This is a genomic window from Sphingobacterium sp. WOUb80, assembly GCF_050058145.1.
GTDB lineage: Bacteria > Bacteroidota > Bacteroidia > Sphingobacteriales > Sphingobacteriaceae > Sphingobacterium.
In genome coordinates this window covers 57,672-173,014 of record NZ_CP165617.1, presented here as the reverse complement: position 1 = coordinate 173,014, position 115,343 = coordinate 57,672, and the positions used below count along the sequence as shown (strand labels likewise).

Annotated in this window: 93 protein-coding genes and 1 pseudogene (2 of these 94 cut by a window edge); 40 read left to right on the top strand and 54 right to left on the bottom strand. The window is 40.4% G+C overall.

Going from position 1 to position 115,343, the window contains the following annotated elements; translation table 11 throughout:
• Positions 1-1,247 carry the 3' portion of an alpha-L-fucosidase gene (locus AB1Z56_RS00760; protein WP_426790787.1) on the top strand. 160 nt of this gene lie to the left of the window's left edge, so 1,247 of the gene's 1,407 nt are visible here — the last part of the coding sequence; its start codon lies off the left edge, out of view; its stop codon occupies positions 1,245-1,247.
• An 87-nt stretch (positions 1,248-1,334) separates the two neighbouring features.
• On the opposite strand, the gene AB1Z56_RS00755 is transcribed toward AB1Z56_RS00760, so the two are convergent.
• The 4 genes from AB1Z56_RS00755 to AB1Z56_RS00740 all read right to left on the bottom strand — a co-directional run bounded on the left by AB1Z56_RS00755 (position 1,335) and on the right by AB1Z56_RS00740 (position 7,223).
• Positions 1,335-1,814, bottom strand: a complete 480-nt coding sequence (locus tag AB1Z56_RS00755) for a hypothetical protein (protein ID WP_426790786.1) — start codon at positions 1,812-1,814, stop codon at positions 1,335-1,337.
• A 5-nt stretch (positions 1,815-1,819) separates the two neighbouring features.
• On the bottom strand, positions 1,820-2,077 hold the full coding sequence (locus tag AB1Z56_RS00750) for an Imm32 family immunity protein (protein WP_426790785.1): 258 nt from the start codon (positions 2,075-2,077) through the stop codon (positions 1,820-1,822).
• Between the two features lie 130 nt (positions 2,078-2,207).
• Complete coding sequence (locus AB1Z56_RS00745; RefSeq protein WP_426790784.1) at positions 2,208-3,974, bottom strand: RagB/SusD family nutrient uptake outer membrane protein; 1,767 nt, start codon at positions 3,972-3,974, stop codon at positions 2,208-2,210.
• Positions 3,975-3,986: 12 nt separating this feature from the next.
• Positions 3,987-7,223 carry a SusC/RagA family TonB-linked outer membrane protein gene (locus tag AB1Z56_RS00740; RefSeq protein ID WP_426790783.1) on the bottom strand — a complete coding sequence of 1,079 codons (3,237 nt, stop codon included), beginning with the start codon at positions 7,221-7,223 and terminating at the stop codon, positions 3,987-3,989.
• Between the two features lie 584 nt (positions 7,224-7,807).
• Here AB1Z56_RS00740 and AB1Z56_RS00735 point away from each other — a divergent pair.
• From AB1Z56_RS00735 to AB1Z56_RS00690, 10 genes are all read left to right on the top strand, one after another.
• The gene (locus AB1Z56_RS00735) at positions 7,808-8,443 is read left to right on the top strand and encodes a hydrolase (RefSeq protein WP_075991584.1); all 636 of its coding nucleotides are present in this window, start codon (positions 7,808-7,810) and stop codon (positions 8,441-8,443) included.
• Positions 8,444-8,481: 38 nt separating this feature from the next.
• Positions 8,482-9,879, top strand: a complete 1,398-nt coding sequence (locus AB1Z56_RS00730; RefSeq protein WP_426790782.1) for an alginate export family protein — start codon at positions 8,482-8,484, stop codon at positions 9,877-9,879.
• Positions 9,880-9,883: 4 nt separating this feature from the next.
• Positions 9,884-10,648, top strand: coding sequence for a M17 family peptidase N-terminal domain-containing protein (locus AB1Z56_RS00725; protein WP_426790781.1), 765 nt, complete (start codon positions 9,884-9,886; stop codon positions 10,646-10,648).
• A 12-nt stretch (positions 10,649-10,660) separates the two neighbouring features.
• Positions 10,661-12,544 carry an amidohydrolase gene (locus AB1Z56_RS00720; RefSeq protein ID WP_426790780.1) on the top strand — a complete coding sequence of 628 codons (1,884 nt, stop codon included), beginning with the start codon at positions 10,661-10,663 and terminating at the stop codon, positions 12,542-12,544.
• 12 nt (positions 12,545-12,556) lie between these two features.
• Positions 12,557-12,991: a DoxX family membrane protein gene (locus AB1Z56_RS00715; RefSeq protein WP_426790779.1), complete on the top strand. Its 435-nt coding sequence runs from the start codon at positions 12,557-12,559 to the stop codon at positions 12,989-12,991.
• A 4-nt stretch (positions 12,992-12,995) separates the two neighbouring features.
• Positions 12,996-13,469, top strand: a complete 474-nt coding sequence (locus tag AB1Z56_RS00710) for a Dps family protein (protein ID WP_426790778.1) — start codon at positions 12,996-12,998, stop codon at positions 13,467-13,469.
• 4 nt (positions 13,470-13,473) lie between these two features.
• Complete coding sequence (locus AB1Z56_RS00705; RefSeq protein WP_426790777.1) at positions 13,474-14,139, top strand: YoaK family protein; 666 nt, start codon at positions 13,474-13,476, stop codon at positions 14,137-14,139.
• 81 nt (positions 14,140-14,220) lie between these two features.
• Entirely contained in the window at positions 14,221-16,443 is a 2,223-nt protein-coding gene (locus AB1Z56_RS00700) for a tetratricopeptide repeat-containing sensor histidine kinase (protein WP_426790776.1), read from the top strand.
• Between the two features lie 10 nt (positions 16,444-16,453).
• Positions 16,454-17,830, top strand: a complete 1,377-nt coding sequence (locus AB1Z56_RS00695; protein ID WP_426790775.1) for a sigma-54-dependent transcriptional regulator — start codon at positions 16,454-16,456, stop codon at positions 17,828-17,830.
• A 23-nt stretch (positions 17,831-17,853) separates the two neighbouring features.
• Positions 17,854-19,476 carry a sigma-54 interaction domain-containing protein gene (locus tag AB1Z56_RS00690; RefSeq protein WP_426790774.1) on the top strand — a complete coding sequence of 541 codons (1,623 nt, stop codon included), beginning with the start codon at positions 17,854-17,856 and terminating at the stop codon, positions 19,474-19,476.
• Positions 19,477-19,552: 76 nt separating this feature from the next.
• Here the strand turns inward: AB1Z56_RS00690 and AB1Z56_RS00685 are convergent, their stop codons facing one another.
• The 5 genes from AB1Z56_RS00685 to AB1Z56_RS00665 all read right to left on the bottom strand — a co-directional run bounded on the left by AB1Z56_RS00685 (position 19,553) and on the right by AB1Z56_RS00665 (position 23,486).
• On the bottom strand, positions 19,553-20,374 hold the full coding sequence (locus tag AB1Z56_RS00685; protein WP_426790773.1) for an alpha/beta fold hydrolase: 822 nt from the start codon (positions 20,372-20,374) through the stop codon (positions 19,553-19,555).
• A gap of 235 nt (positions 20,375-20,609) precedes the next feature.
• Positions 20,610-21,119, bottom strand: coding sequence for a DsbA family protein (locus AB1Z56_RS00680; RefSeq protein WP_426790772.1), 510 nt, complete (start codon positions 21,117-21,119; stop codon positions 20,610-20,612).
• A gap of 2 nt (positions 21,120-21,121) precedes the next feature.
• Positions 21,122-21,583, bottom strand: a complete 462-nt coding sequence (locus AB1Z56_RS00675) for a redoxin domain-containing protein (RefSeq protein WP_426790771.1) — start codon at positions 21,581-21,583, stop codon at positions 21,122-21,124.
• 278 nt (positions 21,584-21,861) lie between these two features.
• Entirely contained in the window at positions 21,862-22,413 is a 552-nt protein-coding gene (locus AB1Z56_RS00670; RefSeq protein WP_426790770.1) for a hypothetical protein, read from the bottom strand.
• Positions 22,414-22,427: 14 nt separating this feature from the next.
• Positions 22,428-23,486, bottom strand: a complete 1,059-nt coding sequence (locus AB1Z56_RS00665; RefSeq protein ID WP_426790769.1) for an NADH:flavin oxidoreductase/NADH oxidase — start codon at positions 23,484-23,486, stop codon at positions 22,428-22,430.
• Between the two features lie 352 nt (positions 23,487-23,838).
• On the opposite strand from AB1Z56_RS00665, the gene AB1Z56_RS00660 reads away from it, so the two are divergent.
• Entirely contained in the window at positions 23,839-24,687 is an 849-nt protein-coding gene (locus tag AB1Z56_RS00660; protein WP_426790768.1) for an SDR family NAD(P)-dependent oxidoreductase, read from the top strand.
• A gap of 74 nt (positions 24,688-24,761) precedes the next feature.
• A complete protein-coding gene (locus tag AB1Z56_RS00655) occupies positions 24,762-25,676 on the top strand; it encodes a helix-turn-helix domain-containing protein (protein WP_426790767.1) in 915 nt (304 codons plus the stop codon).
• A gap of 21 nt (positions 25,677-25,697) precedes the next feature.
• On the opposite strand, the gene AB1Z56_RS00650 is transcribed toward AB1Z56_RS00655, so the two are convergent.
• The 4 genes and pseudogenes from AB1Z56_RS00650 to AB1Z56_RS00635 form a co-directional block, all read right to left on the bottom strand.
• Positions 25,698-27,338: a serine hydrolase domain-containing protein gene (locus AB1Z56_RS00650; protein ID WP_426790766.1), complete on the bottom strand. Its 1,641-nt coding sequence runs from the start codon at positions 27,336-27,338 to the stop codon at positions 25,698-25,700.
• A gap of 71 nt (positions 27,339-27,409) precedes the next feature.
• The gene (locus tag AB1Z56_RS00645; protein ID WP_426792406.1) at positions 27,410-27,475 is read right to left on the bottom strand and encodes a hypothetical protein; all 66 of its coding nucleotides are present in this window, start codon (positions 27,473-27,475) and stop codon (positions 27,410-27,412) included.
• 125 nt (positions 27,476-27,600) lie between these two features.
• Positions 27,601-28,029, bottom strand: a pseudogene (locus AB1Z56_RS00640) (AraC family ligand binding domain-containing protein); the annotation flags it as partial.
• Between the two features lie 8 nt (positions 28,030-28,037).
• Entirely contained in the window at positions 28,038-28,562 is a 525-nt protein-coding gene (locus AB1Z56_RS00635) for a hypothetical protein (RefSeq protein WP_426790765.1), read from the bottom strand.
• 233 nt (positions 28,563-28,795) lie between these two features.
• On the opposite strand from AB1Z56_RS00635, the gene AB1Z56_RS00630 reads away from it, so the two are divergent.
• The gene (locus tag AB1Z56_RS00630) at positions 28,796-29,350 is read left to right on the top strand and encodes an SMI1/KNR4 family protein (protein WP_426790764.1); all 555 of its coding nucleotides are present in this window, start codon (positions 28,796-28,798) and stop codon (positions 29,348-29,350) included.
• A gap of 16 nt (positions 29,351-29,366) precedes the next feature.
• On the opposite strand, the gene AB1Z56_RS00625 is transcribed toward AB1Z56_RS00630, so the two are convergent.
• Together AB1Z56_RS00625 and AB1Z56_RS00620 are read right to left on the bottom strand one after the other, a co-directional pair.
• On the bottom strand, positions 29,367-29,891 hold the full coding sequence (locus AB1Z56_RS00625) for a hypothetical protein (RefSeq protein ID WP_426790763.1): 525 nt from the start codon (positions 29,889-29,891) through the stop codon (positions 29,367-29,369).
• A gap of 68 nt (positions 29,892-29,959) precedes the next feature.
• Positions 29,960-30,493 (bottom strand): hypothetical protein, encoded by a 534-nt coding sequence (locus AB1Z56_RS00620; protein ID WP_426790762.1) that lies wholly within the window; start codon positions 30,491-30,493, stop codon positions 29,960-29,962.
• A gap of 232 nt (positions 30,494-30,725) precedes the next feature.
• On the opposite strand from AB1Z56_RS00620, the gene AB1Z56_RS00615 reads away from it, so the two are divergent.
• Positions 30,726-31,433, top strand: a complete 708-nt coding sequence (locus AB1Z56_RS00615; RefSeq protein ID WP_426790761.1) for a Crp/Fnr family transcriptional regulator — start codon at positions 30,726-30,728, stop codon at positions 31,431-31,433.
• Between the two features lie 53 nt (positions 31,434-31,486).
• Here AB1Z56_RS00615 and AB1Z56_RS00610 read toward each other — a convergent pair whose 3' ends face one another.
• The 4 genes from AB1Z56_RS00610 to nirB are packed head-to-tail and all read right to left on the bottom strand — an operon-like array spanning position 31,487 to position 35,654.
• Positions 31,487-31,888 carry a hypothetical protein gene (locus AB1Z56_RS00610; protein ID WP_426790760.1) on the bottom strand — a complete coding sequence of 134 codons (402 nt, stop codon included), beginning with the start codon at positions 31,886-31,888 and terminating at the stop codon, positions 31,487-31,489.
• A gap of 6 nt (positions 31,889-31,894) precedes the next feature.
• Positions 31,895-32,707 carry a formate/nitrite transporter family protein gene (locus AB1Z56_RS00605; RefSeq protein WP_426790759.1) on the bottom strand — a complete coding sequence of 271 codons (813 nt, stop codon included), beginning with the start codon at positions 32,705-32,707 and terminating at the stop codon, positions 31,895-31,897.
• A gap of 48 nt (positions 32,708-32,755) precedes the next feature.
• On the bottom strand, positions 32,756-33,103 hold the full coding sequence (gene nirD, locus AB1Z56_RS00600) for a nitrite reductase small subunit NirD (RefSeq protein WP_426790758.1): 348 nt from the start codon (positions 33,101-33,103) through the stop codon (positions 32,756-32,758).
• Between the two features lie 34 nt (positions 33,104-33,137).
• Positions 33,138-35,654 carry a nitrite reductase large subunit NirB gene (gene nirB, locus AB1Z56_RS00595; RefSeq protein ID WP_426790757.1) on the bottom strand — a complete coding sequence of 839 codons (2,517 nt, stop codon included), beginning with the start codon at positions 35,652-35,654 and terminating at the stop codon, positions 33,138-33,140.
• 198 nt (positions 35,655-35,852) lie between these two features.
• Between nirB and cobA the strand changes: the two genes are divergently transcribed.
• On the top strand, positions 35,853-36,614 hold the full coding sequence (gene cobA, locus AB1Z56_RS00590) for a uroporphyrinogen-III C-methyltransferase (RefSeq protein ID WP_426790756.1): 762 nt from the start codon (positions 35,853-35,855) through the stop codon (positions 36,612-36,614).
• Between the two features lie 130 nt (positions 36,615-36,744).
• On the opposite strand, the gene AB1Z56_RS00585 is transcribed toward cobA, so the two are convergent.
• The gene (locus AB1Z56_RS00585) at positions 36,745-37,494 is read right to left on the bottom strand and encodes a DeoR/GlpR family DNA-binding transcription regulator (protein WP_426790755.1); all 750 of its coding nucleotides are present in this window, start codon (positions 37,492-37,494) and stop codon (positions 36,745-36,747) included.
• A 4-nt stretch (positions 37,495-37,498) separates the two neighbouring features.
• Positions 37,499-38,668, bottom strand: a complete 1,170-nt coding sequence (locus AB1Z56_RS00580) for an MFS transporter (protein ID WP_426790754.1) — start codon at positions 38,666-38,668, stop codon at positions 37,499-37,501.
• A 75-nt stretch (positions 38,669-38,743) separates the two neighbouring features.
• Here AB1Z56_RS00580 and AB1Z56_RS00575 point away from each other — a divergent pair, with 75 nt between their 5' ends.
• Positions 38,744-39,133 (top strand): VOC family protein, encoded by a 390-nt coding sequence (locus AB1Z56_RS00575; protein WP_426790753.1) that lies wholly within the window; start codon positions 38,744-38,746, stop codon positions 39,131-39,133.
• Positions 39,134-39,225: 92 nt separating this feature from the next.
• Here the strand turns inward: AB1Z56_RS00575 and AB1Z56_RS00570 are convergent, their stop codons facing one another.
• The 3 genes from AB1Z56_RS00570 to AB1Z56_RS00560 all read right to left on the bottom strand — a co-directional run bounded on the left by AB1Z56_RS00570 (position 39,226) and on the right by AB1Z56_RS00560 (position 41,056).
• Positions 39,226-39,828 carry a hypothetical protein gene (locus AB1Z56_RS00570; RefSeq protein ID WP_426790752.1) on the bottom strand — a complete coding sequence of 201 codons (603 nt, stop codon included), beginning with the start codon at positions 39,826-39,828 and terminating at the stop codon, positions 39,226-39,228.
• Between the two features lie 55 nt (positions 39,829-39,883).
• The gene (locus AB1Z56_RS00565) at positions 39,884-40,135 is read right to left on the bottom strand and encodes a hypothetical protein (RefSeq protein ID WP_426790751.1); all 252 of its coding nucleotides are present in this window, start codon (positions 40,133-40,135) and stop codon (positions 39,884-39,886) included.
• Between the two features lie 531 nt (positions 40,136-40,666).
• A complete protein-coding gene (locus tag AB1Z56_RS00560; RefSeq protein WP_309364844.1) occupies positions 40,667-41,056 on the bottom strand; it encodes a DoxX family protein in 390 nt (129 codons plus the stop codon).
• A gap of 162 nt (positions 41,057-41,218) precedes the next feature.
• Here AB1Z56_RS00560 and AB1Z56_RS00555 point away from each other — a divergent pair, with 162 nt between their 5' ends.
• Positions 41,219-42,160 carry an energy transducer TonB gene (locus tag AB1Z56_RS00555; RefSeq protein WP_426790750.1) on the top strand — a complete coding sequence of 314 codons (942 nt, stop codon included), beginning with the start codon at positions 41,219-41,221 and terminating at the stop codon, positions 42,158-42,160.
• Between the two features lie 6 nt (positions 42,161-42,166).
• On the opposite strand, the gene AB1Z56_RS00550 is transcribed toward AB1Z56_RS00555, so the two are convergent.
• Both AB1Z56_RS00550 and AB1Z56_RS00545 read right to left on the bottom strand, forming a co-directional pair.
• The gene (locus AB1Z56_RS00550; RefSeq protein ID WP_426790749.1) at positions 42,167-43,528 is read right to left on the bottom strand and encodes a hypothetical protein; all 1,362 of its coding nucleotides are present in this window, start codon (positions 43,526-43,528) and stop codon (positions 42,167-42,169) included.
• 304 nt (positions 43,529-43,832) lie between these two features.
• Entirely contained in the window at positions 43,833-46,259 is a 2,427-nt protein-coding gene (locus AB1Z56_RS00545) for a hypothetical protein (RefSeq protein WP_426790748.1), read from the bottom strand.
• 397 nt (positions 46,260-46,656) lie between these two features.
• On the opposite strand from AB1Z56_RS00545, the gene AB1Z56_RS00540 reads away from it, so the two are divergent.
• The 6 genes from AB1Z56_RS00540 to AB1Z56_RS00515 all read left to right on the top strand — a co-directional run bounded on the left by AB1Z56_RS00540 (position 46,657) and on the right by AB1Z56_RS00515 (position 56,576).
• Positions 46,657-47,205: an RNA polymerase sigma-70 factor gene (locus AB1Z56_RS00540; RefSeq protein WP_426790747.1), complete on the top strand. Its 549-nt coding sequence runs from the start codon at positions 46,657-46,659 to the stop codon at positions 47,203-47,205.
• 81 nt (positions 47,206-47,286) lie between these two features.
• Complete coding sequence (locus AB1Z56_RS00535; protein ID WP_426790746.1) at positions 47,287-48,480, top strand: FecR family protein; 1,194 nt, start codon at positions 47,287-47,289, stop codon at positions 48,478-48,480.
• Positions 48,481-48,700: 220 nt separating this feature from the next.
• Complete coding sequence (locus AB1Z56_RS00530; RefSeq protein ID WP_426790745.1) at positions 48,701-52,111, top strand: TonB-dependent receptor; 3,411 nt, start codon at positions 48,701-48,703, stop codon at positions 52,109-52,111.
• Between the two features lie 10 nt (positions 52,112-52,121).
• Entirely contained in the window at positions 52,122-53,882 is a 1,761-nt protein-coding gene (locus AB1Z56_RS00525) for a RagB/SusD family nutrient uptake outer membrane protein (RefSeq protein ID WP_426790744.1), read from the top strand.
• 10 nt (positions 53,883-53,892) lie between these two features.
• Entirely contained in the window at positions 53,893-55,299 is a 1,407-nt protein-coding gene (locus tag AB1Z56_RS00520) for an alpha-L-fucosidase (protein WP_426790743.1), read from the top strand.
• 239 nt (positions 55,300-55,538) lie between these two features.
• Positions 55,539-56,576, top strand: a complete 1,038-nt coding sequence (locus tag AB1Z56_RS00515; protein ID WP_426790742.1) for a leucine-rich repeat domain-containing protein — start codon at positions 55,539-55,541, stop codon at positions 56,574-56,576.
• A 115-nt stretch (positions 56,577-56,691) separates the two neighbouring features.
• Here the strand turns inward: AB1Z56_RS00515 and AB1Z56_RS00510 are convergent, their stop codons facing one another.
• The 3 genes from AB1Z56_RS00510 to AB1Z56_RS00500 all read right to left on the bottom strand — a co-directional run bounded on the left by AB1Z56_RS00510 (position 56,692) and on the right by AB1Z56_RS00500 (position 58,326).
• On the bottom strand, positions 56,692-57,126 hold the full coding sequence (locus AB1Z56_RS00510) for a hypothetical protein (protein WP_426790741.1): 435 nt from the start codon (positions 57,124-57,126) through the stop codon (positions 56,692-56,694).
• A gap of 177 nt (positions 57,127-57,303) precedes the next feature.
• Positions 57,304-57,651, bottom strand: coding sequence for a hypothetical protein (locus tag AB1Z56_RS00505; RefSeq protein WP_426790740.1), 348 nt, complete (start codon positions 57,649-57,651; stop codon positions 57,304-57,306).
• A 327-nt stretch (positions 57,652-57,978) separates the two neighbouring features.
• Positions 57,979-58,326, bottom strand: a complete 348-nt coding sequence (locus AB1Z56_RS00500) for a hypothetical protein (RefSeq protein WP_426790739.1) — start codon at positions 58,324-58,326, stop codon at positions 57,979-57,981.
• Positions 58,327-58,481: 155 nt separating this feature from the next.
• On the opposite strand from AB1Z56_RS00500, the gene AB1Z56_RS00495 reads away from it, so the two are divergent.
• Entirely contained in the window at positions 58,482-58,841 is a 360-nt protein-coding gene (locus tag AB1Z56_RS00495; protein WP_426790738.1) for a hypothetical protein, read from the top strand.
• 2 nt (positions 58,842-58,843) lie between these two features.
• Here the strand turns inward: AB1Z56_RS00495 and AB1Z56_RS00490 are convergent, their stop codons facing one another.
• From AB1Z56_RS00490 to AB1Z56_RS00460, 7 genes are all read right to left on the bottom strand, one after another.
• Positions 58,844-59,476 carry a hypothetical protein gene (locus AB1Z56_RS00490; RefSeq protein ID WP_426790737.1) on the bottom strand — a complete coding sequence of 211 codons (633 nt, stop codon included), beginning with the start codon at positions 59,474-59,476 and terminating at the stop codon, positions 58,844-58,846.
• 100 nt (positions 59,477-59,576) lie between these two features.
• A complete protein-coding gene (locus AB1Z56_RS00485) occupies positions 59,577-59,783 on the bottom strand; it encodes a hypothetical protein (RefSeq protein WP_426790736.1) in 207 nt (68 codons plus the stop codon).
• A gap of 11 nt (positions 59,784-59,794) precedes the next feature.
• Positions 59,795-60,268 (bottom strand): hypothetical protein, encoded by a 474-nt coding sequence (locus tag AB1Z56_RS00480; RefSeq protein WP_426790735.1) that lies wholly within the window; start codon positions 60,266-60,268, stop codon positions 59,795-59,797.
• Between the two features lie 32 nt (positions 60,269-60,300).
• Positions 60,301-60,858: a hypothetical protein gene (locus AB1Z56_RS00475; protein ID WP_426790734.1), complete on the bottom strand. Its 558-nt coding sequence runs from the start codon at positions 60,856-60,858 to the stop codon at positions 60,301-60,303.
• Between the two features lie 558 nt (positions 60,859-61,416).
• A complete protein-coding gene (locus AB1Z56_RS00470) occupies positions 61,417-61,995 on the bottom strand; it encodes a hypothetical protein (protein ID WP_426790733.1) in 579 nt (192 codons plus the stop codon).
• Positions 61,996-62,029: 34 nt separating this feature from the next.
• A complete protein-coding gene (locus AB1Z56_RS00465; RefSeq protein ID WP_426790732.1) occupies positions 62,030-62,461 on the bottom strand; it encodes a hypothetical protein in 432 nt (143 codons plus the stop codon).
• Between the two features lie 64 nt (positions 62,462-62,525).
• Positions 62,526-63,227 carry a hypothetical protein gene (locus AB1Z56_RS00460; protein ID WP_426790731.1) on the bottom strand — a complete coding sequence of 234 codons (702 nt, stop codon included), beginning with the start codon at positions 63,225-63,227 and terminating at the stop codon, positions 62,526-62,528.
• Between the two features lie 389 nt (positions 63,228-63,616).
• On the opposite strand from AB1Z56_RS00460, the gene AB1Z56_RS00455 reads away from it, so the two are divergent.
• Complete coding sequence (locus tag AB1Z56_RS00455) at positions 63,617-64,075, top strand: hypothetical protein (protein ID WP_426790730.1); 459 nt, start codon at positions 63,617-63,619, stop codon at positions 64,073-64,075.
• 168 nt (positions 64,076-64,243) lie between these two features.
• Here AB1Z56_RS00455 and AB1Z56_RS00450 read toward each other — a convergent pair whose 3' ends face one another.
• The 7 genes from AB1Z56_RS00450 to AB1Z56_RS00420 form a co-directional block, all read right to left on the bottom strand.
• Entirely contained in the window at positions 64,244-66,100 is a 1,857-nt protein-coding gene (locus AB1Z56_RS00450; protein ID WP_426790729.1) for a DUF4859 domain-containing protein, read from the bottom strand.
• A gap of 26 nt (positions 66,101-66,126) precedes the next feature.
• Entirely contained in the window at positions 66,127-67,095 is a 969-nt protein-coding gene (locus AB1Z56_RS00445) for a hypothetical protein (protein WP_426790728.1), read from the bottom strand.
• 80 nt (positions 67,096-67,175) lie between these two features.
• On the bottom strand, positions 67,176-68,318 hold the full coding sequence (locus tag AB1Z56_RS00440; protein WP_426790727.1) for a DUF4859 domain-containing protein: 1,143 nt from the start codon (positions 68,316-68,318) through the stop codon (positions 67,176-67,178).
• 19 nt (positions 68,319-68,337) lie between these two features.
• Entirely contained in the window at positions 68,338-69,813 is a 1,476-nt protein-coding gene (locus tag AB1Z56_RS00435) for a RagB/SusD family nutrient uptake outer membrane protein (protein WP_426790726.1), read from the bottom strand.
• A gap of 45 nt (positions 69,814-69,858) precedes the next feature.
• A complete protein-coding gene (locus AB1Z56_RS00430) occupies positions 69,859-73,026 on the bottom strand; it encodes a SusC/RagA family TonB-linked outer membrane protein (protein WP_426790725.1) in 3,168 nt (1,055 codons plus the stop codon).
• A gap of 326 nt (positions 73,027-73,352) precedes the next feature.
• Positions 73,353-74,216 (bottom strand): AraC family transcriptional regulator, encoded by an 864-nt coding sequence (locus tag AB1Z56_RS00425; RefSeq protein WP_426790724.1) that lies wholly within the window; start codon positions 74,214-74,216, stop codon positions 73,353-73,355.
• Positions 74,217-74,530: 314 nt separating this feature from the next.
• Positions 74,531-75,073, bottom strand: coding sequence for a hypothetical protein (locus AB1Z56_RS00420; protein WP_426790723.1), 543 nt, complete (start codon positions 75,071-75,073; stop codon positions 74,531-74,533).
• Between the two features lie 424 nt (positions 75,074-75,497).
• On the opposite strand from AB1Z56_RS00420, the gene AB1Z56_RS00415 reads away from it, so the two are divergent.
• Together AB1Z56_RS00415 and AB1Z56_RS00410 are read left to right on the top strand one after the other, a co-directional pair.
• Positions 75,498-76,214, top strand: a complete 717-nt coding sequence (locus AB1Z56_RS00415; protein WP_426790722.1) for a hypothetical protein — start codon at positions 75,498-75,500, stop codon at positions 76,212-76,214.
• Positions 76,215-76,278: 64 nt separating this feature from the next.
• Complete coding sequence (locus AB1Z56_RS00410; protein WP_426790721.1) at positions 76,279-76,902, top strand: outer membrane beta-barrel protein; 624 nt, start codon at positions 76,279-76,281, stop codon at positions 76,900-76,902.
• 53 nt (positions 76,903-76,955) lie between these two features.
• On the opposite strand, the gene AB1Z56_RS00405 is transcribed toward AB1Z56_RS00410, so the two are convergent.
• The gene (locus tag AB1Z56_RS00405; RefSeq protein WP_426790720.1) at positions 76,956-77,762 is read right to left on the bottom strand and encodes a LytTR family transcriptional regulator DNA-binding domain-containing protein; all 807 of its coding nucleotides are present in this window, start codon (positions 77,760-77,762) and stop codon (positions 76,956-76,958) included.
• A 544-nt stretch (positions 77,763-78,306) separates the two neighbouring features.
• Here AB1Z56_RS00405 and AB1Z56_RS00400 point away from each other — a divergent pair.
• Positions 78,307-78,885 carry a hypothetical protein gene (locus AB1Z56_RS00400; protein WP_426790719.1) on the top strand — a complete coding sequence of 193 codons (579 nt, stop codon included), beginning with the start codon at positions 78,307-78,309 and terminating at the stop codon, positions 78,883-78,885.
• Positions 78,886-79,009: 124 nt separating this feature from the next.
• Complete coding sequence (locus AB1Z56_RS00395) at positions 79,010-79,390, top strand: hypothetical protein (RefSeq protein ID WP_426790718.1); 381 nt, start codon at positions 79,010-79,012, stop codon at positions 79,388-79,390.
• Between the two features lie 89 nt (positions 79,391-79,479).
• On the opposite strand, the gene AB1Z56_RS00390 is transcribed toward AB1Z56_RS00395, so the two are convergent.
• The 4 genes from AB1Z56_RS00390 to AB1Z56_RS00375 form a co-directional block, all read right to left on the bottom strand.
• Positions 79,480-80,841, bottom strand: a complete 1,362-nt coding sequence (locus AB1Z56_RS00390; RefSeq protein ID WP_426790717.1) for a RagB/SusD family nutrient uptake outer membrane protein — start codon at positions 80,839-80,841, stop codon at positions 79,480-79,482.
• Position 80,842: 1 nt separating this feature from the next.
• A complete protein-coding gene (locus AB1Z56_RS00385; protein WP_426790716.1) occupies positions 80,843-84,049 on the bottom strand; it encodes a SusC/RagA family TonB-linked outer membrane protein in 3,207 nt (1,068 codons plus the stop codon).
• The gene (locus AB1Z56_RS00380; RefSeq protein ID WP_426790715.1) at positions 84,046-85,425 is read right to left on the bottom strand and encodes a TlpA family protein disulfide reductase; all 1,380 of its coding nucleotides are present in this window, start codon (positions 85,423-85,425) and stop codon (positions 84,046-84,048) included. Before AB1Z56_RS00380 ends, AB1Z56_RS00385 begins: the two co-directional genes overlap by 4 nt.
• Positions 85,426-85,649: 224 nt before the next feature.
• Entirely contained in the window at positions 85,650-86,033 is a 384-nt protein-coding gene (locus AB1Z56_RS00375; RefSeq protein ID WP_426790714.1) for a hypothetical protein, read from the bottom strand.
• An 889-nt stretch (positions 86,034-86,922) separates the two neighbouring features.
• Between AB1Z56_RS00375 and AB1Z56_RS00370 the strand changes: the two genes are divergently transcribed.
• The 10 genes from AB1Z56_RS00370 to AB1Z56_RS00325 all read left to right on the top strand — a co-directional run bounded on the left by AB1Z56_RS00370 (position 86,923) and on the right by AB1Z56_RS00325 (position 107,091).
• On the top strand, positions 86,923-87,384 hold the full coding sequence (locus AB1Z56_RS00370) for a helix-turn-helix domain-containing protein (protein ID WP_426790713.1): 462 nt from the start codon (positions 86,923-86,925) through the stop codon (positions 87,382-87,384).
• A 12-nt stretch (positions 87,385-87,396) separates the two neighbouring features.
• Complete coding sequence (locus AB1Z56_RS00365; protein WP_426790712.1) at positions 87,397-88,266, top strand: GIY-YIG nuclease family protein; 870 nt, start codon at positions 87,397-87,399, stop codon at positions 88,264-88,266.
• 86 nt (positions 88,267-88,352) lie between these two features.
• Positions 88,353-88,979 carry a hypothetical protein gene (locus AB1Z56_RS00360; protein WP_426790711.1) on the top strand — a complete coding sequence of 209 codons (627 nt, stop codon included), beginning with the start codon at positions 88,353-88,355 and terminating at the stop codon, positions 88,977-88,979.
• A gap of 68 nt (positions 88,980-89,047) precedes the next feature.
• A complete protein-coding gene (locus AB1Z56_RS00355; protein WP_426790710.1) occupies positions 89,048-90,049 on the top strand; it encodes a hypothetical protein in 1,002 nt (333 codons plus the stop codon).
• Positions 90,036-90,677 (top strand): hypothetical protein, encoded by a 642-nt coding sequence (locus AB1Z56_RS00350; RefSeq protein WP_426790709.1) that lies wholly within the window; start codon positions 90,036-90,038, stop codon positions 90,675-90,677. The genes AB1Z56_RS00355 and AB1Z56_RS00350 overlap by 14 nt, the downstream gene beginning before the upstream one ends.
• 153 nt (positions 90,678-90,830) lie before the next feature.
• Positions 90,831-91,028: a helix-turn-helix transcriptional regulator gene (locus AB1Z56_RS00345; protein WP_426790708.1), complete on the top strand. Its 198-nt coding sequence runs from the start codon at positions 90,831-90,833 to the stop codon at positions 91,026-91,028.
• A gap of 9 nt (positions 91,029-91,037) precedes the next feature.
• Positions 91,038-93,923, top strand: a complete 2,886-nt coding sequence (locus AB1Z56_RS00340; protein ID WP_426790707.1) for a helicase-related protein — start codon at positions 91,038-91,040, stop codon at positions 93,921-93,923.
• Positions 93,924-93,934: 11 nt separating this feature from the next.
• Positions 93,935-98,743, top strand: coding sequence for an Eco57I restriction-modification methylase domain-containing protein (locus tag AB1Z56_RS00335; RefSeq protein ID WP_426790706.1), 4,809 nt, complete (start codon positions 93,935-93,937; stop codon positions 98,741-98,743).
• A 12-nt stretch (positions 98,744-98,755) separates the two neighbouring features.
• Positions 98,756-105,022, top strand: a complete 6,267-nt coding sequence (locus tag AB1Z56_RS00330; RefSeq protein ID WP_426790705.1) for a DEAD/DEAH box helicase — start codon at positions 98,756-98,758, stop codon at positions 105,020-105,022.
• Positions 105,019-107,091 carry a 3'-5' exonuclease gene (locus tag AB1Z56_RS00325; RefSeq protein ID WP_426790704.1) on the top strand — a complete coding sequence of 691 codons (2,073 nt, stop codon included), beginning with the start codon at positions 105,019-105,021 and terminating at the stop codon, positions 107,089-107,091. The genes AB1Z56_RS00330 and AB1Z56_RS00325 overlap by 4 nt, the downstream gene beginning before the upstream one ends.
• Before the next feature lie 450 nt (positions 107,092-107,541).
• On the opposite strand, the gene AB1Z56_RS00320 is transcribed toward AB1Z56_RS00325, so the two are convergent.
• From AB1Z56_RS00320 to AB1Z56_RS00295, 6 genes are all read right to left on the bottom strand, one after another.
• The gene (locus AB1Z56_RS00320; RefSeq protein WP_426790703.1) at positions 107,542-111,426 is read right to left on the bottom strand and encodes a sacsin N-terminal ATP-binding-like domain-containing protein; all 3,885 of its coding nucleotides are present in this window, start codon (positions 111,424-111,426) and stop codon (positions 107,542-107,544) included.
• A gap of 97 nt (positions 111,427-111,523) precedes the next feature.
• Complete coding sequence (locus AB1Z56_RS00315) at positions 111,524-111,964, bottom strand: hypothetical protein (protein WP_426790702.1); 441 nt, start codon at positions 111,962-111,964, stop codon at positions 111,524-111,526.
• A 3-nt stretch (positions 111,965-111,967) separates the two neighbouring features.
• The gene (locus tag AB1Z56_RS00310; RefSeq protein ID WP_426790701.1) at positions 111,968-112,975 is read right to left on the bottom strand and encodes a helix-turn-helix transcriptional regulator; all 1,008 of its coding nucleotides are present in this window, start codon (positions 112,973-112,975) and stop codon (positions 111,968-111,970) included.
• Positions 112,976-112,988: 13 nt separating this feature from the next.
• Positions 112,989-113,885 (bottom strand): hypothetical protein, encoded by an 897-nt coding sequence (locus AB1Z56_RS00305; protein WP_426790700.1) that lies wholly within the window; start codon positions 113,883-113,885, stop codon positions 112,989-112,991.
• A 26-nt stretch (positions 113,886-113,911) separates the two neighbouring features.
• Complete coding sequence (locus tag AB1Z56_RS00300; RefSeq protein WP_426790699.1) at positions 113,912-114,667, bottom strand: radical SAM/SPASM domain-containing protein; 756 nt, start codon at positions 114,665-114,667, stop codon at positions 113,912-113,914.
• Positions 114,639-115,343, bottom strand: partial view of a polysaccharide deacetylase family protein gene (locus AB1Z56_RS00295; RefSeq protein WP_426790698.1) — the 3' portion only. It continues 27 nt past the right edge of the window; only the last 705 of its 732 coding nucleotides appear in the window; its start codon lies beyond the right edge, outside the window; the stop codon is at positions 114,639-114,641. Before AB1Z56_RS00295 ends, AB1Z56_RS00300 begins: the two co-directional genes overlap by 29 nt.

Below are 115,343 nucleotides of genomic sequence, written 5' to 3'. Positions count from 1 at the left end.
TTATGGAACAGGACTGGTCCGATCCCAATGCTGCTCTTGAATTGTTCAAATCGCCCAAACTCAACGCAGATCAATGGGCCAAAGCGGCCAAATCGGCAAATATGAGTTATGGCTGTCTGACAACCAAGCACCACAGTGGCTTCCCGATCTGGAACACCAAAACCACAGACTACAACGTCATGAATACACCCTTACATCGTGATGTTGTCAAGGAGTTTACTGAAGCTTTTCGCAAAAATGGTCTTCGGGTTATGCTGTATTATTCGATACTAGATATGCACCAAGGTATACGGCCGCACACTATTACCAAAGCCCATATCCAGCTGATCAAAGATCAGCTGACCGAATTGCTCACCCAATATGGAGAAATCGACGCCTTGGTGATTGATGGTTGGGATGCACCCTGGTCACGCATTTCTTACGACGATGTTCCTTTCGATGATATCTATTATCTTGTCAAGTCATTACAGCCCAAATGCTTATTGATGGACCTCAATTCAGCAAAATACCCCGGTGATGCCCTCTTTTATACAGATGTCAAATCTTACGAACAAGGAGCGGGGCAATTTATTTCCAAAGAACACAACAAACTCCCTGCTATGGCTTGCCTTCCCTTGCAGCAGAATTGGTTTTGGAAAACCTCATTCCCAAATACAGCCGTTAAGGATGTCAATGAGCTGGTTGAGAAATTCATCATCCCCTACAATAATGCTTATTGCAACTTTATGCTCAATGTGGCCCCAAACAGTGATGGTCTCATGGATCAGAATGCGCTCGATGCCTTGAAAAAAATTGGTACATTGTACAAAAACAGGCCCAACTACAGTACTTTACCCAGCTGCCAAGCTCCTATTGTCGACCACAATATCGCTAAACAAGTACCTTCATACAGCAGCTGGAGTGACGATATGAATATCATGGATTTTGCTAACGATGATAACTTTGGCAGCGCCTGGGTCTCCAACCCGCTCGTTAAAGAGGGGCTCTGGTATGAAATGGATTTTGACCGCAGCAAAAGCTTCAACAGCGTTGTCATTACTGAAGGAAAAGATCATCCGGCACAATACAGTCTATCTTACCTGAGAGATGGTAAATGGCAACCTATTGCAGCCAAGGCTGTGCAGCAGGGGCGCATCAAGATCTTTCGCTTTGATCAAGTATTGGGACAAAAGTTACGATTCAGCATCAAACCTCAAAAAGATCGCGCTGTCATTCATGAAATTGGCGTATATCAAGAGCGTCGATAGCAACAAGAAAACCCGATGATGTGAAGTGAAGTTGTGTCAATATTTTTCTTATAAAGCTCTTTAGGCTTTATAAGAAAAATATTGCAGTTATCGGGTTTCATGGTACTGTCTCAATATCTTTCCGCTTTTATTAAACTCCACATAAAACCCGTGCAAAAGAACCCGCATACGTTTAACCTGCCCATTCCGCTCGCCAAATTTACCGACGGCCTTTCTATCAGTAGCTCCAAAATCAAAATCCATATCAAGCAATAGCGGATATTTTTTGGTATTGACCAGCCCCACGCGATTGCTCCCTTTAATCCACCAGGTCAAATCATCATCACGATCCACGAAGTAGGTGGATATTGTCAGCGTATATATTTCCGCATTTCTATCCAAAGTCAGATAGACTCTCTCTTTGTCCTCATTCAGCTTGTATTTACTTAAATGCTGATCTACGATCTTCTCTACTGTCTCTGGAAATACATACAAAATTTCTTGAGCCGCTGCATTAGAGCTTATACCACAAACTATTAAAAATAATAGACCGGTCTTTAATAGCGTTATTCTCATTAAATTAAACATAATAGCTATCTTTTTTCCAAGATCAGAGAAATAGATTCTGGTCCCAGGGCGTTTGTTTCATCCAAATGGAAATGAGAACCCGTCGGTGCTTCATCCTGCGCAAGTATCAAAAGCTGTTTAGCAAGAGAAATAAGTCCCTGTTTGTTTGCACTAATTACGGCTTCACTATAAGTAACCTTAACCGCTATTTCGAATCCCGGCTCCCAGGAAGACTGTAGTCCTAACTCTTCGCTATAGACGGGTAAATTTATTTTTAAGTTCATACATCATGGCTTTGCTCCTTCTAAACTTAACTAAAATCAGTTAAATTTAAAAGACATCCTCCACTCCATATAAAAAGCCCCATGCAATGTTGCAAGGGGCTTTATCATTAGAGAACGGATCAAATAAGCATTATTTGATCCAACCCGGATTCTGTGTCAAATTACTGTTCAACACGATTGCTGCAGACGGAATTGGGTAAAGGTATTGCTTGTTGTTGTCATCCCAAGTACGCTTAACAGCTTTAAACCATTCCAGGTGATTGTCTGAAGTCATTGTCTGGAAATTGGTACTTTTACCCCCTATAGCCACCTTGGCTACTCCTGCAGGAACAGTTATCGAAGGCGCAGATTTACTGCCGTCATAAAAGACAACATCGGGTGTACCGTTATGATCGATATCGATCAATTTATCCAGCGCCGGAATATAGATACCTGTCCAAGGTAGATTGGCCATTAATGGTCCAAGTTTCCAGCGTTTCAAATCGTTGAAACGGAATCCTTCCAGGGCCAGCTCCACCTGTCTTTCCCGGCGGATTTCCAAAAGCACAGGACTGTTTACTTCAGGGAAGAATGTATTTTTCAGATAGCTATCAACTTTTGTCGGCAAGCTATTGATTCCACTACTTATCCCTGCCCTTACTCGCAGCGCTCCAATAGTTTTGGACCAGTCCGCATCGGTAATGGTACCGAGTTCCTGTTTCGCTTCGGCATAATTTAGCAACACCTCCGCATAACGCATTAGCGGCACCGCATTCGTATTGTACCCGCCGTTGTCATAATATGAATCATCCAATGTATACTTAATCGGCTGATAACCTGTATAGGTGAAACTCGCAAAATTTGGAGGTGCCGCCTGTCCGTTACGCGAGTAACCCGGTGTGCGGATCAACTGTGCAAGACGCAAGTCGCGATTTTGACATTCCTCATAGAACTCCTCCGTCTGAAAGTTGGGTCTATCCGTATAAGGGGTACCATCAACATTCAAAAAGGTATTGATAAAGGGTCTTACCAAACTCAGACGGGGGCCATAGGTAGCCGATGTCCACCACCAGTTCGCATCGTTCAGCAGCGCAAGATCTTTGCTAAAGGTTACCGCCAGCATAACCTCTTTGGTCACAGGTACATTGCTTGTAAACAGCATCCGCTGTGATGTTTTAGGGTCTGCAGAGATATTAAGCCCATAAGGACCATTTTCCATTAAAATCTTGCCAGCGTCTACCGCCATCTGGAAGAATACTTCCGGCTGTGTAGCCAAATTGAGCTTTTGGTATTTACGAAATGTTCCTTCGAACAGCGCGATTCGGGTCTTCAAACCAAGTGCTGTCCATTTATTAACCGTACTACCGTCGCCCGCCGTATTTGTGATATTGGCGTAAGCAAAGTCCAGATCTTCCATGATGTGCTTCATGACCACTTCGCGCGAATCCCGTGGTGCTTTGAGGATATCCGTTTCATCAACAGCCAAAGGGTGATCTACCCAAGGCACATCGCCAAAACGAACTACTTTCTCATAATAGAACCAAGCTCTGAAAAAGCGAGCTAAGCCGATATAATTATTTTTGATGGCATCGCTCAATTTGGGACTATTACATTTAGCGATCAATTGGTTGATATTACGCAGGGTAGTCCAGGACCACCCCGAACTGATCTCAGCACTGTAAGCGCCGCCGACCATAAAATCATTGAGGCTATTTACAGCCGAATAGTCAGCCATAGCGTCACCTTTATAAGCGTCACTACCAGAGGTAATATTCCGATAGAACGAGTTGCTGTAATTTTTTAATCCACTTTCACTCCCGAAGATATCCTCCTCGGTGGCACCTGCCTTCGGCAGCTCGTTTAGTTCACAGGAGGAAAACAAAAGCGCAACAATAGGTATATAAAATAATTTTTTCATGATAATAAAAAACTATAAGCCAATAGATAAATTAAAACTAACACTCTTCATAATCGGATAGTTAAATCCGTCGCCAGAACCCGTTCCGATCTCCGGATCAGATTTGCCCAGATTACCTACATCGAGATCCTTCGTTTTTTTGTAAAGAGGCGACCAGGTCCATAAGTTCTCGCCCGAGAGTCCAGCCCGAAGACTACTGATTTTTAACCTGTTGGTTACAGATTTAGGAAAACTGTATCCGATCTGTATATTTTTCATCCGTATATAGGCAACGTTCTGCAGGTATCTTGTCTGTGGCGTTGTTTTAATAGATTCATTGTACCCAGCATAGCGAGGAAAATAACCGTTTGGATTGTCTTCCGTCCAATAATTGTTGAGGTGCCATTCCGGCAAGTTGTTGTAAGGTCGATTGTATTGTCCCCAAAAAATAGATTCATTGCTCGGGTACCAATTCTGCTTACCCACCCCCTGGAAGAAAGACGAGAAATAAATACCTTGCCAATCCAGATTAAGGTTAAAACTGTAGATATATCGTGGATCGGCATTACCGATTACAGTTCTGTCACCATGGCTATAAATCGTATTATTTCCATAATCGATTACACCATCACCATTTAGATCTGCAAAACGTACGTCACCTGGATATATTGTACCATTGTTTGACGATTTGATCAATTTTTGTTTTGCGGCACCATCAATCTCCGCCTGATTCTGAAATAAACCTTGCGTTACATAGCCCCATATTTCGCCGATTCGCTGACCTTCATAATACGATCCATCTTTGATTAAACCCTCCTTATTTTCATAACGGTCTATATTGGATCTATAATCAGCCAAAGTACCCCTTACGGACCAATTGAAAGGACTACCGTTCAGATCGAATCTATCCTTATAAGTCAGGCTCACTTCAAAACCTTTTGTGGTCATGTCAGCATAGTTTCCTTTCGGCGACTCCGCACCAAAGATGTCAGGCAAAGCTACACCTAAGGTATACATATTTAAGGTCTTGCGTTGATAGATATCGCCCGTAAAAGTCAGTTTTCCATTTAAAGACGATAGATCAAGACCTAAGTTTGCCGTGCGCGCTGTTTCCCAAGTTAAGTTATCCGGGATCACCTTAGGCACCGAGGTATATGCCGGCTTCTGTCCGTTCAATACCCGATCCATAATCTTGATCTCGTAAATATCCAAATAGGAATACGGATCGACATTACCATTACCCAATGAGCCATAGGACGCTCTTAGCTTCAGATCAGAAAGTGCTCTTTTGTCCACCTGGAAGAATGGCTCTTCAGAAATACGCCAGCCCACGGATGCGGAAGGGAACAGTCCCCATCGTTGGTTTGTCGGAAATTTGGACGAACCATCGTAGCGGCCATTGAATTCAAAAAGGTAACGGTCCTTGAAAATATAATTGGCACGCATAAATACCCCGACATTACGGTACTTGTTATATCCCGCTGTCGCTGTGGTATTCTGCCCTACTGCCAGGTTGATATTTTCTACGTCATCATTAAGCAGACCGGTTTTGGTGATATAAGTTGAATTATACGTACGCTGTTCATAATTGTATCCGAGCAAACCTTTAAAATAATGATCGCCTATTGTGCGTTCATATTCACTGTAGAGATTTCCAAACAAGTAACGGTAGCGTTGGTCTACTTGATAAATATTGTCATTCATACTTGTTTCCAACCGCAACATTTTTCCCTCCTGTGTGCTATATGGAACAGGCACACGGACTCTTACCGAATTAAAATCGCGATTTCTAAAAGTCAGATCCCCTTTAACGCGGAACGTATTGTTGAAAAACTTAGTCTCGAAAGAAGTTGTATTGCGGAGATCCTGATTAGCCGTATTCGTACCATTCTTACCATAGATAAAATCCCCTACTGTATAGGCTGCAGAGAAGCTCATAGATCCATCAGGGTTAAAGATCGGCGAAGAAGGGTGTCCCTCATCGGCAATATTGCGCCAGATATTTCCACCTTCACCAGCAGTCGATGGGTCTCTGTATTTAGCATAATTAAAATCGATATTATTGCTTATCCGTAACCAGTCGGTCACCTGAAGTCCCGCTTTTGCACGTGTATTATAGGTCTTATATTTATCACTGTTGTAGCGGTACAGGCCATTGTAGTCGTAAGCACGTCCAGAAATATAGTAATCCATTTTTTCTGAATTACCACTGATGGACAGATTATGATCCTGGACAAACGTATTATCCTTGATCAACGTACCGTAATAATCTTCATTACCGTAGTATACATAATTACCCTTATCGTCGACAGTGACCTGTTCGGTAATGCCCTGTTCTTTTCTTCTCTTAAATTCTTCCAGCCAATCTGTTGTAAAGATCTGTGTCTTGTTGAGCTTGCTCGGAATCGAAGAATAATTATTCCAGGCATTATAGGCTGTAAAGAAATGCGAAGCATATTCATAACCATCTGTCACGAATTTGGGCAATGTTACAGGTTTTTGGAAAGAGCCACTTCCAGAATAATTGATCGAAGTTTTTCCGGACTTGGCACGTTTCGTTGTGACCAAAACTACCCCGAAGGTACCGCGGGAGCCGTAAATCGCAGATGAAGCCGCATCCTTGAGTGTAGTTACACTTTCAATATCATTGGGATTGATTGCCGAAAGATCACCCTCGACACCATCGATAAGCACAAGTGCACTTCCACCCTGACCAATGGAAGTTGTCCCACGGATATTGAAACTTGGTGCCCGATTGGGCTTACCATCTGCTGGGGTTACATTCAAGTTAGGAATGACCCCTTGGAGCATCTGGCTTGCATTACCCAGTACGCGTCCCTCAAAAGCTTCTGATCCCACTTGGTCTACTGCACCGGTAAGATTCACTTTTTTCTGCGTACCATAACCGACCACCACAACTTCCTCCAGTTCGGTATCTTTGGATTCCATGATGATATCGATCTGCCCTCCCGTCACGCTGACGATCTTTTCACTATAGCCTATCCCTGTCAATTTGAGTCTTTGCCCTATAGTGGCTTCAATCGTGAACTGACCCGCTACATTCGTTGAGGTTGTTTTTTGGCTGGTTAAATTGGTAATGGTAACTCCGGACAAGGTTGTTCCGTTTTTGTCTTTTACCACTCCTTTCACGGTAGATTGAACTGCAATACTATGCACCTCTTGATTCAATTTGACATAATCACGCTCTACATTAGCCCAAGTGGGGTATGAGAGACCCAATGCCATACTGATTAGTAATGTTTTTTGCATTTTTAGTCTGGTTTAGAATTTTGCATCAAAGTTGATGCTTTGACTTGGTTTATAATTTACCGTAATGTTAACAAATATTTAATTAATATCAACAACATTACTACCTAAACAGGTTTAGCATACCATTAAATAATTAAAATTTATCTTTTAGATAACATAAATCATAAAAACAAGTCTTGAGACACCTAAAAGTTAATCTATTCAATTCAAAAACCTAAAGTCCCATTTTTCAGAATCTAGAAATACGTTAATTGACCGCGAAGGGATTCCGCAATATCCATTGTTTAGTACATTTTTTCTTTCCCCTTTTTTCTTGAACTAGTTCAATGAACAGCAAAATTAACCCGCCTAAATTTGGGTATACAACAAATGCTTTGGGCATCTCTAAAGGATAACAGCAGCTCCAAAGCGGTGAATAGATCATTGACTTATCAGATTATTTTAATACGAAAAACAAATTGACGATATACCGTCAGTTTTAAAAACCGACAAAAAACCATAGAAAACTAAAAATCAAAACAATAAGAAAAAAGGTAAAAGATTTGAATCTCTACAATTAACAAACAACAATAAAATACATATTTATGAAACCATCACTAGAACTATTGTCGCCAAGCAACCATGCATTGGTATTGATCGACTTCGAAGGTCAAATGGCATTTGCCACAAAAAGCATTACTATGGAAGAACTCCGTAATAATGTCGCCGTAATCTGTGGAGCTTCCAAGATTTTCAATGTACCGACCATCGTAACCACAGTCGCGGAAGAAAGCTTTTCAGGTCCTGTTTTTCCGGAAATTGAAACATATTATCCACAAGCCAGTACAGATTATATCGACCGAACCAGTATGAATACCTGGGAAGATGAGGCCGCTTACCAAGCTATAACAGGCACAGGTAAGAAAAAATTGGTACTGGCAGGCCTATGGACAGGTGTATGTATCGTTGGACCAGCCTTATCTGCATTAGCGGAGGGATATGAAGTTTATGTTATTGCCGATGCCTGTGGTGATGTAAGTCAAGAGGCACATGAGCGTGCCATGCAACGAATGATTCATATGGGTGTAAAACCGATCACTGCTGTACAATACCTTCTGGAATTACAACGCGACTGGGCCCGTCAGGAAACCTACGTAGCTGTAACAGATCTCATGAAAAAACATGGTGGCAGCTATGGCTTAGGGATTCATTACGCCCACAATATGCTAAAACACGGCTAATTCAATTGTAACAAAATATTCATTCAAAATCGTACCTCGTGCAACAGCAACAGACCATATTCAACTATATCCTTCAAGCGGTGGTCGTATTGTCGATACTCATCCTATTTCCGCATTTTTCCAAGGCTCAAACCTACAAATTAATGCGTTTCGAGGAAGATTACAGCGCTCTCGCAGACAGTACACGTCATGGGTATCAAAAGCTCAAATATAGCCCTTTAACTGCTGATGGTAAATTATGGCTTTCGATGGGTGGCGAGGCACGGTTGGAATATGTCGATTTTCGCAATGAGGACTGGGGACGCGTAAAGCTTGGGCATAACAACTTTCTACTGCAACGTTATAGCCTTCACGCCGATCTACATTTCGGGACGCGTCTCCGTCTTTTCACTCAACTTCGCTCAGCCCTGCAGCATGGCCGCAAAAATGGATCACGCCAGATCGATGAAGACCAATTGAATGTACAGAACCTATTTATAGATGGAACGCTGTTCAAACAAAATAATAAATCAGTATTGATTCGACTTGGCAGGCAGGAGCTTGACTATGGCTCCGGCCGCTTAATCTCCGTAGGTGAAGGCCCAAATGCCAGAAGATATTTCACTGGAGCAAAACTAGCTTACAGCAGCAGCAAAGTGAATATTGAAACATTTGCCATGATGGCAGATACCATTAGACCGGGCATATTTGACAACAAACCATCCAAACAGGTCAACCTGTGGGGAGCTTACGGTAAATTTATTATTCCTCAACAGGCCAATCTCGACTTATATTACATCGGCATCTATCGCGACCGTTCGGTTTTCGAGGAGGGTATAGCACAAGAAACCCGCCATACTGTAGGAACCCGGATCTGGAAATATGGCGGTGGATTTATTTATAACCTTGAAGGGGCTTATCAATTTGGATCTTTTGGCCAAGGTAAGATATCAGCATGGACTGCTTCCGTCGATATCGGCTACCTCTTTGAAAATACGCTTCTCAAACCATCCATCAATCTACGCAACGACTATATTTCAGGGGACAAAAAGGCTGGAGATGGCAATCTACAGACTTTCAACCCCATTTACCCCAAAGGCGGATACTTCGGTTTTAGTCCGCAGATCGGTCCCGTCAACTTGATTGACATTCACCCTTATGTCACGCTAGACCTTCTTTCCAAACTCAAGATGCAGGTTGACGTGGTTTTCAACTGGCGGCATACCTTACAAGACGGTTTATACAGGCCAAGCGGATCTTTTAACCTGCCTGGATCTGCTTCGCATAAACGCTATATCGGCACTGCTTATCTAGCCAACTTTACCTATGCCGCCAATAAGCAACTGTCGATGGTAACAGGTATTCAATATTTCAAAACCGGCGCCTTTATTGAAGACATCATTAGCACACCAAAAAATGGAATTTTCTTCAATAGCAGGATCGCCTTTAAATTCTAAAATCATGAAAACAATAAAGAGACTCTTTCAAAAGAAAACATGTCAATGTTTACTGATCGCGTTGCTTGGCACCCTAGCAATCAATCCGATACAATCCTATGCACAAGTAACAGCGGCAGCTCCTATTAAAACCACAGCGATAGGCACAAGTACCATCTGGGGCAATGTCGATGGGCTTGCTATTGAAGGCCTCGTTCAAGGTCCCTCGGCAGCCACAAGTGATCTGCAGGTAGCCTGTGTATTTGAATATACCGAGGGCGATATCTTTATCTCCCCGCCGGCATTGCCTGCCGCATTGAATGGTCTTGTACATTTAGATGAAGCTTTACACGGTACGTTAACTGAAATACGTAAAACAGGAAAATTTAAGGGGCATGCACTCGAAACCATCCTCTTAACTCCAAGCCAAAAGGGTACACTCGCAAGTAAAAAACTGTTGTTGATTGGGCTTGGCAAACGGGAGGACTTTCATGCTGAACTGATGAAGGATGTAGCCCATGTTGCCATGCGTGAAGCGCTTAGATTAGGTGTCAACGATTTTAGTTTTGCGAGTGATCTCAAAGATGCAGGTGTGGATTCGCCGACTGCTCTGGTCGCAGAGAATGTTGTTCTCGGTTGTATAGATGCCTTCAGAACCCAAAAATGGTTGGGCGAAAAAAATATGGATCAACAACCGGTATTAAACAAGATCACGTTATTAGCCGGACCGGCATTCTTTGAAACTGCTGGCGAAGGTATCAAAAATGCGATTTCTTCCTTAAACAATTAAACAAACCAGATTATGAAAGCAGACCTTATTCTATATAACGGAAAAATAACCCATTTCGGCCACAACCAGGAATCTGTTACCGCTGTAGCGATCCAAGATGGTAAATTTGTTGCAATCGGTTCGGACAGCGATGTACTTAAGCTTGCCAGCACAAAGACAAAATTGATTGACCTTGGTGGTAAACGTGCTGTACCGGGCATCAACGATTCGCATATCCATCTGATCCGTGGTGGACTCAATTATAATCTTGAATTGCGCTGGGATGGTGTTCCATCATTGGCCGATGCGCTACGTATGCTCAAAGAGCAAGTTGACCGTACGCCACATCCTCAATGGGTTCGCGTAGTGGGCGGTTGGTCTGAGTTTCAATTTGCCGAACGTCGTATGCCAACTTTGGCTGAGATCAATACCATTGCGCCCGATACCCCAGTTTTTATCCTTCATCTCTATGACCGCGCACTGCTAAATGCTGCTGCACTGCGTGCCGTAGGTTACACCAAAGACACACCTGCTCCCCCAGGCGGAACCATTGAACGGGACAACCATGGTAATCCCACAGGATTGCTGATTGCATCGCCCAATGCCATGATCCTATATTCAACCTTGGCAAAAGGACCTACACTTCCCTACGAAGAGCAGGTTAATTCGACCCGACACTTCATGAAGGAACTCAATCGCTTTGGAATTACCAGCGTCATCGATGCAGGTGGTGGTTTTCAGAACTACCCCGACGACTACAAAGTCATCCGTGATTTACATAGCGAGGACCAGCTTACGGTTCGTATCGCCTACAACCTCTTTACACAAAAGCCCAAGCACGAATACGAAGATTTCCAGCAATGGATAGACAGCGTTCCTCTCCACCAAGGCGACGACATGTACCGCCACAATGGCGCTGGTGAAATGCTTGTTTTTTCGGCAGCAGATTTTGAGGATTTTCTACAGCCTAGACCTGATCTCAGTGAAAATATGGAAGCCGAACTCGAAAAAGTTGTTCGCTTACTCGTGAGTAACCGATGGCCATTCAGATTACATGCCACATACAACGAAAGTATTAGCCGCTTTTTGGATGTATTTGAGAAAGTCAACCGCGACATTCCGTTTGACGGATTGGCCTGGATTTTTGACCACGCCGAAACAATAGACGAACGTAATATTGAACGAACCAAAGCGCTAGGTGGTGGTATTGCCATCCAAAGCCGCATGGCCTATCAAGGTGAATATTTTGCAGATCGATATGGCACTACTGCGGCCGAACAAACACCTCCTGTCAAAAAAATGCTGTCCATGGAAGTTCCTGTAGGAGGTGGATCCGATGCAACCCGCGTGAGCAGCTACAATCCTTGGGTGTCCATGTACTGGCTTACCGCAGGAAAAACTGTTGGTGGACTCCAAATATACCAAGATAGCAAGCTTGACCGCATGACAGCGCTACAGCTCTACACCAAAGGCAGTGCTTGGTTTTCACAAGAACAACAAAAAAAGGGAGATATTGCTGTGGGGATGCTAGCTGATTTAACGGTACTTAACAATGACTACTTTACGGTAGAAGATGAAGCTATTAAGGAGATCGAATCCGAACTTACTGTCGTAGCGGGCAAAATTGTCTATGCGGAAGGTGATTTCAGTTCCTTCTCCCCCCCACCGATCCCCATTCTACCCGATTGGTCACCTACAAAAAGCTACGGCGGTTATTATAGCGTTTCGAAAACAGCTCAAAAAAGCAGTACAATTACATCAACAGCTCAAAGTAGCATTGTAAATTCCATCCATCTTTGTAGCGGCAGCTGTCAGGTACATGCACACGATCACAATCAAGCCCGAATGAGTAACATCGCGCTAAACAATTACACCGCATTCTGGGGAGCCCTAGGCTGTTCATGTTTTGCATTTTAAGACACTGGAAAGATGGAAATACTTCAAAAACTTTTTTACACAGATCTGGGAAATACAGTCAACAATGGAGCTATACTGATCTTTCGGATCTTGTTAGCCTGGGAACTGCTGACCGTGCACGGGCTCAAAAAAATTCAGAAAGGCCCACAGGCTGAACCTGAACATATCCCAAATCCTTTGCAGCTACCCGAAAAACTCAATGCCGCAGTAGCCCAGTTTGCAGACACCATTGTTCCTTTTTTTATTGCGCTTGGCTTACTTGGAAGGTTAGCGCTATTACCGACAATAGGAGTCACCGCAGTTGGCTATTTTGTCGTACACCGCCACGATTCACGCGAAGTACGCGATATTCCGTTTATGTACACGCTATGCCTTTTGCTCCTCTTGCTCACGGGCCCAGGAACTTATTCAATCGATCATTACATCTATCAACTACTCACAAAATAAACATATGAAACCCCATATCGGAATACACGAAAATCATCTAGCTGAATCAGCACACATTCTTTCTAAACTCTTAGCCGATGAATACCTACTCTATACGAAAACGAGGAATGCACATTGGAACATTGAAGGAGCCGATTTTTACAACAAACATCTCTTTTTTGAAGCGCAGTATAACGAACTCGATGAGCTGATTGACAGTCTTGCTGAGCGCATCCGCAGCCTAGGGCATTATGCACCTGCCAGCTTAAATCAGTTTTTGGCGCTGACACAGTTAAGCGAACAGAAAAGGTCAGGCAATGATAGTGCTGGCTACCTTAAAGAATTGTTAATGGACCACGAAAGCATTATTGTTTCATTGCGCGAAAACATCGACCATTTTGCCATAGCACTGAAGGACATTGGAACAAGCGACTTCGCAACAGGACTTCTAGAAACTCACGAAAAAATGGCTTGGATGTTACGCGCGCATTTATCATAAAACCATGGAAAATCAAAACAAAGCACATATAACGACACTTGTCCTCACCCTTGTCGGGGGGTATTGTGACACTGTTACCTTTGTCGCAGCTGACAAAATATTCTCGGCGCATGTGACCGGTAACTTTATCGTCTTCGCCTATCAGCTTATCAATGGCGGAGATATCACGGCCTGGATCAAATTAGCAACCTTCCCTGTATTTGTCACGGCAGTGATGGCAGGCGGATGGCTTACCTCACGCTCCCATAAAAAAAATACCGTACTCTTTGTCGAAGCCCTATTACTTGTCATTGCAGGTTTGCTGGCTATTGTTCTTCCAGTAGAGGCTTCCAAAACCGTGATGTATAGTCTGGTTATGCTCGTCGTATTCGCTTTGGGAATGCAAAATGCATTCGGAAAACTATTTGCCAAAGCAACTCACGGACCAACAACCATGATGACCGGAAATGTGACCCAAGCATCTTTAGACCTCTGTGTACTAATCGCCAATAAATTTAAAAATCCAGACACCAACGTCAGCTTTGGGAAGCAGCTGATCACCTTATCAGGTTTTTTCATCGGATGTTTGGCAGGAGCCTATTTTGGTAAGCAACTTGGATTAACTTCTATTATATTTGCAGGTATAGCGATGCTCCTCTGTTATTTCCTTTCGAAGGACAAGGATCAATAATTAGGATAAAAGCATAAAGCAAATAGAGCAAGCTACTGGTAGAAAGATAGCTTGCTCTATCTTATAACGTAAGTCACCTTAATGAGAATCTATCTAATACTTAGCTTTTTTATCCTTTCGATCATTAACACATTCGGTCAGGACAACACGACTATCCATCGTCTGCTAGACAGCATATCCCATGAAAAGGATACCGGACAGAAAGCTCGTATGCTTTATGAAACCGCTAAATGTTATCTGGAAAAACCAGGCGAATCAAAAAAAGACCTAGACAGTGCCATATGGCTTAATGGGACATCCCAAAAACTACATCTTTCAGTCAACCTTAAAACCGAAGCTGCGCTAAATATGCTTTTGGATGCCCGTATACAAGAGGAAATGGGTAAACCTGACCTTGCAAAAAGCCAGAAAAAGGCTAGTTTACTTTTTGCAAACGCCCATCAGCTTGCTAAAGCCTCGGCCATGATTTACCTGTCTATGGCTAACGACATCAAAGATGTGGACTTTCATCAAAAGACCAGCTTATTCAAGCAAGCGTTAGAACAAGCCAAAAAGACAAGTGATAAATCACTTGAGCCCAAAATCCTGATGGAACAATCCAGCTTCCTTTCCAATTATGGAGACTATAAAGGTGCCATAGAAACTGCTCATCGAGCCGCTGTATTAAAAAAACAGACTGGTGATAAAAATATCAGCCAGGAGCTTGTGTCCGTTGCCGGTAATCTCCGGATGCTCTTGCGCCTCAAAGAAGCTTTAAAATATGCACTCGAAGCCCGTCGGGTAGTGGAAAACGAAAACACAACGACAACCAAAGATGATTTAGCTGCAGTGTACAATATTGTGGGATTGATCTATTATGATCTCAAATCCAATAAAGAAGCCCTAGAAAATTACCAAAAGGCATTTGAAATCGCCAAAAGTCAAGGTGACAGATATGGAATCCATACGATCACACTCAATTTAGCGACGATTCTATCCCGTCTCAATCGCGTTTCAGATGCACTGAATCTGCTTGATAATGTCACCAAAGATTACGCGTCCGATATCTATTCCATACGCTATGCCTATCTGTATACCATGTTATACACCAGAAATAAAAACACAAAAAAAGCATACCCCTATTATCAGGAACTCTTAACCTATTACAAGACTGGAAATATCACTGGGCAGGAAAGGCATATCATGATGATTGGAATCACTAGCTATCTTTTTGCCGATGGACAGATCAAACAGATGTATCCTTACCTCGAAGAAATAGAGCGATCAATGACCAAAGAAAGCAGTCTGCTCCGTGCCTCCGAATTGCGCAAACTCTATTATCTCGCCGACTCCGCCCGCGGTGATTTTAAATCCGCATTCAAAAACTTGGCGGCTTTCAAGACGATCAGCGATTCCATCAACAGTGTAGAACGAGCCAAAGAGCTTACCGCCTTACAATTAGATTATGATACCGAAAAAAAAGACCATGATATTGTCCTTCTCAAGCAAAAAGGTCAACTACAAAAATCACTACTTGAACGAGAGGCTATTATACGAAACGTGTTCATAGGTAGCTTAGCCGTTCTGTTGATTTTCGCAGGCTTTTTGTACATCCAAAATGCCATAAAAAAAAGAAATAATGAAAAACTAACGCTTAAACAGGAAGAAATAAATGCCCAGAATGAAAAGCTAAAACAGCTGATCGCTGAAAAAGAATGGCTACTAAAAGAAATTCATCATCGCGTCAAAAACAACATGCAGATTATTATCAGTCTGCTCAATACACAATCGGCTTATCTTGAAAACGAAGACGCCATCAGCGCAATTCAAAATAGTCAAAATCGAATGCATGCGATGTCTCTGATCCATCAAAAACTATATCAAACAGACAACCTCTCTCGCATTGACATGAAATGGTATATCCAGGAACTGACCGAATATCTCAAAGATAGCTTTCAATCCGAAAAATCAGTTAAATTTGAGATTCAGGTAGATCCAATTACACTGGATGTTGCCCAGGCTGTCCCAGTTGGGCTTATTCTCAATGAAGCAATCAATAATGCAATCAAGCATGCTTTTGCTCAAAGGAAGGGAACTGTTTTTATCAACTTCAGGCGAATCAAAGCTACACCTTACGATCTCTTGCTTAGCATTGCCGACAATGGTATCGGAATACAGAAAGATCTTAGCAGTAGTGATAGTGACTCTTTCGGCATGAATCTCATGCAAGGCCTAACTTCCCAGCTTGACGGGGAATTTAAATTGACATCTGACCAAGGTGTTTTCATTACTATTCAATTTTCACAGAAAGAAGGCGAAATTTAAGACGAATTTTATGCAAAAAGGAAACAAGATCTTAATTGTAGAAGACGAATTTATCGTCGCTAATGATCTCAGGATGATCCTCAAAAAAAATGGTTATGAGGTCGTTGGTATAGCGTCTTCTGTGTCGCAGGCCAAGACAATTATCGCGACAACAAAACCGAATTGGGTACTACTCGATATCCTATTAAAGGGAAGTGAAACAGGCATAGACCTCGCTATTGAACTGAACAAGCTGGAGCTACCATTCCTATTTATATCGGCCAATACCAACCAAGGCATTTTAGAATCGGTGAAAGAAACAAGGCCCTATGGTTTTTTGACAAAACCATTTCGCGAAAAGGATCTTTTCATTATGCTCGATATTGCCAACGAAAGGCTCAATTCGGAAAACAAAGCCGAGGAACCAAAAATTGAATCCATTGAAAACAGAAGCTTAAAAAATCAGCTAATCGGCTCAAGCCCAGCTCTTAACGAGGTACTTTCACAGGTCGAATTGGTTGCTCCTACAGACACCTCCGTCTTGCTACTCGGCGAAAGCGGCACAGGTAAAGAAAAGATTGCGCAGTCATTACATCAGCTATCGTTGCGCAAGCAGCAACCTTTGGTTGTAGTCAATTGTGCTGCCATACCATTATCCCTTATGGAGTCTGAGTTATTTGGTCATGAAAAAGGAGCCTTTACAGGGGCACAAAATAGAAGAATTGGTAAATTTGAACTTGCCGACGGGGGAACCATCTTTTTAGACGAAATTGGTGAATTACCGTTAGAAGCGCAGACTAAATTACTGCGTGTGCTTCAGGAACAAGAAATCGACCGTGTAGGTGGAGAGCTGCCGGTCAAGATCAATGTCCGTATTATAGCCGCGACTAACCGCAACCTCGAACAGGAGGTCGCCCTAGGCCACTTTAGACTGGACCTATATTATCGGCTCAACATCTTCCCAATTGCCATTCCGCCACTTCGAGAGCGAACTGGAGATATTGAGGTGCTGGCCAATTATTTTCTAGCCTTTTACGCCATTAAACTTCAGAAAAACGTAACAGCCTTTTCTGCTCATGCACTTGCCAATATGCAAGCTTATCCATGGCCGGGCAATATTCGGGAGATGCAGCATCTTATTGAAAGAACCGTTCTGCTTGCAAAAGACCCTGTCATCAACGACATGGTATTTACTGAATACCTGGAAAGTAAACTCAAAATATCAGATTTTTCATCTCAAAGATTAGCATCCCTTGAAGAAATTGAACGAGAGCATATTTTGCGTGTACTTGAATCCTGTAAGGGCAAAATTTCCGGTCCAGGTGGAGCAACAGAAATCTTACAGATCAGTTCATCCAGTCTATATAGCAAAATGAAAAAATTCGGAATTAAATCCGACTTTTATTGATAATAAGATAGCAAATGACCATCATGCAGCATACACCGGTAGGATCAGACTCACAAGCGATTTATAATCGCATCCAGCAACGCGAAATAGAGCAGCTTGCTCAAATTGCTATTCAGCAGAAAATGGCACCTATTCATACCCTAGCCGCATTGGATTTACTCCAAAACGAAATCCAAATCTTTTTGGGACAAAATTGGCTTTCGCTATTTATTGCGGATAATCGGGAAGTTAATTATAGCCTCCTTTTTCAATCCAAAAATAAGGCAAAAACTAGCAAGAATGAATTACGTAGCTGTAAAGACACATTCTTTAAAGAATGTATCCTTTCCGCTGAACCCACTCTATTCCGAGCCAGCGTGATTTTAAAAGCCGATAAATCCTTTCCGACAAACTTTGTCCACGCCATTCAAGAGGGAAATAAGGCAATTGTATCCAAAGCTTTTCGTGTACATGACCACTATTGGGCGATCTTAAGTCTAGGCTACAAAAGGCTGGAACATATCGATCCTCAGCTTGAGTATCGGATAAAAAACTTTATCCCACAGCTCGGTATCAGCGTCGGCAATATTCTGATGCACGAACGGTTGACACATGCCGCTTTAACAAACATGACCAGCTGCCTAGCGCAGCCCAATGCACAGCCTCAGGAACTTCAGCAGAACGAGAGTTATGGAAAGAAATCAGAGGCCTCAGAGCCACAGATGATTGGCGAGAGTGACCTGATACAAGCCATAAAATCGCAGCTCAAAACAGTAGCACACTCAGAAATGAACCTGCTTATTCAAGGTGAAAGCGGAACTGGCAAAGAAGTAGCAACCCAAATTGTACATCATTTTTCACTCAGATCGGCTCGTCCCCTAATAAAAGTCAACTGCGCGGCTATTGCGCCCACATTGATCGAGAGTGAACTTTTTGGACATGAAAAAGGTAGTTTCAGCGGTGCTGTAAAACGTAAAATCGGCAAGTTCGAACAAGCCCACGGCGGAACACTTTTTTTGGACGAGATTGGCGATCTCCCTTTTACCCTCCAGGCAAAACTTCTCCGTGTGTTGCAAGAAAAAGAAATTGAGCGCGTGGGCGGAAACAAAAATATCCCTATCAATGTCCGTATAATATGTGCCACACACAAGGACTTACAAGCCGAAGTGAGGGCCGGCAAATTTCGATCCGACCTATATTACCGAATCAGTGCATTTCCGGTTACCATCCCATCCCTTCGTGAACGACGGGAAGACATTCCTCATTTAATCCAGCACTTTCTCTTAAAACATGCCGGAAAAAAACCACCTAAGCAAATGAGTAAAAAGGTATTGCAACGCCTCCTTTTACATTCCTGGCCTGGCAATATTCGCGAACTTGAACATGTTATTGCACGTTCGATTTTATTGACGGAAGATTCAACTATAAAAAAAATCGCACTATTGGCTGACGCTGATTTTGTAGGAGAAAGTAAGGTTCCGGATTTCCGTTTACAAACCTTGGCAAACTTTGAAAAAGAATATATTCTTTGGGTATTGCACAACTGTAAAGCGCGTATTTCTGGCCCCAATGGAGCGGCGACGATACTCGGTATTCCGGCCACAACGCTTCAATCTAAAATGAAAAAGCTGGGCATTGGCAAGAAGTTTTCTTACCCCAAAGAATAAAACAAAAAAAGCCATCCCTATTCATGGAAATGGCTTATACAACTATTTAAAAACTATTTTTAGATCAATAGAAATCTTATTTCTGGATAAAATTCAAAATATCCTTATTGATGGTCTCCGCTTCTGTAGTAGGCATTCCATGCGGATAGCCAGGATAGGTAATTAAAGTGCCATTTTGCACCAACTTAGCAGCTCTTCTACCCGTTATATCAATCGGTACGATCTGATCATCTTCACCATGCAATACTAAGACAGGAATCTCGACTTTTTTAAGTTCTTCCGTAAAATCAGTTTCAGAGAAAGCTTTTATACAATCATAGTGAGCCTTAATACCACCCATCATTCCTTGCCGCCACCAGTTGTCCATCACGCCTTGCTGTACATTTGCTCCATCGCGGTTATAGCCATAAAAAGCGAGGGTAAAATCCTGAAAATACTGTTGTCTACGTGTTGCAGTATTCAATCTTATTTCGTCAAAGACCTCCATAGGTACGCCATCGGGGTTTGTTGCACTCTTAGCCATTGTGGGGGTAACCGCACTGATCAATACAGCTTTTGACACCCTAGAAGTACCATGATTGGTTATGTAGCGAACAACCTCGCCGCCACCTGTTGAGTGTCCAATATGGATGGCATCTTTTAAATCCAATGCTTCTACCAATTGTGCAATATCCGACGCATAGGTATCCATCTCATTTCCTGTCGCCGTCTGTGTCGAGCGACCATGACCCCGGCGATCGTGTGCGATCACACGGTACCCTTTTTTGAGGAAGTACATCAGCTGCGCGTCCCAATCGTCGCTAGATAGAGGCCAACCATGATGAAATACGATCGGTTGCCCTGTTCCCCAGTCTTTGTAATAAATTTCTGTTCCGTCTTGAACTTTGAATGTTGCCATGATGATTAGTTTAAGAATTTTATTATTTACATGATATGTTGATTGGATTGCAATTCATAATCCAATCAACGCATACAACTGTATTTAAGTATATTATAAAATAAAAGGTAAATTTATAAACAACGATATTTCGTTATTTATACAACACATTCATTCTTTTCTTACGATAGGTTCTATTTTCCTGCAAAAGGCTTCTCGTCGTGTGCGCACCTGTTTTTAAATAGTAATCATATATTCAGTTTTCACCTAATATTTGAACCAGATCTTCCGCGCCACCGTCAAATTTCTGTCCGTTGACAAAAAATGTCGGTGTTCCATTAACGCCACTCAGCATACCACTTTCAAAATCGCCATCCACACGGTCCTGTAACGCCTCGTCCTGCAAATCAGATTTGAACTTCGACATATCCAAATCCAGTTGCTCAGCGATATCCAACAGCAACCTCGAACTCAGCAAGTTCTGGTTTTCGAAAATGGCATCATGCATCTCCCAAAATTTTCCCTGCAGTGCTGCCGCTTCCGCTGCCAATGCTGCGGGTTGAGCATAAGGATGCATTTCCAAAAGTGGAAAATTGCGGAATACAAACCTGATCTGGCTTCCCAGTTCGGCCATCATTTCTTTTATTATTGGATGGGCAGCGCCGCAATGTGGACATTGATAATCTCCATATTCAACAATGGTCAGATCGGCCTGGCCATTTCCCAGTATATGGTCAGCATTGCTGACCTTCGGTTTCAATGACATAATTATTTTAATTTAAGATTCTCCAATGCTTCGATAATACCGTCTGCACCTGGATTGACCGCCGTCGGAGACAGATAACTCCAAGCAATAACTCCTTCCTTATCAATCACAAAGAGCGCGCGCTTGCACTCACCTTCTTCTTCATCATAAACACCATATTTTTTGGCGACCTCTCCTTTAGCTTCAAAATCGGCTAGCAGTGGAAAATGTAGTTTTCGGGACTGAGCGAACGCCATATGACACCATTTGCTGTCAACGGAAATACCCATAATTTCGGCATCATATTTCTTAAAATACTTGAGCATTTCATTATATAGTGCCATCTGATCGCTGCATACCGGACTCCAATCTGCAGGGTAAAATGCCAATATCACTTTATGTCCCTTGAATTCTGATAAGCTAATTTTTTGATCGGGGGTCGCATACAAGGTAAAATCAGGGGCAACATCATTTTTTTGTAACATACTAATATCTTTAAAGTGTAAGCAATATTGGCATTCCAGTCCGCCCATTTATATATTTACAAATAGATCTGTACCACCATAATATAAAGGTGTGAACAGTCAAATTTGTTTTATTTAGTTTCAGGTTTGATAAAGATCTGACTTTCCGGAAGTCCCTCAAGGAATGAATTTCCGATCCAAAAATTATTTTAAGGTATCGCCCTGATACAGCATAAATTTCTTAGATTCAGGATTTCTCGAAAAGGCAGAAATTATCGTTCAACACAGTCAACTTTCGACTATTTATTTAGCCAACTACGAATCAGCTTAGTATATTTTGGCATGACAACATAGACCATCAAAAACACAATCGTTCCAGAAATCAAGAGTGCATCCGAAAAGTGATTAAAGGATAAATTTAAAGCGCGCAATAGTGGCAAAAGTAACATGGGTATACAAATGGATAATGGATAAATAGCAGACCAAGTAACAAGATATTGTTTCCAGCGAGGGGGGATTTTTGCATTATTCTCTGGGCCCTCAAAAAGAAAATCTAAACCCGACCGGATCTGATAGTGATCGTGGTGACGAAATAGTGGCTCAACCTTTTCAATCCAGCGCTTTCGCTCCGTCGATTCTAGCCACATTTTTAGATGGTCGACCGTGTCAAAACGAATAATGACCGTATATACAAAAGTCAATTGAGGAATAGGCCTTACGATCTGAAGATCAATAAAACCCTTTGCATGTCTAGTTAATGGCATAATCTCTTCAAGCCATTTTTCATATTCATAGATTTTATCATCCAGAATATGATGTGTGATTACAGCGGAAGCGCCTTGGTTTTCCATGGGATCAGATGAAATTAAAATGCACGCTGGTATTGCCAGGGTATTGCTATTTCCTCTCCAAGTATTTTTGCTGCATGTAAGGAAAAATAAGGATCCCGAAGGTGCTCACGAGCAATTAGTATAAGATCGGCCAAACCTTCGGTAATAATAGCATTAGCCTGCTCAGGTTCATTGATCATTCCTACAGCACCTACTAAAATCCCCGTATGATTTTTGATCGCCTCTGCAAAAGGAACCTGGTACCCCGGGAATACGCGATCTTTGCTTACGTTTGCAAATCCGCCGCCGGAGGCCGTAATCAGATCCACGCCATGTTCTTTCAATACCTGGGCTAATATCAAGCTATCCTCTAAGGTCCAGGCATCGGCGGTATCGAGATAATCAACTGCAGATATGCGTACCAGAAGCGGCATTCCTTCAGGAATTACCCCTCGTACCAAGTCAACCGTTTCGATAAGGAACCGTATGCGATTATACAGAGACCCACCATACTCATCCGCTCTTTTGTTAATAACAGCTGAATAAAATTGATGAAATAGATAACCGTGTCCCGCATGCAGCTCAATTGTATCGAATCCAGCACCGACAGCGCGAATTGCTGCTTCGGCAAACTGTTGCTTTATTTCAGTGATTTCATCACGTGTCAATGCCTTAGGAACGACCTGATTGATCATTGTCGCTGATGATGATTTCAACTGCCATCCCCCTTCTGAAACAGCCAAAGGCAGCATCCGTTCTTTTGGGTGCTTTAGGCTTCCTTTTCCGCCTGCGTGCCATAACTGTATCCCTATTTTAGCACCCTGCAGATGCACAAAATCTACAATAGCTTTCCAGCTTTTCTGCTGTACTGCATTCCAAATACCGACATCACTTAACGTCGCCATTCCTTGGGGCGAGACAGCAGTACATTCAGTGAGTAGCAATCCTGCTCCACCAATCGCACGGCTGCCGAAGTGGACAAGATGCCACTCTCCTGGTATACCTTCAGTCGCACTATACTGTTGCATAGGCGATACCACAATCCTGTTTTTTAAGGTAAGATCGCGTAGTCTTATTGTTGAAAATAAATTCATACTATTTGTTTTTTGGGTTCTTTTCTTCATAATTGATCTACTATTTTTTTATAAATTGTAGTTGTTAAGCAGGAAACTTTACCAATCATTAAGACGGTCGATCCTTTTTTCTGGGCAATCAGGCTATTGGTTTTCATAACATATTGATTTAATGAAAAAGCGCTATTAGTCTTCCTTCGTTTAAAATTATCTAACATTTTTTTTAAAGCTGTATAGATTTCGTCGAACGGGCAAATCCAGTCGTTGAAAGATTCTTTATCCACGATCTGGCTACAAGATCCGTTGATCTGCCTACATCTGACGTCCATCAATTCGTCACCTTTGTAGCATCCATTATTTAAAACAAAAACACATGAAATCACAAAAAGTATGGTTCATCACTGGCGCTTCCAAGGGGCTAGGTCTCAGTCTCGTTAAAGAATTGCTCGCCCAAGGTTATCTTGTGGTTGCCACATCACGAACAAAACAGGCGCTAGAAGATGAAATCGGCGATCAGGAAAATTTTCTGCCGCTTGAGGTAGACATTACCGATGACAAAGACGTTGCCCGGGCAGTACTATCGGCCATTGATTATTTCGGGAGGATTGATGTACTGGTAAACAATGCCGGATATGGTCAGACAGGCACCCTAGAGGAGCTTAGTGACCGGGAAGCACGCCGCAACTTCGAAGTGAATGTCTTTGGATCTCTTAATGCCATCCGGCATATCGCCCCCCATATGCGACGCCAACAATCGGGACATATTTTCAATATAGCATCTATCGGCGGACTCGCAGGAAATTACCCAGCCTTTGGTGTTTATTGCTCCACCAAATTTGCTGTCGCAGGTTTTACTGAAGCTCTCGCTGTCGAAATGGAACCTTTTGGCGTACACACGACCTTGGTGTATCCCGGTTACTTCAGAACCGATTTTTTATCTGAAGGATCCTTACATACCGCAGCCAATCCGATAGCGGCATACGTCACTGCCCGAGAAAATGAAGCCACCCATCTGAATCAGATCCATGGCAATCAGGCAAACGATCCACAGAAAGCCGCAACCTTATTAATCGAGCTAAGTACGCTGGCCCAGCCTCCGGTTCATTTTCTGATGGGCGAAGATGCTTATGAGCTGGCCAAAAATAAGATCAATATGCTTATGACGGAGATCGAAAAATGGAAAAGCTATACGGTATCAACGGGTTTTGATCATTCCGTATAACAGCTTAGTTCATCATAAGGTACTTCCAAGGATATTTCACAATAATCAAATTAGAAATTCAGTAAATTTACAACATGGAGAATACATTTCGCTTTCATTCCCTTTCGGAATTCCACAGCTTTTGCGGACTACCTAAACCCGAACATCCATTGATCAGCCTGGTTGATTATAGTCAAGTACATTACCCTGTGAATGATAGCAAATTGAATTGGATACAACATTTTTATTCGATCGGTTTAAAGCGAAATGTAAATGCCAGGTTTAATTATGGACAGCAGCACTATGACTTCGACTCGGGCATACTTACCTTTGTCTCACCATTACAATTTCTAAAAGTGGAGATCAACCAGCAAGTACAGGCACAACCCAGCGGCTGGATTTTGTTGATCCATCCCGATTTCCTTTGGAACAGCGAACTGGCAAAGCATATTCACTCCTACGATTTTTTCCAATATCAGGTCAATGAAGCGCTTTTTCTTTCAGACAAAGAAGAAGCCATCATTGTCGATATCCTGCAGAATATCGAAAAAGAGTATCAGTCTAATATCGATAAATTTAGTCGTGAACTCATTCTCAAACAGATTGAGCGCTTGCTGATTTACGCCGAACGATTTTACGAACGTCAATTTATCACCCGCAAACGATCGACTCAAGAGCTGGTCACCAAGTTTGAGCAGTTACTGTCAACACAGTTTCAGCAACACATACTTGTGGAGCATGGCGTACCGACAGTCAGCTTTTTGGCACAGCAGCTCAATTTATCACCAAACTACCTGGGCAGTTTGCTGCGTATCTACACACAACAAAATACCCAGCAGCATATTCAGCATAAAATGATCGAATATGCCAAATTAAGATTAAGCACGAGCTCCCTCTCCATCAGCGAGATCGCATATGAGCTAGGCTTCGAACATCCACAGTCGTTCAGTAAGGTCTTCAAAAAGAATACCCAACAAAGTCCCGTGGAATTTAGGCAACTGTTTCAGTAAAAAAGCTACTTTGTAAAGCGATCAATTACCAGCATTAATTAAGGCTGGAAGCAAAAATTCGCTGACGATCCGGTCAACCTGCCTATGCGCATAAGCTTGACCATAGGCACTGGCTGTAATAACGATCACATATGGAATGTCGTTCATAACAATAATGTAATTCCCTCCATTGCCAGCACAATAATATGCTTCATACGCCTTATTTCCAACATTAAAGCGTTTGTTCCAAAACAGATAACCATAATACTCTTCCTCTCTTTCAGGAATCATAAGCTGTTTCGAAAGGCTCTTTTGAACCCAGGTTTGCGGAAGGATCTGCTTGCCATTCCAGCGCCCACCGTTCTTATAAAGCTGGCCGTACTTTGCAAAATCAAGTGCATTCATACGAATACCACCAGCAGTATTTGGCAGCCCTTGCGGGGTGTGTTCCCAGCGGTATTTCCGTATTCCCAATGGGACAAACAGTCTTTTGTCTGCATAGGATTCCAATCCACCTTCTACTTGTTTATGGAGCAGATCTCCCAATACAACGACTCCGGCGGTAAAATAATGCCATTGTCCCTGCAGAGATTTTCGAAAAGGAAGATCTAAGGTAAAGTCTACCCAATTTGTTGTGGGGTACATATTTTCCTCATTACCGGGGCTATTGGGATCTTCATCGTTACCATCAAATCCAGCACTCATGGTCAACAATTCACGAATGGTTGTTTTATTTTTACCTGGATCAGGATGTTGATATTTAGTAAAATCATAGCATTGATCCAGCGTTTGATATTCGTCTTTAACAAAGCCATCCGCAATGGCCATCCCGGTTAAAGTCGATGCAAGGGTTTTGCCGACGGAGCGGGGATCATGCAGGCTATCCCTATTTTCACCATTGAAATATTCTTCTATCAGCAGATTTCCATGTTCCAATACCACAATTCCGTTTATCTTTTTAAAAATCCCCTCTTCAATCATTCCTTTTAGCTGCTGCATCCTACGACGGTCAAACTTTGCTTTTGATAATTTCAATCCAGGATAAGACGCTGGCAACTGTAGCATATATTTATCCGGATTTATATCCGGGTTCATGCTGACAGAAAGCTGCAGTTCACCACTTGCAATGATATCACCAACAACCAGATTATCAGTATTTACGTAAGGTCTGATTTCCATCTTAAGATGATGTTTTCCATCCGTTAACGCCTTTTCACCACCATTAAAAAGAAAACGATTCCAGAAAGATTCAGACCAGGATCCCTGTCCATTGATTTGATCGATCAGGGGACGTTTCAAGATCGTCTCCTGTTGCTGTATCTCCTGCTGAGGTGCGCCAGGAGATAAATTGCTTCTGTAAATTACTTTTCCATCTATCCATAGCGTAAACTGAAAATTACCCTGTTGAAAAAGTTCGGTATCCGTAAGCTTTGGCGCTAGGATCTTTTGATAATAGAGCAATGGCTTTTGAAGTTTGATAGCAAAAAACACATTACTTTTCGGTGAGAGCATATAATTAGGCATAAACTCTTCTTTTTGCAACCGCTCCCGCGAGCTTGTGAACAAAATTTCACCAGGCATTTCCTGATCAAAGTGAATCTGTAATGTATCCCGCTTCGATTGTTGTTGCGCATTGATCAACAGCGGATAACAGAATAAAAAAAATAAAACAAGATATTTCATAAGGCTTTTTCCAATCTATTTGTGTAAAAATAGCATTAGCCAAATGAATAAAATAGAATGAAATTAACTTTTTAAGCGTTTATCTTATCGCGATACTCCCCAGGTGTGGATCCAAACAAACTTTTAAAACAACGTATAAAATGACTTTGATCCGCAAAACCTGATTGAGCAAATAATCACGCAACGTATAAACCCATTGCGGAACTTTACGTTCGCTCACTATCCGATCGCGATGCAACACAGAAAACACATGTAACAACAAACTGTCCATTGCAAGTCCTGAGCTATTATCCTGATCAAAAGATTCCCAAAAGAGTTTATGGAAGAGCAGCCTTACCTCCGGCAGATGAATATCCATATTGCCTTCCAGCAGATGCAGAGCCGCCATCTCGTTCCAGCGCCAGTTTGGACTTAGTTCAATATGAAAACCCCGGGTACACCCATCTGGTTTTCTATTGTAGTGAGGGTCTTGCCAATTATGGAAAAGCAGGTCCCCAGCAGTACAATGATGAATCCCTTTTTTGCTTCCCTCGAGCAAATTCCCTTCCAAAATAAACGTGAAATAAGGATTTTCATGGTAATGCCAGTCCACTTTTTCCAGTGTATAAATAGCATCTGAAACAAGTAGTTCATTGGAATTAAATTTCCTATTTATAGCACCATAGTAGGTACCTGCACTGAGCTGCTCCACGTCTTACTTTACTCCGCGTAATATCCCACTACTCCAATACCGATTGTCCAAAAGAACTTTGACTTTTCAAGGTCCTCCAACAGCATATCCGCATTGTCTTCATATTCGCCATCGGCTTTGATTTCCTCAATCTCCTCCTGAACATCCTCTTCGGTAATCTGTCTCCAGACACCAACAGAGCTATTTAAAAATGTATAGCAATATCCCGCTTCGGCATCATCAACCTCACCCGCGTTTTTATCACTCAGGATGCTGACAAGTTCGGTCGCTTCGACCTGAAACGGATTAACACCATAGATACTGATTTCAGTTTTTTCTGGATAGGGTCCATTGATGCTTTCTATAAATGCCAATGTTCCCTGATCATTAAAATCAAGTCTCAATTCGAGTTCATCATAATAATATTGGTCGTCCAGCGCATCTGAAGGAGCACCAAGTACACTTTGAACTTCAGCACGGCCCGCACCGAGATTAACCGGACCAATACCTTCAATTTGAATCCCAACAAGTGGGACTAGTTCGATCTTTTTCATCTGTATTCAGTAAATTATAAAAAGGATAACTGCATAAATAACACTTGAACATACGCTATCGTTTTATCCAATGATGAACATAGCTACAGCTCTATGCTGACATAAATTTACACTAATTCCCATTAAATAATTATTAACATTTTTAACTTTTCTTACGATCCTTAGCGCACATGATAATTCGCATAATCAGGCAATTATGACTAACTTTATGAATGCATCAAAAATCGACGATTATGCAACAGAAGCTAGCGACATTAGACAGTTATATCCAAAAGCTAAGACCTGAACTGTATACCGATCTACAATCCCCGTTATCGGCAGAAGAGTTTAAGGCCCTTGAACAGAAATATGATATTGAGATACCTCATGATCTTAAAGCGCTCTATCGCTGGAAAAATGGGCAACACAATACAAGTTATGAAGCCTTTGTTAACAATTCGACTTTCATCCCACTAGAAGAGGCGCTCGATACAGCGCAGGAACTGACAAATATGATTGGTATGGACTTTGAAATCGAAAACTGGTGGAATGAAAGGTGGATCCCTATATTCCACAACGGCGGTGGAAGTTACATCTGCTATGATCTAGGTGGAATCTTTACGGGACAGGCAGGTCAATTGATTGAATACTGGAATAAAGACAATGACCGGAATGTTATTGCACCTAACCTCGAAGGATTTTTAGGGCTAATTAACGACTATTATGCCCATACGCCTCAAGAAAAATTCGATGATTTTTTCAGCCTAGATACCACAGGCGAATACCCTAAACGGTTTAAGGTGGGCTAACAGAAACTCATCGCACTCATTTTTTTTCTTCGTAGAATTTTTGAATTTTCTTTAAATAGGTAATCGATTTTGGAGGTTGAACACGATGTCCAAACTCTTTATGAACATAAGAAAGCGCACTTTCTTCGCCGAGCTCATAAGCCCTGAGCAGATAAAATAGGGACTGATTCCTAGAAATACTATCCTTGCCAGCAAGCTCGATTCCATTCATTGTTCCTTCCCATGAAAACATATCATAAAGATCCATATAAGCTTCTGGGCATTCGTGTCTATTTGCCATCAATTGGGCATAATAATATAACTCAGGCATTTTTAAGAGAAGCCAATAATTATTAGACACTTCATTATAAGCCTTGAAATCTCCTGCATTAATTGCTCGACGCCAAAGCGAATCAGCTACTTTCCGAGGCAGTTCCAAGTCTTTGGGATCATCAATTACTGCCTCTAGCTTTTTTTCGACATGATGGCTACAACTCAAGAAAAACACACAAAAAATAACAGTAAACAGTTGTAAAATCTTTATCTCTCTTCTTTTCACCATAACTATATAACCTTTTATGTTTTAAGCAATTCACCTCCCACACATCCATTGGTGTTGGTTCACCGAGTTCACTTTAGACTCCGATCATTAAACATTACTTTTTTCACATAGTTGCTTTTTCCACTCGAAGCCAGAGCTGCCGAATCTGCCGAAATGTAATGACCAAAAAAAGAAATCAGTTCAGGAGAAGCCTCATACACCAAATAATTCAGCCTTAAAGTTCTATTATCTGGATTCAAACATAATTGACATAAGGATTTTTCATGATCAAAAAACTCAATCTCTAGATTCGAGCAATAATTATGTTTATGCACCATATCATTCATTTCAGGTTTGTACCGCTTTAACTTATCCAACTCATCAAGAAGAATATCCCATTTCGCTAATGGAACTGTATCATTCTTGGCCGCAAAAAAATCAACTGCATGATTTCTATAAGAATCACTCAAGTAACTTTCTTGACCATACTGCTCGTCAACGAATTCGCGACTGAACAAAATCCGTAACTCCTTTTCCCGCTGTTTCTCTTTGGAACCACAGGATAAAAACAGCGTCAACATACAACAAAAAGCAACAAAAATTAAATAATTCCTTAGCTTCATAATACTATTGGTCTTTACACTAAACCGAAGAAAACAATAAATGCTGATTTCAAATGAATGTGTTAACAACGCACCCATTAAAATTCAGATGCAATTGTTCATCGAATTCCATACATTCGGACCTTAAAACACCCTATTTACCTTTTTTTATAAAAGGCAATATAGGAATTTAAATGAATAGATGATACCTTTGAATAGACAACAAATAGTCCATTATACGAATCAGACTTTGATGAAATCGAAGAAAACAAATCCTTGCGATCACTCCTGCCTTATGTGCCGTTATGTCTTACAAGATTGGCTCGGACAGATCGACCTTCATCGGAAGAATATCAAATTAAAAAAAGGTGAACAGTTTATCACCGAAGGAGAATCCGTTCGGGGAATTTATTTCATCCAGTCGGGACTTGTCAAAGTTCATCGCAATCTCGGGGATAAAGAAACCATTGTACGATTTGCAAAAAAAGGAGATATCGTTGGCCATCGTGGAATCAGTACCGAACAAACTGTCTACCCTATTTCTGCAACAACCCTGGAAGTGTCACAGCTCTGCTTCGTCGAAATGCCGTTCTTCCTGTCCACACTACGCATAAATCCTGAGCTAAGTTACCGGTTGATGTTGTTTTTTGCCGACGAACTACATCTTTCTGAACAAAAGATGACCCGCCTGACACAGCTCGCTGTTAAAAATCGCCTTGCCTGGAGCTTATTGTTACTTCACCGTGTTTTCAGCAAGGAACATAAGGATGGATATATTGGGTTATCCCTAAGCAAAAAAGACTTAGCTTCCTACGTAGGCGCTACGTACGAGACCGTATATCGTACACTGAGCGAACTTATCGAATTAGGAGCCATCATAATGGACAAAAAAGATATTTTTATTAAAAACCTCCAGCTTCTACAGGATCTATCAGAAGAAAACAATGGGGAGTTAAACTAGCTAGAAAAGCCAACGACTCCCCAAATCATATATTCCCTTAAAAATACATCACCTTAAAATTTATACCCCATACCGACTCCCAACCTCCATTTACCATCAGCAGCACTCGTTTTTGCGGTATAGAATGCTGGCAGCTGAATGGCAATATGTCGGAATACAACTGTTAAACCAAATCCCAGAGAAGGCGTGATCCAGGAGTTCTTTGGCTTCCCCGATTCAACCTTATCTTGTTTCAGTTTTAAGCTAGGTAATAGGCCAAGCAACAAGCAGCTTTTGGGTGCGAATATGTATTTCACTGCTGGCCCGGTACAATTGAAGTAAACACCCTGATCGACAAAGCCAGCTACCGCAATGCCTTCAAACAAACTGCCTTTTATTATTTTTTCCTGACTATAAATTCTATCGCCAGCAATCAGCAACAAGACTAGCGTCAATAGTTTTTTCATTTGATCCATAAAAATTCAATTTTGTGAAGTTGATACCTTTTCTTTTTGATGATAAGTATAATAGATAGCCATACCCGTAAACAGCAGACCGCCAACAATGTTTCCAGCGGTTACGATCAGCTGATTACAAAGCCACCAGTCGGAGATCGTCACTTTTGCACCAAACATCATCCCGGCAGGGATCACAAACATGTTAACCACAGCGTGCTCATAACCTAATGCAAAGAATATAAAGATTGGAATACCCGCAGCCAGAATTTTACCAAGGGTAGACTTAGAAGTCATGGACATCACCACGCCCATACAGACCATCCAATTACACAGAATAGCTTTGACAAAAGCCGAAAACAAACCCGCGGCACCATGATCGCTGTATCCAAGCGTTTTCTTTTCACTGATCAGAATCAGACTATGTTCGATATTTCCGAGCTGGCTCGACTGCCCAGTCTCTGTGCTAGCCGCCCAGAACAAAATCGCAAAGAGTACACTACCCAGCAAGTTGCCCAGAAAAACCCAGAAAAGATTATTGGCCATCGCCTTAAAATTGATCTTACCTTCAAACCAAGCTAAAGGCACCAACGAAAAACTTCCCGTAACCAGCTCCAGACCAAGGATAACGATAATGACAAACCCCACCGGAAAAACAAATGCACCGACTAAACTCAGTCCTGTCTGGGAAGTTGCCAATAGTGCAAGTGTGACAGAAATTGCCAATAAGGCTCCTGACAATGCTCCCCGTATCAATAGATCTTTGATTGGAAGCGAAGATTTGTAGATTGCGGTATTCATCATTGCACCAGCAACCTCTTTTGGGCTAATATAATCCATGGTATTTTTGTTTTAAAAGGTTTTCGATTCAGTTATTTATTAGCTTAGCTAAGCAGTCATTCCAATAAAAACACTTCCGTTTTCAACCTTCACCGGATAAGTTTTAATCGCACATTCATCACCCGAAAGACATTCACCTGTGTCCAGGGCAAAGGTTTTTTTATGGAAAGGACAAGCGACTTTAGGCGTCTCACCCAAAGAGCCTAACATCCCGCGGCTTAAAATCATCTGCCGTTTGTGCGGACATTCATTCTGCGTGGCATACCACTCATTGCGGCGGGCAAAATAAAACAAGGCCACCTGTTCGTTATTCAATTTAAGACAGACTCCGCCGTTCTCAATGGCATCTTCAATCCGGCAAGCCTTCAGCCACTGCACGTCAATTTGCATATTCATATGATTTCAATTAAAAGGTTTAGTGATTCTATATTTAATAAGTATTGATGTTCCAATCTGCAGCTTTCTTCTGTCCGCGAAAGCTTTCGAAGCGAACAGTTTCATCCTTCTCCTCCGGTGCATTTACAAAATGAACAAAGCGTTTACGAATTTCCGGATCCTCCACAGCAACTTTCCATTCACAGCGATAACTATCAACAAGCAGCTGCATATCCTGTTCCCAGGAATCACCCATCCCCAGACTATCCTGTACCACAACATTTCTTAGATAATCTATTCCACCTTCCATTTTATTGAGCCAAGTAGCAGTCCGCGCTAACGGATCCGCGGTGCGGATATAAAACATCAAAAAACGATCGATATAACGGATACAGGTTTCACTATCGATATCCGAAGCTAATAATAGGGCATGCTGCGGCTTACTTCCACCGTTGCCGCAAACATAAAGGTTCCAGCCTTTTTCGGTTGCAATAATTCCAAAATCCTTACTCTGCGCCTCAGCACACTCGCGAATACAGCCGCTAACGGCCGACTTGATCTTATGTGGAGCACGTAGCCCACGATAGCGTTCCTCTAGCTGTATCGCAAAAGAAACACTATCATGCAACCCAAACCGACACCAGGTACTGCCCACACAGCTTTTAACTGTCCGTAGTGCCTTACCATAAGCATGTCCACTTTCAAAACCCGCAGCAATAAGTTCTTCCCAAATCAATGGAAGATCATTGAGATACGCACCAAATAAGTCAATACGCTGTCCGCCAGTAATTTTTGTATATAACCTGTATTTCTTGGCCACCTCCCCAATAACGATCAGTTTATCCGGGGTAATTTCACCGCCTGGAATACGCGGAACCACCGAATATGTCCCACCCTTTTGTATATTAGCCAAATAACGGTCGTTACTATCCTGAGCCACATCATTACCCTTGCCAAGAATCATCTCGTTCCAAAGACTGGCAAGCAAGGAAGACACCAAAGGTTTACAGACTTCGCAGCCATGACCATGGCCCAGCGCATCCAATACATGATCATAACTTTTGAGTTCGTGGATCTTGATCAGATCATAAAGCTCCTGACGGCTCAAATCGAAATGTTCACAGATGGTACTCCGGATATATTTCCCTTGCTGTTTCATGGTGTAATTAACAAGATCCTTAATCATCGGCACACAGCCACCACATCCTGATCCGGCTTTGGTACATTTCTTTACCGCGTCCGGATTTTCACAATTTTTACTTGCCACAGCATCACAAATCTGTGCTTTAGAGACCCCTTCACAACTGCAGATTAGCGCCGCATCAGGAAGAGCCTCTAGACCAGAAGAAGCCGACCTGCTGTCACGCTGTTGGTCGAAAAGGAGAAGTTCTGGATGTTCTGCTAATGGGAGGTTATTGTTAACCATCTGAAGCAACATGTTGTAACCTGTCGCTTCCCCGACAAGTATTCCGCCCAATAGCCGCGTTCCATCTGTACTGACGTTTAGTCGTTTATAAACACCCTTATTACGATCCTCCAATAAGATCGTTCGAGCATAAGGTTCACTGATAAAAGGATCTCCAAAACTAGCCACATCAACTCCCATCAGTTTCAGTTTAGTACTCATATCAAACCCTATAAAAGATTTTTCTTCCCCTACGATTTGAGCGGCCGCAATTTCAGCCATTTCATAACCCGGCGCCACCAGACCATAAATCATATCATTCACCAAGGCGCATTCGCCGATGGCATAAACTGAAGGGTCTGAGGTCTGCATCTGTGCATTCACCAAAATTCCACCCCGTTCACCGACAGCTAGGCCCGACTTTTTGGCGAGTTCGTCACGGGGACGTATACCAGCCGATATCACCAGCAGATCTGTCGCTATGGAGGTGCCGTCGTTAAAGGCGACTCCTGTGAGGCGATCATCACCCAGCAGTTGACTTGTGGATTTTTGCAATAAGCAGCGCAAGCCCAATTCTGCAAGCTTATGCTGCAAAAGCACACTGGCACTATCGTCGATCTGGCGTGGCATTAGCCGCGGAGCAAATTCAATCACAGCAGTTTCTTTTAGGCCAAGATCTAGGAGAGCTTTAGCCGCTTCAAGGCCCAAAAGTCCGCCTCCCATGACCGTACCAGTTTTGACCTTTGCCGCATAAGCCTTAATCAACTCCAAGTCTTCGATTGTACGGTAGAGAAACACCCCTTCTTTCTCAATCCCAGGAATGGGAGGAACAAAAGGGGCTGAACCTGTCGCAAAAACCAAATAGTCATAATTTAATGTAATCCCTTTTAGAGACTTCACTTCTTTTTTCAAGAGATTTATAGCAATAACAGGATCATCTAAATGGATTTTTACATTATTTTCTATATACCACTCATTTTTTAGCAAAAAAAGCTCATTAATGGACGAAACTTTGAAGTAATCTGTCAAATGAACACGATCATAAGCTCGAATCGATTCCTCTGCGAATACAGTTATATCTAGGTTAGTAGATTTTTGCTTTAATTTTTCACAAATCTTATTACCAACCATACCATTTCCGATAATAACAACATTTTTTTTACCCATAATCATAATTTTTATTGAATAAAACCAATTTACACTTTCAATAACACTAATTTATGGAATAAAAAAATAAAAAAATCAAAATAAATATGATTTTTATAATATTTTTTCAAAAATAAAACATAAAAATTGATACAAAACATGATTTTAGTCATATTTTTTAGTACTTTTATATAAAATCAAAACAAAAAAAAGGATACAATGAAAGAAATAAAGAAAAAAACCTTATTTATTGTAGGTTCCGGACCGAGAGACCCCGAATTACTTACCATAAAAGCTTATAAAGCGATAGAAAATGCTGAAGTGATCCTATATGACAACCTAATTAACCAGGAAATCCTTCAAATAGCAGACAAAAACTGCTTAAAACACTATGTTGGCAAGCATCCATATGGAAATTACGTTCCTCAGGAAGAAATAAATAAACTTATCCTGCATTACTGCAGCAGATTCGACAGAGTGCTACGACTTAAAGGTGGTGATCCCTATCTTTTCGGCCGGGGTTTTGAAGAATGGCTTACCGTGCAAAACAGGCCCATTGATATCACCTATATTCCGGGTATCAGCAGCATGCAAGGCGCAGGCCTACATGATATTCCATTAACACATCGCGGTGTAAGTGAAGGCGTATGGGTATTAACTGGCATGAAGAAAGATGAAACCCTTTCATCCGATCTGCAACTAGCGGTTCAGAGCAGATCTACAGTAGTTATCTATATGGGCATGCGTAAGCTCGACGAAATTGCACGTACTTATGTGTTACACGGTAAAGGAGAAACATCAGCCGCGATTATACAGCACGCGAGCTTACCTCAACAAAGACAAGTGCGTTGCAAAGTCAAAGATCTCGTAAAAATAAGCAAAGAGTATAACATGGGACACCCAGCCATCATTATCATCGGCGACGTCGTGGATCTACAACATACATTGACACTGGCTACCGAAAAACGGCACATCATCTAACGCTATCTGCCCGTCATTCTGCTGGATACAACAATACCACTTCGCAGCAGCACGTAAACAGAAGAGCCAGCCGCACCGATGACTATTCGCTGAATTCGACCACAATACAAGGTCAAAATAGCCGGGCCGTCTAGACAATCTGCAGATCCATATTTCTAAAGGGATTCAATTCGGAATCATTTGAGTCCAGGTCGGTGATCAATGCCGTGAGCGAACCGATTGGACACACCCTAAACAGTTCGCCTTGATAAAGCTTATTCTGGCTGGCTAAGGCTATTGTTTTCTTTGCACATTGCACCATCATCTTTTTGGTTTCGCCATCTGCAGCTGACGCTGCCGAAACACCGAGCTCAGGATCTACAGCACAAGTCCCCATGATAAATATATCGGCATTATACTTAGCAACTTCCATACAGGTTGTGATACCTGAAGTTACAGCCAGGTCGGGTTCAAAATTACCACCCAAAAAAATAAGTTCCACATTTTTGAACTTCTCGAGCAGCGGCACGATGGAAAAATTATTTGTAACCATCCGAATCCGAATATCCAATGGCATAGCATTCACTACGGCCCACGTTGTGGTGCCACCATCCACAAAAAGGGTCATGCCATCTTTCAGAAACGGCTGTACTTTTAATGCGATAATGTCTTTTTCTTTGGTCAGAAACGATTGCCTATCCTGGAAAGTCAGCGGATCTTTTTCTCGCAGTATAGCACCACCTCTAGTCTTGGAAAGCAAGCCGTTCCGATAGAGAAGGTCTATATCACGGCGGATGGTATCTTCCGATACCGCCAACAACACCGCCAGCTCTTCAAATTTCACCTTCCTCCGGACCGCTAATTCGCGGAGGATTATCTCAAAACGTTCTTCTTTTAACATGCTATTACTTCCTGATTTTATAGATAAGGGCTACCACTAGAAAAAGCAAAGCTATTGTTTCGAAAGCAATGATCAAAGAAAAATGCTGCGCAATAGCCCCCAAAAGCGCGGGGCCCGCCAGCTGACCGGCATAACCCATTGTTGAAATAACCGGAATGGCTACCGTCGGCGAAAGTCCTTCAATCCGTCCACCCTCGCTAAAAAATACAGGGACAATATTGGCGGCTCCCAGTCCCAAAAGGACAAATCCAATGAGCGTTAGCGATAACCAAGGACTACACACTACGATCAAAATACCCAAAGAAGCCAATAAGCTACCACCTATCACCACAACTTTACTATTCAGTTTACTTACTAATCGGTCTCCCTGCAATCTCATGACCGCCATCGCAACGGAGAATGCCGCATATCCAATTCCCGTAAACTCAGGAGATACCCCTTTGTGATCCCGCAAGAAAATCGCACTCCAGTCCAACATCGCTCCCTCAGACAAAAAGGCAATGAAACACATCAGCCCAAGTATCAGCACACTCCACCTAAGCCATTGAAATCCTTTTTTTGAAACCTGAGTTTCATCAGTGTGGGAAAACTGGACAATGATTTCTTTTTCCTTTTGGTAGCTCAGCAACTTTCGATATTGTAAGATCAGTAGCAGTATTAAAAGAAAGGCTATAGTAACGGCTGCATAAATAGGAACTAACCCCATCTTTATCAGAAAACCCAAACCGATCGATCCAAATAGGCCACCTACACTGAACAGTCCATGTAAAGATGACATTATCGGTTTACCCATTGCATTTTGAACCTGCACACCATGTGCATTCATGGCCACATCTATACCTCCTATACTGCAACCAAATATAAAAAGAACACAGGCCATCAAATAGCTATCTGTTACCATCAACAATACAGGGAGCACTACGGCAGCAATTATACCTGAAATCAAAATCACTTGTCTACTCCCAACTTTCCCGATGAAAAAACCGGAAAGTGGCATCGTTAATAGTGCACCACCACCCAAACATAACAGTAAAAGCCCCAGTTCTCCGTCATTCAGACCAAGACGGTCCTTGGCGAAAGGTACCATCGGTGCCCAGCTTGATAACGCGAGGCCACATACTAAAAACATAACCTGTGTCGCTACCTTAGCCTTTAATATCGATTCGTTCAACATATCTGATAAATTTTATATTGCAATATTATGCAAATTTGCATAATATTGCAATATAATTAAACAAAAAGATTTGCCATGCGAATAGAACACCTCGCCCTATGGGTCAATGACCTTGAGAAAATACGTGCTTTTTACGCCAAATACTTTGGTACTCTTAGCGGAGAAAAGTACCATAACCCGAAGAAGGGGTTTTCATCCTACTTCCTTAAATTTCGCGAATCCGGCACACGTTTGGAGATTATGAATCGCATGGATATTACTACTGCCGCGGCTGATAGGAGCCTGAACAAAGGCTATACCCATCTGGCCATTATCGTCGGTGGAAAGGATGCTGTCGATAATTTGACCGAGCAATTACGGTCGGATGGTTATATCGTCGAAAGCGAGCCCCGTACTACGGGGGATGGTTATTATGAAAGCGTCGTGCTTGATCCGGAGGGAAATCCGATAGAAATTGTAGCTTAAATGGCTCAAAAAATAAAGCATTTCGAACACTATCGAGATGCTTTACCTTATTCCGTATGAAAAGTAAGTCTACAAGGCCCTAATAAGGGACTTCATGACGATTTTTTTATAACAGGATCGATCCAGTAATAGTCGTGGTTAGTATGAGCGAAAAACTCCATTGGCGTAACATGGCAATCAATGGTATCGCTGAGCCCCTCGTCGGTATAATTGACCACATCTTCGGATGGTATCACCATCCCGATTATAATGGAGCCATAGTCCAGGCAGTGGAGATCCGAGACCAGCACATTGACTGTGTTGGCCTGCGTCCACTTTTCCATTTCTTCCTTGCTAACACGTTTCACACGCTCTGCCAAAAACCGTGCTTCCTCCAGCTCTTTTTCGACATTGTCCGGAAAAAAAAGCAATAGGAAGGCTTCATACTTATCAAATTCTTTTGTTCGGATTGCTTCATTTCGCAGAAACAGCTTCTCGCCCATCTGTCCGTACTGATCGGCATATTTTTTCAGTTCCATTTCTGCAAGTTCCCTATCCGACCATTGCTGCAATTCAGAAAGCGCATATACATCGGTACCATGGCCGTCACATTGATTGAGATACGCCCATATATCGCCCTGTACAACTTTGGGCTTCTTATGCTCCAGCAGATTGTAACCTTGCGCTATCCATGCCTCTATTTGTTCCCTTCTCATCTTAAACTATTATTTTTAAAATAAACAACAGCGCAGCGGCAATGGTTTTCTTTTTCTACTTCAGATTTCGGGCTTTCAGTTCCGCATCTACTGCTTTCTCATTTTTTCCAAAATATTTATAGAACAAAATCGCCAATATCAACGGGAAAATCGTCGGCCAGGTTAAACCTGCTACGAACAGACTGTAGGCAGCGATTCCAAAACAAAAGCCAATGATCGATGCATTGATTATTTTAGTGGGTTTAGCTTTCTTTTTGAGAACCAACAACTCTTCATTGCTCAGTTCATTTAATTTCTTTTCTTCCATCTGGTCTGTACTTTTATAGGTTAGTTATTTTTATCTGTTTGATGCGAATATAATTATTTAAACGGATAGGAAGAAAATGAAAAATAATAGCCGTTAAATTTAATATTTAGGTGTTAAAAATCAGGATCGAAGAGTGACCAAATTACTATCTATAACAGCATTTGCTCAGTGCTTGTTCAGTGATTGCTCAGTGCTTGTTCAGTGCTTACTCAGTGTAAACTGAATAAATATTGAACAAGCACTGTCTAAAAATTGGCTGAATATTGTGATTAGGTATAATTTGGTATAAAGAACAAACCTGCTGTTTCCTGGGCCATCCATCGGGTCGATCGTTTAGATTTGATGTTTCAAAAAAGAGATAAATGGCAAAAAATGTTGGGAACCAACAAAAAGGCCGGGTGAAAATGGAACACCGGGCCTTACTAACTAAGTTATCCTTCATCTGGATATCTATAGGACAGTTCCACGAAGCAGATCGTTTGCTTTTTTAGAAATTTTGTATCAGATCTTTGCCGACCAGTTTTCCACCGATCATCTTTTACCTGTACTTTTCAATGCCCAGGCTACCAATACAGGCTGAAAAAACAAGCGCGCTAGCCGTTTACCATCGGTATCCAAACCAAAGCCATCACGGCGGTCTTTATATTGCGCAATATTTCCGGGGAACACGGCTGTAAAAAAAGCCGCAGCAATTTTCCCGACCTTCGAACGCTGTTTACCAGGCGCCAAAATCAAGGCTGCACCCAAAGCAATTTCAACAAAGCCAGAGTATACGACCGTATCGTCTTTGGAGATCGGTACCCAATTCGGCACCTGTGCCTGAAATTCCTTGCGGGCAAAAGTTAGATGTCCAATTCCCGCCACCACCAAAAAGGTACCTAGACCATAACGGGCGATCTTCTGCATAGGTGAATTATTCATAATCTTTTACTTAGAGTACATCATTCCACTCGAAATAGTTTGTCCAACGCTGCGGATTATTTCACCTAAAAAATATATATTTGATCAAATAAAATTAACCATATGCACTATTACTCCTTAAATATATATAAATACACTATTTTTCTGTTCTTTACAGCGTTTGTGATACCTTCAAAAGCACAGGAGACGATCGTCACCTATATTAAGAAAAATGGTGGTTTTACTGCAATCAAAGATTCTGCCGCTTACACCAATATCATCCGATCAACAGCAAATGAGATGGGGCTTCACGAATTGAACGATTACTATCCAAATGGCAATTTAAAAAGACATGGATGGACCAAGGTAGCTGACCCACGAAGATTATATCTGGAAGGCCTTATTGAAAGTTATCACAAAAATGGCAACCTAGCGGTATCAGCCGGATATAAAGACAATAAACTGAGCGATACGTTAAAAAGATACTACGAAGATGGCCTTTTAAAAGAAATTAGGTTTTTCTCCAGTTCTGAAGCTAGCCCCAACGAATTTCTTTTTCAGGACCAGCATAGCCAACTAATCTATTATGCTGATTCAACAGGTCACCAACAAATCGTCAATGGAAACGGCATGTTCGAATTTAAAGACAGCATAAATAGTGAAAAAGGCCAATATGCCGATGGTTTACGCCAAGGACATTGGGAAGGTACTTTAAAAGAAGGTAAGAACAAGTTTGAAGAATGGTATGCAAAAGGTGTATTAAGCAAAGGCATCAGTACAGATAGTATGGGCAATGTGCATCCCTATACGCAGCGGGATGTCCCACCGGAATACCCTGGCGGCATAAGAAATCTTATGATCTTTATTGCCCAGAATTATAAATATCCCAAAGAAGCTTTAAAAGCAAGGGTATCCGGGCAGCTCCTCATCAGTTTTGTCGTTGAAAAAAATGGCCTGACAAATGAATTTGAAGTGATTAATGACCTCGGCTATGAAACGGCAGCTAGTGGTATAGCAGTGCTGAAGAAAGCTGCAAAGTGGACTCCAGGTTACCAATATGGCATGCCCGTGCGCGTAAAGTATTCAATTCCTATCCGTTTACATACAGCACCCGCCCCAAATTAGCCCTGATCATAAATGCCGGGACTGTATCTGCTTCAATACGCTCTGCATTTTTTTATGATACAACTTATATGGCTTCGATAGCTCCACCGCTTTTTGTTGTTCTGCTTCTGCCTGCGCATAAAAACCAATACGATACAACAATAAAGCCATCGTATAGCGGAATGCAGGCACATCAGGTTTGAGATCTATTGTTTTCTTTTGCCAACGGATCGCATCAAATATAACCTCAGGGTTATTTTTTTCAAAAGCCAGGATCTGCTGCGCACCGTAATTCAAATTATTTGCCTGCTCATCCTCATAATATTTACGTCCCTTACCCACTAGGGATTTGAATTCTGCGTTTTGCGCACTGTCTAATAAAAGACGGTTTCGCGAAAACTGGATCTGCCGATCTTGCGCAAAATCTATTCGGGACAATGAATCAGGATCAACGCGATAAAATGATTGATCGTAATAGTTCCGTGCCATCCGGACGTAAGATAGACTATCTTTCATAAGCCGCTTATACTCCAAGGGATAAAAAGCTTGCGAATTAGAACCACGCAAATGATTAGGCATCCATGTCGTATAGGCAAAATAACCAACTTCTTGGGCCAAAGAAAAGTTTTTCTTATCAAGCGATTCCCGAAACGTCCGCTGTATAATCCTGTTGTTTATCTTTTTACGAACTGGCAATGGTAAATAGGAATACAGGCTATCCACCATTTTGTTATTCGTACGTGCCAGTAAATAAGATTTGCTATTATATACAGGGCCACAGCTCAATAAAAATATAACCGTCTCAAAATTATTCAATTGTTCTATTGTCAGCTGCGCTATATAGTCACTCAATAACTGCTGGTCTGTATATTGATCAAATGTCTGATTGTAGCGGAGTATTTTGTTCAACAAGGACTGCTGACGCATCCCTTTTCGATACTGTGCTGTAAGCTTGCCGAGAGTTTCAGCTTTTGAAAGCGTATTTGCCGAGTCTAGAAGTCTTTCCAGCTCAGCTCCCCCATCAACTGCCTTGTCTACTCGCAAAACAGGAATTCCATCCTTATCGGTAACAAGGTACATCGGTTTATTCAAATAGAAAGCCCGTTGTAATGGATGGTCAAATTCATCCCGATCCACCTGAACAACTCCCGACACAAACTGTGTACTGAGAATATCTTTTGCTTTTTTTGAAACAGAGCCTCTAAAAGGAATAAACTGATCGTCCCGTTGATGAACCACCAAGAACATCGGCTTATTTTCCTTTGCCGCTCGCTCCAGCAGCTGTAAATAATCTTCTTTTTGCAGAAATGTGTGCTGTGCTACAGCTGGGTAAACAAACACCCAACACAAAAATATTAATACAGCAGATTGTAATTTGAAATGATTCATTATCTAATTTAAATTAACTAGCAATAAGTTAGAATATAATTTACAGAATTGGATAAAATTCTCGATTCTTCTATTAGAACATCAAATTCGGATGCCCACCGAACAATTAAATAGCCAGAATGAATGCATAAAGCTAATCAAATACTCACAAAAACACACAACAAAATTAACTCCTTTCATAAAAAATTAATAACGAAAGGAAACCTCTGCAATAGCATTCCCGTCAGCCAGAATACTAAGCCTGCTAAAGGTGCTCTGAAAAACTGAATATCGTCTGCTTCAAAAGCGTTTCATCTACTTTTTATTATTTTTTTATCATGCGGCGATAATACACGACCTTACCTGTCTCTGTCAACCCCTGTATTGTTACCCAGACCCCATTATTGCGACTGTTGTTGTAGAATACAAATTTTCTAAAACTGTTATCTTTATTGATATCGAAAAAAGGTTCCCAGTAAAGTGTCAGACGCGTATCAAGCCCAGCAGACAAACGAGCTGCTGCAGTGGGATACACTTTATTGTAAAACTCTCCCGGTGGCATATAACCTGCAATAGTTTCATGATAATCTGCTGCGCCAAAATCTCGATTTACCTCAGCTGGGCTATATTCAAAGACAAGCAGCACATTATCACCTGAGTACACCGGAGAGCTATAGGTACGGTAAAATTTCAAATAAGGATAGTTGGACACATCCTCATCCAAAAATGATAATTGGTTCTGCTGATCCAGTTCTTTGAATCTATCCGGGTCACTTTTCGCTGTTTTTGCGATGTTGGACAGTATACTGCCGTCGGCAGCAGCTTTCGTTACCGCGCCGGTTCCTCCAACAAACCTTCCATTAAGAATAATCGAAACACTTCGCGCGGGAACTTTTCTAGCAATATAATCACGTAGAGACTGACTCGTTTTAATGACGACGCTATCTGTCAATGGAAGCAATATTGAATCTGGTTGATGGACCGTATGGGGTTCCATCGTTCTGAAACGACGTTGCAAACGATCAATTTCCCGTTGCCTGCGCGTCCGTGTTACCTGCACTGTCTGCAGTACCCGATTTCCATGCGCATCCATTGTAAAATAGTCTGAGTGAAGCCCCTTTAAATTATTCAGCTGTTTTCTACTTGCATTAGCGGTCTGTACAGGTATTAGGATGGGATAGCGATAATTGTTGGGATCTGCAAATTTATACTGAACAGTAAAAGGAGTAAATTTCAGCTTTCGATAGATCTGTATAACCCTGGTTTCTAACGAATCAAATATAATCGAATTGGGCACCGCAAATCTTCCATTTTTGTCAAACATCAACTCAGTATATTGCATGCGCGGTGCTTCGGGATACTGATAACCAAAAGAAATCCCCCTAACAGGTAAATTCCCTTTTTTTCCCTTGTTTACTTCATCCAGATAATCGGCATAAAATTTAGCCCAAGATCCCTTTTTCAAGCGGATCTGGCCCTGTATCTCCAAGGGAGGATCCACCACCGTTAATTCGCTACTGGGACAATAGCTATCATCCCAAGTTTGCCCTTGGATAAAAAGATTCTTATTTTCTGTCCGTTCCCACAACAACTGCGGATTGACTAAAGGCTGCTGGCTCAAAGGCTGAAAGTAAATATCCGTCAACATACTTTGTGTGGTATCTACGCCAACTTCGGCATCAACCACCGAAACCGACAATCGGGCCATTTTCTCGCCTTTAGGTAAGGTTACTGTTACACTACCCTCTGATTTTTCCTGAAAGGTGCTACTGACTGAGACGATAGGGCTTACTTCAATCTGTTCGTCGCCTATAAGCAAGCTCGTCCGTGACAGCACTTTCTGTTGATCGCGTACCACAGCCTGCAAGATACCGTATTCCAAATCAGCTTTCTTTAATGGAATATTCGTCTTTTTCCCTTCTTTGAGGTTGAACTCTTGATCAAAAAGTGCTCTTTTCCCTATTCCCACCGATACATGAACGAGCTGGCTAGGTTGGTTGGTCTGCAACTGAACAAGTACCAGCGAATCCTGTTTTACCAAAGCAACCTTAGCCCCCTGCACTACCGGAGATATATTGTCTTGGTGCTTTATACCCAGCGGATCTTCCCATTGGAGCATATAGCGCCGGTCGAGCTCAAAAATCGTCCGCAGCGTAGCAAAGCCGGCCGAATCCGTCATAAACTCTGCGATATCGCCACCCTTGTCATCCACCATTTTTCCCTTAACAAAAGCTGGATATCCCCTACTGTCCAATGTTTGGATCAGCAGGGTATTTTCCAGCCCTGAAAGTAAGATACCTCCCTCAGGTTGTTGTACGAGTCTAAACTCGGGCGCTTTTTCGACGGTAGATGTAGGATTTTCAGAAGAAAGCTGCAGAATACCCAATTTCTTAAAATAGGGTCTACTCTTGACGCAGGAGTCCAAGAGTGTGTTGGCATTGATAAAAATCTCTTTACCAGGATAGCCCGCTGGTATAGTAAAATAACTTGCTGTTACACCGTCTTTAATGAATGCCACTGATCGCCTGATTTCCTTTCCCTCTTCGTCAATCAGTTTCATATACATATTGTGGAGATCGCGGGCAATAGCGCCATCTTTCATAAAATACCCCTTAAACCAGACGGTATCTCCAGGCAGATAATAGTCCCTGTCGGTATGTAAATAGAGTTGACTAGTCTGAGCGTGTATAGATTGAAAAGAACCTACCAACAATAGGCTGTACAGAAAAAATCTAACAATGTAATTCATCATTCGGTTTGATTTACTGGATAAAACAGGAGAATAGGGCTACGGCTAAAATGCAACAGTAAAGGCTATGATCTATTTATTGAAAAATAGTATAGATTCAATAATTTATTTACAACAATTGGTTTCTGTCTGAAAATTGAAAAGAAAAATCCAATAAAAGAAACATAATTTTCAAACAATCGATTGCGCAATTTTTAATCAAACGGATAAACAAATTCCAAACAGTGAGCTCTCCACCTTTTCCATCTGCTTCTAAATATGCTTTATGCGCAATCGTTTTCGAAGAAATAAAAGAACAGCTCTCCTTTCTCAAATTCAAAAGCTAAGCAGATTTCCCTATATTTATACCGTGCTCCTAGAGCACCTGTTATGTCGATTTCTTAATACTTGATTAAACCGGTTGAAAAACTTGCAGATAGCTTTACCCTACAATATTGAATCTCTTTTTCAGCAATATTACCGACAGCTTTGTCTTTTTGCAAACAATATCCTTCGTGACGAAGCTCAGGCCGAGGATGTTGTACAAAGTTTTTTTGCCGGACTTTGCGAAGGGCGCAATACCCTGCCCGAAGAGGAGAATGCACGCAAAAGCTATCTTTTCATCTCCGTCCGCAACAATTGCCTCAAACAGATCCGCAGCGAAAAAACAAGGAACAGATACGTCGATCAGCTTGACAAGGACATGATCGAAGAACAGACCGTCATGGACGCCATGATACAGGCCGAAGTTATCCACCAGCTGATGGAAGCCATCCATCAGTTACCAAAAGGCTGCAGGCAGGTGCTACACATGGCTGTTTTTGAGAAACTCTCTAACGATGAAATAGCCAATAACCTATCTATTTCTATCAATACCGTCAAAAGTCAGAAAAAAAGAGCTATTCAGCTTCTAAAAGTACGTCTCAATGCCCATCTCCTGATGCTTTTATTATTTTTACTTTCTGAATAACAATATTTTACACTTTCCCCCAACTTCTTTTCCATCCTTTTCCATCCGCAGTGGCTCCTCTATTTATACCACCAATTGAACATGATGAAGGATGACCAATTTGTACTTGTCGATTTCTTAGTAAAACACTTCAGCGGGACACTGAGCCAAGCTGACAGGCAGACCCTACAAAAAATCTTCGACGAAGATCCCAGCTTGCGTAATCAATGGGATCGATATACCAGTCAAGGGATCAGATCCAACGACGCGCAGTTCTGGGATAGATTAGACCTGGATCAGGCAAGGGCCAATATCCTATCCCGAGGATCCATCAAACCTGCCCGCCGACTATTTGGTATGGATATGTCGAGACTCGGTATCTATATAGGTTTAGCAGCCAGCCTCCTTGTCTTTGTTGGTATAGCCTTATTTCTTCGAATGATAAATCAGGACAAACAACTCGTTCCCGATCAGGTATACCACTATAAAAATGATGTTTTACCTGGTGGACAAAAGGCCACCCTCACCCTATCCAATGGTAAAGTTGTCACCTTGTCGGAAGAACAGACGACTCTCCATGAAAAGAATGGCGAACAGCTCCAAGTAAGCGGCGGACAGCTGCATTATAAGCCCAATAGCGGAAATGCAGCACTTGCCAACCTAAAAAACACATTGAGTGTTCCAGCGTCGGGCTTCTATCGCATGGTACTTCCCGACGGTACCAAAGTCTGGATCAATTCGGCTTCCGAATTGATCTACCCCTTGACCTTCGGCAAGTCGACGCGTCAGGTTGAACTGCGCGGTGAAGCATACTTTGAAGTTGCTCACGAAAAAGACAGGCCTTTTATTGTCAGCACCATCCATGGCGACATCAAAGTCCTAGGCACCGCTTTCAACCTGACGGCCTATAGCAATACAGCTTCCAATGTGACCCTGATCAACGGCAACATCCAGCTGACCAATAAAAATCAGAGCAGCAGAAAGATTATCCCCGGACAGAAAGTCGAATTCGATGGCAGCAACATGCGTGTCACCCAAGCAAATATTGAAAAAGAAACCGCCTGGCAACACGGCTATTTTTATTTCGAACACGACCAGGTTCAGGACATTATGGAACAGCTGGCACGCTGGTACGACATAAAAGTCATTTATCAGGGACCAATTACCAAAAAGACCTTTGGCGGTAGCATGAGCCGAAGCGTCAGCCTTGCCGAAGCCTTAGAACTCATTAAACGCGGCGCCGGCGTCGAATTTGAAATTGACAGAAAAACAGTTACTGTAAAGAATAAAAACTAAAAAGATAAACCAATTTTTAAAAATCAAAGGAGGATCCAATATGATGTAAAGATTTATCAATGCTGCCTAAAGCAGCGCACTTAAATAACATTTGTACTAGAATTAAAACCAAAAAACCAACCCTATTACTGAAAATATGAATTACTTTATCAAATGCAAAGATTACCTGTTCGGGAACCGAATGGCCGAACCCAGCTTTGCACCGCTCATTTCAAAAAAGATGAAAGCAACCTTATTTCTGGGTTTACTTTTTACCTATGGTGCTTATGGCAAGACCGAAGCACAGCAGGTCACTTTAAATGTTAATAAAGGGAACCTCAAAACGATTTTTCAAGAAATCAAAAAACAGACGGGCTATCATTTTTTTTATGACGAGAGCCTCTTCAATGACCTCAAACAGGTGAATGTCAATGTATACAACCAAAAGCTGGAAAGCGTACTTAAAGAACTGTCAGACGAGTTACCCTTAGAGTTTGAGATGCACAAAAATCATATTATTGTGCTGCCAAACGCCTCCAAAGATAAGGTGCCAGCACAGCAGCAGTACAGTATCAAAGGCCGTTTGCTTGCGGCAAAAGATGGCGCTCCCATTGAAAATGCGACGATCAGCATCAACGGTAGCAATAGTCGCACATCGTCAGACAGCAAGGGCAATTTCACCCTTAAATCATCCCAGGCCGAAGGCAACCTGACGATTTCGCACCTTTCTTTCAAACAGCAGACCGTCCGGTTCAACAGTGCCAATGCCAATGGCCTAACAATCTCCATGGAAGAAAATGACAGTGCGCTCGAAGAGGCTATTGTAGTCGGTTATGGTACACAAAAGCGGATCAATCTGACTGGCGCTGTGGACAATGTAAGTGGCGAGATCTTGAAAAACAGGCCCATCAACAACGTAGCTCAGGGTTTACAGGGGGCGATTCCCAATCTGACCATAACTCCCTCAAGTGGCAATCCAGCTAGTAATCCGGGTATTAATGTCCGTGGTACCACTTCGATCAACGGCGGTGGCCCACTGGTACTTGTCGATGGTGTGGAAATGAATATGAACCTGGTCAACCCGAATGATATAGCCAATGTCACCGTCTTAAAAGACGCATCTTCAGCAGCAATCTACGGGGTACGGGGAGCTTTCGGAGTCATCTTGATCACCACCAAAAGCGCAGCCAATGTGGATAAAACAATGGTATCCTACAACAATAATTTTGGATTTTCGCAACCCAGCATTTTCCCCGAGATCGTTAAGAAAAATTATGAACATGCCGACTACATCAATCAGGCTATGCTCAATGCCGGTCTGGCGCCGATGTATGACGACGCTACCATCGCCGGAATGAAAGCCTGGACCGCCGATCCGGCCAACAACCCCTCCTATGAGGTCGTCGGGGGCAATTACCGTTTTTACGGCTATAACGACTGGCAAAATATGCTGATGAAAGATTTCGCCTTCTCCCAAAGACACAATATTTCCCTCTCCGGCGGAACCGAGAAAACGAAGTTCTTCAGCTCCGTGGGTTACAACAATCAGACAGGCTTGCTCAAGATCAACAGCGATCAGTTCAAGCGCCTCAATACACGCCTGAGTGTCGAAAACCAGACAACAGACTGGCTTAAGCTGGGCTTACGTGCGCTCTACAACCATACTGACAATGACGAGCCCTATAACTACGGAAATTCCATCTGGCATCAATTTGTCTTTACCAGCCCTGTACGTCCCTACCAATGGAACGGCGATCCTGCCTATCCACAGTATGATAAATACAACGGCATGTATTTCGACGACCAAAATCCAATTCCGCTCCTCGAAAAAGGCGGTCGCAATCACTCCATGAATGAAGACATCTGGACATCCATCAATGCCGACCTCAAATTTATGCCAGGTTGGACAGGACATATCGATTTCAATTATAACCTGAATATCGATAAAAACACTGCCCATCGTAAAAAGGTGGATATGATCAAGTCCAATTTTGTTCCGACTGAAGGCAATTCTACCAACAACTCCTACAGTATCGAAGATAACCGAAGAGATTACTATTCCTTCAATGCTTATACACAGTATGAGAAGACTTTGGGCAAACACTACTTCAAGGCAATGGTCGGTTACAACCAGGAACTGACCAAATACGGTTCCAACAAGGGGACACGTCTAGGAATCCTCAATCAGGAGCAGCCGACGCTATCGCTGGGCTCGGGCGAACAGCGGGTAGAACAAACCGGTTATGAATGGGCATTACGCGGAGGCTTTTTCCGCCTGAACTACATCTATGCCGACAAATATCTATTGGAAGTCAACGGCCGTTACGATGGTACTTCACGCTTTCCAAAAGACAACCGCTTCGTCTTCCTACCTTCGGTATCAGCTGGATGGCGGGTCTCCGAAGAGAATTTTATGCACTGGTCACGTCCAGTACTCTCCAATTTAAAACTAAGAGGTTCCTATGGCGAACTGGGCAATCAGCTCCTCACCTCGAGCAGTTGGTCGGGCAATACCCGGTATTATCCCTTTGTTCCCTTTATGTCGGCAGGTATATCCAGCAACTATATTTTTGGAAACCAAACCCAGGTGATTGTCAATCCACCGACCTTGGTTTCCAATAGCCTGACCTGGGAGAAAGTCGGCACGTTTAACCTCGGAGCCGATCTTGCCTTTTTTAACAACAAACTCGACGCTTCTTTCGACTGGTACCAACGGACAACCTCCGATATGCTTACCAGCGTAGTCTATCCAGAACTCTTAGGTGCCTCATCACCAGTAGAAAACAAAGCCGAACTCCGTACCAAGGGCTGGGAACTGGCGCTAAGCTGGAAAGATAAAGTAAATGAAAAACTTTCCTACTCACTGGGATTCAACCTAGGGGATTCGCAAGCTAAAATTACCAAGTTTGACAACCCTACCCGCTCACTGACAAATTACTATGTCGGGCAAAAAATAGGTGAGATATGGGGCTACACCACAGAAGGCTTTTTTGCTGATGCCGACGACGTGGCCAATCATGCCGATCAGTCGCGACTAGGGAGCAACTGGGCTGCAGGTGACATCAAGTACCTCGAGCGCGATCATGTACAGAAAAATGGCCGTGACGAAATTTCTCCTGGCGACAATACCGTTGACAATCCGGGAGACCGTTCCATCATCGGAAATACCACACCACGTTATACCTATGGCTTTAACGGCGGAATCAATTATGCCAATTTCTCGCTGGATCTCTTTGTCCAAGGCGTAGGCAAACGTGATTTCTGGCCTACAGGACAAGCATTCTGGCCTGTTGCCACGCAGTACTTCGCCACCCAGCAATGGTGGGTAGACGATACCTGGTCGCCGACACATACCGATGCATATTTCCCGCGGGCAGTCGCACGCAGTACCAAAAACCAGCAGACACAAACTAAATACCTGCAGGATGCATCCTACCTGCGCCTGAAAAATGTGACTTTAGGTTATTCCTTCCATCCGAATATCTTGCGCAAGCTAAAACTATCCAATGCGCAGGTTTTCCTCAGCGGCGAAAATCTATTTTTCTTTTCGCCAATCAAAGGAAGCTATGACCCCGAAGCCGCAGCAGGCAACGGAGCTATGATCTATCCGTTCTCCAGGACTTATTCATTTGGTATTACCCTAACGTATTAACATGACAGCAATGAAAAAATATTCTATTCCTATCCTTTTCTCCCTAGCGATCGCCTTCCAATCTTGCAACGACAGCTTTTTGGACCGGTTGCCAACGACCGATTTAAATGATGGCCTCTATTGGAATTCAGAAGATGACCTGAAAGCTTATGCCAATGGAATCTATAATCAAGCCGGCAATAATGGCGACTATATGTTTTTCCTTGGCTTTACAAACACAGCCTTTGGAAGTGCTACACATGCCGTGGTACCTATTGAATCACAGACCGACAACCATGGCTCGCGGGCTTCCGAACACGAAACTTTTATCCGACGGGCTGCAGGGCAGCAGACCATACCGAATGATGCAGGCCAAGGCGGCTGGTTGTGGCCTTTTTTACGCGTTTGCAATGTTATGTTAGCCAACTATCAAAATGTGCCTATTGCCGAATCCATTAGAAACCAATACGCCGGAGAAGCCCTCTTTTTTAGAGCCTGGTTTTACCTCGATAAAGTACAAAACTTTGGCGATGTACCATATGTATCTACCCCTTTGAATACCGATTCACCGCAGCTTTTTGACAAACGTACACCTCGAAAGCAGGTGATGGATTCAGTCTTGCGCGATATCAATCTGGCTATCGAATATCTACCGACAAGCTGGACGAATGGTGCAGGCCGCATTACCAAGTATACAGCATTGGCGCTCAAGTCGAGGCTGGCACTTTACGAGGGTACCTATCGCAAATACCATGGACTGGGTGATGCCGAAAACTACCTGCGCGAGTCGCTCGATGCCTCCGAAAAACTGATAACCAGCAATGTATATAAGATCTATAACACGGGCAAACCAAAAGCCGATTACCGCTCGCTCTTTATCAATTCGGAGCTGGCCAGTAATCCCGAAATTATTATGGCTCGAAATTATGTCAAGGGCATTTTAACCCACAATATGAGCGGTTATGTACAGACACAGAATGCGGGCCCTACACGTGATTTTGTCGACGACTTCCTTTGCATCGAATCCGATGGCAGTGCAAAACCCATCGGCTTAAGCAGCATATACAACGATGCGACTATCGAAAACGTATTTAACAACCGTGATGCGCGCCTTGCACAGATTGTCCTCGACCCCCGCGAAGAACAGGTGATATTCCGTTCCAATGTGGGCTATCCAAGACTGTTGGGCATGGGGGGCGACATCAGTGCAACAGGTTACCACCTGATCAAATATTTCGATTATGACCAACGGCAGCTGGCAACCAATTCAGATACCGATGCCCCTATTTTCCGCTATGCCGAAATTCTGCTGAACTATGCCGAAGCAAAAGCCGAGTTAGGTACCTTATCGCAGACCGATCTGGATCGCAGCATCAATCTGCTTCGTGACAGAGCCGGAGTCCCTAGGTTGCAGCTCAATCCGCCAATGGATCCCAAATATGCCGGTGAAGGCATCTCGTCTAATTTGGTGGAGATCCGTAGGGAGCGCCGGATCGAGCTCTGCTATGAGCAGACCCGTTTTCAGGATCTCATGCGCTGGAAAAAGGGCTCCTATCTCGCGAAGAAAGTATTGGGTATCCGATTTGAAGATAGCGACCGCAATAGTCCGCGCTTTGCCAAAGTATCGAGCAGTGTCAAAACCGTTGAAGTAGGTGGCAAGAAATACATTGACGTATATGCAGGTTCAGATTTTGTCAATCGCGTGTTCGACGAAGACAAACATTACCTCATGCCACTTCCGATCAATGTACTATCCAAAAATCCAGCCTTAGGACAAAATCCAAAATGGTAAAAAAAGGCCAATGAACAAGCGACAAAATCAGCTTACAGGGATTTTACATAAGATCCTCATAAGCATACTTATTCTACTTAGCGGGCAGGCCATGAGCCAGCCCGCTCCTTGGTTTACCGACGGGAAATTCGGTCTGTTTCTGCACTGGGGACTCTATTCCCAGACCGCGGGCGACTGGGACGGTCATCCCACCAAAGGTGGCGAGCATTTTATGCTCTACGAACGGATTCCCGTCAAGACCTATGCAAAGATCGCCGATCAGTTTAATCCAATCGGCTTTGATGCTGACCGCTGGGCGCAGATGGCCCACGATGCCGGCATGAAATACCTGGTGATCACGGCGAAGCACCACGATGGATTTGCCATGTACAATTCAGCCGTAAGCGACTATAACATCGTTAAGCGTACCCCTTGGGCAAAAGATCCGATGAAGGACCTTGCGGTGGCCTGCAAGAAATACGGTCTGAAGCTCTGCTTCTATTATTCCCTCGGCCGCGATTGGGAAAACCCCGATGTACCCACCAACTGGCCCGTTAAAGCTGGGCGTAGCAATACCTGGGATTATCCCGACGAAGATGCCAAAGACCTGAACAAATACGTTGAAAATAAAGTCAAACCGCAGCTGCGCGAATTGCTGACGCAATACGGCCCCATCGGCATTATCTGGTTTGACACCCCCGAGCTCATTACTAAAAAGCAGAGCGAGGAGATCAAAGATCTGATCCACTCCATTCAGCCCGATTGTATTATAAACAGCCGGATAGGTAATGGTCTGGGTGATTATGCCGTTGTCGAGCAGTCGCTGGTATCGACTGCACGGAAAAACTGGGAAGCCTGCATCACGATGAGCGAAAACTGGGGTTACAATAGACATGATACAAAATGGAAAAGCCCAGAACTCCTGGTGCGCAATCTGATCGAGGTCGTGAGCAAGGGCGGAAATCTGCTGCTCAATGTTGGCCCCAAAGGCGACGGCACCTGGCCTGTTGAAAGTCAGGAAAATCTTCATGACATAGGAAACTGGATGAAGACCAACGGTGAAGCGATTTACGGCACCACAGTCTGGAGCAGCGGCAAACAAACCGCACAAGCCGTACAGGCCGACATAAAAGTAGCCGAAAAGGAGAAAGCAGGTATGAAAGATGCGGTGAATGATGCGACGTCCAAAGAAATCGTGTCAGACTATCGCTTTACACAGAAAGGGAAGGCCATTTATCTCTTTGTACGCAGTCCGTCGGCGGCTACAATAGACATTCCAGAGCTCGCAAAAGATAGTTTTGAGATCAAGAGCCTGAGCTTGCTTGGCAGTCCTTCTAAGGTCAAATGGACACAAGGTAAAGATGCTTTACAGCTGTCCTTACCCACTGTCAAGGGTCAAGAAATCCCGATTTTCGTATACAAGATCGAAGCGAAATAATCCCGTGCTTATTTCATTTATACGTTGATCCCATTTAACAACAAACTCCCTGAGAATTGATTTTATCAGGGAGCTCTTATAATCCCCCACACTTTTCCCCTTCATATTTTCAAAAAACTATAAACCATTATTCATCCAGGTGCAACGAATCGTAAGCCAAAACTATCGGATATAAATCTACAGAAAAGACTCGTCTTAAAATGTGCATCTTTGTCTTACGAACAAAGGATAACGCACACATGAAAAAATATATTATCGTATTCAGTCTATCATTACTCACGCTAACCGTTTCGGCACAGAAGAAAAAGAAAAAACAGGGCCCACCACCAGCGGTAAAACCAATCCCTGAGCCACCAAAAGTGATCGAACAGGCGGGTAATTCGGAAAGCATGTCAGCAGGAATGATATCTATGCCTATGCGGGCAGTCGATCAGGTGCGTATGAGAAAGACAGATGGGCAAGAACTTAATCTGGAGAAACTGGAGGAATTAGTAAACACAGACCTTTCTCAGATACAAACTTTATTCCTGGGTTCTTCCATCTCCGGAAAGAAACTCAGCAGCGAGATCCTGCAAAAGATTATGAACGAAGGCAATCAAATGGAATCACTGGAAATCAACAATCTAGACATCAGCGCATTTCCTGAAATTACAGCAGCCCATCCTAAACTAAAAAAGATCGCGTTAAGCAGAAATAATCTCAGTGTACTTCCGGCAAGTATTTCCAATTTGACGGCGCTGGAAGAGTTCGACTGCAATAATCCCTTGACGGATCTACCTGCTTCCTTTGCACAGCTCAAAAACTTAAAACAGCTTGGGCTAAACGGTAATCTGTTCAGCGCTTTTCCCAAAGAAATTTTTAGTTTGAACAAGCTGTCTTTCCTATACCTTTCGGGCAATTACAAAGGTGAGACCAAGCTGACAGATCTGCCCGATCTATTTGAGCAGCTACCAGAATTAAAGGAAATCGGAGTAGAACATGCTGGGCTATTGACACTGCCAAAATCTATTGCTACATTAAAAAAATTGGAAAAGGCCAATTTTTCGTACAATCAGTTTACCAGTTTCCCTGCAGCCTTGTACAACAATCCCAAACTGGTCTATGTACCATTTACGAATAATCCTCTGCAATGGGAGCCCTTTTTGGCTTCTGTCAAAAAAATAAAATGGAGTGGTCTCTTCTTTTTGAACGATACAGGATTGACAAAAAAACAGTACGAACAGGTACAGCAGATCCTGAGTAAGACAGATGTCTATTACGATGAGATGAATGACTAAATAGGTGGTATCTAAGCCAAAAGCTGAACTATCAAAATTAAGATCAAAATATTATTACTGCCTATCGTCTATTTCATAGTATTAAAACATAAATAGAATTTAAATTCAACAACTATTAAGAGATAATCCCTTCTATTTCAGTTCCAAGGATATTTCCTCCAAACAAAAAGATATATAATTGAATACTAAAAAATAAAAATAGAAAAGGCAATATAACTAACATCCAAATTTTAATATATTTATTAGCAATACACATAGAAAACTTTTCTGAGTAGTATGCAAAAGGCCTTCTAGCTAACGAAGCATAGCTAAATAAAAGAATAGGAATGATAATCATACCCCAAAAAACATAACTATGTTTAATCTTGCTTAAATATTCCACAGAAAAAACGCTACATATAGCTAATGTTTTCTCTAAATACACTATAAAAGAAGCCGCAATAACAAGCTGTAAAAGAGAGATATACATAAAAGACCGAACCTTTGGGTCATCGTTCTTGTCAAGATATGCTTTATACATTCTAAAATATAAGTATTCTAAAATTTTCATCTTAATTTTATCAAATATATTATTTCCAACTGTAAATTACTTTTCTTCATATTTTATCGCGTTAATATGGATAAATCAGTATCAAACATACTTATCTTCTTTTCTTTTAATACAGAGCCACCTGAAGTAAATAGCAAAGCCCGTCTAACAGTATTGGGTTTTATTTCATTCAATGAACTACTCCTTTATCTCGGATATTACATCCGAAAAATCTTTCCACTCCAAATCAGAATAAAAATCCTTGACCATGCCTATTTTACTGAAAAACGAGTTAAAACGTCCATCATTTAATACAGCATCGAGAGCTGCATGAATTCCCTGATACGAGAGATCTTTTACAATAAGCATATCTGTAGACCAAAAATAAATTTCACGATTTTTTTCCATCAGTTTATCGATATTCGTCAACGTAAACAATGTTCCAAAATAAACCTCATCATTCTCCAAAATAATATTGACATCAAGGTTATCATTATATACATTGACAACTTGATAAGGAGCAGGAAATCGAACTTTGAATTTCATAACCTTCAGCATAGTTATTGATGTTTAATTTTTAACAATTCGCCCCTCGAATTCTTAAAAGGAGAATACTCAACAAAAATTGTATGATCAATTTTTTCTAGGTTAAATTTCGCATTATGCCGATCCATCTTGAACAAGTCCAAACCTGTTAGTTCATATACATCTTCATTTAAATTGTCAGGCAACGGAAACCACTCCTAAAAATAGACATTCCTGCCCTAATTGCTGCTCCTTTTCTAGCTTCCGTTACATAACTTCCGACAACTAATTTTTGACTAGAATTACTTCCTAAACAACTTAACATTTTATTATAATTCCAATTCTTTTTTATATCCTTTCAATATATGGAAAAAGCTTATCACTTATCATAAATATATAATTAGAGTTCAAAAGCCAATCAGCTTCATCAATCACCTGTTTTGCAACTTGCACTGCTTCTATCAACGATTCCATGTTTTCGATTTTGTCAATAAACAAGACCGTCATACCTTTTTCATTCAACCCTTTTTCAATGATGTCAGGCACTTGATTTATCCTTTCGCAATTAACCAAGACATTTCCCCAAGCACCTATATACTGCTCTTCGAGTTCCTCTTCATGATCAAGTAGATCATGAAATATTTCACCTTCTTTTGCTTCGATTTCAACTAAAGCAAGCCAAATATTTTTGTACATTTTTATATCTCCTGTTGATCGATCATCAGATCGTATATTATTCCTTTGGGTCTATTTTTACCAACTTTAAACAAATGTCCCTAATATAATTACTTTTGCAGCATATTAATAGGCATATATTCGGAACACTCGATAAATTAAATCATATTATACAAATGAATAAACAATACAAAATAGCGTCAAAACTATATTTTGCTTCTGCTGCTATTGGTTCAGTAAATGCACTTTTATCGTACGAAATATATACTTTAAACGATTGGATAATGAGCTTTATGTCTGTTTTACTTGTTGTAGGAATAGGAATTTTAGTTTCTAAAGGATATGAATGGGTAAAATATGTACTTCTTTTATTAATACTAATAAGCTTAGATGGTTTTCAGTTCATCCTTCAAGATTTAAAGGAATATCCTGTAAATGGCATTCTTAGCCTTTTATTGTCTTTACTTCAAATTATTGCCATAGTGATCTTGTTCATAAAAAAACCATTTACATCTAATAATGAGCAATTTGAATAAACCTATTTATATTTTACATCGACTTCATAATAAGTTTTTGGTGGACCTGATGAATTTTTTATCGCTTCATATTTATGTTTATCCAAAAATGCTGAATTTCCAGATAAATAGATCAGGTCGACCTTCTCAAAATAATTGTAATAGTCAATCAGCGATCTGATTTTATCTCCAAAATCCTTATCCCGAAACTTGACGATGCCGTTTTCGCTTTTATAAAAAATATCGTTATCATTATTAATCAATAAGATATCGTCTTCAGAAGTAATCAGGTAAATTTTATAGTCGCCATAGGGATACATTTTATTGTCATCGTGATTAACGGTATCTCCCTGGGTTCGAAATTTATTTAATATCGTTTTATACAACTTGCTCCATTCAGCACTATCTAATAGTTTATCATGGACCTTTGCAACAGCATCGTAATCAGAGATATTCCGTTGAAATGTTGAAAAGCTAAACTTGTCATCTTGGATAAGTCCATCTTCAAAAATAACTTTAATATAAGCACTGTCTGTCCTAAATGCGCGGTCTATCTTTTGATTTTCAACAACAGGTCCATTGCAGCTTGATATAAGCAGCAGGCAACTTATCATGCTGGCTAGCAAACAATGTAGAATCTGTTTCGCTTTTTTCATTTCTGACTTCTAATTTTTAAATATATTTTCATAATGCTATGTTATGAAAGCTTATTTCTTACGATATTTATTGCACTGACTTTCCATAATTATGCTGAGATTAATCGTGCGACAAGCTCCATCCAGTCGGTTTATCTTCCAGATCTGTGATGTCTAACCCATTGATGAGGGTATAAAGTGGCTCGTCAGGAAAATTATTTATCCGCAATAGAATGATCTTGTCGTTTTCTTCGATGTAATAGTATCCCGCAATTTCTGGATGTTCTTTCCAAAAAATAGTTAACGAAATTAATTCTTGATTAGTCATAAGACGTTTATTTAATAAACCTTGTTCATCGCTTTACCTGTATGTTTGTAACGCAATCCCAGATTATCCAATACTCTATTTTTAAAGTTTTCTATAGCAATTTTTCTATCACGGATCTCCGCTTCATTTTCAGGTTTGTTGTTAACATGTTTTCTTTCTCCCGATTGCTTATTTTCTACAGAAAGATGCAACAATTCTGTTGGAGGATCCGCTGGAACCGGAATTAAGACCCAGTAGATATCATTATTTTTCTCATCATTAACATAACCTTCGTAAAAATAAGGACAGTCCGTCCCGATTTTAAATAATGAATCCTGGAGAGTCATGTTATTATAAGCCGTTATCTTTTTAATAAGAGAATCCTGTGTTACATCAAATTCATATCGTTCGGTCATTAAATTACTTCCAGCAGCGATAAAGTCGCAAGAAGTAAGGGAAGCACTCAATAAAATTAAAATCACTATGGTTTGATAAAATTTGAACATGCTTCATCCTTTAAAACTCAGCTATTATGACGTTATTCGGAATCATAAGAATTTATTTTGATCCAATTGCTTGACGTTATAATTCTCCCATTTCCCTTATTTTTCAGGTATAGGTGCAATTTCACTTTCCTATCTGATGTCGAAACTCTCAGATCATCCTTTCCAACTGCAAATTCATAGGAAACGATACTGTACTTTTTCAATGCCAATCTGAATTCCTCCAAAAATGCACAGTTTGGCAGTACAGCCGGTACTAGCTTTCCTTCTGGAACAAACTGTGTTGACAATAACCTGATTTTATTGTCTGTATTTTCAACAATAATTTGGTTATGTTTTAACGCACCTGGATTCTTCGTTTTATAAAATATGGTCGGGTCTTCCCAATAATCGGGACAGCCAATAAAAAACATTCTGTCATCGAGATTTAAAATCGTATCTGTTTTTGATTCAAAATCCAGTTTGACAAAATAACCATGCTCTATCTCTCTAATAGAAGTATTAAAACATATTGAATCTTCGCATTTTTCAACAGATTGACATGAAGATAAAATACCTAATAAGGCAATATTTAAAAGTAGATATATTTTCATAATGCTATGTTACGGAAGTTTATTTTTACGATGTTTATTGTGCTGACTTTCCATAACTCCACCACTACCTATTTTTCAGCATATTTTGTATATAAATCAATAATTCTGAATATACATAAACACGAATATGAGGATAAGCTGAGTACAATCAGTCCAAAAAGTTAATCTATACAACATATTGCGGCTTATTTTTAAGCTTAATAATATTTTTCACAATCTTAACAGCGAAATAAATAATCAAAATTATATTAAGAAGCAAACTGACAGTGGTTAGTATACCTCCATCACCTTACTCATACCTAACTAAGGTATTCATTTCCGGATTATATCCCCCAATTCCACCGTAGGGTACAGCTATTTTATATGATTATCTCCTTCCAGACGAATCAATGAATCATAGTATTTAACATACTGCAATGAATCATAATTCTCAGTTTCCTTTTTATCCATATTTAAAATTGACTTGGTCTAAAATAAATTGTTGCACTTTCTTATCCCTTCTATTTCCATAAACTGTCCATCGCACTCATTAATCTTTTTTGATAATTCGGGCAGATCCTATAAGGAAGTTCCTCTATAGGGCTTTAATAGAAAAGAATCCGAGTTAGTTTCAGATATAACCTTGCTCAGCAGCCTTTCATCCGTACTTAATAAATCGATATTCAGATGGTCCAATACCTTTATCACGAAAGGCAATTCACGATGTGAGATGTCAATATTTGAATAGAACAAGTCCTCTTCCTTAAACAGCCCATAGGGATAGGAGATCAAGTCTTTTGATAGCTCCATCAAAAGCTCTTCACTACAAATCAATGCACCTCTAAAATTAGCAGAAATATCATTTCGCTTGAAAAAGTTCCGTAGTGCGGGTAAATCGTCATTATTCGGAAACCATTCGAGATCATTTTTATCGTGATTTATGATCCACGAAGAGCCCCGCTCAAACGTTGATATAACTTTCTTAAACCAGGGGTCATATAACGCAATAAAATCAGCTAAATTAAACTCCTTTCCTTTTGGATCTACCTGAAAGGAAACACCGTACCAGTTAACTGACGAAATAGGCACGCCGAAAAGAAAGTCAATATAGTGATTCCTATCGTATGGGAGTATATCTGTTCTATTGCTCGTTATCATGAATATTTCTAATTATATGTGGCCAGCCATTATGTCAACGGGAGTTATACGATCTATTCAGCTTATTACCATAACTTTCTTCAAATTCATTCCACTGCTTTGTCGTTTTTCCGTTTATGAAGTAATCAATACAATTTAACTCTATGTCAATCCGAGTAGTATCGAACATCTTTTTTGTTTTATGAACTTCAATTATGGGAACGCCCTTCCGTTTAACAATGGTATCACCTAAATCACAAAAAGGTTCAACATGATAAAACCACCTACCGGGAAGCAATTGTACGGTATCTCTCTTAGTAGTTGGATCAACTCCAACCAAGATAAAATCCTGATACTTGATCTTAGGTTCTTTTAAAAGAACAACATTGGCCTCGAAACTTTCAGCATATTGTTTAGTTGTTTCACATCTATTGGGATCATCACATCCAATAACTAATAAAGCTAGGATACTATAAATTGCTTTCATATTTGTTAATTTGTCTGAAATCATACTCGCATTAAATGATCCACAATTAAAAATGCAACGGTTTTTATGGCTTTGGCCCGAAAGTCGAAGGAATCCTTTTCTTCAGACGCTCTTCGATTTCAGAAAGGTCATATATCCGATCTACTCCCAACCCCGGAGATGAATAGTAATAGAACCCCGGTAACATGGATTTTTCTAAAGCTGTTTTTTGCTCCTCTTTGCTCATCGCGATGCACTTTAAAGCATGACCGTCAATCTTATATATTCCATAAGGCTTTGTCTTCGCTATCTTATCAAAATATTTAAGATTTGGACAGTTCGGCAAAATACTATCCCCGGTAACAAATACACTATCAATTATTGTTATGTGACCTTTTGTTGATTCATACCAACCCACCAGGGAGCCGGGAGTTCCAACTTCTCTATCGAAGATGTACAACTTATTTTCTCTGACGATATAATTGCCATTATGTGTATCTTTTAAAAGATAATACACGGAGTCTACCCCATTGTAATATTTTAATACCAGCAATGTAGTATAATCTTGCAAAAATGGCCCGTTATCAAACAAAGCCGTCAGTACAAGCGAACTATCGCTGTTGCCCCACATTATATTGTTATTATTCTCATAACTATTAAGATCACTCGCTGAAACCCTTCGGAATGAATCACGACCACAGCTTATTGTTAAGATCAAAAAACCGATAACTATCAGTTTCCATATTACTTTTCTATAGGTCGATTTAGTCATTTTTTTCATTTGCATAATCTGCGATTAAGAGTTTAACGGTTACTTTAATCGGGATTATTAGCATATAATCTGTTATAGAATTTGTTAACGCCCTTTGATACAAGGCCAATATGCGATTCAAATATATATTTGAATCGCCTTGCTTAAGTCCCAATAAGGGAAATTTAACCGCTATTTTTGTCATGTTATTATTTAATATGAAAGGATATCTTTTTGCAAATGATACACAAAAATGAAAATTTCAGCAGTTTTTCTATTTTTTTACCAAAGCAAAGTTATAGCTTTATTTATCTGGAAAAATAAACATTATTCTCAACATACTGTACCGTTTGCATTTTATTTATTGCAAAATTTCGACTAATTTAAACTCAGGATATAGTTAAGGAAACAGAACAGCTAAACACATGAAAAACTTTGAAAGAAACGGAAACGAATACAAAATGAAACCCCAGTTGGGCACCTATGTTCCCTTGGTCGGTATATTTTCCATTATGGCCCTAGTAGGTTTCCTCAAAATGCCGGAGTCCTCTTTTAAATGGTGGATGCTGGGTATTGTTATCATCCTGATGATTTCCCTCCTGAGAGCTTATTTTATCATTGATATGGATAGACGGGAAATGCGGGTACGCAAAGGGCTTTTTGGCAAAGAGGTGACTGTCCCGCTGGAAAGTCTACAGGGATTTACGATCCACAAGCTCAAACAATATGGTTTTATCACCGTCAGTGTATCGCTTCACGCACGTTATCGAAATGAAGACGGTAAAGAAAAAAAAGTGCAGCTCGCACAGCACTATTTCACAAAGCCAATACAGCGAATATGCAATGAGATCGACGAAATCATCGCTGACGATAGTGGGCTTTAGGAAGTTCAAAAAAGCCACATCTCCCGACGTGGCCTTCACTAAATATAAACATATAATTCACTCGCGGTTCTTTTTATTAGTTACAAACCACCATCGTTGCTCTATCCCTAGTCATTTCAAAACTTGATAGCTCTTGATCATTACCCGATCAAAAGGGGCAAATCAATTTTATTTCACATTCACATTAAATGTGAACGTCGCCTGCACGGTTTTCGTTCCTTCGTACGTATACACCATGGCCTGCTTGATCGTGTATTTTTTCCCCGTAGACAAAGCTCCCGGATACTGTCCGATGGAGAACGTAATCGTGCCGGCGTTAAATTCCGAAAACAAGGCCGCATTGGCTCCCCAACTGGTTACGCCACCAGCTGCTGTGAACCAATGACCGTAGCCTGTGGCCGTGTTGTTGGAATTTAAACTTCCATTCGGCTCCACCGCATAGAATTTAATTTTGCCACCACTCATTAGATCCAACAAATCTGCCGAAGATATAGCAAAGGCTTCACCAAGCTGAGCAGCATTAACGCTTACTTGTGTGCCCGAGTAACCAGTAGCGTCCGCAGGAAAGCTGACATCATAATTCAATGCGATATCTTTGGGCTGACCGCTTACCTCATTGTATCCTGTCGCCGTGGTACCCTGAATTTTGATCTCGTAGGGCCATTGCTCATCATTGGTATCGTCATCATCCCAGGCATGTGGCTGGTAAACAGATGGGGCACCGGTAACGACAAACCACAGGTTGCTGCAATTTGCCGGAACGGTAAACGCAACCGTATTCTCGGTGCCCTCCGTCCTATCACCGTATACCCGCGTGCCGTCTTTCAATAAGGCTACATAACCATACCGCCATCCTGCACGGCTGGCATCCACCTGGTTAAATCCAGCAGCATTTGGCAGTCCTTTAAAAGCCACCGAAACCTGTGTACCCGCAGCGGGAACTTCCAACGGAATCACATTATACCCCGTAGTACCCGGACAACGATCATAGCTGACACGGAGACTTCCATTAGACTGACGCGTAAATTTGGTCGTCAGCTTACCGATATAATTCTTTCCGTAGTCCCGGATGCTGTTCAGGTCCCAGGTCACAAAGTGGGTCGCCGCATCATAGATCTCATTGTTGAACTGCTTCACATCGATAGCAGTTATACGCATGTAAGCCTGAACCGGATCTTCGGGTTTTAAGGCTTCGCGCCAGATCCGGCCTATCATATCAATCCCATGTTTACTGGTCCAATACCAATGGATAAAATAGCTGGCATAGCGATATTTCTCATGATGAATATGACGAAAATAATTTTCGGTATAGACCGTAAAATCATGTCCAGAGAAAGCTTGATCTGGATAAGTCTGATAAGCCTGCCATTGCGCTGTCTGCTCCCAAAATCCATTACCGCTCTTGCCACCAAAACCATATCGAAACCCGTGCTCCCCTTTTAAATCTGCAAAAACCTGATACTGAAAACTATGCCCTATCTCGTGCGCAATCACAGCACCCACCGGTTTGCAGGTAGCTGGATTAATCCACAATGCCCCGATCGTATCGTCGTAACCGCCACCGTAGGCCATCCAATCTGTCGTGTAATGAACAAAGATCATCATTTTATACTTATCCAGATTGGATCGGTTCACTTTACGCTCTGCAAATTTCAGCGTGTTAATATTTAATGCGTAGAACTGTTCGGCTTTAGCCAAAAGATCATCAATATCCACACGATACTCTTCCGGTACTGTGCTCGCATTGGGATCATTATTCCCATAACTTGCTCCCCAGAATACGATAAAATGTTCCGACTGACGGCTCCGTGAATAGGACCATTTGCTCCCTTTATCGTTATAATCCATCCCTTCAAATTCTTTCGGCTTGTAAATTTTTAAAGAATCTGTCCCCACGGTGATGGGCGGAGTAGTCGTCTCCTCCTCAAGACGAGGTTCTACCTCTTTTTTGCTGCATCCCTGCGAAAGCACCACAAGCACCGAGATCAGTGTCAGCAGAAGTTTATTCAATACTATACCTTTCATAATTTGAGCTGTTAAATGGGTAGCGATCAACTATGTGTGATTGTCAAAAAACGGAAGCGAACGGTGTAAGTACCACTTCTGTAGAATTTGATGGTCGATACCGGATTGAGATTACGTCCCAGCGTAGTCGCCGTTCCCACAACACGGTAATAAGAAATAGGATCGCCCGACCAAAATTCTGTGCCTACATAGGTACCGTTCATGATAGGGTATACCAAGCCCGAGACGTCGGGATAGCGATAGACCAACCCCGTATCAGTGACTTCCTCCGGATAATAAGGAGACCAGTTTTTGAAGGTAGGCCTATCCCCACGTTTGATAATCTCCCCTTTTTTAGGGTTAAATGGCTTGCCATTTTTATCTTCCCATACATAGACAATTTTGTTTTCCCCTTCAGCCTGATGTTCCACACTGATCTCATAATCAGTATAAGGTAAAAAGTTAGATTCGGCGCCATAGTCCGAACTCGTACACGATTTAAATAGAATATCCTCCTTTTTAGCGCCAATGATATTGAAGTCCAGAATATTCTTAAAGGTTTTCTGTCCGGCGATATTGCTCACCTCCACATCGATCGAGTACTGCCCTGGAGTCACAAATTGTGTTGCCTGTGTAAAACCAACCCGACCACCGATGGTATTGAGCATCATCGGTGGATATTTGGCCTTGCCAATCTTCGCTTTCAACAGATCCAGCGTTGTATCCCGCCAGGTGACCTCTCCAAGGTAGGTAGATATTTCATGCTCTTTTGAAAATTCTGTTGCCAGTTCGCCAGTTTCCTTATTCCGTACGGCAATCAGATTCACGGTCAGCGGAGTTGTGCTTCCATTGGCGACAAGGGCATCCGTGTATACCACCGTCCCCTGGTTGACTTGCAGATTCTCCACATTATAGCGCATATTTTCACTTAAATAACCTATTTGGTCACTTTTGCAGGAATCCAATATCAACATGGATAAACCTGCTAAGCCTATTATAAAACTTCGTTTTTTCATCTGTCTTATCTTTTCATTTGTGATGAAGCTATCCGGCTAATCCAGCACTACAACTGAATACGTCCCGTTAGTCTCATAATTTATTTGATCTTAATGTTGAATACAAAAACAGCATTCAAATCACCTTTTGTTTTTGACTTGTACACAAGGGATTGTCTGACCGTATAAGTGCTACCCACACTCGTCTGCCCTGGATATTGCAGAATATTAAAGGTCATCGTCGGTGTTGCCAGCTCCGATACAATACGTGCATCGCTGCCCCAGGAACAGGTCTGCCCTTTGGCATCGAACCAGTGCCCCGGTGCATTTGCTGTACTGTTTGCATTTAAATTACCATCAGGCTGTACGGCGTAGTAAGTAATATCTTTCCCCACCAGCGCGGATATTGCTCCACTCTCCACGCCATAAAAGCGTGCTAAACGTGGTAGAAGCAGGTCGACCGTCGTGCCCGTATAACCTGCTGCATCATATTTAATGCTCAGGTCGTAGGTAAAGGTCAGCGTAGAACCTGTTTCCACAATTTTAGGCCCCGTGATGATACGCGGCACAAAATCGCCGATAAATGTGTGTGTATTGGCCAATACATTCAGCATCGTTCCTGACGCCGTTTTAATTCCGGTTGTCTGACAATATATGCGCATATCTGCCTGATCATCTTCCTTGACGGTAACAATACCGTCGGGACTGATCTGGTCCGCCTCACCACGTATTTTGACATAGTACAAGTAATAAACAGGTTGCGAAGACCAGGCTGCTTTAGGTTGCTTTTGTTTGTGATAGACAAAACCACCCACATTGGCCGCATTGCTGATTGTCTTATAGGCTGTGCTGGCCGATTCTAAATTGTAGGGAGCATCGTTATAGATGTATGCCCTGACTGAATCTACGGGGATCTCATTCAAAAACTGGTCAAAAGAATACTGTGCATTTTCATCCACATACTTGACCGAGTCTGTTTTTTGCTTATAATAACGGTTGACCGAATAATCTGAGGGGGCCCAAAAAGTTTTGGCCCTATTAATTTCATCTTTCAGTTTAAAATGGTCAATCACCAGCAGCAAGGTATCAAACATCCCATTGGGATGAGCGGCCAGGTAGTCGTAAGTAGACAGATTGACTTCGGCTGTATGGAGACCATCATCCGTCAGATAAGCCGCTTTCTTGCAACCCACCACTGTCAGTCCAAACGCCAACAGCAGCGCAAATCGATATAAGGTTTTCATTTTTTTCAAGTTTAGTGGTTTACATATTGACCGTTCCCCAGTAGGATGTCTGGTTAAGCAAAGGATTGGTTGACAACAACGATGGGTCAAATGGCCAGAGGTATTTCTTCGCATTAAATTGTGCCTGGTTCATTTTGCTTTCCGGAAATTTATAGACATTAAAATGTTTATACAATCGCACGAGATCATAGTAGCGATGGCCTTCCAAAAACAGCTCGCGTGCTCTTTCACTAAAGATGGCCTCAATGAGCGGTTCTTCGTTTGTATAGGCAGGCAATCCCGCTTGTGTACGGATTTCATTTAAGATGGCTTCTGCAGAACTGTTTTTACCTGTTGCGGCCAATCCCTCTGCCATGAGCAACTTAATATCGGAATAACGAAAAATGATGATGTTATTTTTAAATATCGCATTGGCATTTGACGTATTGTTTGAGAACTTCACATTTGCATATTTCGTACACAATGCATAGTTACTGTTATAAGCAATATCAAACACACTTTTAAACCGTTTGTCATTGTCGTCTTTAAAGAGCGTTTTAATGTAATCCTGACTGATTCTCAAAAGCGGATCCGTTAAAGTCCGAAAATAAGGTCCCGCCAGCGAATAGTACCCTATTCCCCTATTGGTACCTTCGTTTTCACCACTCTGGGAGATCTCAAAGATACCTTCATTGGATTTTCCCTGATAGATACTGCGGTAGTTCAGACTGTCTCTTCCCACAAAAGAATATTCGCCGCTTTCCAATACCGATTTAGCCGCCTCGACACAGTCGGCATATTCGCCCCTCCAGGCACTGAGATGCGCCTGCAGGGCAAGCGCTGCTCCGGTATTTGCACGCAATGCAAAATCATCTTGGTCGATATTGCTCCATTTCAGTAAAGCCAAAGCTTTGGTTAAATCGGCCTGACTCTGATCCAGCACCTCGCTCTCTTTGCTTGCAGGCAGATTGACTGCATCAATCGGTGTTACAGATTCGGTTATAATTGGTACAGTACCCCATACCCTCGCCATATAGAAATAGGCAAATGCACGCACAAAATAAGCTTCACCAATATAATAATCCCTGACAGACACGTCATTAAAAGCATTCTCATCCATCTTGGGCAGCCTTTGGATGACACGATTTGCCTGGTCTATGGCCTGATAGAAGACATCATAACGCCGCAGCTGATACGCGGGCCGCCAAGTTTCCGAAGCTGCTACAGCCGTGTTGAGCTGCATATTGACAATCGGATTAAAGTCTGCGTCGGTCGAAGAAGTAATTTCGTCCGTGAGCAAATCGCCATAGGCATAGTAGGCCATACCACTGGCTTGATTTAGGGCCTTGCGCAGCAGCGCATACATGGCGTTGGTTGCACTATTGGCATCTTCCTGCGTTTTCCAGAAGTTCTCGTCTGTAGCAGAACTGACAGGCTCAATGTCCAGAAACTTGGAGCAGCCCGAAGCGAGATACATGAAAGCACTCAGCATTAAAAACAATATTTTTCTTTTCATCTCTAAATAATTTTAAGCCACCGTTATGCGATGGAAATGACGTGATTAAAAGGTAACATCCAAGCCTATTGTCCATTTCTTGGGGATCGGATAACCGTTACCCGTTGAATAACCATTGGCTTCCACCGCTTCAGGGTCTGGCACCGAAGACCATGACTTGACAGCCACATTATCCACCACCCCATAAATGCGGAGCATTTTCAATTTAAGTTTCTTGATCATTTCCTGTGGAAATGTATAGCTCAGCTGAATATTTTTAAGGCGTACAAAACTGGCATTTTCCACAAAAGTGCTATTGGCGATATGCCAATTGTCTACCGTGTTGCGAAACAAAGTCGGGTATTTGGTCTGATCACCTTCTTTCATCCAGAAATCACTTGGCTTAAAATCTCCTGCAATTGCAGAATTGGTCCCCCAGGTATTGTACAGGCTTGACGATCCGGCATCCTGTAACTTATCGGATAGATAACCATTCCACAAGGAGCGTCCGAAAACAAAGCTCACGAGCGTCGATAGGCTAAAATTCTTGTAAGAAAATTGGTTAATAAAACCGCCCACGAGGTCGGGATTTGGATTACCCATATCAATTTTGTCGTTGTAATCAATCACGTAATCCCCATTGACATCTCTTCGGCGCGGATCACCGGCCTGATAGAGTACCGATCGATTAAAGTGAGCAATTCTCCTACCAGTCAATGGATCGACAGGCACGTCTGCATTGGTCGCATATACCCCATCCACATCCCATACTTTGAATGGAAAAATAGGTTGCCCTACATTCAGGGCGCGTTGCATCCATGGTGGTCCTACCTGTATTTCCTTTCCGCCATCAGGAAGACTGGTGACATAATTTTTATTGTAAGCGATATTGAAATTGGTCGTCCACTGGAACGGTGACGAAGGAGCCATATTTCGGGAGATAATTGTCATTTCCACACCACTGTTTCGCACACTGATAAAGTTGTTGGAAACAGTGCTGTATCCTGAAGTAGCGGGCATCGTCAGATCGTATACCAACTGTTTGGAGTCGCGCACATAAAAATCGGCAGTCACAGTAACTCGATCGTGCAGCAGGTTCATATCAAATCCGGCATTAAACTGCGGCGAGCGCTCCCATTTGATTGTCGGTGATGTTGCCGCCGCCGCATAATCAGGAGATACCGTCGGTTTACCGTTATAGGAGAGTACCGAACCACCGATACCATTTTCCAGCACCGATCCTGCATAAGATGCGTCGAAAGTCAGCCCCGTATAGCGCGCGTAGTATGAGCCTGGATCACGCCCCGTAACGCCATAGCTACCCCTTATTTTGAAAAACGATATAGCATTTTTAACGCCCTGGAAGAATGGTTCTTCCGAAAGTACCCAACCGGCAGATATGGATGGGAAAATACCCCAGCGGTTATCCTTGCTGTAACGCGACGATGCATCCATCCGGTAGCTTGCAGAAAGCAGATATTTATCCTTATAATCATATCCAAAACGACCGAATACCGATACACGCGAGCGCTCACTGATCGAAGTCGTCGCATAGAGATCCGGCCCGGAAGGGATGCCGGTTACGGTTTTTACATAATTTCCATTATCGTTATAGCCAGTCATCCTGCTATTATTGGAGGTATTGCGTTCAATACCAGTCCCCAAAACAGCACTAAAATTATGGGTATTGCGAATGCTCTTGATATAGTTAAAATAGGTTTCCCATTCCCAGCGCTTATTTTGGTTCGTCCAATTCTGTGCATAGTTTCTATAGCCTGTAAGCAGTACAGGACGAAACAGATCGCGCGTATTATTATTGACGTTAAATGAAAACTGCGAGCGCAGGGTCAAGCCATTGATCAGGAACTTTTTAAGTGTGCCGGCAAAGTTTCCATTGAGGCTGAAAGAATTATCACGGTCCATCATACCATCGTAGCGCCCCGTATAGATCTGTTGGTCTACGTCCGTTAGCTGATAGAAAGAAGAAGGAAATCCCCAGGTATTAAATGGATATTTCTGATCGTCCCCCGAACCATGTTTTGCTTTAGTAAAACCCGCGAACAAGTTGGTCTCGAATTGAAAATTGTCGGTGGGATTGGCCTGTAACATCAGGCGTGGTGTGAGGTTTTCATTTTCAAAGCCCATCATGACCCCCTGCTCATAGTAACGCTGCGCCGAGAAACGGTATAAAAATTTCTCCATAGTAGCACCGATGCTCACATTGACATTGTTGATATTGGCCGACTGTAGAAAAAGGCCCTGCCAATCCGTATTGTTGTTAAAGGCCGGATTTAAACTATCCGTCAACATGGGACTAATCGATCCATTGTTGAACCAGTCATAAGATCCACCCTGATAGAGCAAATTCATTTTCAGCCTACGTTCTGCAGCTCCCACGGTGATCGGCTTCATAGCCGGACGGCTAGAAACCCCGTTGTATGCCGAGATCCGTATTTCGGGTTTACCCTGTGCCGGACGTTTGGTTTTGATGATAATAACCCCATTTGCTGCACGAGCACCATAAATGGCCGATGCCGAAGCATCTTTCAGGATATCGACCGATTCAATGTCATTGGGATTAATAGCCTGCAACGGACTCGCATTCCCATAAGCAGCCTGGATATCACTCACGTCGTAGATAATATTGTCGATCACATACAAAGGAGCCTGCAGCTGATTATCTGCCAAGCCCAAGTTGCTGGTACCGCGGATATTGACGATGTTATTGGTACCAGGTTCGCCCGAAGTACTCAATACCGTCAGACCAGCTACACGTCCCTGCAACATGGCATCGAAGGTTGCATAGGGCGTATTTTCAAAATCTTTACCTTTTACAGTAGCAATAGCTCCTGTTGTCTTTCGGCGCTGCACATCCTGATACCCCATCACGACCACCTCATCGAGCCCCGTCCCATCTTCCTTCATCGTGATCTGAAGTGTATTTTCGCCATCACGCAGCTGTTTCTCCTGCCGCACATAACCAATGGAGCTAAAAATCAAGGTTGGATTTGCCGATTTAAGCTTTAAGCTAAATTTTCCATCGGCATCTGTTTTGGAAGCATTCCTGATGCCTTTCTCTAAAATACTGAGATCAGACAAAGGCATACCTTTTTCGTCTTTAACGATCCCCGTGACCGTTCTCTGTTGTTGCGCATACAGCTGTTGACATACGAACAGCAGCAGCATAAAAATACCCGTTAAGCATTTTTTTGGAAGATTTTCATACATAGTCATAATTTCGTTAAGCAGGTGTTCAGTTAAGCATACTGTCAGCTGCACGTTTACCCCGTCGGATAAAGCGTTCCCTTTTGAAAAAAAGGCTGTTACAGCATGTTAAAAATTGATTAGTTATTCTTTATGTAACAAAAATAGTACTTCGAAACAGCGGTTTTCGGTCAGATCTTATCCACTCATTCTAGCATTTTAACAAAAGAAAAAGAAGCTTCTGGGGGAGGTATAGGATTTCAAAAAATGGCATAAAACAGCTATTCCGCCTAACCATCACAGCGGTATTTACCTGTAATCGTTAGACGGAATCGAATGAGAGCGGATAAAGCCCCTTAATCGTATAGATAGTTCCTGTATTTCCGGACATATATTTTAGGGGATATACCCAAGACACTCCGAAAAACACGGTTAAAATTAGTGATGCTATTAAACCCAGCATCATAGGCGATTAAAGATATCGAATCGTGCCTACCCAGCCCCAATAATTTACAGGCTTCACGGATACGCAGTTCATTCAAATAGGCGATAAATGTTTTTCCAGTACAATTTTTAAAATAGCGGCAGAAGGCGTGCGGCGTAAGATTTGCCTTTTCAGCTATTTCATCCAAGCTGATATTCTCTTTAAAATGCTCTTCCAAAAATTTGCATAACCTCTCGATACGGAAAGGTTTGGTGATCTCCGTCTTGGGCAATCGTACACCGGAAAGAGGCTCCAATTCGCTGAATACTTTGCTGAGTGATTTTAACAAATAAAAGAAATTTACGAGCTGATCCAGAAAGTCAGACTTTTGCAGTATTTCAATATGATAACATACCTGCCCCTGAAGTTTGGGTGGAACCTTAAATCCCCGCTGACAATTATTCACAAAATCAAGCAGGTTTCTTAGTTCGGGCATCGTCGACATGGTAGACAACGCTCCTTTGGTATTAAAAAATAAAGAGACAGAGCGCACACATTCGTGTGCAATGAAACTTTTAAAAACATGGGCCTGATTTGTTCCCAGAAGAAAAATGTCTCCCGGCTGAAATTCATGTACATTATCGTCAACGAGTAGCTGGCCGATACCTTCTTTAATCCATATTAATTGATATTCCTCATGACGATGCATATAAGGATAGAATTTATCCAGTACATCTTCTTGAATATAAATAGATTTATCCTGAGGGGCAGGAACCTTAAATTGAACTGGCTTCATAACAATTTAGATTTAAATAAATGTCAATATGACATTAAATATACATAAGCCAATCTAGTGTTGCAATGCTTAAATAAAAGAGGTTAAAATAAGGTGATGTTAGGTTATAATATGCACATAAATAGAATTGCTTTAGTAAACCTTGTTCATCGCGTTACCGGTGTGTTTGTACCGCAATCCCTGATTATCTAATACCCTGTTTTTAAAGCTTTCTTGGAAAAATAAGCTAGCGCGCAGCGAAGATAGAAATGCGGCATGCTGTGGACGAATTCATCGTTTTACATTGACCACAGGCTATTGCCGTAAATACAGCACTACCAGCTCGACAATTTGATTTTACCATCGCTATCAAAATCAGTATTGTCTGTCACTCTCTGTAGATTCAACTGCCTCAGTGATAAACCTTCCTGCAAGGTCAAATCGGTAGCTTTCATCCTAAATAGAGGATAAGATAGTGGCTTCTCGTTCCATTCCAGTACAAACTCGTATCCATCCACAATCTTTTGTTGGTCATCTGTTTTGATGATCAAGATATTGTGGAAGGTCTGCTCCGGCTTAGCCGAATCGCTTTCTGGTGAGATACCCCTTGCTTTATAGGTGGCGATAAACTTATAATAATGGTACTTTCCATTTACGGGATTAAAGACTAATTCACGGCTGTTGTTTTCTTTGATTAAAGCTGAAAAAGAGTTCTCAAAATCATCCAGTAACTTATAATTAAAATCGGTATTGATCTTATTGGCGACCAATACATAGGTCTTTTCATCTTTCCCGGCACTATTTCCCTTCGCTTGGTTTTGGCCAAGGACAGCATAGCAACAGAAACAGCTTAACAATAGGACTATTAAATATCTCATCCAACTAATTTATTAAAATTCAAAGAATATTACCTTAGCTACCCATGAAACATTTTATTTTTCGATTTCTAGCTGACACAAAAGGAAAACTTTTACACTACACTAATAATTTTTCCAATAGCATCCCATGAATTGGTTATATGGGAGCCGTTATTCTCTCCAATGTCCAATCGCTTATGGTCAATTCTCATCATTAACGTTTGAGACGAACTATTAACTTATATTTATTATATCTGTAGCATTACGAACACTATTTCCGTATACACTATTAAAGTATCAAAATAAATTATGAAAAGACCTATTTCAACGAAAAATGAAATTTTATTGTGCGTTACTGATTTTCTTGTTTTGAAGTTCAGGCAAAGTCACTGCAAAACTAGCCTATTTTTCCATAAGACTTCTTACTGACCTATTCTATATTATTATGCTGAACATATTTCAAAAAGTAAATAAAGGGCAATGGTTGCTCATTATCCTACCATTCTTTCTATTTGGCTGCGAAAAAGATGAGCGCGATGGCACCACCTGTGCGCAGAATTGTATTGTACTATCGGGCGTTGTTGTGGATACTCCTGCGAACAAGTTATTATCTGATGCAGAAATTGGGATTTCTTTCCAATATTACAGTTCGTTCCTTAAACCATCAATAAGTTTGGGGAAAACAAAGACAGATGGTAAAGGGAAATATAGTTTTCGATTTGATGCCAGCAAATACCTATCCGAAGACGGCTTTTTTATAGTTAGCGTCAAAAAGAATGGTTATTATCTTAATGCATATCATCCAGATTCGTATCAAAGCGTAGCTTCTTATGACTTGGACGAGCTTGAGTTTGATAAACCAACGGATGAACGAATAATGCTTTTCAAAAGGGGGGAAATGGAGTTGCATCTAAAAAATGTCAAAAAACTCGATCTGAAGATGCTTTCGGTTAGCTATGGTCCAGAGAAATCCAATACTGGTTTTTCTATCGCTCCTGTTCCTCGTGATTTGGATACCATCGTTAGGGTAACCATTCCTGCCGATATGGAATCTGTATTAAAATGGCAAGGCTATAATGGACCGAACCCCTTGCAGTTCGACAAGGCCGCCGCTGTTAATTCAGAAAAAGGAAGCTTTACACGCTATCAGTTAGATTTCTAGTGGGAATTAGCGCTAAATAAAAAAGAGAAAGCAGTTATAAAAAATCTATCATCATTCATTCAATATGCTTAACAAATTACTTTCCGGAATATCCCTTTCCCTTTTAGTTTTATCAGGAACCGGCCTCTATGCACAGCAAAACAATGGCAGCCGCTATGACATCGAATTTTCTATTACTCCCCTAGCTGAGAGTGCTATTGGGCCACGGAAGGGCCTTATGGGAGCCAGTAGCGATGCCAGTAAGAATTATATGGCTGGATTGCTCCGCGTAGGTTATCACTATAATGAAACATGGTCTTTTGGTGCAGGTCTGGGCTATTCCCATCAGAACATAACGACAACATCGGCTATAGTCGATCCATCGGTGGAGCGGATTCAATACTCCTCGGAACTTTCTATTTGGGAAGTCCCTTTAGAAGCCAGAATAAAATTTTTAAAATACCTCTATGCAAATGCGGGACCTATGTTACATATCCAGCAAAACTCAAATAGTCATGTAGACAAGCAGAATGGTATAGGTTTCCATATTGGATTGGGGGCAAAAATTCCATTATCCCAACAGTTTGCTGTTACGCTGTCCCCAAACTATAAGATGTACTCACTCATTCCGTTCCATTCCGAAAGAAATTATGATCACGTACAGGCTTTAGGAATTAGCATTGGGGTGAATTATAAGTTTGCAAGATAGTCCATCTGTAAGTCAGCCACAGCTATATCATGAATGATTTAGCAATATGGCTTTTAAGCCTTCTCAAACCAACGCTTAAAATCAGCGGCATGGTAACGGCTGATAAATATATCTTCTTGCTTCTCAAAGGATGGCTTTAGTTCAATGGTTAATATCCCATTGTCTAAAGCACGATACCCTTTGATGATACTCCGATTAACGATATAACGTCTATACATCAAGTAATATTGATGATGGTCGAGTACCTTCATCAATGTTTCGAGGCTATAATTGTGCGTATACTCCTTACTACTGGTCAAGGTCAATAGCTTTTTATCATTCGCCGAGCTTTTGATAAAGGCGATGCCGTCAAGTGCGACATAGTTATCTTCATAACCGTATTTTACTCCAAGACAAGGAGCAAGCTTGATCGCATCGGAAAAGTCCCCTCCCCGCTCATCCTCCAATTTCAGTTGCAGTGCTTCATAGCTTACAATCATTTCCTTGAGAGAAGTCCGCTCAAGTTCCCCCTCTAAGTACTGATCTTGCACAAATCGGGCAAATCGCATGACGTATATTGCCAGAAATAGTATATTCAAAATACAAATAAACAATAACACAAACCTAAATTCGTGCCGCATATAGGGAATGATAGCACCCCAACCTTTTGCAGTGAAAGGAAAAAATACCAGCATCACAAAAATCACCGTGAGCAAGGCAGGCAGTACCACTCCAAAGAGACTCTGTCTGATCAGACGCGGCTTAAAATCCGTCAGCCAGGATAATCTCCTATCCATATACCGATTAAAAATATGTGCTCCACGAAGCACGACCATAACGATCAGCGAAGAAAGAAGCCAATAGAGATAAAATTTGGGCATTGTATACCTCTTATCAAAAACAAGAAATTTGTTGGGCGAACAAAAAAAATTACCCAACAAAACAGCAAACAATAGCTGAAGCCTAATCGGTATGTAGTTGACCTGAATCTCGGAATGAAATTTCTCAATAAGTTTTTTAGTTTCCATAAAGTCGTATAACCGGTTAAGGCAAACTAAAATAAATAATTTTTCAAATAACAAATTGAAAAACCACTACATCCCCCTTAAAATATACCGACAAATACCACCATTCGTACTATAATTTCATTTTCAAGCTAAGATAAAAAAGTCACCTAATGCATCCATAAAGCAAGTTTTAGATACGATCGTCCTTACCATTCATCCGTTTTCAGACATCTTACCTTGCCTTCAAAGCAAGAGCTTGCTAATTTTATAACACCACAATGAGTTATTGGAGCAACAACAATGGCGCAGCTGCTGGCACAAACCCCATGACTATAGACCTAAAATAAAATAATTATGAGAAAAGGAATGACACCTCTTCCAGTGAACAAGGCTAATCATATAAAAAATACCGAAGCTCATGGAACATAGCGGATCATATCAAAAGCTTATCAAGCATTTAGAATCCTACAGAAGGCTCACGGACAGTCAGGAAAATATCTTGCATCAGCTGATTATTGTCAAATACTGCAGCCCCAAGGAGATCTATCTCGAGCGAGGTGGTATTGCAAAGCACATCTGTTTTATCCATAGCGGTTACGCTTTGGGGTATGAGCACATTGATCAGGAGTCGCGGCTATCGCGCATCTGGCAAGCGGATCAGATGATCCTAAAAACCGAGAGTCTGCTAGCTTTCCAGCGCAGTGAAATGGATATTATCTTTCCAGAAGGTGGCAATATCATCGAGATCCCTGTTGAACATCTCTTACAAGCGACAGAACTAACCGCCTTTTTCCATTATTTGCTCTTGCAGGAACTCAAATATTACCAACAGCAGGAAAATCTGTTTAGATTAAAAAACAGCAGAGCATTGATACGCTGGTTTCATCATCGCTATGCTGGCATTCGCTTTAAACTCACCGATCTACAGATCGCTCAGTTTCTGGGTATCACGCTCAGGTGGTACAATCAGAATAAAAATAATTCAAGTTTGGAATAAATACAGCTGAAATAGGAATAGAAACTTAACAGTTAGGAATTAATGTTTGCACAATAGGAATTAATGCTCTAGTAATACCTCATTGATGGATCTACCTTAGCATCATAATCAAAAACATACGATTATGATAAAAAATAAATTCGCAGTGAAGGCATCACTCTTCACTTTAATCTTGGCACTGCTCGCAATCGGTACGTATGCGGCAGTTGCAGTGATGAAGAAAAATACGATAACTGAGAAATCAACAGTTGTTGATCCACAATGGTATCAGTATGACGGTAGTGGAGATCCTACCGAAGCAAGCAGTTATACCCTTATCCAGCCGCAACCGGCAGATGACGACGAGGCTAACACGCTATGTCCAGGCACTGAGGAAATGTGTGCGGTACGTGCATTGCCAGGTTCATCAACACAGCCCGCTGCGTTTAGCGATGACTTTAAGGATGACATTACCGATGCTTTGGCAAACTCCGCACCGACAACGGAGATTAAACTGCATGACTAATCTTTTTGTTTCTTTCGTACGTTAAATTAAATTTAGTTATGAATCCATCCAGAAATGCTTACCAAGCAGATCTGGATGGATTTCCTTGTTTATCGTGGGTTCTGCGGAAACCCAGCAATGGCGATAACATTATCCGGTATCAGAAACACATATTTCAGATCATCAGGTGCAAGCCTATACACTTCCTGATCCAATTTCCGCTGTAGCGTCATGGCTGTCTCTTTCTCCAGATTGAAACGCCTTAGGTCTGTCCAGCGAAGTCCCCGAAACAGCAATTCCTTTCTCCTTTCTTCGAGCACCAATTTCAAGGCCTGCTCATGCTCAAGCGTTAAATCCTGCTGATACGTACCAGTAACAAAGCGATTGCTCATCAGAGCTGCCAAACTTTTTAATCCTTCCTGCACATCTCCCACCCTCACCTGTGCTTCAGCTTGTATTAGGTATAGCTCATCCACGGTCAAGCCTTTAAACAGAAAGCCCTGTACACGGCCATCGTAGGTCCCCTTAAACGTATAATAGCCATCCGCATTTTTGGTAAAGAATGCCTTTTTGCGCAGGTCGTTATCGGCATAGCTGCTGTACAGAAGCGAATCTACCCGACTGCGCGCCGGAGCCAATAGCGCACTGACCGTATTGCCCCCCGCCATCCAGATAATCTCTGCATTCGTTGTGTTAAAGGGTGCAGTGGCAGTGAGGTTGATGCTATTATAGTCCACTAACTCTTTCCCGTAGGAAAGCGCCTGCGTACTTGCTTTCAACGCATTTGCATAATCCGACATAGCCAAATAAATACGGGCCAAAAGCGCATAGGCTGTACGCTTAATCGGCCTATTGATATAAGCCGTATGCTCGGGCAGTAGTTCGGCAGCAGTTTTCAGATCGTTCAAAATCTGCTCATAAGTTTGCCCCACTGTACCTCGCGGAGTATCCTCCTCAATTGTCGTAGACAACCGAATGGGAATACTCAGCTTCTCTATATTTTCAGCAGCATACACCGGCCCAAAAATACTGGCTAGCTCATATAGCGCAAAAGACCTAAAAAATAACCCCGAGCCTTTGATACGCTGATAGTCCTGTTCACTATTTTCTTTTCCCAGCACTTCCAGTTCTTCGAGAACCGTGTTGCAGATAAATACTACTTTATAGGGGGATATCCAATCGGCATTGAGCTTTCCTTGCTCCTGCCATATGTACCTGTTGCGTGTATCTTGATTGGCAATACCCTGCCAGTTTTTGGCACTCAAAAAATAATCGTCCGATGCCTCTTCACCTGTCGATGAATAGCCCCTGTTTATAGTTCCAAAAGCATCAAGCAATGACTGGAGATCGGTCATTGTCTTTGGGACAGAAAGTGCCTTATTCGACTTTTCATCCAAAAACTTCGTGCAGGAGACCATACACAGTAGACTCCAGCATAGCGCTAGTCCAAAATATTGATGTATCTTTTTCATATTATAATTGTATGTTTAAACCGAAGGAAATCTGCATCGGCAGTTTAAATCCGTCCGGATATTCCGGGTCGATACCACGCTTATTTTTACGCCAAAGCACCCAGTTTAGGTGATCTGCATAACAGTAAAGGTCTATACCACGGATGATTTTGCTTCCAAATACATTTCCTTTGAAGGCGTAAGAAATCTTGATATCATTTAAACGAATATGGGATCCATTTTCTACGGTCGCTGTCGACATACTATAGAAATTATCCCGATCTTCATTGATCGGATATACAAAAGAAGGAACAGTCGTATACAATTCATCACCAGCCTTTTGCCAGCGCAGCGCATAGTCAGTATGGCCTACGTTATTTTTCAATAAGTTACCGAAAGAGATGGTATTTCGCCGAAAATAATAAGCGGCTTTAAATGCTATATTGGCCGACAAAGTCAGCTGTCTGTACGAAAGCGTATTCCTAAAAGCACCATGCCACAGCGGTACTGGCGAGCCATGGAAAACCAGCTGGTCCAAAGCCGTGTTTTGACGGATATCCTTATAATTTTCGCTAGGAGCACCATCCAGCTCGCCTATGGGATCACCCGTTGCCGGATCCAGCCCATTGAAGCGGTAGCTCAGGAGCATATAGGGCATTTCCCCTTCATAAGGCAGTACATTTGTACCGCTACCCACATAGAGGTAAGCCGGACTTTGGCGATCCAGCAAATATTTCGTCAAGGTATTTTTCGCGTAGCCTGCCTGCATGTTGACAGTCCAGTTCCAGCTACCTTTTAATACCTTTCCGATCAAATTCAGGTCTACTCCCTGTCCCGTCATATGCGCGCTATTGACCATTACGGTCGAAAATCCTTTCGTCGGATCTACCGTTTGTGAGCTTACCATATCTACCACCTTTTTACGGTAGTATTCCACCGTTCCCTTGACCCGATCATCCAGCAGACCAAAATCCAGCGCAAAATTGGCCATCGCAACTTTCTCCCAACGTAAGTAAGGGTTGCGCGGGGAAACGATATTGGCATAAGGTATTTTAACAACCGAATTTGAAGAGGCCGAATTGTTGCTGATAATGGTATAAGCAGACATCCCATTAGGGATATTACCACTCGTACCATAAGTGGCCCGCAGATTTAGGCTAGAGAAAATCTTCGACCGCCAAAAGTCTTCACGTGCGATATTCCACGAAGCACCTACCGACCACAATGGCACCCCGCGTTTATTTGTCTCCACACCAAATAGGTTGGATTCATCCTTGCGCATACTTGCATTGAAGTTGATACGCCCATCGTAGGAATACCCTACATTACCATAGTAAGAGATAAAACGCGTAGTGCTTTCCGAGAGCGATACCCCGTCCGTAATCTTTTGCAGGCCATACATACCATTATAAGTGGGGAGATAATCAATTGTATTAACAGGCGTCGAACTAATCAAATCGTCCACATATCCATATAGCCGATTTCCTTCACTTTTCCGTTTGCTGTGGCGCAGTTCGGCTCCTGCCAATCCTGTCAACAGTCCCGAAGTACCGATTTTAAGGTTCAGATCCGTTTGCATCCGAAACGAATGCGACGCTAGCCTGCTGTTGCTATAGTCCAAGATGCCGCCCATCAGTACCGCATAGGTCGGTGTCCCATTTTTGACTGTGGTCATCAAATTGATCAGGTTACGCGCATAGTAACTATTCGGTCCGCTATAGTCATCATTTCGCCCAAAAGATTGTCCGAACTGGTATTTCAGGCTTGCACGCAGGAAGCTGAACAGTTGCACTTTTGCCCCTATATCAAACCGTAGGGTATTCATGGCCGAGGTTACCTGTACCGCATCCCGATCCTGTAGCGGAAAATAGTTCCAGTCCAGTAGCGCTCCATTGCCCACTGTATCCACAAAAGACTGCCTAAAATCTCTTTCCACAGGCAACCGATTACCACTTTCGTCCACCAAACGCATATATGGAAATAAGGCAACCCGGTCCCGGCCTAAACGATAACCGGTAGCATAGCCGCCCAAACCACTTTGTGTGCCCCCCTCATGTGCATAGTAAAAGTCACTTTCCAATTTGATCTGTTTCGTTAGCTCAATGTTGTTCCGGAGATTTAAGGTCAGCCGGTCATTGTATTGCCCCACTAGATCTGTATTATTTTTATCATAACCGACCGAAAACAAGTAGCTGTTGCTGGGCGCGCCACCATCTATGGAAACAAAATGCTGCTGCAAGAATGACGGACGGTACAGATAGCGGCTGATATCCTGTCGCACATCCCTAGCTTTCAACAGATCCACCAATCGCTCGCCCTCGGCGGCATCCATGCGCCCTTCCTTGACTCCCTGCCAGATCTCCACAGCCTCACCCAATACCGGATATAAAGTTTTGTCATTTATACGGCTCTCGTAATACCCTTGATCATAGAGTACACGCTGAAAGCCAATATAATCTGCACTTGACATTTCGGGGTAAGCCATTAAATTGGGTTTTGCACTCCATGAGAAATTATTGCGATAGCTGATGTGCCTAGCTTTATTGCTGTTTCCACGTTTGCTCGTGATGACGATAACCCCATTTCCTGCTCGTGCACCCCAGATAGAGGTTGCCGTCGCATCCTTTAAGATCGATACATTGGCAATATCATTGGGATTGATGGACTCGATATTCCCTTCAAAAGGAAAATCATCCAGAATAATCAGCGGATTCGCATCCGAAAATAGCGTACTTAGCCCCCTGATCTGTAGTTTTGGCTGATCGCTACGCGTATCAAAGAGCAGTCCCGATGTGGTATTCTCCAGTCGGGAAAGCACATTCATACCCACCGATCGATTAAACAGTGCCGAATCTACCAATTCAAAAGAACCTGCGGAGCGTTCACGTGAGAGCACTTGATAGCCCGTGTTTACCGTCACCTCATCCAAGGTATGGTTTGTCCTGCTCAGATAAACTACGGCAGGCAGGTTTCCGGTTAGCACATCAAGTTCTTTATGCTGGTAGCCCAATATCCTAAAACCTAGATGTACTTTATCATGCAATGCTTGGAATGCAATCTCCCCTTGATCATCCGTTGCTCTTGGAAGGAGCTTCTGATCTATGCTCACCAATACGCCTTTGATGGGCTTTTGATCTGCACTATCCCGTACAGTCAATACCAGAGACTGAGCCAATAGCAGCTGTCCAGAGAAAGACAACACGAAAAGCGTAAATAAAATTCGTATCATGCTCCCCTCCTTTCCGTGATCACCAATACCGCAAGATTTTCCTTACGCTGATCAGCCTTGATACCCGATTGAGCCAGCCGTTCGATGAGCAGCTTAGCCGAAGTACAATCCTTCAAATTACTTGGCACAGGCAGGTTTTGCAGATCAGCCGGACAGATGAGATACGGAATATCATTATCACGAACATTAAGCTTATCAATCAGTGTTTTCAAGGATATGGTTTCACCCTTTGAGACAGGGGAATTACGACGATTACTGTACAAGGCAATAACTGGAATCGGCCGTTCTTCTATGGCCAATTTGATTTTAAAATGTTGCCAAAGGTCATTTCTTAGGGTCTCCCGAAAAGCAGCTTTTGTAGTCTCGGCAGGTAATACAGCCTCATAGCATAAACCATACTGCTGGTTATAGACATCAGCATTGACCTGTTCATTATTGAAATATCTATTCTGATCGATGACCTCGTAGACAATTTTCTTTTTAGCAAGCTGGACTCCTTGGATATCACTCATCGCATCCATACAGAGACTTCTCAAGGTTGTATTTACAAAATAACGACGCTTCAATCCCAGGCTATCCAAATCCTGCATCCCACTTGTAGGTGCTACACCAATTAGAAATCTGCGAAAACCAGTATAGCGTGCTTTTAGGTCAGCTAGGTCAGGAATCAATAGTGGTTGCTTCGGATCAAAATCAATCTGATCTATTTTCATTTTCACCTGAGCGAAATTGTTATTCAATCCCTTTTGTAATTGTGCATCTGTAATGTATTCAGACGAGGTAAAAGCTTTGATGATACCATCGCTATCGATCCATACGAAATGAGATATTGTCGCATGCGGAAACAGCTGTTTCAATAGTTTATCATCTACAACGAGGGGAAACTGCCATTGGTGGGCAATGTTATTACCTTGCTGAAATCTGTCGACCACCGCATCCGACTGAAAGGTAACAGGAATAAATGCGATGTTGGAATGATCGTACTTCAGCTTATGCTGAATTTTTCCAAGACTCTCCACACAGCTTGCGCACCAGGTCGCCCAAAAATCCAATATGATTAGTTTTTTATTGCGGTATTCGCTGAGCTTTATGGTTTTCTGACCAGTGGGATGGTTGACTACTTCAAGCGGAGTATCCCATAGTGATAGAGGAATCTTGTCGCCAATGTTTAAAGCTTTGACCGGAGATAGCCCATCCGCCCCGCTGTCCTTGCGGGGCGCCTGAGCCGATAAACTAAACATAGAAACCATCAGAGCTAATAAAGCAAGAGCTCTGATGCTCTTCAATACCTTAAAAGAATAATTAAATGATTGAAAAACCATTGCGATGCAACAGAGCATTACCCGACCAATACCAGCCGAATTTCTACATTTCATCGGATTTTCACCGGGTCGGCATCGGGTTTTGATCGGTGTGGCCCGATGAGATTCCGATGAAAACTCGGAGCCAATAGCATAAAAGACCGAAGAAAATAGCCTTAACATCCGCTTGATTTGCGCAAGTTTTGTGCTTAAGTAGTGCTTAACACGTACTTGAAATATATAGGTTATAAAGAGCCTTAAAAAGGCTATCAATTTTAGGGTATTCATCATTTAGTTTGTTAGTGGTTTTGAGAAAGCTGATAAAAAAAATCGTAGACCTGCTTGCTACTCTCTAGTTCGCAAGCGATGAATCTGTTGCTTCGGAGAAATGAAATTTCTACCTCTGTCAGATTGATCTTTTTGTAATGAATCAGAAAATAAGCCATTACCATGCGAAATAATGCGACGGAGAAGTTTTGTACATCCGTTGTACTGATCGTAGGATTAACTCCCCTTTCTCGATCAAAATAAATAGTCATCAATTCGACTATATGATTGCGACAACTGTCCATGTCATACCTAGTCCAAAAATCTTTGATACAGTTTACAGGGTCATAGTCCAGATGATGGATTTCATACATCGCCAGGTCAAAGGCGACCAATTTCTTTAAAAGCTCTTTCATTTTTTTGGCTTTTGAGGGCGTATATCTGCATGGATTCTTTGAAAAAATAGGAAAAAGCAATCCCTATCGAGTCCAAAGTCTCAACACAGCCTACACTGTTAAAAAATTTAATTAACTAAACCTCAGAATGCCGTTTTACTCTTTTCGTCAATGGTTATTATATTATGGTTCGTCACGGACATCCACTTGAAAATAGGAAGAACCGACCCTTTTGTTGTGTTACGACAATATTTTGGATAGAAAGTTGCCAGCAATAAAAAGTTTGCCTAAATTTAAGCTGCAAAACAATTATTTAGTACCAGCCATCTTCTTGCCTTTTATTCTCTATTTAAATATTGAAGTAATGGGTCGGTGGCAGACACGCTTAAGGGAAGTATCGCTATTCTTTTGGATAAGAATAACGAACCATTTTTTTTGACTCTTGCCCTCTTACGTACTGTATATTGAAATTGCATCTAATCCGGCGCTCGGATTAAATTTTTGAAATGCTGTTTACCGGAATACCGAGTAAGTCGATCCTTGATCTGGTACTGGTGAGTTAGAATTTTAACTGGTGTCGTTCTCATAATTTGGTTTTCTATTATTAATGAGACATCAACACTAGGTGTACAAAAAAAGCAAAGCCTTACTGTACTAACTCCTAGTGCTTGAACGACCACCACTAAAAGGTTTCCAGTAAGGCATGCCCCTCCCTTAAGGAAGAATGCAAATATAACATTTTCCTGTGAAAGGGCAGTTCTTACCGTCCCGAAGGTGGTCGTTAGTCAAGCTTCGAGTCTCGTAATATAATTAGCCGCGAAATCGATCGCGTAAATATTGTTTAACTATTGAATACAAATATAACAAACAGTTTCCTTATTACAAAATAATTAATCAAAGAAACTAATAAATGAATCATAAAATCGACAATTATATAAAGGAAAAACTACAGAAATTAGGTTGGGAAGATAAAAATCTTGTAGAGAAAACAGGCTTGTCAAAAGGTCAAATAAGTAAACTCAAAAATGGACACGTGGAGCGTTTAACTGCTGAAGTATTTTACAAAATATATAAAGCGTTCGGTGATTTTTGTCCCAAAGCGACAAAAGTCATTTATCCTGATCTGGATTTAAAACTGAAAAAATATTCTCCTAAGGCTCGTAATGATTTTGGAAGTTTTATGGATCAATTTGAAACCATAATAAATTCCATTGAGGAAATAGCGATCAAGACAGGAATCGAGGAAAACAGATTAAAAGATCTTTATTATAGAAAAGCTGCTCTCGAAGCTTATGAACTCCTATTGATTGAAAAAGCTGTTGGGAAAAAGCAAGGAGAATTGTTTGAAAAGTTTTTTGGACATACGTCATAGAATAATCTAAGAATGAGCATTAGAGGAATTACGGTAACCAACTATTTAGCTTCTGGAAATCCCGAGGGGATAATTTTTTCATACATGTCCAATTGGACTGGCCAAGCAATCAAAATACCTAGAAACCTATTTTTAGAGGCTAAAGAGCTACCGGAACTAAAGAAGCCTGGTATCTACTTCCTTTTCGGTCAAAACGATGAAAACCCAGATGATAAACTGGTGTACGTGGGAGAAGCAAATTCATTAGGAGATAGAATTGGTCAACATTTTAGAAATACAGATCAATCCTTTGAGCTTATTATATGTTTCTGCTCAAAAGACGAAAATCTCACAGTTTCGCACACAAAGTACTTAGAACAAAAAACCATATCAAAAATTAGCAAGTCAAGCGAATATCGTCTAACTAATAAGACCAATGGCACAACCGTTAATCTCCCAATAATGGTAAGGGACGAAATGGATACTTATTTTGATAATATGCAGATCGTATTACCAACCTTAGGCTATTCTGTATTAACGCACAATGATCGACTTGATAAAAAATCTCATTTACCATCAGTAGAATATTCTTTATCAATGAGCGGTGTAACAGCTAAAGCTGTTTTAACTTCAAATGGAATTGAAGTCCTAAAAGGAAGTGAAATGAGCAAGAAACAGTATAAAGCATTATCTGGTACTTATGGGAATCTTAGGAGTACTTTAATAGAGAAAGGAATTGTGATTCTCAAGGATGGAAAAAATATATTCAACGAGAATTACGAATTTTCAAGTCCCTCAACAGCTGGCGCTGTAATAGTAGGTTATTCCGTTAATGGACGTACGGCATGGAAAGACAAAAATGGAGTGACAATTAAGGAAAATGAGGAGTTGAAGATTGGTTAGTGAAAGAAATACTGTATATAAAAATTATTATGCTATAGATTAAAGCTAGTATTGTTTTAATATCTATAAATACTTTTTGCGCTATAATGAAAATAACTGGAAGACTTATTATTATTGCTTTTACAATTATAGGATGTATACTTTGCTATATTAATTTCAAAAAAAATGATATAGCAACATTAGTAGCTGCCATATCTACCATTATTGCTCTAGCCTCCTTTTGGATTGCATTTGAAGTCTTTCAAAGACAGGAAGCCCTAAATAATCCCCAACTAGTCATTAATTTTGATATAAAAAGCAGGCCCAGAATCTTACAATTGATACTCTCAAACTATGGAAACAGTCCCGCGTTCAATGTTTCTATAGACTGGGATATTATATTAATTCAAAGAGATGATTCACCTTTCAATATTTTGACGGGTCAGCAAAATCGGATACCTGTTCTTAATAAAAATCAAACACTTAATTTCTTTATAGATAACACAGTCGATTTCTACGCTAAAAAAAGAGATTTGACATATTCTGGTATTATAAATTATTCTCTAGATAGGAACGGAAAATATTATAGAAAAGAGAAATTCACCATTTCATTAATAGGATACAAAAAGACGATGCTCTATCAAACAGAATTATCGGAGACTTTAAAGCAACTTCGCAAAATTCCTGATGCTTTGAATGAGATAAGAACAGAAATCCAAAATAAAAATACATAGCAAAATTATCAACCAACTGCTATACCCCACTCATTACAATAGAAATTTACTGATCAAACCAAGTATTAATGGCACACGAACCTAAATTAGAAGTATATAAAATTTATACAAAACCATTTCCAACAACGGAACATCCGTCTTTCGGAAATTTCTTAATTGATAATTTCTCAACCAATGATGAATCTCTTACTTATGCTGAGGGATTTAAAGAACTTTTGCAGACACTTATCAAGTCCATAGATACCAACTTTGTATTAAATAACACAAACAAAAAGGGCTTAAGAATAGATGAGTCAACAAACCCTATCGAAAAGTCGATCAAAATAGCATCCACGAAGCAAATTATTCATGGTACCATAAAAGGAGGACGATATGGTCAAAACAGATCAATTGGATATACGAACAATCCGAAAAAGAAATATACCAAAGTTGCCCAAACAGATATAGTGATGGATACCTTCTATTTTCTTTTGTATACTCCATTTAAGAGTAATAAAGGTATATTGATGATCCAAAGCTATACAGACGATCAAATCAATGACGTTTTTTTAAATTGGTTAAAAGATAATCTGAGTGGTAAAGGCTATTTCAAGCCGACTATAGATACTTATTGTCCAACCAAACTTCAAGAAGAATTTAAAGAATCAAGCGCAGTAAAGGAATTGAAGTTTACAAAAGATATCTTAATATCAGATATCGAAACTGAGGATGGGATCTCAACCGAAGAATTTTCTATTAATATTTCAGTTAGAGCCAAAAATGGAGGGAAAAAAATTTCCAAACTGAATGCTCTTGTGAATACAGTTCGCGAACTCGCATTTGGTAAAAGGGATAATCCATTATCTTTAGAAGATTTTAATAGGCAGATAGGAGTATTGTATAATGGTAGCCACCAGAGCTCATTTGAGCTGGACAGTGACATTAATATTAAACCTACTATATATTTAAAAGACAGAATCAAGCTCCAAGATGATGAAACACCAGATTGGAAAAGTTTGCATGATTATTGTCAAAACTTACTTGAAGAAATAAAAGTAGAAGTCTATCCTGAAAACAATGAGCTATCTTAAAATAACAAATTATTTAAGAGTACTTTTGAAAGAAGGACGTAAGTGGGAGTTTAGCGACTTACTAGACCAAAATTCACCAGCAACAGATAAGCAAATTAGAAATTACTCTTGGATCAAAAGATCGATACTTTTAATACCAACTATATTGATTTGTCTTTTTCTCAAAAAAGGAATCGATAAAGATGCAGTTGGTTATGCTATTGCTGCGTTATCAATATTTATTGGCCTATTCTCCTCGCTAATAATTACTATTTATGGCAGATTTCTAGCAATACCAAAGCTTAGCGAAAAGGCAACGCAATCACAAGAAATAGAGGATAAAAAAATTAAAAATTTTATCCGTCAATTTACTTTTATAACAGGAAAAAACCTTCTAGTATCAACAATATTGATAGCTCTAATGTTATTGATACTGGTATTTCCTGATTACATGTCTCTAGACGCATATTCGCTTAAATTCGTTGACTCAACTCAACAGATTGACTTTCAATCAAGCCTACTTGCACTTAATACCCTAGTAGCCACAGCTTTAAGAATATTTATAATTTATCTAGGTTTTGCATTCTTTCTTTCCTTGCTATATTCACTGGGAGCCTTATTTGCTTTTCTAAAACGAGAATATAAATAAATTAAATTACAGTAGTCTTTAAACTCGCGGATATGAAATCAAGCTCTTTTTTACTCTCCAAATAGTAATAGAACAGAACTATATCACTTTTGCCTTTTTTATTCTCCAGATTAGTATTATTTTTAACATCAGATGTTAATCAATAAACACAAAATGAAAATTAATCGCTTAAAAATAGTATTAGCTGAAACCGATAAGACAAATAAGTGGCTTGCTTTACAACTTGGCAAAAGTGAAGTAACGGTTTCGCGTTGGGTAACTAATGAAGTACAACCCTCGATGGAGACTTTTTTGGAGATTGCAAAGCAATTAGATGTGGATGTGAAAGAATTGATTAACTCAACTAAGTAAGCTATAAATATGAATATAAATTTTACGCCTGGACAACGTATAACCAATCGTGACGAAGATTTTATCATCAACGATGCTGTTGAAAATAATGGTAAATGGATTTTAAAAGTTGAAGGAATCTCTGAATTGGTCAAAAGTAAACGCTATATTTTTGACACGAACATTGATACATCCATCCGAGTTTTAGATCCGAAGAAAACACAATTTGTAGCCGACGTAGATTATGGTTATCGTAAAACTAAGTTATTTGTCGAAAATCAGATTCGGAATTCCTCTATTTATAGCAAACAAATTACCGTGGCTCAAAAAGCTGCTTTCAATTTAGCTGAATATCAGTTGGAACCTACTTTAAAAGCTTTTGAACTCCCCAGACCACGAATATTGATTGCAGATGGTGTAGGATTGGGTAAAACTGTTGAAGTTGGTATCTTCTTAGCCGAAATGATTAAGCGTGGAAAAGGCAAACGAATTATGGTTTTAGCTTTAAAATCTATTCTTTCTCAATTTCAACAAGAGATTTGGAATCGTTTTGCTATTCCTTTGGTTCGTTTAGATTCGGAAGGAATTTCGAAAATTAAATCGGAATTGCCTGCTAATAAAAATCCTTTCGACTATTATGATAAGACTATTGTTTCCATTGATACGCTGAAAAACAATGCAAAGTTTCAGCACTATATCGAAAAAACGAAGTGGGACATCATCGTAATCGATGAATGCCATACTGTGTCTAATTCTAATTCCCTAAGAGGAAGCCTGGCTCAATTATTAAGTACCAAGTGCGAATCTTTGGTACTCACTTCGGCTACACCTCATAATGGTAAAAAGCAAAATTTTGCCAACCTCATCAATATGATTGAACCCTTGGCAATTAAGGATGAGCAACATTATAGCCAAGAAGATATTTTGCCCTATTATGTGCGCCGGTTTAAAAATGATATTGATGATGAAAATGTCCGTTCTAATTTTCAAGAAAGAAAGGTCATTTCCATTCACGCCCCATTAATGGATGCAGAGGATACGTTTCTTGAAATACAACAAAAGATAAAATTCACAGCTTTAGCAGGATTAAACGACGAAGATGTTACGGAAGATTTGTTTGGAAGAAAGTCAAAACATAAAACCAAACGTGATTTATTGTTTGCTATTGGTTTGTTCAAATCGTATATGTCTTCACCCGAAGCTGCTTTAAGTTCGATCCAAAACAGGATAAAAAAGCTGGAAGACACCACCGATCGTGAAGATGTCGTAGAACAAAACTTAGCAACTTTAGAAAATTTAGAGCAACAGCTATTGACCATCATCGATTTGCGTCAAGATGCTAAATACACTGCTTTCAGAAACGAATTGATTCGCCTGAAATGGAATGGACGAAAGAAAGATTTTCGTATCGTAGTATTTGCTGAGCGTATTGAAACCTTGAAGGCACTAAAGAGAAAACTGCAACAAGATTTCGATTTAGATGACAAAGTAATTGCTGATTTTCATGGTTCGTTGACCGATATGGAACAGCAACGTATTATCGAAGATTTTGGAAAAGAAGATTCAGATTACCGTGTTTTATTGACTTCCGATGCGGGCGCGCAAGGTGTCAACCTTCATTATTATTGTAATCACATGTTCAACTACGATATTCCGTGGTCTTTGATTACGCTAGAGCAAAGAAATGGACGTATCGATCGTTATGGCCAGACCAAAACGCCTTACATTCATTATATGATTGCCACGTCAGATTTGGAAGGTTTGAAGGACGATTTACACATCGTGAACAAACTGAAAGAAAAAGAAGAAACAGTATATGAATCTTTGGGAGATGCCGCTTCAGTGTACAAATTGTATGAAGCAAGTGCCGAGGAAGATTTGGTGACCAAAGCATTAGCGTCCAACAATGTCGATTTATTGGAACATTCGAGTAATGATGAATTGGACGATGATCTTTTCGATGCTTTATTCGACGATGCTACGCCTAAATTAAAAATAAACAAACCCATTGCAACGGATGTTTCCTTGTTCCAAAATGATAAAGCTTATTATCAAGCCTTGATCGAACAATTGAAAACCGATCAGTATTTAAAAAATGACGAAGCGCAGTTTGAAGGTAATATTTTAGAAGTGAAACAAAGCAAAGAACTGAACCGTATTTTGTTTGATCTGCCATCCGAAGCAAAACCTGCAAAGATGGGCGATGTATATCAACTTTCTTTAGATAAGGATGATGTACAAAAATCCATTACCGATGCCCGAAAGAAAAAAGGTGAATGGGCAAAATTTCAGGTGTTATATGAGCTGCATCCTGTTATCCGCTATCTCATGACGCAATTGGAAGCCTCGGTTGATAAAGACGTTGCCTTGGTTATGAAATTAGACAGATTGCCTACGGATACAGCCTTTTTCCTGATTCAAGGTATTGTTGCCAATAATTTAGGGCAATCCATTTTGTCTGATTTTTTTGTGGTGCCGATGCATATTCAAGGTGGCTTGAAAGGGAAACCTTTTGCCTTTAATGATTTTATGGAACAGTATAATCTGAAAGAAGATCTATACACTTTAGAAATCCCAACCGAAGATATTGAACAGTTACAAGAAATCTTATCCGATACCATTGATTTTGCGCACAAACTTCACATGGATCAGGAACAGCAAAAATTGCAATTTGAAATGGAGAAGAAACTCGCTGTATATGAAGAAAAATTAAAAAACTGGCACCAAAGTAAACAACAACAAATGGAACTGGAATTTGCTGATAAAAACATCACTGGTTTTGTTAAGAAAAGAATGCAAGACAAAGAATATGAAATGGAGACGATTCTTAACAGTTCAAGTCAATATTTCAAAGACTTAACCAGCCTTAATGGCAATCCGTATTTGAAGATAGTAGCAGTGTTTTATAATAAATAGACGATTAAAAAATGATTCATTTTCTGCATAATATTGGCGATTTCTTTGCATCTAATTATTTCGATGAAAACTTTGGAAAAAAAGTAATCGAAAAGTCGGGTTATAGCACAGATGCTACTAAAGATATCAACAAAAAAATCAATCAGTTAAAACCTGAATATTTTAAACTAAAACAACGCTTTATAGAAAATCATTTACGTGTAAAAGATAAAATTAATCTTTCGCACGATTTTCATAGCAAAGTATTGCGTGCATTAGGTTATGATGCTGAAAACACACAATATCATGAGTTGTTTCCTATCAACGATAAATCGGTTTTACCTATTCGTCACATTTTGTATCGCGGCGATCGTCCACATTTGATGGTGATGGAAATGCACGCCATGATCAAAACCAAAGATGAGGAAGAACCTGATGGACTTTTTGAACAGAGTTACACCAGTCTTCATGATGGCGATGAAAAAACCACCAAAGAACAGAAATACCACCGCTCACAGTGGGCCGATATTTTTTCGGTAAGTGAAGAAGTAAGTATTTCGCCCATGATTATCAATCAGGCAGTAAACGAATTGTTTTTATTGCCCGAAAAACGCCGACCGCACTATGTTTTGCTTTGTGCCGGTAACCAATATTTTTTATTGGAAGCAGAAAAATGGTTCCGTGGTTCTTATTTGCAATTGGATCTGGAAGCTTTATTTGATGATGTGGCGATTACCAAAGATTATTACAGCATTTTTTATCTCTTGTTGGGCAAAGATTTATTGGCACCAACTGCCGAAATGGTCTTGATGGATCAGTTGGACGAAGATTCGCATAAAGCTGCTTATGAGGTAACCAAAGATTTGAAAGAAGGCGTTATCCATGCGGTAGAAAGTTTGGCGAACGAAGCGGTAAGAGATTTGGAACTGCAAGGTGTACAACCTGCGGATATTGATGCGTCTAAACTGAAAGACGATTGCCTGAATATGGTGTATCGACTTTTATTTCTGTTCTATGCCGAGTCCAGAGAAGATTTGGATATTCTACCTTCAAATGATGAAGTCTATGAGCGTGGCTATTCTTTAGAAATGTTGCGCGATTTGGAGCAAGTACCTTTAATCACCGAATCCAGTTTGAACGGATATTTCTTCCATCAATCATTGTTTCAATTGTTTGATTTGCTGAATAAAGGCTATCATGAAAATGAAGGTTCAAACAAAAGTTTCAAAATCCGACACCTTGATTCGCCGATGTTTGATAATAGCCTGTTGCATTATCTAAACCGAGTAAAAATTCGAAATCAAGTCTGGCAAGATGTTATTTGCGAATTATCGTTATCTAAAAAACAAAATAAAAAAAGTAGAGGTCGTATCTCTTATGCCAATTTAGGCATTAACCAATTGGGTTCGGTTTATGAAAGCTTGTTGGCTTTTCGTGGTTTTCTGGCAGAAACCGATTATATCGAAGTACATCGCAAACGTAAAAGCAATGAATCTTCTGAAAAAGTAGTCAGTATCGATGGTTCGTATTTAGTTCCACGCCATCGTTTGGATGATTTTGATCCGAAGGAAGTTTATTATACCGAAAAAGCAGATGGTGATCAAGAGCTAAAAGTAATTCCAAAAGGTACTTTTATCTATCGACTCAGTGGGCGCGATCGTCAAAAGTCGGCTTCCTATTTTACGCCGGAAGTTTTGACTCAAACTACGGTAAAATACACCTTGAAACCCATTTTGGAACGTTTGGACAAAGGCGAAATTCAAGCTTTGGATTTGTTGCAACTCAAAATATTAGAGCCTGCAATGGGTGCTGCTGCTTTCCATAATGAAGTCATTAATCAATTGGCGCAGGCATATTTGACCTATCGCCAACAGGAAAAAAAACAGCAGGTTGATCCGAACAAATATCAGGAAGAACTTCAGAAAATTAAAGCTTACATCGCTTTAAACAATGTGTATGGCGTCGATTTAAATCCTACGGCGATCGAATTAGGAAAACTGTCTTTATGGCTTAATGTGATCCACAAAGAAATGCAAACTCCTTTCTTTGGTTACCGTCTTGGTGTAGGAAATGCCGTAGTGGGTTCTTGGTTAAAAGTCTTCAAACACAAAGATTTTTCGTTTGAACCAATTGGTAAAGTAGGCAATAAATTTGTAAAAAAAGAATGGTGGACGCAAGCACCCAAACATTTGAAATTTGGCAAAAAAGGCATTTTACGTCGAGAAGACGAAATTTATCATTTCTTATTGCCCGATGCTGGCATGGCTTCGTCAGGAGGCATCAAATTATTGAAAGAGGCTTTTCCGGAAAGAGCGGCACGCATTAATGAATGGCGAAGAGATTTTTGTAAGCCTTTGCGAAATGATGAATTTATTCGGGTACAGCGGATCGCCAAAGCGGTTGATACCTTACTTTTGGCGCATTATGACATCCAAAAAAATATCAGCCTGATTACCGAAAACAATCCACAGTATTTTGGTAATCCAAATACAGTGATGCAGTTGGATTTTCAATCCTATTCGTTTGAGCAAAAGCAAACTTTTGCTCAAGAACGCCTAAAACCCAATGCGCCTTATTACAAGCTAAAACAGTTGATGGACTACTGGTGCAGTTTGTGGTTTTGGGATGTACGTGATGCGGAACATTTGCCTACACGTGCGGAATGGTACGATGATTTGGAACAATTGCTCAATATTGATTTGGCGGCGGCCTCTCTTGGTCAACAGCCAGAAAACGAAACCGTACGCGATTACCGAAAAGACAAAAAGCAATTAGAAAAAGAATTGGCGAATGCACTAAAGCAATCGACTACTTCATTGTTTACCAACGAGCGTGCAGATTTGGTGCAGCACTATGCCGAGCAATATAAATTTTTCCATTACGAACTGGAATTTATTGAGGTGTTTAGAGAGCAAAACGGTTTTGATATTGCCGTAGGAAATCCGCCCTGGATTAGCGTAAGTTTTGATGAAACAGGAGTCGTTTCGGAATATTATCCCGAGGTTTTTGTAAAGAATTTTAGTGCCCCGAAAGTGAAAACTTTTGCAGAAAAACATTTAGACGAAAATGCAGCTTTGGCTGAAATATATCTTAATGAGAGTTTTGAAGCTCACACGACCAAAGAATTCTTAGGCGCTGTTCAAAATTATCCTTTACTGGTGGGACAAAGAAATAATTTGTACAAATGTGTGCTAGAAAATGGTTTGCATTGGATTAACGAGGTAGGATATTTAGGTTTAATTCACCCTGAGGGTGTATATGATGATCCAGATGGATATGCTTTGCGCAAAGAAATTTACCAACGTTTAAAATATCATTTTCAGTTTCAAAATGCGTTTAATCTTTTTGCAGAAGTTGCGCATCGTGAGAAATACGGTATTCATATTTATGCTGGAGAAAAAGGAGAAGTTGGCTTTTACTCTATCAATAATATATTTCATCCTGCTATTATAGACGGTTGTTTTACCCATAGAAAAACAACAGAATTGGTAGAAGGATTGAAAATAAAAGACGAGAACAGTCAATCTTTTGTTTGGAATGTAAAATCGCACCCATCTCGTAAGGTTTGGATAGATCAACATGTTTTGAAAATATTAGCTCAAACTTTTGAAAATACCAAAAATTGGGAAGGGACTAAACTGGTGAGCATACATGCAAAAGAAATTATTGGAATTATTAAAAAGATAGGTTTAACATTAAGGTCGTTAAAAACATCAGAGCAAATTATTTCTACATGCTGGAATGAAACGAACGAAATAAGTACAAATAAAATCTCCAGGATAACCAAATATCCGAAAATAGAAAATTTCGAAATGGTCTATTCTGGTCCTCATTTTTTTGTAGGAAATCCTATGTACAAAACACCCCGAAGTATTTCTAAAGAAAAAGCAGATTACGATATTATTGATTTTACCCAAATTGATGAAAACTACACAGCACGTACCAATTATGTACCACAAAATATAACCGCAGGTTATAGAAATAGCATCGTCGGGTTTCAAAAAGAGGATGGCACTTATGATAATTGGTTAGATTATTATAAAATCGCTTTTAGAGAAATGATTAGCTCCGCAAGTGAAAGAACAGTTAATGGTGCGATTTTATTACCATATTCAGGACATATAAACACTGTAATAAGTGTTATTTTTAAGGATATCACCGACTTAATTGAATTCAGCGGTTTAGTAAATTCTATCTCAATAGACTTTATAATTAAAACAATTGCTTCTCCCCATTTAAATAAGTCTCGTTTAGAACAACTTCCACTTGGCATTGCCGACAAGTACAAACCTGCCTTATTCGTCCGCACCTTACAGCTCAATTGTTTGAATAAATATTACTCACCACTTTGGAAGGAAAGTTTTCAAGACGCCTTTATGCAGGAAACCTGGTCAATTGACGATGAGCGTTTAAAACCATTTTCTTCTTTAACCGAAGCATGGACTTGGGATACACCATTGCGCAATTATTTTGAGCGACGTTTGGCATTGGTTGAGATTGATGTGATTACAGCGATGGCTCTAAACCTGACCTTGGAAGAATTGATATTAATGTACAATATTCAGTTCCCCGTATTGCAACAAAACGAAGACGACACTTGGTACGATACCAAAGGAAATATCGTGTTTACCTGTAGTAAAGGTTTGGTGGGCGTAGGTCTCGACCGTCCAGAATGGAATGCCATAAAAGATATGCAAGCTGGTGAAACGTACGAGCATATCATTACCAAATCGGAGTTGTACCAAGGCGAAAAAATCATCTATCACGCACCTTTTACCAAACAAGACCGTGTAGAAGACTACAAACGTGCCTGGGCGCATTTTGAGGAAAAGTTTAAATAATAAAGAACAACTATGCTAAGTTTACAGCAAGCCATAGAAATACGGGAATCGATAAAATCCTATTTGCAAGCTACTTTTACCTTTCGGAAAAAGCAGGTAGCAAATGCATTTGACAACTTTATAGATCATCCCAAACAAGGAATGTTCAAAGGGCCTTTTGTGTCTTTAAAACTTCGTTTTGTAAAAGCAGATGCAGCAGAAATTGAAACGATTCCGCTAACCATAAAACCGACATGGCCACCTTACGACCATCAGGTAAAAGCGTGGACAAGATTATCAACTAAGAACAAAACGCCGGAAGCAACCATCGTTACCACAGGAACAGGTTCGGGGAAAACAGAATCGTTTCTTTATCCAATGTTGGATTATTGTTTTCAGCACCAACATCGCCCGGGCATTAAAGTCATCATCTTGTATCCGATGAATGCTTTGGCTACCGATCAAGCGAAACGTTTGGCGGAAATGATAGATGAAGACCCACGATTGAAAGGGAAAATAAGGGCGGGATTATTCATCGGAGAAGGTAATGGCACCAAAGGGCAATTTCCAAAAGTGATGGGTGCCGATCATATCATTGAACATCGCGACAGCATTTTAGATACACCGCCCGATATTCTTTTGACCAATTTCAAGATGTTGGATTATGCGTTGATGAAACATAATTTCCATCGTCTATGGATGCATAATTTAAGCGACACTTCCTTGTTTCAATTTTTGGTATTAGACGAATTGCATACTTATGATGGTGCGCAAGGTACGGATGTTGCCAATTTGATTCGCCGTTTAAAATTGAAGTTAGCTTTACCTGCCAGCCATCTTTGTGCAGTGGGTACTTCAGCAACCATTGGTTCAGGAGCAGATGCACCTGTCTTGTTGGCAGAATATGCCAGTAAGGTTTTTGGCGAACAGATTACAACGGATGCCATCATCACAGAAAACAGAATTACACCTCATCAGTTTTTTGGTGACGAAGAATCGCTCAACGACTTTATTCCTTTGCCCAACAGACTGAAAGATTTGATATATCAGGAAGAAGATGGTTTTGAGGCTTTTATTAAAAAACACATCGACATTTGGCAACAGGATGCTGGTCAGTTAGCACAAGGACTTTTGCAGTTAAAGATTGTTCGAGATTTGGTCTTAACAATCAACAAAGGAAATGGAATCAAAACGATAAACGACATCATTCGTGAGCTTTCCATTATCAATGAATCCTATCGAAAATTACCGCAATGGAATGACGAGCTTCAGTACAATCCGAAAGAACGTGTTTTGGAATCACTGCTGGCACTGATTTCCGAAGCAAAAGATATTGACAATCCGAATTCTCCTTTTATGTATCTACAAATTCAATTGTGGATACGAGAGTTGAGTGGTGTACAATATACATTGGAAGAGCAAGCTAAATTTTCTTTCCGCGATCAGGTAGACGCTAATCAAGAACTTGCTGCCTTACCAGCATGGTATTGTAGGGAATGTAATAGCTCAGGTTGGTTGGGTGTAAAATTAGAAAACAGTGATGCCTTTACTAAGGACATCAATGAGGTTTATGAAAAATACTTTTCCAGAAACAAAAATGTCTATTTTATACTGCCCAAAAATGAATTGAAGTATGAAGATTTTCAAGCAACCGGTTATCAGCCCGATGATAATCTTTCCATTAAAATCAATCCGATTACGCTCAAGATTATAGAAGATAGTGAAAACGGCCTGGTCATACAGGCCCTAAGGAAACTGAAAGAAAACAAAATAGAAGAAATATGTCCATGTTGTAATTCTACTGGAACAGTCGCCATTGTGGGTACGAAAATACCGACATTGAGTTCGATCGCAATCAGTCAAACCTTAGCTACAGATTTGGACAAATCAAACGACAACGGGCGTAAAGTGTTAGCCTTTACTAATTCCGTTCAAGATGCGGCGCATCAAGCAGGTTTTGTAGAAGGTAGAAATTACCGTTTTGCATTAAGAGGTTCAATTCAGAAAGTGATTAATGAACAAAATGGTGCTTTGCGATTGGATGCATTGGCGACTACTTTTATCGACTATTGGAAACAACATGCTGATGAATCTGGACAGGAATCATTGGCTGCTTATTTGTACCGTTTCTATCCCAAAGATTATATCGGGAAATCTTCTCCGAAAGATTATCTAATAGGTGAAAATTACGCCTCTCATTTTCTGAAAGAATTTGATGAACGAGTACGTTGGGAAATCTATTCCGAATTTGGATTTAATTCCAAAATTGGTCGTACGTTAGAAAAAACGGGGGCATCATCCGTATATTTTGACAAAGAGAAATTAGCAAACACTTGGGACCATCTATCTGAATGGATTGAAGCTAACGATGTGAGTGGTACAATAAACAAAGAGGGTACTATTCGCTTGACAAACCTTATTTTGCATAGAGCTCGTAACAGAGGAGCAATAGATCATCATTATCTTTCAAAATTTAGAAATGATAGATTCAGTCTTTGGGATTTGAACTGGCAAAAAGATGGGCGACATTTTCTTAATCCACATTTTGGAACTCGTTCTCGTTTTCCAAAGTTGTTGACCAATCAGCAATCGAGAGATAATTTATTGGATACCACACGAGCAAAAACCTCCAATTGGTTTCATTCCTATTTTCAGAAAAGTTTTCCGCAAGCAGCTGTTACGGTCGATTTTATCAATGAATTTTTTGAACAATGGACACAGGCGCTTTTGGCAGTAGGTATATTTAATAGTGCGACTGCTGGCGACCAACTGAATTACAGCATTTCACCCGAAGCAATCTGGGTGCATAAAAATATCAAAATGTATAATTGCGATGTATGTGAAGACACTCAATATACTTACGACGATGAAAATATAATTGCCAATGGAAGTTGCGTTAGCTACCGTTGTACTGGGCATTATCAACTCACATCACAACCAAAAAATAATTATTACAAAGATGTTTATAACCGAACACGTACTCCACGGGTTTTTGCAAAAGAACACACAGGATTGCTGGAAAGAAGTGTCAGAGAACGGTTGGAAATCGATTTTAAGAAAAGACCCAGATTCAATTCAGTGAATGCGTTGGTAGCGACTAGTACTTTGGAAATGGGTATTGATATTGGTAATTTGAATACAGCTTATAACAATAGTATTCCGCCACTTCCGTCTAATTTCTTACAACGCGTGGGGCGTGCTGGTCGGAGCTCTGGCTCGGCTCTGATTGTAAATTTTGCAAAAAATCAAAACCACGATTTGTACTACTTTACCGATCCATTAGAAATGATGATTGGGGAAGTAAACACACCAGGATGTTATTTAGAGGCGAAGGATATTTTGAGAAGACATTTTACGGCTTATTGTTTTGACAGTTGGACTTCTCAAAATCCAAACGACAATACGATTCCGACATTTGTACGTGACCTCAAGTTACAAAGTAAAGATTTGACAGCTGCTGATTTTTTTATGAATCGCTTATCGAAATTTATAGCTGAACATTCTATTTTATTGGTCACCAAATTTCTGAAACAGTACGATGTACGTATTAAGGAAAATATATTCCCAGAAATACAAAATGCTTTACAGTCGGGAAGTTTTTATAGCAAACTATTGGATGTATTTATACAAATAAAAACAGAAATACTCGACGTTGAAAAGCGTAAAAAAGATATTGACGATGAAGTAAAAACACTTAATCTAGCTAAAGGAGATCCATTATATGATGAATATGTAAAAGAAAAGAAGAATCTTAATGGTATTAAAAAATCGATTGCAGCCCGCAATATTCTTGAGCATATGACCAATGTCGGTGTTTTACCTAATTATGCCTTTCCAGAAACGGGGGTTCGGTTAAATGCACATGTGTTAAATGGTAAAGTTGAAGAAAGTACGAATCGTCATCCCGACAAAGATTTCGAGTTGGTACGCTCAGCGTCACAAGCCATTAAGGAGTTAGCTCCGGAGAATTATTTTTATACACAAGGTTACCGATTTGAAATTTCGGGTGTCAATACCTTTGACTGGGCTGATCTGGAAAACTTTCACAAGAAAAGGTTTTGTTCAAAATGTGATCACATCGAGTTGGCATCTTTGGCCAAAACCGGAAATTGTCCGAAATGTGGAGATTTGTCTTGGGCATCGTCTTCTAATGTGCATTCCTTTGTGAAGATGACGAATGTCAAATCATTAAATAATGCAGCTAAGGCTACACTAAGCGATACAAATGATGACCGCGACAAACAGCAGTATCAAGTAATGAATCATGTATTGTTTGATAAAAACACATCTGCAGGAGCTTGGGTATTAAAAGATATTCCTTTTGGTATAGAGTATGTGAGAAGTGCCACAATAACCTCCGTAAATTACGGTCGAAGTGATGGCAGTGATGCTCGCAAAATTAAAATTAATGATACGGAAGCATTAACAAGAGGATTTGTCACCTGTAAGCATTGTGGTAAGTCTATATCTGCTATCCATTCAGTTAGAGAAGCTCGGGAATTTCATTATGGTTATTGTAAGCATCGAGATGTCCGATACGACCCAAATAAGGTGGGGGTATTTGAAGAAGTTTACTTTTTTCGAGAAATGCAAACCGAAGTTTTGAAGATAGTTTTACCGATACAGGAATTTAATAGCGAAACAGATATTCGGATGTTTCAAGCTGGGTTGGAACTTGGTTTGAAGAAGTATTTTAAAGGAAATCCTGGACATATCCATATTCAACCTTATCGGGAATTTAATCAGCGCACAGATAAATTTGACCGCTTTCTTTTGTTATTCGATACCATACCAGGCGGTACCGGATACTTAGAGCAATTATTTGATTATGAAGAATTTACTTTATTACTTCAAAGGAGTTATGAAGCAATACGGGATTGCTCTTGCCAATTGTCAGGGCATGACGGCTGCTATAAGTGCATCTACAGCTATGGAAATCAACACAATAGAGAAGATCTTAGCCGAAGCCGCGCAGAGCAATGGTTTGCGAAAATAGTTGAAAAAACAGAAGAATGGGTAAAGAATGATCATGGATTAACCTCTATTACCAATTCAGGAAAAATTGAAGAGTCTGAATTAGAGGAAAGGTTTATCAAATTACTGTCCGTTTACGTGGAACAGCAAGATAATTATTCGTTTTCAGAAAAAAGAGAAGCAGGAAATATTTTCTATGAAATAAAAATCAGTAAAAATGATATTGATGCTGTGTATTGGATACGACCTCAAGTCGTTTTGGGGCCCAAAGATGGTATTGATTATAGTACGAGGACAGATTTTTTGATAGTATGCGGCAGTTATTGCTACAAAGGCCAGGAGTACCAAAGTTGTATTAAAAAAATAGCCATTTATTTAGATGGTTTTCAATATCACGCGTCGGAAGAACATAATGTTTTTGAAAGAGATATCAATATTAGAAAAGCTATAGTTGACCAACCTGAATTTACAACTTGGACATTAACCTGGGAAGACTTAAATCTATTTCAGAAGCAACTAGAAGGGAATAAATTAGCATTGGATGAAATTGCTCATAAGTATAAAAGCGATTTCTTACCACATTATACGAAGTTATTGCAGACGATCAATGTCGATGATCGGGTAAACTATGCGTTGGCATCAAACAATGTTGATCGGATTTTATTTGCGCTGACACATCCAAATTCCATTTGGAGTAAATCATGGTTTTATTATTTAGGAACCTGGACGAATAATTTCTTAGAACCTTCTTTTAACCCAGAAAAAATTGATTTAGTTTTTAGAAATCAGTTGACTCAAGGTAATTATATTAAGGAAAATAGAGTGAAGGACCTTAATGCTCTGGTTCCAGTTCAGTATGATTATACCTATTCTTTTGCTGAATGGAAGATTTGGGTGAATATTGGCAAACAACAAATCATTCATCTTATAAATAATAATTCATTTGAAGATATAGACAAATCGCAATGGCAATTTTATTGGAGTTTGTTTAATTTATTCCAGTCTTCTGATTTCGAAGATTTAAATAATGAACAAACAGAAGATGAATACTCTAAAACATGGAAAAATGATGTATTGGAAATGTATGATTCTTATCTCCATTCCTTAATCAATCAAGCTATTGCAAAAGGCTTTATCAATCAAACAAATTCTGATTACCTGGATTCTTGGTTAGATGATGATGGAAATGTATTAGCAGATGCAGATTTTATTTTGCCAAGTTTGAAAATAGTGGTAAATCCAACATCACAAGAATCGAAAAAAATATTACAAGAAGCAGGATTTACTATTTATAATCCCGAAGAAATTAACACGATTAAATTATGAAGTTATTTATATATGATAAATTTTGGGATGCATTCCTAAATATTAATAAAGGAACACAAAGTAAGATAACTGAGTTTATAAGTAAATTCAGAACAAATTCTAAAAGTTCCGCACTGAACCTCGAATCAATCAATACATTCAAAGATCAATCACTGCGCACAGCAAGAGTTGATCAGAAATATCGTGCTATTCTAAAGGAAGTTACTCCCGGAGAATTATATTTACTGGTTTGGGTTGACAATCACGATGAGGCTATGGATTGGGCCAAAAACAAGGTAATTGATTGGAACGAACAGACTCAAGCGTATCAGGTATTCAGTATCGACGATACGGTAACCATTGAGAAATCAAACGCGCCTACATCGGAAAAAGCTTTGTTTATGGGGCTTTATACAGAGAATGATTTAATTGCCATTGGTGTTCCTGAAGTGTTAATGCCTGCTGTATTGAAAGTCGAAGATTTTTCAGGGCTAGAAAAATTAGAAAATTATCTTCCTGTAGATTCTTTTGAAAATCTCTTTTACCTACTGGATGGTGCTTCTATCGAAAGTTTGAAAACGGATATCATACAAGGGAAGCAGGACGAAGATGCATTGGGAAGTAAAAACAATGCACGTTCATTCATAGAGCTAACGGATGACGAGATTCTGAATGAAGCCCTTCGTGGATCATTACATAAATGGAAATATTATTTGCACCCTTCGCAATCGGCTGTAGTCAATGGCGACTTTAAAGGTGCAACAAAAATATCAGGTGGTGCTGGTACTGGAAAAACAGTAGCTGCATTACATAGATTAAAGTATTTAGCTGCACAGGACTCCTCAGATTTACCTATCCTGTTTACCACATTTACCAAAGAATTAAGTGAAAACCTGTCTTCTTTGGCCAATGATTTAGAAATTCCTCAACAGCGCTATAATATTTTTAATATTGATGCTTTAGCATTTCAGTTGGCACAAGACTTTAATTTGCGCCAACCAAAGGATAAAGTTTTCGGCATGAACGCTGTTAAAAAGCCAGAAGAAATTTGGGAAGAGGTATTAGCGGAACATTTGGCATCTTTTGATGAGAATTTCCTGAAGCAAGAATTCGAAGAAGTCATATTGGTACAAAATGTGCATACAAGTATCGATTACCTTAAAGCGAGTCGCGTGGGCAGAGGGAAAGCAATTTCTCGAAAACAACGATTGGAGATATGGGAGCTCATTGAACTTTTTTTGGCTAAGAAATTATCTAGCAGATTATATTATAAGGAGGAAATCTACAATATGGTTTCAAGTTATATAAAAGAGACCGGACGAATCGTTTTTTCTCATGTAATAGTAGATGAATTGCAGGATTTTTCAAATGTTGAACTAAATTTCATTCGATCATTGACTGCGGAAGGAGAAAATGATTTATTTCTCGTTGGTGATCCATTACAGAATATATATGATCGTAAAATTAATTTTTCCAAAGCTGGCATCAACATTCGTGGAAACAGAAGCAAGCGTTTGCGTATTAATTACCGCACCACCGAAGAAATTAAGAACTTAGCGATGTCAGTAATCTTAGAGGAGAAATATGACGATTTCGATGGTGATGAGGAATCTAAGGCAGGATATTTATCACTCTTTCATGGTCCAAAACCAGTTTATAAACTTTATTCATCCAAAGAGGAAGAACTTGCAGTTGTCAAAGAAGAAATCATATCGCTTTTAGAACTAGGTGTGCATTACAATGAAATAGCAATAGCAGCGAGAACCAGAGATAGTGCCAATGATTTTAGAAATTATCTTCATCAGAACGGAATTCCTTACGTAGACAAACATCTGCTCAATTCTAAGAATGATGGAATTAGAATTGCTACTTTTCACGGTCTAAAAGGATTGGAATTTAAGCATGTTTTTCTAGTGGATGTGAATGATCGTACATTCCCCAGATTACCTTTTGAGTATACTAGCTTATCAGAAATTGAAAAATCGCAGATCCTTAAAACAGAAAAGTCATTATTCTATGTAGCAGCTAGCAGGGCTGTTCAACACTTGTCGATAAGCGGGGTTGGAATTAAATCTGGATTACTTAATTAAATATAAGAACTTTCTTTCGTTATGTTAATGTGAACTTTTCTTATTATTTCTTTTAAAAAATTATCAAGATAAGCGCTAAAGGTACAATATTCTTTGTTTTATTACCAGTGGCATCTACCGGAGTAAATTGATCTCTTTATTCCGGTAGATTGCACTAGAGTATATACAACTTACACCTGTAGAATTTTTAATGAAATATGGGAAACAGGAAGAATTTCCCAATCTTCCAACGAAATAATAACAATAAATTCTATGTCTCAAAACACAAAAAAAGCCACATCTCTCAATGTGGCTCTACAGCTTATATTTAGTGACTTCAGTAATGACCACAACATAATAATGGTCTAAGGCGAAGTCTGCTGTTGTTAGATTAACGTTTGCTTTTGCTAGTTTAGATCTGATCCTTTAGCTGCCCTAGTCAACGTAAATCGATAAAATAGATTTAAAAATTTAGTTTTTACTGAAGCTATTATCCAACGCAAGTTTCACAAATTCGATAACAGGATCTGTTGTCACATGATAAACCCGCGCGATAAGGTATTTCTCTGCCTGTTCCATTAAATTCAGCTCATTCCCGGATATATATAGCGCTAATTTTTCCATATTTTTCCCATATGGTGTAGCTTTGCTATCAACGTAAATCTCTTTGCCGCCTTCAACTATTTTAAAGTCATGATTCGCGACTGTAACGCCATTGATATTTCTCCAGTAGACCGCGACCGAGTCCGCAACTCTAAAACCAAAGTCAGTATCCTCCAGAGGTTGGCTGTACTTGAATGAATAGATCTGTTTTAATTTATTGAAAACAGCAAGCTCACCTAACTTCCCTAAATCTTCATCAGACTGATTATAAATCCTATTGTTATTTCCCACATAACCTATTTCAAGTTCTTCAGTATTTAATAACTCAGGGGGAATCATGGATGTATCGTATCCTTTCTCTTCGAGATATTCCAGACCATTAGCAAAAGACTCCAGTAGCAATACATTTAGGATACGCTCCGCGTAATGAACTTTTAGAAATTTACCCAATGGGCCCACAAGCCCGTCGAGTATCCTGGGACTAAAACAGTCCCCGACATAATAAAAACTATCATCCTCGGCCCACGAGCTTCTTTTTTGCCTGTCAGTATCATTTCCATAGGTCAAATAAATCTCTGCTGTTTGAAAAAACCTTATTTCGGACAGCTTATTGTTTATCCTTTGATATTCTAATTCCCACTCCTTATGGCTTCTAGACTTCTCAACTGCAACCAAAGCGATCAAAGGCGAAATATGCTTAATTTTACGCTTTAATGCTAAAATTTCAGTAGAATAGGGTATCCGCGAATGAATAACATCAATAATCTGCACACCAAAGATCTTCATCAGCTCAACGATATTCTGTTTTTGGCTGGATGAATAGACTAAATTTTCTGCATTAAACCCTTCAACGGTAACCATGGCCAATTCACTGGCCTGAAGAAAATCAATTCCATTCTTGGCCAAAAGCTTATTGCCCCTGCTCCAAAGAATGATTTTCTCTTTCTCGGACTCATGCAATAGCTCCGTACTCATCTTTTCATAGATCAGGTCAATACGCTCTTTATCATCGCTGTTTACTTCATCCCCAGATGACACATATTTTTTCCATATTTCACCCAGAACAAATAAATAATCATCGATGTTCAAGACCTCTTTAAAATTCAGAAACTCTTTCCATTCCGGTGATAATATTCCGCTATAATCTAGGACATTGAGATAGCCCTTTCCAACACGATTATTGTCTTCACTGTTTAATATTACTTCAGAAGCTTTTTTACATTCATGTTTTACTGTTGGAAAAACAGCGGAGTTTTCAATTAACCATTTACTATAATTTGCAGGACATCCATAACGTTCCAATGATTCTGAATCAATATACTTATTAATAAAGCCAAATGATCCGCTAACACTTAGGCTATGATCCGGTTTTAAGTCTATTGGTCTTAAAACCGAGAATACCCTTTCAAATAATAATTTAGAGAAAGTGTACGAATTAGCAAGCTCCAAAAAGGTAAGACAATAGATATAAGTTTTATCAGGAAAAAAACCATACTGGCCAGATCCAAAAGTCCATCCTTTACCTGAGTTATTATAAATATTACCGGCTGTTTCTTTCACTTTCTCCAAGAAGACTGCATCATGCCTATTTATCCAACTAGAATTTCTTCTAAAATCTATAACTGTTTCCACAACACCAACGTCTTCTTTGACACCAATCTTGATAAAAAAACTTCCCCATTCTCTTTTATTTATATCCTTATCAATATAGTCTCCTGAAATATAAAAATCATTGTCAAATAGCGCTTCAATCTTTAGGGTTGGCTCATAGATATCTGAAAGATAAGCTGAAGACGCTGGTAATAGTTTGCCCGAAGAGCTAAGGATAGGTAAATGATACAAATCTCTATAATGATGATCTTTCAAAGTTCCATTGCGGTGAGCCTCAAATATGTATCGCCCTATTGCGATTGCATTATCTGTCGTTACGAATTCATTTCCTCGCTCTATAATAGTTCTTTCAATAAATACCAATGAAGATGGTTCCTTGATATTTATCTGATGGGTAAGCCAACTTTGTATGCTCCACCGTCTACTAATATCAGCCATAACAGTATGGTGAACCACGCTAATTTTATCTGCAAACTCCGCCGAATACTCTTTTGCCGGAAAATAAATCTCATTAGGAGACTTCAATCTCTCATTTTCATCGAAAATAAACGGAATACTTTTTAGGCTATCATTAAACGCTTTTTTATCATACTCATTTTTGATGGCATACTCCTGCTCATAAAAAAAATTAATAAGTCCAAAATTATCTTCCACCGAGAAATTGTCCCTAAAAAAAGAAGATGAAATAAAACTTTGTAATTGATCAACATTGAATGTATAGATGCCTAAATTAATCAGTGAACTTATAGGCTCCAATGGCGGTATCAGAGAAGAAATCGTAAAATCTTTGCTACTATCTTCGTTAATGAAATCAACCAACAACTGTCCATCAATCACCTGGGTGATCGCGGACCGATCGTAGATTGATTCATCTACCTTGAGTAAATCTCCATTATGATTTGGAATAAAGGCAATAGTCGATAAGGCAAGATCCAGCCCCTCATTAAAGCTGCGGCTCAATTGATTACCGGAAAGCCTAGATGGAATTATGGCTAATATATCTTGTCTATATACACTGTCTTTGTGTGCCAGTTCTGCTACCCATGAAAAATATCGACGTGGGATTTCATTAAATAACCAATTATTCCAGACTACATCTTGATGCAGCTGCTGCCTTCCTGCATCGGTCAGAAAGCTTCCGTTGACTAAAAATGGTAAATTATAATTGACGGATGTGGGTAAATAGGTAAATATAAGCCTGTTACCTGCATCAACAGCCCTTAATCTCCCCTCTTCCAACTGAACTGCAAATGCTATTTCAGTAAATTTTGCATCTCTAAGCTTTTTTGGTGACTTATCGTCGGCACTAATCGCTGTTTTTATTTCCTCATTTATTTCGAAGGTTTCGGTTTTGATCAACCAATCACTTAATTTGACACCATTACGAACCAAGGAAGTGATATTCTCATCTGTTGATTTTTCAAGTATAAGCGGTTCATCAGAATATATCGCGATCTTTACTTTTCGGCTTCTCAGAAAAAGAACAATCTGACTATCAGAAAATAAATCGACTAACGATGACTTTAATTCTTCAATCTTATCGTATGCGATCACCGTAGAGACATTATATTGGTTTAAGGCAGCCAACGAAGCAACCTGCTCCGGAAGATCACTCCAGATAGGGATAATCTGCCAAGGCATCTTTATATTCTCTTCTTTGTTTTTGCTTCTTCTTTCAGACTGCCATAGTACTTTATCTCCCCAATGGTTATTCCAGTGCTCTTTCCAGTGATTTCTATCAAATTTAAAACAGTAGTTTTCCGATTTGATGTATACTAATTTGGAATGCGAAAAAACAGACTTAAAACCAATCCCTTTAAAACCGGTTTTTGTATCGTCACCTGTTTTGGTACCATCTCCTGCACTAGATATACTTTCAATATCGACCATGGTAAAAGCAGCTCCCTTATGGGAAAAAACAACAAATTCATTGATAAAGTCTATTCGGACATCCAATGTTCCACTTTCATTGCTCGAATCATCCGCATTCTGGAGCAGCTCATAGATAAATCGTTGACTATCAGTGTTTATATCCCTAGAAATAGTATCACAAAGATTAGAAGTTGTGATCGCCAATTCTGGATTATTGTAATCAGAATTGTGTTTGGTAAGGTTATTAATAAATTCTTTCTCGTTCATCATTTTTCAAAAAAAGGTATTCAATATAGCTTTGTTGTACATACACGTTGATAACATCGACATGCTGTCTCATTTCATTTTCGAAGGATTATTCTGGCTTTTATATGCGAGTCAAATGTTCACTGTAACTTAGAGAATCCAAATCAGTTTTGCTATCTTTTAAAAACTGCACCATAATCTGTGAAACATTTCTGATTTCAGGTGCCGGAACTCTAAAATTGATGATATCACTAAACACGACAATCGACGTGAACCATGTTTTACATAGGGCTAAAAGTGCATCTTTTACAAATAGTATCTCAGGATCATCGTAACATATAAAATAGGGATCTATTTTAGAGAGCATCTGATAGTTCGACACAATAATATTCATAGATTTTATAAATAGAATTCCCTCATTGGGGCATTCCTGATTTTGATCATATATCTTATGGACTTCCTGTAATAGTTCATCCATTCCCTCACGGATTGTAGACTTTAACTCCCAGTGTTCAGATTGAAGTCGTGCCAGCTTCTCTAGGTATTTATTCGTATCCGTCATTGATCACGATCTTGAAAAAGAATAACATTGAAATAATTCTCCAACAATCTGTTCAATTGAATCTCTGAAGGATGCAGGCTCAATCACTTCAACATCACGTCCAAATGACAGGACTAAGCTTTCGAGCTCTCTATTGATTTTTAGATTCAGGTAAATAAATCCATCTTTATAGCGCTGCGATCCATGGATAGGTTTTGATAATACATAAGGTAGCCGATCTTCAGTAAATTTCAGAATCACTTGTTCCGCCTCACGATCGATAGCGTTGGTGACACCCAAGATATCATAAAAATAATCGTCAAAATCCACATCAGAATTTTTGTAAGAAAGTAACTCAAGCGGTCTAATTGCCAGGATACGATCAAGCGCCAGGTTTTGGATCTGGCCATTATCTTCATTCAATCCAAACAAAAACCAACGGTTATTATATTGCTTGAGATAATATGGATGAATTCTATAAACAGTGGGATCAGTCTGTTTAAAACCCTTGTATGTAATTGCCAACATTTGTCTATGAATTATATGCTGATAAAGGGGTTCAAGATATTCTAATCCCCTAAGGAACTCATTTTCTTCGAAAGAGATAACAGGTCGCTGCTGCCGGTCGAGCTTGAGGCCTGAACTGAGCTTGGTCTGGACAGCATTTAGCCATTCCAACTGGGGTACGCCACTGATCCTTCCCAGAGTTTCTAAGACTTGCTTTATTTGTTCCTGTTCGCTGGCATTGAGCGGTTGCTTCAATATCGAAAACTCTGGAGGATCATAGCAATAATAGACACGTTTCCCCTCTCTGACGGAAAGTATAGGCGCATGATATCCACCTTCGCTGCGCATAAAAGTAATATCATCCAAAAGCTGACGCCGCGATACTTTGGTTTTCGCCCCCACATATGCCGTAAGTTCTGCCGTACAGTATTCAATCAGATCATCAATAAAGTATTTTTTCCATTTATTGGAGAAACACTTATCCAATAGTTTGTAACGTATTAAAGCGTGTTTATTAGTGGCCATATCTTTATATTTTTTATACTATCCTACGTACCTCAAACATGACGAGCCCTTTTTCAAAACTGGGAAAATCTGTTCGCTGGACTTCAAAGTTTTTTGTATGTAAAAACTTTATCCAGCGTTCTGCAATAACCTGTTCATCTCTTCTATTGGCGTCATCCATAAGTATAACCGTATAATCCGAGAAAAAACTATAAAGCAAGGGCACTGCAGGATATCGGGCCAAAGACTGTGTTGATCCCGGAGGACCGTCTATAACCAAAAGATCAATCCTTTCTTTTATCTGTGTGGTTTGTAAATCATACCATTTATGAATGATGCCTTCAACTTCTATATCAACGAGAGGGCAAACCTCCACCTTACAGTTTTGCTCTATTCCATTCAATCTAATATTGTCTCTTGTAATATTGGCATAGACCTCTTCGTGATCAATAGACAATAAATTGCCCACTTGATTGGCCTGTAGACCTGCTCCCAATACAATGGAGGAAACCCCGCTGCTCAGCTCAAAAACAAATTGTGGCGTCTTTTTTAGGATTATTTCAACAAGTTTTGATAAAAAATCTGGAGATCCCGCCCAACCTCTTGTGCTAGGCAGATACCTAAGATTGGGCAATGCTCTGTAAATGGAAAGTAGACATTCTACCTGCTGAAAATAATTTTCCATATCAAGACTAATCCTTTTTTCCATTGGTGAAATCCAGTTTGGGTCTTTCATCCCCCCTTCTGTTCTGTCCACAATTAAATCAGTATCAGCCAATTTGTTTTGCATCGCTTTGAACAGATCCGCAACATCTCCCAATTGGGTTTCAATTCGCGACAGAGTCACCTTCTGCTCATGAAACAAAGAAATAAATTGCGGCACATTTTTAATTCCTTTCAGTAAAGTACTTAATCCCCTAAATAATTTCATAAAAGATACTTGCTATAATCTTTTCTCTAAATATTTACAATATAATCCGAGCATTTAGAGCACAGTTTGTAATTTTCCCGCAAGCCCTGTCTTAGATCATTGATCTGCTTCTGGCGTTTTTCGCCATACCATATATCAATTATATGCTCATCTTGAATTCGGCCAATACTATGTACACCATAATAATCAATGCAACACATAACAACAGTTCCATCGAACCTGATATCCAATTTATTCTCAATTTTCGAACATGCTGCCTTTATCGGAAAACTGTATTCCTCTTGCTTAAAATCTACATAGCCAGCCCTATTGGAAAAATCTTCACCTCCACCTTTGACAACATAAAAATCCCATGGATATGTTCTCAAACCTAAAGTCTGTTCAAACTCCGCAACTTTGAGCTGAAAGTCTTCTTCCGAGGCCCAATCGTATACAGATAATGCAAACTCTTTAATATTGTAAGTGCTCAATTTTTCGACGATATCTCTCGTCAGGAAATCACCATTAGTGACAAGATAATTACTCAGTCCCAAATCCTTACAACGTTGAAAAAAGGAAAATATCCTCTTATCAGTAAACACCTCATTATAAAAATGAAAGGCAATCAAACCTGAATAATTTATATCCGCCAATTCATCCAGTACTTTATAAACCAGCTCCTCCGGCATTCGCTCTTTTATCCTATTGTCGCTTGTACGAGTACAAAAAGAACATGTCCTATTGCAAAATGAATTACACTCAATCGATATCTTATCAAAAAGTGGGTATGGCCTTACTTCCATTATTTTTAATTTTATCTTTAAAAACTTCTATTCCATCAAAATAGGTGATATACTTTCGGGGAAGTTCAAATATTGACCTGCAATTTTCGGCATTCCCCCCAATACAGCTTACTGCATTGGCAAATTCCATTTCCTTGACCATTTTTATTATCGTTGGATTATAAGCTCCATGCGGATAAGAAAAAGAATTCACTTCACGACCGGTAATTTCCTGTAACAGTTCTTTACTTTCGTATATTTCTTGATAAGCTACTTCATTGTTCAATTCTGTCAATTTATAATGATTCATCGTATGGGCACCAATTTCTACCCCCATGTCGCTTAACTCCCGTATCTCTTTACTGGATAAAATTTTAAGATCCGGATTTTTGATCTTTCCCCAGGATGCAGGCTTTCCTAAACACCCAGCAACAGGATAGATCGTACATAAAAAACCAAACTGGTTCAATATAGGAAAAGTAAGATCGTAGAATCGCTCACATCCGTCATCAAATGTCAAAACAACCAACTCATTTTTAATCTCACGCTTACTTGCCATCAGGTGAATGGCTCCGGCTAGTGATACAACCTGTTTCTTTGAATCTCTAAGATATTCCATCTGTAACCTGAACTCCTCAATGCTGCAAAAACAATCCAGATTTGTATGTTTCCCTGGTGCTTCACCTATTTGATGATA

Coding starts and splice junctions, on each gene's coding strand:
- AB1Z56_RS00755 (WP_426790786.1), bottom strand. CDS start 1,814: ATGTTTAATTTAATGAGAATAACGCTATTAAAGACCGGTCTATTATTT.
- AB1Z56_RS00750 (WP_426790785.1), bottom strand. CDS start 2,077: ATGAACTTAAAAATAAATTTACCCGTCTATAGCGAAGAGTTAGGACTA.
- AB1Z56_RS00745 (WP_426790784.1), bottom strand. CDS start 3,974: ATGAAAAAATTATTTTATATACCTATTGTTGCGCTTTTGTTTTCCTCC.
- AB1Z56_RS00740 (WP_426790783.1), bottom strand. CDS start 7,223: ATGCAAAAAACATTACTAATCAGTATGGCATTGGGTCTCTCATACCCC.
- AB1Z56_RS00735 (WP_075991584.1), top strand. CDS start 7,808: ATGAAACCATCACTAGAACTATTGTCGCCAAGCAACCATGCATTGGTA.
- AB1Z56_RS00725 (WP_426790781.1), top strand. CDS start 9,884: ATGAAAACAATAAAGAGACTCTTTCAAAAGAAAACATGTCAATGTTTA.
- AB1Z56_RS00720 (WP_426790780.1), top strand. CDS start 10,661: ATGAAAGCAGACCTTATTCTATATAACGGAAAAATAACCCATTTCGGC.
- AB1Z56_RS00715 (WP_426790779.1), top strand. CDS start 12,557: ATGGAAATACTTCAAAAACTTTTTTACACAGATCTGGGAAATACAGTC.
- AB1Z56_RS00710 (WP_426790778.1), top strand. CDS start 12,996: ATGAAACCCCATATCGGAATACACGAAAATCATCTAGCTGAATCAGCA.
- AB1Z56_RS00705 (WP_426790777.1), top strand. CDS start 13,474: ATGGAAAATCAAAACAAAGCACATATAACGACACTTGTCCTCACCCTT.
- AB1Z56_RS00700 (WP_426790776.1), top strand. CDS start 14,221: ATGAGAATCTATCTAATACTTAGCTTTTTTATCCTTTCGATCATTAAC.
- AB1Z56_RS00695 (WP_426790775.1), top strand. CDS start 16,454: ATGCAAAAAGGAAACAAGATCTTAATTGTAGAAGACGAATTTATCGTC.
- AB1Z56_RS00690 (WP_426790774.1), top strand. CDS start 17,854: ATGCAGCATACACCGGTAGGATCAGACTCACAAGCGATTTATAATCGC.
- AB1Z56_RS00685 (WP_426790773.1), bottom strand. CDS start 20,374: ATGGCAACATTCAAAGTTCAAGACGGAACAGAAATTTATTACAAAGAC.
- AB1Z56_RS00680 (WP_426790772.1), bottom strand. CDS start 21,119: ATGTCATTGAAACCGAAGGTCAGCAATGCTGACCATATACTGGGAAAT.
- AB1Z56_RS00675 (WP_426790771.1), bottom strand. CDS start 21,583: ATGTTACAAAAAAATGATGTTGCCCCTGATTTTACCTTGTATGCGACC.
- AB1Z56_RS00670 (WP_426790770.1), bottom strand. CDS start 22,413: ATGGAAAACCAAGGCGCTTCCGCTGTAATCACACATCATATTCTGGAT.
- AB1Z56_RS00665 (WP_426790769.1), bottom strand. CDS start 23,486: ATGAATTTATTTTCAACAATAAGACTACGCGATCTTACCTTAAAAAAC.
- AB1Z56_RS00660 (WP_426790768.1), top strand. CDS start 23,839: ATGAAATCACAAAAAGTATGGTTCATCACTGGCGCTTCCAAGGGGCTA.
- AB1Z56_RS00655 (WP_426790767.1), top strand. CDS start 24,762: ATGGAGAATACATTTCGCTTTCATTCCCTTTCGGAATTCCACAGCTTT.
- AB1Z56_RS00650 (WP_426790766.1), bottom strand. CDS start 27,338: ATGAAATATCTTGTTTTATTTTTTTTATTCTGTTATCCGCTGTTGATC.
- AB1Z56_RS00635 (WP_426790765.1), bottom strand. CDS start 28,562: ATGAAAAAGATCGAACTAGTCCCACTTGTTGGGATTCAAATTGAAGGT.
- AB1Z56_RS00630 (WP_426790764.1), top strand. CDS start 28,796: ATGCAACAGAAGCTAGCGACATTAGACAGTTATATCCAAAAGCTAAGA.
- AB1Z56_RS00625 (WP_426790763.1), bottom strand. CDS start 29,891: ATGGTGAAAAGAAGAGAGATAAAGATTTTACAACTGTTTACTGTTATT.
- AB1Z56_RS00620 (WP_426790762.1), bottom strand. CDS start 30,493: ATGAAGCTAAGGAATTATTTAATTTTTGTTGCTTTTTGTTGTATGTTG.
- AB1Z56_RS00615 (WP_426790761.1), top strand. CDS start 30,726: ATGAAATCGAAGAAAACAAATCCTTGCGATCACTCCTGCCTTATGTGC.
- AB1Z56_RS00610 (WP_426790760.1), bottom strand. CDS start 31,888: ATGGATCAAATGAAAAAACTATTGACGCTAGTCTTGTTGCTGATTGCT.
- AB1Z56_RS00605 (WP_426790759.1), bottom strand. CDS start 32,707: ATGGATTATATTAGCCCAAAAGAGGTTGCTGGTGCAATGATGAATACC.
- nirD (WP_426790758.1), bottom strand. CDS start 33,103: ATGAATATGCAAATTGACGTGCAGTGGCTGAAGGCTTGCCGGATTGAA.
- nirB (WP_426790757.1), bottom strand. CDS start 35,654: ATGGGTAAAAAAAATGTTGTTATTATCGGAAATGGTATGGTTGGTAAT.
- cobA (WP_426790756.1), top strand. CDS start 35,853: ATGAAAGAAATAAAGAAAAAAACCTTATTTATTGTAGGTTCCGGACCG.
- AB1Z56_RS00585 (WP_426790755.1), bottom strand. CDS start 37,494: ATGTTAAAAGAAGAACGTTTTGAGATAATCCTCCGCGAATTAGCGGTC.
- AB1Z56_RS00580 (WP_426790754.1), bottom strand. CDS start 38,668: ATGTTGAACGAATCGATATTAAAGGCTAAGGTAGCGACACAGGTTATG.
- AB1Z56_RS00575 (WP_426790753.1), top strand. CDS start 38,744: ATGCGAATAGAACACCTCGCCCTATGGGTCAATGACCTTGAGAAAATA.
- AB1Z56_RS00570 (WP_426790752.1), bottom strand. CDS start 39,828: ATGAGAAGGGAACAAATAGAGGCATGGATAGCGCAAGGTTACAATCTG.
- AB1Z56_RS00565 (WP_426790751.1), bottom strand. CDS start 40,135: ATGGAAGAAAAGAAATTAAATGAACTGAGCAATGAAGAGTTGTTGGTT.
- AB1Z56_RS00560 (WP_309364844.1), bottom strand. CDS start 41,056: ATGAATAATTCACCTATGCAGAAGATCGCCCGTTATGGTCTAGGTACC.
- AB1Z56_RS00550 (WP_426790749.1), bottom strand. CDS start 43,528: ATGAATCATTTCAAATTACAATCTGCTGTATTAATATTTTTGTGTTGG.
- AB1Z56_RS00545 (WP_426790748.1), bottom strand. CDS start 46,259: ATGATGAATTACATTGTTAGATTTTTTCTGTACAGCCTATTGTTGGTA.
- AB1Z56_RS00535 (WP_426790746.1), top strand. CDS start 47,287: ATGATGAAGGATGACCAATTTGTACTTGTCGATTTCTTAGTAAAACAC.
- AB1Z56_RS00530 (WP_426790745.1), top strand. CDS start 48,701: ATGAAAGCAACCTTATTTCTGGGTTTACTTTTTACCTATGGTGCTTAT.
- AB1Z56_RS00525 (WP_426790744.1), top strand. CDS start 52,122: ATGAAAAAATATTCTATTCCTATCCTTTTCTCCCTAGCGATCGCCTTC.
- AB1Z56_RS00520 (WP_426790743.1), top strand. CDS start 53,893: ATGAACAAGCGACAAAATCAGCTTACAGGGATTTTACATAAGATCCTC.
- AB1Z56_RS00515 (WP_426790742.1), top strand. CDS start 55,539: ATGAAAAAATATATTATCGTATTCAGTCTATCATTACTCACGCTAACC.
- AB1Z56_RS00510 (WP_426790741.1), bottom strand. CDS start 57,126: ATGAAAATTTTAGAATACTTATATTTTAGAATGTATAAAGCATATCTT.
- AB1Z56_RS00505 (WP_426790740.1), bottom strand. CDS start 57,651: ATGAAATTCAAAGTTCGATTTCCTGCTCCTTATCAAGTTGTCAATGTA.
- AB1Z56_RS00500 (WP_426790739.1), bottom strand. CDS start 58,326: ATGTACAAAAATATTTGGCTTGCTTTAGTTGAAATCGAAGCAAAAGAA.
- AB1Z56_RS00495 (WP_426790738.1), top strand. CDS start 58,482: ATGAATAAACAATACAAAATAGCGTCAAAACTATATTTTGCTTCTGCT.
- AB1Z56_RS00490 (WP_426790737.1), bottom strand. CDS start 59,476: ATGAAAAAAGCGAAACAGATTCTACATTGTTTGCTAGCCAGCATGATA.
- AB1Z56_RS00485 (WP_426790736.1), bottom strand. CDS start 59,783: ATGACTAATCAAGAATTAATTTCGTTAACTATTTTTTGGAAAGAACAT.
- AB1Z56_RS00480 (WP_426790735.1), bottom strand. CDS start 60,268: ATGTTCAAATTTTATCAAACCATAGTGATTTTAATTTTATTGAGTGCT.
- AB1Z56_RS00475 (WP_426790734.1), bottom strand. CDS start 60,858: ATGAAAATATATCTACTTTTAAATATTGCCTTATTAGGTATTTTATCT.
- AB1Z56_RS00470 (WP_426790733.1), bottom strand. CDS start 61,995: ATGATAACGAGCAATAGAACAGATATACTCCCATACGATAGGAATCAC.
- AB1Z56_RS00465 (WP_426790732.1), bottom strand. CDS start 62,461: ATGAAAGCAATTTATAGTATCCTAGCTTTATTAGTTATTGGATGTGAT.
- AB1Z56_RS00460 (WP_426790731.1), bottom strand. CDS start 63,227: ATGCAAATGAAAAAAATGACTAAATCGACCTATAGAAAAGTAATATGG.
- AB1Z56_RS00455 (WP_426790730.1), top strand. CDS start 63,617: ATGAAAAACTTTGAAAGAAACGGAAACGAATACAAAATGAAACCCCAG.
- AB1Z56_RS00450 (WP_426790729.1), bottom strand. CDS start 66,100: ATGAAAGGTATAGTATTGAATAAACTTCTGCTGACACTGATCTCGGTG.
- AB1Z56_RS00445 (WP_426790728.1), bottom strand. CDS start 67,095: ATGAAAAAACGAAGTTTTATAATAGGCTTAGCAGGTTTATCCATGTTG.
- AB1Z56_RS00440 (WP_426790727.1), bottom strand. CDS start 68,318: ATGAAAACCTTATATCGATTTGCGCTGCTGTTGGCGTTTGGACTGACA.
- AB1Z56_RS00435 (WP_426790726.1), bottom strand. CDS start 69,813: ATGAAAAGAAAAATATTGTTTTTAATGCTGAGTGCTTTCATGTATCTC.
- AB1Z56_RS00430 (WP_426790725.1), bottom strand. CDS start 73,026: ATGACTATGTATGAAAATCTTCCAAAAAAATGCTTAACGGGTATTTTT.
- AB1Z56_RS00425 (WP_426790724.1), bottom strand. CDS start 74,216: ATGAAGCCAGTTCAATTTAAGGTTCCTGCCCCTCAGGATAAATCTATT.
- AB1Z56_RS00420 (WP_426790723.1), bottom strand. CDS start 75,073: ATGAGATATTTAATAGTCCTATTGTTAAGCTGTTTCTGTTGCTATGCT.
- AB1Z56_RS00415 (WP_426790722.1), top strand. CDS start 75,498: ATGCTGAACATATTTCAAAAAGTAAATAAAGGGCAATGGTTGCTCATT.
- AB1Z56_RS00410 (WP_426790721.1), top strand. CDS start 76,279: ATGCTTAACAAATTACTTTCCGGAATATCCCTTTCCCTTTTAGTTTTA.
- AB1Z56_RS00405 (WP_426790720.1), bottom strand. CDS start 77,762: ATGCCCAAATTTTATCTCTATTGGCTTCTTTCTTCGCTGATCGTTATG.
- AB1Z56_RS00400 (WP_426790719.1), top strand. CDS start 78,307: ATGGAACATAGCGGATCATATCAAAAGCTTATCAAGCATTTAGAATCC.
- AB1Z56_RS00395 (WP_426790718.1), top strand. CDS start 79,010: ATGATAAAAAATAAATTCGCAGTGAAGGCATCACTCTTCACTTTAATC.
- AB1Z56_RS00390 (WP_426790717.1), bottom strand. CDS start 80,841: ATGAAAAAGATACATCAATATTTTGGACTAGCGCTATGCTGGAGTCTA.
- AB1Z56_RS00385 (WP_426790716.1), bottom strand. CDS start 84,049: ATGATACGAATTTTATTTACGCTTTTCGTGTTGTCTTTCTCTGGACAG.
- AB1Z56_RS00380 (WP_426790715.1), bottom strand. CDS start 85,425: ATGAAATGTAGAAATTCGGCTGGTATTGGTCGGGTAATGCTCTGTTGC.
- AB1Z56_RS00375 (WP_426790714.1), bottom strand. CDS start 86,033: ATGAAAGAGCTTTTAAAGAAATTGGTCGCCTTTGACCTGGCGATGTAT.
- AB1Z56_RS00370 (WP_426790713.1), top strand. CDS start 86,923: ATGAATCATAAAATCGACAATTATATAAAGGAAAAACTACAGAAATTA.
- AB1Z56_RS00365 (WP_426790712.1), top strand. CDS start 87,397: ATGAGCATTAGAGGAATTACGGTAACCAACTATTTAGCTTCTGGAAAT.
- AB1Z56_RS00360 (WP_426790711.1), top strand. CDS start 88,353: ATGAAAATAACTGGAAGACTTATTATTATTGCTTTTACAATTATAGGA.
- AB1Z56_RS00355 (WP_426790710.1), top strand. CDS start 89,048: ATGGCACACGAACCTAAATTAGAAGTATATAAAATTTATACAAAACCA.
- AB1Z56_RS00350 (WP_426790709.1), top strand. CDS start 90,036: ATGAGCTATCTTAAAATAACAAATTATTTAAGAGTACTTTTGAAAGAA.
- AB1Z56_RS00345 (WP_426790708.1), top strand. CDS start 90,831: ATGAAAATTAATCGCTTAAAAATAGTATTAGCTGAAACCGATAAGACA.
- AB1Z56_RS00340 (WP_426790707.1), top strand. CDS start 91,038: ATGAATATAAATTTTACGCCTGGACAACGTATAACCAATCGTGACGAA.
- AB1Z56_RS00335 (WP_426790706.1), top strand. CDS start 93,935: ATGATTCATTTTCTGCATAATATTGGCGATTTCTTTGCATCTAATTAT.
- AB1Z56_RS00330 (WP_426790705.1), top strand. CDS start 98,756: ATGCTAAGTTTACAGCAAGCCATAGAAATACGGGAATCGATAAAATCC.
- AB1Z56_RS00325 (WP_426790704.1), top strand. CDS start 105,019: ATGAAGTTATTTATATATGATAAATTTTGGGATGCATTCCTAAATATT.
- AB1Z56_RS00320 (WP_426790703.1), bottom strand. CDS start 111,426: ATGATGAACGAGAAAGAATTTATTAATAACCTTACCAAACACAATTCT.
- AB1Z56_RS00315 (WP_426790702.1), bottom strand. CDS start 111,964: ATGACGGATACGAATAAATACCTAGAGAAGCTGGCACGACTTCAATCT.
- AB1Z56_RS00310 (WP_426790701.1), bottom strand. CDS start 112,975: ATGGCCACTAATAAACACGCTTTAATACGTTACAAACTATTGGATAAG.
- AB1Z56_RS00305 (WP_426790700.1), bottom strand. CDS start 113,885: ATGAAATTATTTAGGGGATTAAGTACTTTACTGAAAGGAATTAAAAAT.
- AB1Z56_RS00300 (WP_426790699.1), bottom strand. CDS start 114,667: ATGGAAGTAAGGCCATACCCACTTTTTGATAAGATATCGATTGAGTGT.